98 protein-coding genes, 1 pseudogene and 1 riboswitch (2 of these 100 cut by a window edge) are annotated in these 115,343 nt (G+C 47.7%); of the genes and pseudogenes, 23 read left to right on the top strand and 76 right to left on the bottom strand.

Annotated features, from left to right (window positions below):
* The 7 genes from D328_RS0107625 to D328_RS0107595 form a co-directional block, all read right to left on the bottom strand.
* Window positions 1-42 carry the start of an allantoinase gene (locus D328_RS0107625; RefSeq protein ID WP_018884387.1) on the bottom strand. The gene continues 1,371 nt to the left of window position 1, outside the view, so 42 of the gene's 1,413 nt are visible here — the first part of the coding sequence; it begins with the start codon at window positions 40-42; its stop codon lies off the left edge, out of view.
* A 14-nt stretch (window positions 43-56) separates the two neighbouring features.
* Window positions 57-440: a hydroxyisourate hydrolase gene (uraH, locus tag D328_RS0107620; protein WP_018884386.1), complete on the bottom strand. Its 384-nt coding sequence runs from the start codon at window positions 438-440 to the stop codon at window positions 57-59.
* Window positions 441-466: 26 nt separating this feature from the next.
* Window positions 467-982: a 2-oxo-4-hydroxy-4-carboxy-5-ureidoimidazoline decarboxylase gene (gene uraD, locus D328_RS0107615; RefSeq protein WP_018884385.1), complete on the bottom strand. Its 516-nt coding sequence runs from the start codon at window positions 980-982 to the stop codon at window positions 467-469.
* A 293-nt stretch (window positions 983-1,275) separates the two neighbouring features.
* Window positions 1,276-2,874: a PucR family transcriptional regulator gene (locus tag D328_RS0107610; protein WP_018884384.1), complete on the bottom strand. Its 1,599-nt coding sequence runs from the start codon at window positions 2,872-2,874 to the stop codon at window positions 1,276-1,278.
* 249 nt (window positions 2,875-3,123) lie between these two features.
* On the bottom strand, window positions 3,124-4,512 hold the full coding sequence (fumC, locus tag D328_RS0107605) for a class II fumarate hydratase (protein WP_018884383.1): 1,389 nt from the start codon (window positions 4,510-4,512) through the stop codon (window positions 3,124-3,126).
* A gap of 371 nt (window positions 4,513-4,883) precedes the next feature.
* Window positions 4,884-5,897 carry an aldose 1-epimerase gene (locus tag D328_RS0107600; protein ID WP_018884382.1) on the bottom strand — a complete coding sequence of 338 codons (1,014 nt, stop codon included), beginning with the start codon at window positions 5,895-5,897 and terminating at the stop codon, window positions 4,884-4,886.
* Window positions 5,898-6,087: 190 nt separating this feature from the next.
* The gene (locus D328_RS0107595) at window positions 6,088-6,369 is read right to left on the bottom strand and encodes a hypothetical protein (protein ID WP_018884381.1); all 282 of its coding nucleotides are present in this window, start codon (window positions 6,367-6,369) and stop codon (window positions 6,088-6,090) included.
* A 160-nt stretch (window positions 6,370-6,529) separates the two neighbouring features.
* Between D328_RS0107595 and D328_RS0107590 the strand changes: the two genes are divergently transcribed.
* Entirely contained in the window at window positions 6,530-7,762 is a 1,233-nt protein-coding gene (locus tag D328_RS0107590; RefSeq protein WP_018884380.1) for an aminopeptidase, read from the top strand.
* 316 nt (window positions 7,763-8,078) lie between these two features.
* Here the strand turns inward: D328_RS0107590 and D328_RS0107585 are convergent, their stop codons facing one another.
* From D328_RS0107585 to D328_RS0107540, 10 genes and pseudogenes are all read right to left on the bottom strand, one after another.
* The gene (locus D328_RS0107585) at window positions 8,079-9,407 is read right to left on the bottom strand and encodes a hemolysin family protein (protein ID WP_018884379.1); all 1,329 of its coding nucleotides are present in this window, start codon (window positions 9,405-9,407) and stop codon (window positions 8,079-8,081) included.
* A 519-nt stretch (window positions 9,408-9,926) separates the two neighbouring features.
* Window positions 9,927-10,322, bottom strand: coding sequence for a spore coat protein GerQ (gene gerQ, locus D328_RS0107580; RefSeq protein ID WP_407667784.1), 396 nt, complete (start codon window positions 10,320-10,322; stop codon window positions 9,927-9,929).
* A gap of 262 nt (window positions 10,323-10,584) precedes the next feature.
* The gene (locus D328_RS0107575) at window positions 10,585-11,007 is read right to left on the bottom strand and encodes a cell wall hydrolase (protein ID WP_018884377.1); all 423 of its coding nucleotides are present in this window, start codon (window positions 11,005-11,007) and stop codon (window positions 10,585-10,587) included.
* A gap of 276 nt (window positions 11,008-11,283) precedes the next feature.
* Window positions 11,284-11,641 (bottom strand): annotated as a pseudogene (locus tag D328_RS30005) (winged helix-turn-helix transcriptional regulator).
* 74 nt (window positions 11,642-11,715) lie between these two features.
* Window positions 11,716-13,152, bottom strand: a complete 1,437-nt coding sequence (hemG, locus tag D328_RS0107565) for a protoporphyrinogen oxidase (protein WP_018884376.1) — start codon at window positions 13,150-13,152, stop codon at window positions 11,716-11,718.
* Window positions 13,139-14,251, bottom strand: coding sequence for a TIGR04053 family radical SAM/SPASM domain-containing protein (locus D328_RS0107560; RefSeq protein ID WP_018884375.1), 1,113 nt, complete (start codon window positions 14,249-14,251; stop codon window positions 13,139-13,141). Before D328_RS0107560 ends, hemG begins: the two co-directional genes overlap by 14 nt.
* A 292-nt stretch (window positions 14,252-14,543) precedes the next feature.
* A complete protein-coding gene (locus D328_RS0107555; protein WP_018884374.1) occupies window positions 14,544-15,293 on the bottom strand; it encodes an SDR family NAD(P)-dependent oxidoreductase in 750 nt (249 codons plus the stop codon).
* Between the two features lie 122 nt (window positions 15,294-15,415).
* Entirely contained in the window at window positions 15,416-15,835 is a 420-nt protein-coding gene (locus D328_RS28545; RefSeq protein ID WP_018884373.1) for a DUF2500 domain-containing protein, read from the bottom strand.
* Window positions 15,836-16,022: 187 nt separating this feature from the next.
* Window positions 16,023-16,208 carry a hypothetical protein gene (locus D328_RS0107545; RefSeq protein ID WP_018884372.1) on the bottom strand — a complete coding sequence of 62 codons (186 nt, stop codon included), beginning with the start codon at window positions 16,206-16,208 and terminating at the stop codon, window positions 16,023-16,025.
* Window positions 16,209-16,365: 157 nt separating this feature from the next.
* A complete protein-coding gene (locus D328_RS0107540; RefSeq protein WP_018884371.1) occupies window positions 16,366-17,637 on the bottom strand; it encodes a YCF48-related protein in 1,272 nt (423 codons plus the stop codon).
* Between the two features lie 397 nt (window positions 17,638-18,034).
* Here D328_RS0107540 and D328_RS0107535 point away from each other — a divergent pair, with 397 nt between their 5' ends.
* Window positions 18,035-18,964, top strand: a complete 930-nt coding sequence (locus tag D328_RS0107535) for an L-lactate dehydrogenase (RefSeq protein ID WP_018884370.1) — start codon at window positions 18,035-18,037, stop codon at window positions 18,962-18,964.
* A gap of 266 nt (window positions 18,965-19,230) precedes the next feature.
* On the opposite strand, the gene D328_RS0107530 is transcribed toward D328_RS0107535, so the two are convergent.
* The 6 genes from D328_RS0107530 to D328_RS0107505 form a co-directional block, all read right to left on the bottom strand.
* Complete coding sequence (locus D328_RS0107530; RefSeq protein ID WP_018884369.1) at window positions 19,231-20,307, bottom strand: DUF3900 domain-containing protein; 1,077 nt, start codon at window positions 20,305-20,307, stop codon at window positions 19,231-19,233.
* A gap of 367 nt (window positions 20,308-20,674) precedes the next feature.
* A complete protein-coding gene (locus tag D328_RS0107525; RefSeq protein ID WP_018884368.1) occupies window positions 20,675-21,568 on the bottom strand; it encodes a glycoside hydrolase family 43 protein in 894 nt (297 codons plus the stop codon).
* A 100-nt stretch (window positions 21,569-21,668) separates the two neighbouring features.
* Window positions 21,669-23,192, bottom strand: coding sequence for a hypothetical protein (locus tag D328_RS0107520; protein ID WP_018884367.1), 1,524 nt, complete (start codon window positions 23,190-23,192; stop codon window positions 21,669-21,671).
* Window positions 23,128-24,111 (bottom strand): tyrosine-type recombinase/integrase, encoded by a 984-nt coding sequence (locus D328_RS0107515; protein WP_051091116.1) that lies wholly within the window; start codon window positions 24,109-24,111, stop codon window positions 23,128-23,130. Before D328_RS0107515 ends, D328_RS0107520 begins: the two co-directional genes overlap by 65 nt.
* Before the next feature lie 96 nt (window positions 24,112-24,207).
* Complete coding sequence (locus D328_RS0107510; protein ID WP_018884365.1) at window positions 24,208-25,293, bottom strand: hypothetical protein; 1,086 nt, start codon at window positions 25,291-25,293, stop codon at window positions 24,208-24,210.
* A gap of 408 nt (window positions 25,294-25,701) precedes the next feature.
* Window positions 25,702-26,469 carry an SDR family NAD(P)-dependent oxidoreductase gene (locus D328_RS0107505; RefSeq protein WP_018884364.1) on the bottom strand — a complete coding sequence of 256 codons (768 nt, stop codon included), beginning with the start codon at window positions 26,467-26,469 and terminating at the stop codon, window positions 25,702-25,704.
* Window positions 26,470-26,760: 291 nt separating this feature from the next.
* Here D328_RS0107505 and D328_RS0107500 point away from each other — a divergent pair, with 291 nt between their 5' ends.
* The gene (locus D328_RS0107500) at window positions 26,761-27,351 is read left to right on the top strand and encodes a TetR/AcrR family transcriptional regulator (RefSeq protein WP_018884363.1); all 591 of its coding nucleotides are present in this window, start codon (window positions 26,761-26,763) and stop codon (window positions 27,349-27,351) included.
* 144 nt (window positions 27,352-27,495) lie between these two features.
* Here the strand turns inward: D328_RS0107500 and D328_RS0107495 are convergent, their stop codons facing one another.
* The gene (locus tag D328_RS0107495) at window positions 27,496-28,875 is read right to left on the bottom strand and encodes an amidohydrolase family protein (RefSeq protein ID WP_018884362.1); all 1,380 of its coding nucleotides are present in this window, start codon (window positions 28,873-28,875) and stop codon (window positions 27,496-27,498) included.
* A gap of 304 nt (window positions 28,876-29,179) precedes the next feature.
* Between D328_RS0107495 and D328_RS0107490 the strand changes: the two genes are divergently transcribed.
* The gene (locus D328_RS0107490; protein ID WP_018884361.1) at window positions 29,180-30,736 is read left to right on the top strand and encodes an esterase/lipase family protein; all 1,557 of its coding nucleotides are present in this window, start codon (window positions 29,180-29,182) and stop codon (window positions 30,734-30,736) included.
* 161 nt (window positions 30,737-30,897) lie between these two features.
* On the opposite strand, the gene D328_RS31470 is transcribed toward D328_RS0107490, so the two are convergent.
* Window positions 30,898-31,212 (bottom strand): CGNR zinc finger domain-containing protein, encoded by a 315-nt coding sequence (locus D328_RS31470; RefSeq protein ID WP_018884360.1) that lies wholly within the window; start codon window positions 31,210-31,212, stop codon window positions 30,898-30,900.
* 572 nt (window positions 31,213-31,784) lie between these two features.
* On the bottom strand, window positions 31,785-32,243 hold the full coding sequence (locus tag D328_RS0107480) for a VOC family protein (RefSeq protein ID WP_018884358.1): 459 nt from the start codon (window positions 32,241-32,243) through the stop codon (window positions 31,785-31,787).
* Window positions 32,244-32,345: 102 nt separating this feature from the next.
* Between D328_RS0107480 and D328_RS0107475 the strand changes: the two genes are divergently transcribed.
* Window positions 32,346-33,272, top strand: coding sequence for a helix-turn-helix transcriptional regulator (locus D328_RS0107475; protein ID WP_018884357.1), 927 nt, complete (start codon window positions 32,346-32,348; stop codon window positions 33,270-33,272).
* Window positions 33,273-33,517: 245 nt separating this feature from the next.
* Here the strand turns inward: D328_RS0107475 and D328_RS0107470 are convergent, their stop codons facing one another.
* The 9 genes from D328_RS0107470 to D328_RS0107430 all read right to left on the bottom strand — a co-directional run bounded on the left by D328_RS0107470 (window position 33,518) and on the right by D328_RS0107430 (window position 45,021).
* The gene (locus D328_RS0107470; protein WP_018884356.1) at window positions 33,518-34,723 is read right to left on the bottom strand and encodes an MFS transporter; all 1,206 of its coding nucleotides are present in this window, start codon (window positions 34,721-34,723) and stop codon (window positions 33,518-33,520) included.
* A gap of 9 nt (window positions 34,724-34,732) precedes the next feature.
* On the bottom strand, window positions 34,733-35,968 hold the full coding sequence (locus D328_RS0107465) for a M24 family metallopeptidase (protein ID WP_018884355.1): 1,236 nt from the start codon (window positions 35,966-35,968) through the stop codon (window positions 34,733-34,735).
* 53 nt (window positions 35,969-36,021) lie between these two features.
* Window positions 36,022-36,846, bottom strand: a complete 825-nt coding sequence (locus D328_RS0107460; protein ID WP_018884354.1) for an ABC transporter permease — start codon at window positions 36,844-36,846, stop codon at window positions 36,022-36,024.
* Window positions 36,836-37,753, bottom strand: coding sequence for an ABC transporter permease (locus D328_RS0107455; RefSeq protein WP_018884353.1), 918 nt, complete (start codon window positions 37,751-37,753; stop codon window positions 36,836-36,838). The genes D328_RS0107460 and D328_RS0107455 overlap by 11 nt, the downstream gene beginning before the upstream one ends.
* Window positions 37,750-38,868: an ABC transporter ATP-binding protein gene (locus D328_RS0107450; RefSeq protein WP_018884352.1), complete on the bottom strand. Its 1,119-nt coding sequence runs from the start codon at window positions 38,866-38,868 to the stop codon at window positions 37,750-37,752. Before D328_RS0107450 ends, D328_RS0107455 begins: the two co-directional genes overlap by 4 nt.
* Window positions 38,869-38,904: 36 nt before the next feature.
* A complete protein-coding gene (locus D328_RS0107445) occupies window positions 38,905-40,041 on the bottom strand; it encodes an ABC transporter substrate-binding protein (protein WP_018884351.1) in 1,137 nt (378 codons plus the stop codon).
* A gap of 102 nt (window positions 40,042-40,143) precedes the next feature.
* Entirely contained in the window at window positions 40,144-42,159 is a 2,016-nt protein-coding gene (locus tag D328_RS0107440) for a hydantoinase B/oxoprolinase family protein (RefSeq protein ID WP_018884350.1), read from the bottom strand.
* Complete coding sequence (locus tag D328_RS0107435) at window positions 42,156-44,204, bottom strand: hydantoinase/oxoprolinase family protein (RefSeq protein WP_018884349.1); 2,049 nt, start codon at window positions 44,202-44,204, stop codon at window positions 42,156-42,158. Before D328_RS0107435 ends, D328_RS0107440 begins: the two co-directional genes overlap by 4 nt.
* A gap of 79 nt (window positions 44,205-44,283) precedes the next feature.
* Window positions 44,284-45,021, bottom strand: coding sequence for a FadR/GntR family transcriptional regulator (locus tag D328_RS0107430; protein WP_018884348.1), 738 nt, complete (start codon window positions 45,019-45,021; stop codon window positions 44,284-44,286).
* Between the two features lie 483 nt (window positions 45,022-45,504).
* Between D328_RS0107430 and D328_RS0107425 the strand changes: the two genes are divergently transcribed.
* Window positions 45,505-46,221 carry a DsbA family oxidoreductase gene (locus D328_RS0107425; protein WP_018884347.1) on the top strand — a complete coding sequence of 239 codons (717 nt, stop codon included), beginning with the start codon at window positions 45,505-45,507 and terminating at the stop codon, window positions 46,219-46,221.
* A gap of 252 nt (window positions 46,222-46,473) precedes the next feature.
* On the opposite strand, the gene D328_RS28535 is transcribed toward D328_RS0107425, so the two are convergent.
* Window positions 46,474-47,376, bottom strand: coding sequence for a glycosyltransferase family 2 protein (locus tag D328_RS28535; RefSeq protein ID WP_018884346.1), 903 nt, complete (start codon window positions 47,374-47,376; stop codon window positions 46,474-46,476).
* A 36-nt stretch (window positions 47,377-47,412) separates the two neighbouring features.
* A complete protein-coding gene (locus D328_RS0107415) occupies window positions 47,413-48,108 on the bottom strand; it encodes a class I SAM-dependent methyltransferase (protein ID WP_018884345.1) in 696 nt (231 codons plus the stop codon).
* A gap of 486 nt (window positions 48,109-48,594) precedes the next feature.
* Between D328_RS0107415 and D328_RS0107410 the strand changes: the two genes are divergently transcribed.
* Complete coding sequence (locus D328_RS0107410) at window positions 48,595-49,512, top strand: AEC family transporter (RefSeq protein WP_026281048.1); 918 nt, start codon at window positions 48,595-48,597, stop codon at window positions 49,510-49,512.
* Window positions 49,513-49,997: 485 nt separating this feature from the next.
* On the opposite strand, the gene D328_RS0107405 is transcribed toward D328_RS0107410, so the two are convergent.
* Window positions 49,998-50,483 (bottom strand): GNAT family N-acetyltransferase, encoded by a 486-nt coding sequence (locus D328_RS0107405; protein WP_018884343.1) that lies wholly within the window; start codon window positions 50,481-50,483, stop codon window positions 49,998-50,000.
* 63 nt (window positions 50,484-50,546) lie between these two features.
* On the opposite strand from D328_RS0107405, the gene xerS reads away from it, so the two are divergent.
* Window positions 50,547-51,629, top strand: a complete 1,083-nt coding sequence (xerS, locus tag D328_RS0107400; protein ID WP_018884342.1) for a tyrosine recombinase XerS — start codon at window positions 50,547-50,549, stop codon at window positions 51,627-51,629.
* On the opposite strand, the gene mobB is transcribed toward xerS, so the two are convergent.
* Entirely contained in the window at window positions 51,604-52,218 is a 615-nt protein-coding gene (gene mobB, locus D328_RS30195; RefSeq protein ID WP_018884341.1) for a molybdopterin-guanine dinucleotide biosynthesis protein B, read from the bottom strand. The two genes, xerS and mobB, sit on opposite strands and share 26 nt — an antisense overlap.
* Complete coding sequence (locus D328_RS0107390) at window positions 52,215-53,507, bottom strand: molybdopterin molybdotransferase MoeA (RefSeq protein WP_018884340.1); 1,293 nt, start codon at window positions 53,505-53,507, stop codon at window positions 52,215-52,217. Before D328_RS0107390 ends, mobB begins: the two co-directional genes overlap by 4 nt.
* A gap of 308 nt (window positions 53,508-53,815) precedes the next feature.
* Here D328_RS0107390 and D328_RS0107385 point away from each other — a divergent pair, with 308 nt between their 5' ends.
* The 7 genes from D328_RS0107385 to D328_RS30620 are packed head-to-tail and all read left to right on the top strand — an operon-like array spanning window position 53,816 to window position 60,020.
* A complete protein-coding gene (locus tag D328_RS0107385) occupies window positions 53,816-56,728 on the top strand; it encodes a Na+/H+ antiporter subunit A (protein WP_018884339.1) in 2,913 nt (970 codons plus the stop codon).
* 1 nt (window position 56,729) lies between these two features.
* Window positions 56,730-57,068, top strand: coding sequence for a Na(+)/H(+) antiporter subunit C (locus D328_RS0107380; RefSeq protein WP_018884338.1), 339 nt, complete (start codon window positions 56,730-56,732; stop codon window positions 57,066-57,068).
* The gene (locus D328_RS0107375; RefSeq protein ID WP_018884337.1) at window positions 57,061-58,539 is read left to right on the top strand and encodes a Na+/H+ antiporter subunit D; all 1,479 of its coding nucleotides are present in this window, start codon (window positions 57,061-57,063) and stop codon (window positions 58,537-58,539) included. Before D328_RS0107380 ends, D328_RS0107375 begins: the two co-directional genes overlap by 8 nt.
* A gap of 5 nt (window positions 58,540-58,544) precedes the next feature.
* Window positions 58,545-59,021 (top strand): Na+/H+ antiporter subunit E, encoded by a 477-nt coding sequence (locus D328_RS0107370; RefSeq protein ID WP_018884336.1) that lies wholly within the window; start codon window positions 58,545-58,547, stop codon window positions 59,019-59,021.
* Window positions 59,021-59,305 (top strand): Na(+)/H(+) antiporter subunit F1, encoded by a 285-nt coding sequence (locus tag D328_RS0107365; RefSeq protein WP_018884335.1) that lies wholly within the window; start codon window positions 59,021-59,023, stop codon window positions 59,303-59,305. Before D328_RS0107370 ends, D328_RS0107365 begins: the two co-directional genes overlap by 1 nt.
* Entirely contained in the window at window positions 59,295-59,675 is a 381-nt protein-coding gene (gene mnhG / locus D328_RS0107360; RefSeq protein WP_018884334.1) for a monovalent cation/H(+) antiporter subunit G, read from the top strand. Before D328_RS0107365 ends, mnhG begins: the two co-directional genes overlap by 11 nt.
* A 39-nt stretch (window positions 59,676-59,714) precedes the next feature.
* Entirely contained in the window at window positions 59,715-60,020 is a 306-nt protein-coding gene (locus D328_RS30620) for an HNH endonuclease (RefSeq protein ID WP_407667782.1), read from the top strand.
* A gap of 109 nt (window positions 60,021-60,129) precedes the next feature.
* Here D328_RS30620 and D328_RS0107350 read toward each other — a convergent pair whose 3' ends face one another.
* Together D328_RS0107350 and D328_RS0107345 are read right to left on the bottom strand one after the other, a co-directional pair.
* Complete coding sequence (locus D328_RS0107350; RefSeq protein ID WP_018884332.1) at window positions 60,130-60,534, bottom strand: DUF350 domain-containing protein; 405 nt, start codon at window positions 60,532-60,534, stop codon at window positions 60,130-60,132.
* A 168-nt stretch (window positions 60,535-60,702) separates the two neighbouring features.
* Complete coding sequence (locus tag D328_RS0107345) at window positions 60,703-61,371, bottom strand: PspA/IM30 family protein (protein ID WP_018884331.1); 669 nt, start codon at window positions 61,369-61,371, stop codon at window positions 60,703-60,705.
* A gap of 224 nt (window positions 61,372-61,595) precedes the next feature.
* Here D328_RS0107345 and D328_RS0107340 point away from each other — a divergent pair, with 224 nt between their 5' ends.
* Entirely contained in the window at window positions 61,596-62,435 is an 840-nt protein-coding gene (locus tag D328_RS0107340) for a polysaccharide deacetylase family protein (protein WP_018884330.1), read from the top strand.
* A 159-nt stretch (window positions 62,436-62,594) separates the two neighbouring features.
* Here the strand turns inward: D328_RS0107340 and D328_RS0107335 are convergent, their stop codons facing one another.
* From D328_RS0107335 to D328_RS0107325, 3 genes are all read right to left on the bottom strand, one after another.
* Window positions 62,595-63,242, bottom strand: a complete 648-nt coding sequence (locus D328_RS0107335; protein ID WP_018884329.1) for a 3D domain-containing protein — start codon at window positions 63,240-63,242, stop codon at window positions 62,595-62,597.
* Window positions 63,243-63,601: 359 nt separating this feature from the next.
* Window positions 63,602-64,324 carry an amino acid ABC transporter ATP-binding protein gene (locus D328_RS0107330; protein WP_018884328.1) on the bottom strand — a complete coding sequence of 241 codons (723 nt, stop codon included), beginning with the start codon at window positions 64,322-64,324 and terminating at the stop codon, window positions 63,602-63,604.
* The gene (locus D328_RS0107325) at window positions 64,311-65,765 is read right to left on the bottom strand and encodes an ABC transporter substrate-binding protein/permease (protein ID WP_018884327.1); all 1,455 of its coding nucleotides are present in this window, start codon (window positions 65,763-65,765) and stop codon (window positions 64,311-64,313) included. Before D328_RS0107325 ends, D328_RS0107330 begins: the two co-directional genes overlap by 14 nt.
* 132 nt (window positions 65,766-65,897) lie before the next feature.
* On the opposite strand from D328_RS0107325, the gene D328_RS0107320 reads away from it, so the two are divergent.
* A complete protein-coding gene (locus D328_RS0107320; protein WP_018884326.1) occupies window positions 65,898-67,079 on the top strand; it encodes a M20 family metallopeptidase in 1,182 nt (393 codons plus the stop codon).
* Window positions 67,080-67,357: 278 nt separating this feature from the next.
* Here the strand turns inward: D328_RS0107320 and glgA are convergent, their stop codons facing one another.
* Together glgA and glgB are read right to left on the bottom strand one after the other, a co-directional pair.
* A complete protein-coding gene (glgA, locus tag D328_RS0107315; RefSeq protein ID WP_018884325.1) occupies window positions 67,358-68,803 on the bottom strand; it encodes a glycogen synthase GlgA in 1,446 nt (481 codons plus the stop codon).
* A gap of 42 nt (window positions 68,804-68,845) precedes the next feature.
* Window positions 68,846-70,837, bottom strand: a complete 1,992-nt coding sequence (glgB, locus tag D328_RS0107310; RefSeq protein WP_018884324.1) for a 1,4-alpha-glucan branching protein GlgB — start codon at window positions 70,835-70,837, stop codon at window positions 68,846-68,848.
* Between the two features lie 263 nt (window positions 70,838-71,100).
* Here glgB and D328_RS0107305 point away from each other — a divergent pair, with 263 nt between their 5' ends.
* On the top strand, window positions 71,101-72,318 hold the full coding sequence (locus tag D328_RS0107305; RefSeq protein WP_018884323.1) for a glucose-1-phosphate adenylyltransferase: 1,218 nt from the start codon (window positions 71,101-71,103) through the stop codon (window positions 72,316-72,318).
* Between the two features lie 171 nt (window positions 72,319-72,489).
* On the opposite strand, the gene D328_RS30190 is transcribed toward D328_RS0107305, so the two are convergent.
* The 6 genes from D328_RS30190 to D328_RS0107270 all read right to left on the bottom strand — a co-directional run bounded on the left by D328_RS30190 (window position 72,490) and on the right by D328_RS0107270 (window position 79,306).
* Window positions 72,490-73,587, bottom strand: a complete 1,098-nt coding sequence (locus tag D328_RS30190) for a GNAT family N-acetyltransferase (RefSeq protein WP_018884322.1) — start codon at window positions 73,585-73,587, stop codon at window positions 72,490-72,492.
* A 117-nt stretch (window positions 73,588-73,704) separates the two neighbouring features.
* Window positions 73,705-75,198 (bottom strand): sensor histidine kinase, encoded by a 1,494-nt coding sequence (locus tag D328_RS28515; protein ID WP_018884321.1) that lies wholly within the window; start codon window positions 75,196-75,198, stop codon window positions 73,705-73,707.
* Window positions 75,195-75,893 carry a response regulator transcription factor gene (locus D328_RS0107285; protein ID WP_018884320.1) on the bottom strand — a complete coding sequence of 233 codons (699 nt, stop codon included), beginning with the start codon at window positions 75,891-75,893 and terminating at the stop codon, window positions 75,195-75,197. Before D328_RS0107285 ends, D328_RS28515 begins: the two co-directional genes overlap by 4 nt.
* Window positions 75,890-77,227 (bottom strand): hypothetical protein, encoded by a 1,338-nt coding sequence (locus D328_RS0107280; protein ID WP_154658989.1) that lies wholly within the window; start codon window positions 77,225-77,227, stop codon window positions 75,890-75,892. The genes D328_RS0107285 and D328_RS0107280 overlap by 4 nt, the downstream gene beginning before the upstream one ends.
* A 14-nt stretch (window positions 77,228-77,241) precedes the next feature.
* Window positions 77,242-77,967, bottom strand: a complete 726-nt coding sequence (locus D328_RS0107275) for a phosphonate ABC transporter ATP-binding protein (RefSeq protein WP_018884318.1) — start codon at window positions 77,965-77,967, stop codon at window positions 77,242-77,244.
* A gap of 151 nt (window positions 77,968-78,118) precedes the next feature.
* Window positions 78,119-79,306: an MFS transporter gene (locus D328_RS0107270; protein ID WP_018884317.1), complete on the bottom strand. Its 1,188-nt coding sequence runs from the start codon at window positions 79,304-79,306 to the stop codon at window positions 78,119-78,121.
* 321 nt (window positions 79,307-79,627) lie between these two features.
* Here D328_RS0107270 and D328_RS0107265 point away from each other — a divergent pair, with 321 nt between their 5' ends.
* Together D328_RS0107265 and D328_RS0107260 are read left to right on the top strand one after the other, a co-directional pair.
* Window positions 79,628-80,548 (top strand): hypothetical protein, encoded by a 921-nt coding sequence (locus D328_RS0107265; RefSeq protein WP_018884316.1) that lies wholly within the window; start codon window positions 79,628-79,630, stop codon window positions 80,546-80,548.
* A gap of 23 nt (window positions 80,549-80,571) precedes the next feature.
* Complete coding sequence (locus D328_RS0107260) at window positions 80,572-81,333, top strand: HAD family hydrolase (protein WP_018884315.1); 762 nt, start codon at window positions 80,572-80,574, stop codon at window positions 81,331-81,333.
* Window positions 81,334-81,416: 83 nt separating this feature from the next.
* Here D328_RS0107260 and D328_RS0107255 read toward each other — a convergent pair whose 3' ends face one another.
* The 16 genes from D328_RS0107255 to pdhA form a co-directional block, all read right to left on the bottom strand.
* On the bottom strand, window positions 81,417-83,717 hold the full coding sequence (locus tag D328_RS0107255) for a type IA DNA topoisomerase (protein WP_018884314.1): 2,301 nt from the start codon (window positions 83,715-83,717) through the stop codon (window positions 81,417-81,419).
* Between the two features lie 234 nt (window positions 83,718-83,951).
* Window positions 83,952-84,791 (bottom strand): ABC transporter permease, encoded by an 840-nt coding sequence (locus D328_RS0107250; RefSeq protein WP_018884313.1) that lies wholly within the window; start codon window positions 84,789-84,791, stop codon window positions 83,952-83,954.
* Entirely contained in the window at window positions 84,788-85,963 is a 1,176-nt protein-coding gene (locus D328_RS0107245; protein ID WP_018884312.1) for an extracellular solute-binding protein, read from the bottom strand. Before D328_RS0107245 ends, D328_RS0107250 begins: the two co-directional genes overlap by 4 nt.
* Window positions 85,964-85,978: 15 nt before the next feature.
* Entirely contained in the window at window positions 85,979-87,022 is a 1,044-nt protein-coding gene (locus D328_RS0107240; RefSeq protein ID WP_018884311.1) for an ABC transporter ATP-binding protein, read from the bottom strand.
* A gap of 32 nt (window positions 87,023-87,054) precedes the next feature.
* Complete coding sequence (locus D328_RS0107235) at window positions 87,055-87,879, bottom strand: ABC transporter permease (RefSeq protein ID WP_018884310.1); 825 nt, start codon at window positions 87,877-87,879, stop codon at window positions 87,055-87,057.
* Between the two features lie 30 nt (window positions 87,880-87,909).
* Window positions 87,910-88,926 (bottom strand): LacI family DNA-binding transcriptional regulator, encoded by a 1,017-nt coding sequence (locus D328_RS0107230; protein WP_018884309.1) that lies wholly within the window; start codon window positions 88,924-88,926, stop codon window positions 87,910-87,912.
* A gap of 7 nt (window positions 88,927-88,933) precedes the next feature.
* Window positions 88,934-89,662: a glycerophosphodiester phosphodiesterase gene (locus tag D328_RS0107225; protein ID WP_018884308.1), complete on the bottom strand. Its 729-nt coding sequence runs from the start codon at window positions 89,660-89,662 to the stop codon at window positions 88,934-88,936.
* A gap of 14 nt (window positions 89,663-89,676) precedes the next feature.
* The gene (locus D328_RS0107220) at window positions 89,677-90,678 is read right to left on the bottom strand and encodes a CehA/McbA family metallohydrolase (protein ID WP_018884307.1); all 1,002 of its coding nucleotides are present in this window, start codon (window positions 90,676-90,678) and stop codon (window positions 89,677-89,679) included.
* A complete protein-coding gene (locus D328_RS0107215) occupies window positions 90,675-91,148 on the bottom strand; it encodes a hypothetical protein (protein WP_018884306.1) in 474 nt (157 codons plus the stop codon). The genes D328_RS0107220 and D328_RS0107215 overlap by 4 nt, the downstream gene beginning before the upstream one ends.
* Window positions 91,149-91,731: 583 nt before the next feature.
* Window positions 91,732-93,219 carry a glutamate synthase subunit beta gene (locus D328_RS0107210; RefSeq protein WP_025677642.1) on the bottom strand — a complete coding sequence of 496 codons (1,488 nt, stop codon included), beginning with the start codon at window positions 93,217-93,219 and terminating at the stop codon, window positions 91,732-91,734.
* 449 nt (window positions 93,220-93,668) lie between these two features.
* On the bottom strand, window positions 93,669-94,151 hold the full coding sequence (locus D328_RS0107205; RefSeq protein ID WP_018884304.1) for a dihydrofolate reductase: 483 nt from the start codon (window positions 94,149-94,151) through the stop codon (window positions 93,669-93,671).
* Between the two features lie 63 nt (window positions 94,152-94,214).
* The gene (gene thyA / locus D328_RS0107200; RefSeq protein ID WP_018884303.1) at window positions 94,215-95,009 is read right to left on the bottom strand and encodes a thymidylate synthase; all 795 of its coding nucleotides are present in this window, start codon (window positions 95,007-95,009) and stop codon (window positions 94,215-94,217) included.
* Window positions 95,010-95,270: 261 nt separating this feature from the next.
* Window positions 95,271-96,692 (bottom strand): dihydrolipoyl dehydrogenase, encoded by a 1,422-nt coding sequence (gene lpdA, locus D328_RS0107195; protein WP_018884302.1) that lies wholly within the window; start codon window positions 96,690-96,692, stop codon window positions 95,271-95,273.
* A 3-nt stretch (window positions 96,693-96,695) separates the two neighbouring features.
* Entirely contained in the window at window positions 96,696-98,015 is a 1,320-nt protein-coding gene (locus D328_RS0107190) for a dihydrolipoamide acetyltransferase family protein (protein ID WP_018884301.1), read from the bottom strand.
* A 30-nt stretch (window positions 98,016-98,045) separates the two neighbouring features.
* Window positions 98,046-99,023 (bottom strand): alpha-ketoacid dehydrogenase subunit beta, encoded by a 978-nt coding sequence (locus D328_RS0107185; RefSeq protein ID WP_018884300.1) that lies wholly within the window; start codon window positions 99,021-99,023, stop codon window positions 98,046-98,048.
* Between the two features lie 99 nt (window positions 99,024-99,122).
* Entirely contained in the window at window positions 99,123-100,190 is a 1,068-nt protein-coding gene (pdhA, locus tag D328_RS0107180) for a pyruvate dehydrogenase (acetyl-transferring) E1 component subunit alpha (RefSeq protein WP_018884299.1), read from the bottom strand.
* A 276-nt stretch (window positions 100,191-100,466) separates the two neighbouring features.
* Between pdhA and D328_RS0107175 the strand changes: the two genes are divergently transcribed.
* The gene (locus D328_RS0107175; RefSeq protein WP_018884298.1) at window positions 100,467-101,201 is read left to right on the top strand and encodes an alpha/beta hydrolase; all 735 of its coding nucleotides are present in this window, start codon (window positions 100,467-100,469) and stop codon (window positions 101,199-101,201) included.
* Between the two features lie 381 nt (window positions 101,202-101,582).
* Here the strand turns inward: D328_RS0107175 and D328_RS0107170 are convergent, their stop codons facing one another.
* Both D328_RS0107170 and D328_RS28510 read right to left on the bottom strand, forming a co-directional pair.
* Window positions 101,583-102,056 (bottom strand): low molecular weight protein-tyrosine-phosphatase, encoded by a 474-nt coding sequence (locus D328_RS0107170; protein ID WP_018884297.1) that lies wholly within the window; start codon window positions 102,054-102,056, stop codon window positions 101,583-101,585.
* Window positions 102,057-102,060: 4 nt separating this feature from the next.
* On the bottom strand, window positions 102,061-102,729 hold the full coding sequence (locus tag D328_RS28510) for a trimeric intracellular cation channel family protein (protein ID WP_018884296.1): 669 nt from the start codon (window positions 102,727-102,729) through the stop codon (window positions 102,061-102,063).
* A gap of 424 nt (window positions 102,730-103,153) precedes the next feature.
* Between D328_RS28510 and D328_RS0107160 the strand changes: the two genes are divergently transcribed.
* Entirely contained in the window at window positions 103,154-103,795 is a 642-nt protein-coding gene (locus D328_RS0107160; RefSeq protein ID WP_026281046.1) for a thiamine diphosphokinase, read from the top strand.
* A gap of 476 nt (window positions 103,796-104,271) precedes the next feature.
* Window positions 104,272-104,775 carry a C40 family peptidase gene (locus tag D328_RS0107155; RefSeq protein WP_018884294.1) on the top strand — a complete coding sequence of 168 codons (504 nt, stop codon included), beginning with the start codon at window positions 104,272-104,274 and terminating at the stop codon, window positions 104,773-104,775.
* Between the two features lie 151 nt (window positions 104,776-104,926).
* Here D328_RS0107155 and D328_RS28505 read toward each other — a convergent pair whose 3' ends face one another.
* The 5 genes from D328_RS28505 to D328_RS28500 all read right to left on the bottom strand — a co-directional run.
* Window positions 104,927-105,637, bottom strand: coding sequence for a response regulator transcription factor (locus tag D328_RS28505; RefSeq protein ID WP_018884293.1), 711 nt, complete (start codon window positions 105,635-105,637; stop codon window positions 104,927-104,929).
* A gap of 105 nt (window positions 105,638-105,742) precedes the next feature.
* Window positions 105,743-106,762, bottom strand: coding sequence for a ThiF family adenylyltransferase (locus D328_RS0107145; protein WP_033412532.1), 1,020 nt, complete (start codon window positions 106,760-106,762; stop codon window positions 105,743-105,745).
* A gap of 728 nt (window positions 106,763-107,490) precedes the next feature.
* The gene (thiS, locus tag D328_RS0107140) at window positions 107,491-107,694 is read right to left on the bottom strand and encodes a sulfur carrier protein ThiS (RefSeq protein ID WP_018884291.1); all 204 of its coding nucleotides are present in this window, start codon (window positions 107,692-107,694) and stop codon (window positions 107,491-107,493) included.
* A 315-nt stretch (window positions 107,695-108,009) separates the two neighbouring features.
* Window positions 108,010-108,118: riboswitch (TPP riboswitch) on the bottom strand.
* A gap of 238 nt (window positions 108,119-108,356) precedes the next feature.
* Entirely contained in the window at window positions 108,357-114,341 is a 5,985-nt protein-coding gene (locus D328_RS0107135) for an OmpL47-type beta-barrel domain-containing protein (RefSeq protein ID WP_018884290.1), read from the bottom strand.
* Window positions 114,342-114,359: 18 nt separating this feature from the next.
* Window positions 114,360-115,343, bottom strand: partial view of a DUF5704 domain-containing protein gene (locus D328_RS28500; RefSeq protein ID WP_018884289.1) — the end only. 2,049 nt of this gene lie beyond the right edge of the window; only the last 984 of its 3,033 coding nucleotides appear in the window; the start codon falls outside the window, past its right edge; the stop codon is at window positions 114,360-114,362.

Below are 115,343 nucleotides of genomic sequence, written 5' to 3'. Positions count from 1 at the left end.
ACCGTGTCTGATTACCAGATCGAACTGTCTATGCCCTGTCATTGCGAATTCCTCCCTTAGCTCCCCCGATACGTACTATAGCCCCCAGGTGCCAACAGAAGTGGAATATGATAATGCTGATGGCTGTCCCGGATATGAAACCGAATTGGAATCCAGTCCCATAAGGCAATGTGGGCTCCAGAAGAATGCCTGGTATTCTCCAGATAGGCTGCAGCATAGAACCTCAGCTCATAGATACCCGTTCGCACAGCCTCACCCTGCAGCAATGGCTGATCGGTTCGCCCATCCTCATTCGTTGTAGTCTCAATTAGAAGACTCCCTTTGTCAGTCCGTGAAGTAGCCTCTCCATAGTAAAGCAACTCAATCTTCATCCCTCTGCCGGGCAATCCCTGGCCTGTATCCAGCACGTGAGTTGTTAATTTTCCCGTATGTGTACTCATTAGACAGGTCCTTTCCTGATCAACAGTTAGATTTGTTCAGTGCGCTCGACCCACTGCTCCAGCCTGATTGATGCAATGCGCAACACCTGTTGAGTAGCGGTCTTCAATTCCTCCTGTCTTGTGCCCTCCACCCGTTCGCGCATAATCTGAATGATCGAGGAAGTCGTATGGCCCCTGACTGCGAGAATGAACGGAAATCCAAAACGCTCAGTGTATGCCGCATTCAGACGTTGCAGCTCGAGAAAATCAGATTCAGTGAGCTGGCTCAATCCTGCTCCTGTCTGTTCCTGTACAGAATTGCTGCTCATCTCCAGTCTGGAGCCCAGATCAGGGTGACGACGTAGAAGATCCAGAATCTGTTCTACATCAGCCTCCATAACTATCGATTTCATTACATCCAACATGGCTGTATAATCCGGAAAAGGTCTATACCCCGCAGCCTTCTCTGCAATCCAGGGAGAATGCTCGAATAGTGCTCCGAATTCATGCATAAAAGCTTCGTGTGACAATTCATTAATAAGTTGAAGCGTGGATGGCTTCATCCTGTCAGCCCCCCATCGGATAATTTGAGAGTTATTGTATATGTATGTATATAGTGTGACAATAATAATCACGCAATTTTGTTACCTAAACTAACATTATGTATGATTTTTGTATTTGGTTCCTGACCGCTCCATGAGAACAGCCCTCCCGATTGAACGGGAGGGCTGAATTCCAATAAATTCGATTGGGATGGATCGGGTGGGTAGAATTGGTTAGAGTTGGAATGGATTCGGGTGGATATCGTAGGATTTCATTACATTGGACTGCATTGGATTGAATTTGCTCGATTGGCTCAATGCGCCTTTTGCTGCTTAAGGAACTTGCGAAATGTAAAGACCATCTTGAGCTTCAATAGATCGTTTGTCTTCTTGAAATCCATTTGTAGCAGCGCACTGATCTTCTCCATACGATAGGTGACCGTATTCCGGTGGACGTAGAGCTGCTTGGCTGCCTCATTAATGAGACCATCATGCTCGACGAAGGCTTCCAACGTATGCATCAGCAGTTCATTCGGGTCCTCACGAACAAGAGGCTCCAGTAGCTTGCTGCAATAATTCGCCATGATCTCGGTGGGCACATGCTGGAACACATACGCGAATTCCAAGGTATCGAACTGAAGCGCCGTATCCTTCATAGCGAAGCGAAGAGCCAGTTTGCGCGTCTCCACGCACTCCTGGTATGCGCTCTGGAGTCCTTGCTGCTCGGTCTTCTGCTTGCTGATCCAGAATCGAGGACCCGGCTCTCCACGCGTGTGCTGTGTGGCAATGACGTCACTGAAGCGATTGGTCAGAAAGCGGGCGAGCTTATCTCCTTCATCCTGCCCCGATACACTGCTAAAGATGGACAAGATGCCGGTATCCACCAAAAAGTGACGCGCAGGATTCAGCTTCATCAGCGGATTGTATTGAAGCTCATGATACAGCTGCTTTAATAAGGTATGTGAAGCAAAAACCTCTGGCTCAAGAGTCGTCAGTACGCATTGATACGGGCCCTCACAGACACTCATCCTCCTACTCTCCAGGTACTCGGCAAGCTCGCTAGCCGTAATCCTCCCGTTCAAATACTGCATCATGACAGCTTTCATCTCATCCTGTGAGGTTGGACTCATATGCACCTGATCTGTCTGATTCATGTAGTAGGCAAGCACCTCAGCTGCCTGCTGGAACAATCCCTCCTCTGCCTTGAAGGATATCGAGGATTCCGTGAAGACGAGCAGAAATCCAAAGTCCTCCTCCAGTTGGCGAATCGGTACTCGATGGCAGCTGCCGGCATCCCATTTCACCCGGGCATATGCCGACTTCCAGGGCCAGCCCTTCATCCAGCCCTGCTCTTGCTCCCATTCGCCATTCGTATACAGGATATGGCCCCTTGATCCAACAACGGCGATCCGGCAATCCAGGATCTCAGACAATCCCGCAAAAATACTTGCTTCCGCATTCTTTCGCAAGGCAAATTGCATGAGCTCCTTCTGCCTGCTGACAACGGATTGCAGCGCCTTCGTGCTGCGTTCATATTCGGCTCGAAATAGCGCATTCATCTGATCCGAGAAGGTGAACTGAAAGGGTAGCTCAAGGAGCGGGAAATTGAGACGATCCGCCTCCGCCATCACGGCCTCTGGAATGCTGTCCCAGAAGCGGCCAAGCTTGACTCCGAGCCCTGCACATCCTCGCTCGTGAAGCTTCTTGAGCAGCTTTGTCGCATCCTCATGACTGTCCCTGAGCAGGAAACCGGTAGTGAACAGCAGCTCGCCCGATTTAACCCAATCGGCAATATCAGGCGCATCCATCACATTGACCGACTTCATCCTGCGAGAGGTTCCCGCTGCCCCAGCGACCAACTTGGCTTCCGATAGCGGGTAGATTTCGAGTGCCTCCTGTACCGTAAGCTGCATGTTATAGACCTCCCATCCCTTTCACATGTCGCGTTATATACCTTTGTTTGTAACTTATTATAACACGAGAGACTAGTGCGGGTCATCAGGATGTTGTAAATGGGCAGTGGATACAAAAAAATCGCCCTTTAGATTAATGGAAGTATTAAGCCTCCATAGTCCATAAAGGTGCGATTTTTTTGTGTATACTTTGAGATTTCCGCTTAAGCCGTGCCCTGAATGTAATGCCTTTGTGCTCTACGGCAATACCTAAGCCTTCGGTTCAATCATCTTGGCAGGGTCCACGTACTGGTCGAACTGCTCCTCAGTGAGCAAGCCTGTCTGGAGTGCAGCTTCTTTCAAGGATAAGCCCTCGGCATGTGCCAGCTTGGCAATCTTCGCTGCATTTTCATAACCAATGTACGGATTCAATGCCGTTACCAGCATCAATGAATTGTACAGATTGTGCTCGATCTTCGCTCGATCTGGCTCAATTCCTACTGCACAGTTATCGTTGAAAGCCACGATGGAGTCAGCCAGCAGCTGCACAGACTGCAGGAAGTTATAGATAATGACAGGCTTAAATACATTCAGCTCGAAATTCCCTTGGCTAGCTGCAAAGCCAATAGCCGCGTCATTTCCCATCACCTGGGTAACTACCATGGTCAGTGCTTCGCTCTGTGTCGGATTGACTTTACCAGGCATAATGGAGCTACCAGGTTCGTTCGCTGGGATGATAATCTCGCCCAGGCCGCTACGTGGCCCACTTGCCAGCCAACGCACATCGTTGGCAATCTTCATCAGATCTGCTGCGAGCGCTTTGATCGCACCATGGGCAGTAACTACCTCATCATGACTCGTCAACGCATGGAATTTGTTCGGCGCAGAGATGAATTCTTTCCCTGTAAAGGAAGAAATCTCAGCCGCCGTCAAATTGCCGAACTCTGGATGAGCGTTGATACCCGTCCCGACAGCAGTGCCTCCAATGGCCAGCTCCTTCATATATTTAACGGTATCTGTAATCATACGCGCACTCTTATCTAGCATGGCATACCAACCGCTGATCTCCTGCCCCAGCGTCAGCGGCGTGGCATCCTGAAGATGGGTACGACCGATCTTAATAATGTCCTTGAACTGCTCAGACTTGTCCTGCAAAGTGGCCTTCAGCTTCTCGATGGCAGGAAGCAGGCGATCCTCTACCGCAATAACGCCGGATACATGTAACGCAGTCGGGAACGTGTCGTTCGAGCTCTGCGACATGTTCACATCGTCATTCGGGTGCAGTCGCTCTTCCTTGCCCTGCTCTGCCAGCCATTGGCTTCCCAGATGAGCAATTACCTCATTCACATTCATATTAGACTGCGTGCCGCTGCCTGTCTGCCATACTACAAGCGGAAAATGATCATCCAGCTTGCCACTGATAATCTCATCAGCAGCAAAGACAATAGCATCCTTCTTACTCTCAGCCAGCTTGCCCAGCTTGTGATTGCTAATCGCTGCACTTTTCTTGAGAATAGCAAAGGCCTGAATGACCTCAATCGGCATTTTTTCCGTACCAATCGGGAAGTTCTGCTTACTGCGCTGTGTCTGCGCTCCCCAGAGTCGATCTGCCGGGACCTGAATCTCTCCAATCGTATCTTTCTCAATCCGGTATTGCACGTGTATTCCTCCCTCAAATATGTAATGAGCTAGGTACAGCCTGAATGTGACTTCTGTCATATTATACATGATTCAACAGCGTTCTTCACATCTTTTTGTAAACGCTTTTCTTCCATGTTTCCATAACAAATATTATGTTAACTAAATCTAAATTCAAGGCGCGACTTGACTGCTTCGGAGCATTAATACAAAAATATATTAATACACTCGCACACTAAGGCATTAAAGCACCAATGAACGGATATAGCGTTCCATGATGCATCAATGCATACTAAAGAGGGTATCTCGCAAGACACCCCCACAGTATTATATGCAACTTGTACATGAGCCACGTGAGTAGTTTACTTCACTGCACCTGTCAAAGCTATCAGTTACTCAACCGCCTGTTGAATACAGTACAGACGTGCTGTTTGTTCGAAAATCTCGCCCGGCTGAAGCGCAATCAATCCAGCTTCCTCTGCTGCAATACCTTGCAAATTCGGTGCATTGACACGGTTCATCTGCGGCTCTGGGCAAATGAACTGCCCGCACGCCTTGTTATTCCAGATCATCCAGTGCTTATAGCTGGTACCTACATCATAGATCAGCGTTGCACCCACACGAGTATCAGTCAAGGACATGTAATTGCGGCCATTCTGCGGAGCCGCTGTATAGTGGTGATCCATCTCTTCAAAATAGGGATTGATCCCCTCACCCTTGAGGGCCTCCTCTTCGGCAGACAGCTGCTGCAACGAGCCCGTAGGCAAGGAGCGGTCGCTTAGCTCAATTCGCTCACCGATCGTCACCTTGATGCGATAATCCTCCGCACTGCTACCTGGAGCGAATGGCGCATTAACCGCCGTATGGAATGCGAATAGATTCGGCATCGCCTCTTCGCCCTGATTGACAATCGTGTATTGCTGACGCAGTCCGAACGCATCCAGGCTGTAGCGAAGCTGGATCGTGAAGGTGAATGGCAGGAAGCCATACATCGGATGCTCCTCATCCACCTGCTGTGTCAGAATAACGTAGCTCTCTGCCTCAGATGAGCCATATTCCTCCAGATTCCATGGCACATTGTGCAGAAATCCATGCAAATGATTGTTGGTCTTTGGCTCATTGATCGGTAGCTCGTAGGTCGTACCATTCCATGGGAACTTACCATCCTCGTAGCGGTTAGGCGGGAACAGGAACGGTATCCCAAATACCGCAGGACTGCTCAGGAACTCCTCCATTCCATCGGCCTCTGGCTCTCTTAGAAAGCGATAGCCGTATTCCGTATCCCGAAAAGCAACAAGATTAGCTCCAACAGAAGGTATAACAGCAGCTTCATAACCGGCAAAGCGCAGCCACACAGCAGGTACGCCGTGAAATGGCTCCTCTAGCGCAGTATGTTGATAAGACATATAAGAACCTCCTTGACATATGTATAGAACCAGACAGTAACGCGGCTGCATCCTGACCATACTGTAGCTTGGCACAAGGGCAGCATGCAGCATTGTAAGCGCTGATCATTTCGGTTTGACTATATCATGAATTGGCCCCTATTGGAAATGGGTCAAAGTGCTACTTTGCGCACGCTTATGTGACATTATACTACTTGGACTCCATCGCATCTCTCGCCGCATCGAGCAGCATGTCGAACAGATCGTCATCCTCCTCAAGCAGCTCGTCAATAGCTAATAGCTCCTCTTCTATGCGCTCTCCTTCAGCATAATGAAGGCTGTAGTCCCACTCCTTGCCCTTCTTACTGAAAAAGGAGATTTCGAAGGTGGATTTCTGTCCCTCCATATTAAACACCGCTTGTCCGAGGAAGCTACCATCCTCCTCTTGCCGCATGGTTGCACTAATTACTGTCGCTTTGGACTGCTCTGTCATTCATTCATACATCCTTTCTTGTTCAGCGTAATATCACTTTGTGCTCATGATGATTCATGGTGATTCAAGCGATCATTTGTGAACCTCATAATTCCATTGTACAATAGTTGTGACACGTAGCATACTGCGTATCGAATTACCTTTAACGGAGGAAGAACATATGTCTGATTTTGAGCAAAATTTAGAAAAATATGCAGAGCTCGCCGTTCGCGTAGGTGTTAATGTCCAGCCAGGACAGACCCTGGTCGTGAATGCACCGATTTCCGCAGCGGAATTCGTTCGCTTGATTGTCAAGAAAGCCTACGAAGTGGGTTCCAAATATGTGAAGGTGATCTGGTCCGACGAGGCGGTCACCCGTCTGTACTACGAGTTGGCTCCAGACGATAGCTTTAGCATTCCACCGAAGTGGCATGCAGAAGAGATGACCGAGCTAGTTGAGCAAGGCGCTGCTGTACTGCACGTCATTGCGGATAACCCCGATCTGCTGGCTGGCATCAAGCAGGACCGCATTACCGCTGCCCAACGGGCCAAGGCTACAGCTATGGCCAAGTACAGAGCCTATCAGCAGGCTGACAAATTCAGCTGGTCGATCGTAGCCGTACCTTCTGAAGCGTGGGCTGAGAAGATTTTCCCGGATCTTCCTGCTGAAGAACGCATACATACACTCTGGGAGACCATCTTCAAGATGGTTCGTGTTGACCAGCCAGAACCGGTTACGGCTTGGCAGGCTCATATGGATAACCTTCAATCCAAGTCGGATATTCTCAATGCCAAGAAGTATCACAAGCTGCACTATACAGCTCCTGGTACTGACCTTACCATTGAGCTGCCGAAAGAGCATCTGTGGGTTGCTGCAGATAGCAAGAATGAACAAGGTAACTTGTTCGTTGCGAACATGCCGACAGAGGAAGTGTTCACTGCACCGCTGAAGACAGGTGTGAACGGCAAGGTATCCAGTACGAAGCCACTTAGCTACGGTGGTAACATTATTGATAATTTCACAATTACGTTTGAGAATGGGCGGATCGTGAAGGTAGAAGCAGAACAAGGCTTGGAGACTCTGAAGAGTCTGGTTGAGATTGATGAAGGCTCCCATTACCTCGGTGAGGTGGCGCTGGTTCCTCATCATTCTCCTATCTCGGAGTCCAACCTGCTGTTCTACAGCACGCTGTTTGATGAGAATGCTTCCAACCACTTGGCTATTGGGAGTGCCTATGCCTTCACACTGAATGGTGGCAAGAAGATGACTCAGGAGGAGCTTGCGGAGAATGGTCTGAACAGCAGTCTTACGCATGTAGACTTCATGGTCGGTTCAGGCGAGATGAACATCGATGGAATTAACCACGATGGCACTAGAGAAGCCGTATTCCGCGACGGCAATTGGGCGATCTAGATCTAACCGCACGGTAAGTCACTGTCTGATGATGTTGAAAGACTTGATGCAGGCACATGATGTTAATACTTGAACCATGTGCGATTCAGGCACAACACCGTATAAATTACCAGTAAATATCACACATACTGCAAAGAGGCCGGACAAGGAATACCTTGTACCGGTCTCTTTAAGTTTTTAGATAAGATCACTTTAGTTAAGAGTTCTTGGATATTAGCTCTTAGATATTAGCTCTTAGATATTAGCCCACAGATAAGAGCATTTGGATATATCAAATAGGTAAGCTACACCAAAATGAAGACCGTTTGCGTTTGCGCTACGCGCCCTCCTCTTCCAGCAATACCTCATCTTCTAGTCTGGAAATGTGAATGCGCGAGATTCGTTTATTCTCCGTCTCCGCTACACGCAGTAGAAAGCCATTGAACGCGATGCTTTGCCCGGGGTCGGGTGGAATCATTTCAATACGGGAGTACATCCAGCCTCCAATCGTATCATAATCCTCACTATCCAGACCCAGATCGAAGCGCTCGTTCATTTCTTCGATAAGCATCATGCCATCCACAGAGAACTCATCCTTGCCTATTTTCTCTAGTGGCGGGCGCTCATGGTCGAATTCATCCTGAATTTCACCGACGATCTCTTCCATGATATCCTCCAGCGTTACCAGACCAGAGGTGCCTCCATATTCATCAATCAGGATGGCAATCTGTGTCTTACTCCGCTGCATTTGCTTCAGCAAGCTACTAATCTGTGTGGATTCGGGGACAGCCAGGATGGGTCGGATCATTGTTCGGGTATCCAGCGACCTGTCACGCAGCAGATCCTTGATATGGATGAAGCCAATAATATGGTCCTTATCCTCACCGCATATCGGGTACCGCGTCCGCATGTTATCTGAAGCAATTTCCAAGTTCTCCTCCGCCGATAGATGACTATACAGACAGATCATTTCTGTACGGGGAATCATAATCTCGCGCGCTGTCGTATCAGTAAAATCAAATATATTATCAACAAGCGCCAATTCCGTGTTATCGATTAGACCGCTCTTATTACTTTCTTTCATCAGTATACGGATTTCTTCCTCCGTGTGAACAGACTCCTCCTGCTCACTTACCGGTTCGACGCGGAACAACCTGAGCAATTGATTCGCCAGCCCATTCAGTACCCAGATAAAAGGATACATAAGCTTATAGAACCAGGTCATCAGCATCGCAGAATAAAGTACAATCGTAAGCGATTTTCGAATCGCCAATGTCTTGGGTGCAAGCTCACCAAGTACAATATGCATGATGGTAATGATGATAAAAGCTACTATGATCGCAGCGCCATGCACATAGATCGGACCGAGTCCGGCAGCTGCGAATACAGGTTCAATGAGACTTGCGATGGCTGGCTCCCCAATCCAGCCGAGTCCTAGGGATGCTAATGTTATACCAAGCTGGCAAGCAGATAAATAGCCGTCCAGATTGTGAATCATTTGTGATGCGTATACAGCCTTCTTATTGCCTGCCTCCAGCAGACTATCAACCCGACTGCCTCTCACCTTGACCATGGCGAATTCTGCAGATACGAAAAAACCGTTCAGCAGCACCAAGAAAAACACTGCAAAAATATTGAATATAATGGGTAAAGGGTCACTACTCAATCAATTCCCTGACCACCAATGGATTAGCAGCCAGGTGCACCTCCTTCGAATGGTTTGCACATATACCGGACTTCCTGCAGACTGCAGCTTCAACTCCCCAATGGGCCCACTCCTCTCTTCACATCGGCACATAGCATAATAATTCGAATGTATCAATCAGGGGTAGCTTATGTAGACGTTACAAGACGCTTTCCACTACCTACTGCTGATGGGATATCACTCGCAAGATTGATGCAACATGCGCAGCATAAGTAAAAACTTATACTTAATTATATAGATATACCCTACACAACGAAACAGTCAGCTATCACTGCAAAACTGGATGAGAAGCTGTTTTCACCCAAATTTCGGCTGTTTTCAGCTATTAAAGGGCCTGAATGCCCGATTTTGCGACGTTTTGTCCGTCAGTTTCACTTTTTTTCCATATACAGCAAAAATCCTCTGCTTTCGCAGAGGATAGGATACAATATTTTCATGTAATGTTCACAGCATCCTCACAATCGAGCCACGCTGGATGGACTAGAACCGTGTAGGCGGGTTCCCCTGTACTCCAGGATACTGGTATACTAGCGGCTCATCGAAGGTAGCATAATCCAGATTGACCATCAGCAGGATCGTCCGAACACCCGTCTTGGGATCGCTGATGATGATGTGGTCACGTCCAGCTGCCTCCAGCACACCCTTGAAGATTTTCGCATTCCATTCGCTGTTATTTTCATAGGTCATGTAGAAGGTACCGACTTTTCCCAGGTTCAGACGCAAAATGTTCTCAATATAAGATTGCTCGAATTGAGGTGTCTGTGTCTGCACAACGGTTCCGGACGGCGTCATTACGCTTCCGCTGCTGACCTGCGGGGGAACCATCGAAGCTCCCATCATGCCCCCCATCATCGGGGAATTAGGCATACCTGTCATGGATGGACTTACCATAGGCATGTTAGGCGAATTGGGGGCTGCCATTCTTGCAGGATAAGATACTCCGCTAACAGGTGGAAAGAACGTCGGTTGAAAAGCTTGTGGATACATATTCGTGATTCCTCCTTGATTCTGTCGAACTAAAATGGCATTGCAGACAATAAGAAGATACGGTGTGTTAATACGTCTCGGCGTTACCTCATCGTGTTACTTCATGCTGTTAATCATGTTGTTACTTCATGGCGTTAAGTACAGTTGCAGACTAATAGACGGCTGGACAGTCCTCAGCAGTAGGACGGAAAAAGCAGTGCGCCTTGTAGCGTCCGGTATTTTCCTGGTTATACCAGGTCCCAGGGCATTCTCCTGCTGGCCGAAAGAACCATAACGCGTTGCCCGCTGGGCGGATTTTCTCTCCATTGATGACACGCTGGGCCAGACGAATGTCACGATCCCTGGCTCTTTGGTAGAAATAACCTTTCTGGGTCGCTTCAAAGCCGCCCGGGCTCTGAAATACCATGTCATTCATCAATCGGATGTTCCGAAAATCCAAACAATTGCCAAGAATACGATTGACTCCGACGTTCCCTACCATCAGCATCCCTTGCTCGCCTTCGCCCTCCGCCTCGGCTCTCATGAGACGGGCCAGCGTCTTTACATCCTCCGAATTTGCTTTAATGACAGCCAACTTCAGCCCTCCTCTTCTTCCTTTTGCACATGATATCGTATTGTACATTCGCCCATGTTGTGACTATTGCTTCAGAAAAAATTTATCCTCAGCTTGGGATCGCAAATTTTAACGCAAAAACAGCCCTACACAGTAGGGCTTCAACGGTTACAAGGTTGTATGGATGTACGCTATGCATAGCTATACATATTGCACAGAAGTCAGAAGAAAGTAAAGTTCTAGACTGACGATGCTTCTTTCTGACGGGCATCATTAATTTAGGATGTGCAATTTGGGTTAATTTATTTTATCCCCAAACTTCTCCCTAAATTCTTCCATTAAATCAATAATGGGAATTAACTCCTCTCCCTTTAATGTTAATGAATATTCAACACGCGGAGGTACCTCTGGGTAAATTTTTCGATTAATTAAGCCATCCGTTTCTAATTCACGAAGTTGTTTTGTAAGAGATCCTTGCGAAAGTCCCCATAGACGAGACTTAATTTCATTATATCGACGAGGGTTAAACTTTAAAAACCAAAGAATAAGATGCTTCCAACGTCCTGAAAGTATTTTTAGTATAGGCGATGCCATACACCTCTCTATGATCTTTCTTGCAATCTTCACTAAATCCATCTTCATTTATTTTAGACACAATAATCAAAGCTCATAGCACATAGAGTTCTTTGGTAAGCCATCCTGCCATATGTTCTATATGCCTTATACATCTTACATATCTGTATATGCCGCCAGTAGCTGTTCGGCCGCAGCCTTGCCTTGAGCGATGCAATCTGGGATGCCAACACCACCATATCCGGCACCGCACAGCCATATCCCAGGCAGGCGCTCTGCCAGCGTATCCCTCAAGCTCTTTAGAGTCTCTAAGTGTCCAAGCGGATATTGTGGCATCGCCTCGTTGCAGCGGCTTACCTCAACCATCATCGGCTCGGCCTTCAATCCTGTCAATTCTAGTAAGTCTCGGCGGGCTGCTTCGACCAACTCTTCATTGGTCCATTGTGTCCAATCCTGAGCGCCGGCATGGCCAATATAGGCGCGAACCAACGCGTAATCCTCAGGAGCAGTATGCTTCCATTTGGTAGATGACCAGGTGCAGGCAGTGATCATTCTGCCTTCCTTGCGCGGGACAAGAAAGCCTGTACCTTCAAACGCCACACCCAGGTCCTTCTTGCGATAAGCAAGCGAAATATTAGCGACAGAGACATAGGCAATATCCTGTAGACAGTCGGCCCCGGGCACCTCTGCTAGCAGCCTTGCTGCCTCGTAGGCTGGCACAGCACAGATAATCGCATCTGCCTCAAGCTGCTGCCCATTTTCAAGCACTACATGATATTGCTTCTCTTTTTGAATAGCAACAGCACCTTGACCTATCATATATTGTGCAGCATGAAGCCGCTCCTTCAGTCGCTCTATCAGTGTAGAGAGACCTCCACGATAGGAGAGGAACATGCTTTTGGCTACTTGTGCACTCTGTCCGCCTTGTCCCTGGTTCGTGCTCGGCCTACTCCCACTTCCCTTAGCCATCCCCTTAATCAGGCTGCGATGCATCAGTTCCATCTGCTTGAATTGCGGAAAAGTTGCATTCAAGCTAAGACTATGTGTATTACCCGCATAGATTCCTGACAGCAGTGGCTCTGTGATGTGCTCCAGCACCTCTTGTCCCAAGCGCCGCTGTATGAAGGCTCCCAGTGACTCATCCTCCTTCTCCCTACGAGCCGGCAGGATCAGGTCCAAGGCCGCACGCAGCTTGCCTGCCGGGGAAATCAGACCCGTGCGGATGAACGGAGTAAGCTTGGTAGGAATCCCCAGTACAAAGCCCATAGGCATCGGATGAAGCTTATTTTTGTGAAGAATATACGCTGTTTTGGCTTGTGGATTGGTAGGTACCAGCTCCTCCTCTAACCCGAGCTCTCTCGACAAATCCAGTACGGCGGTCTTTCTTGACAGGAAAGAGTCAGGCCCTTTTTCCAGCACAAAGCCCTGTCGGTGAAGTGTCTCGATCCTGCCCCCCATCCGCTTACTCTTCTCTACGATGGTGATCTCAACGGGAAGCTGCCTTTCCAAGGCTAGTTTTTGCACATAGAACGCCGCACTTAAGCCGCTGATTCCTCCGCCCAAAATGACTACTTTCTTATCAATTGGCTTCATTGACACCTGTGTCCCTCCATCTCTGAGGTATATATGCACAATACGGATCACTCTCCAGATAGTCTCCTGTAATTCCGTAGGCTCTGGCTCTTGACCCGCCGCATAGCTGCTTGAATTCGCAGACACCACATTTGCCCTTGAGCAGCGTCTTGTCTCTGAGGCTTCTCATAATAGTCGATCCGCGATAGATATCAGACAGAGACTGTTCCCTGACATTACCGCACACGACAGGGAGAAAACCACTAGGATAGACTTCTCCAATGTGACTGATGAATACGAACCCATCTCCATCGTTCACTCCCTTAGGCGCTCTCCCTAGCAGATCTGGCCGTTTGCGTTCAGCAGCCAAGGGAGCATCACTTGCATTCCTGCTAGCCTGCAGCACAACTCTTCTGTAATGTGGAGCCTCAGTAGCCTTGATTCCGCAAGTCATCTGTGGCTGCTTGGCCTGCATCCACTTCATGACCGCCTCATGCTCCTCTGGACTAATCATATCCTTGATCATTCCCCGGCCTGTCGGTACCAGGAAGAACAGGCTCCAAAGCACAGCCTTCATCTCCTGAACGCGCTCTGCGATCTTCTCCAGATCATGAAGATTATATCGGGAGACGGTCGTATTCACCTGGATCGGAATCCCTAATTCCTGCAAATAACCAATGCCCTTCATAGTAGTTGCGTAAGAGCCTGGCGTGCCCCGGAAATGATCGTGAATCTCTGCACATGATCCGTCGAGGCTGAAGGCCCAGCGTGACAATCCTACTTCTTTTGCTTTCTCTACAGCCCCCCGTGTGACCTTGGGCGTCGCGCTTGGCGTCATGGAAACAGATAGCTTGTTCTCCTCGATCGCGTAGCGGGCAAGCTCGAACAGGTCAGGACGCATGAGCGGATCACCGCCCGTAAAGACCACCAGAGGATGATTCATCTCGGCGATCTGATCTAATAATTGTTTGCCCTCTTCTAAAGAAAGCTGGCGCGGATCTGGTCGATATTGGGCCTCCGCCCGGCAATGAAGGCACTTTAGGGCACAAGCCCGAGTCACCTCCCAAATGACGATAAAAGGATCTTTCTCATAATTACGTGTGTTATCCAAGGATATCATCTGTGTACACCCTTTCGTGTATCATAAGTCACGACATTCCGCACAAGGAGTCGGCATGATGGCTGGCTCCACCCCTCACCGAACTCGGTACTATTTAATTCTAGGCGGTAATGTCAGACTGGAGCTATAAGGGACTTCCCTATTTCACAGTACAGACTGCCTATCCTCACAGCTGAGACACGAATCCATACCCAGATGCAGTTCAACTGAACGAAAAAAAAAGCAAATCCTTCGGAAAGGATCTGCTTAGTACTCATACTTCAAGCTAATATTTTCATAATAGTTCATTCATTTATGGTACATATATCATCTTCCGGGTCATTCCCCCATCAACAACGATGTTCTCGCCTGTCACGAAGTCATTCTCCGGATCTGTCAGGTAAAAGGCAGCCCGCACAATATCCGCAGGTCTTCCTACTCGTCCAGCTGGATGCTGGTTATGGTCCTCAGGACGCAGCGCTGCTTCGTCTCCCGTCTCGATCCAGCCTGGGCTGATGGAATTAATTCTTATCTGGTCCGGCCCCAGCGAGGCTGCGAGCGCATGGGACAACGCAACCATTGCCCCCTTGGAAGCCGCATAGGCTTCACTGCTTGGCTCAGACATTGTTGCTCGTGTGGAGGCCATATTCACGATACTTCCCCCTGTCTGGTTATGACGCATGAGCTTGGCCGCTTCTCTGGACGCGATGAAGCAGCTTCTGACATTAGTATTCATCACCCGGTCCCACTCCTCTACGGTCAAGTCATAGGGAGATTTCCAGACAGATACACCAGCATTGTTAATCAGCGTATGGACCGTACCGTATTCCTCCTGAACCTGCTTGAAGAGGTCAATTATATCCTGTTCAATGCTTACATCACAGCGAACAAATATGGCTTCCTGACCTTGATTCCGCGCAGCAGCGGCTGCTGCAGCCCCATTCGTCTCATCCACGTCTGCGTAGACAACCTTCGCCCCCTCCCGGGCATATGCATCAGCCAAGGCTAGTCCAATCCCCTGTGCAGCTCCAGTTACAACCACGATCTGTTCCACGAATCTCATCCTGATCTGCCTCCTCGTCTTACAACATCCTATTATATATCAAACAGATTAACAGCATGCAGAAACGATATTCCACCAAAAACAGAAAAATCCCCCGGAAGCTCACTTCCGGAGGTCATATTCTAGCCTGCAGTGGAACCACTAGAATGTCCACCCATTGATCCATTCATCGTTCGGTGCCGACGCTCAAAGCTGTAGAATTTCGTTCCTCGAAAGGTGAGCTCTCCTTCATCCCCCTCAGCACACATCCCATAATCTTCTCCAGACAGCTGAAATTCCAGCCGATCACCGCTCTCTACCTCAAAGGTTACGTAATAGACTGTAATCGTATGCGGAGCCTCAGGCTCATGGTGCACCTGCTTCAGATGTGTGCGGCGTGCAGCAATTTTCGAATTGACCGTCAAAACAGGCTGCTGCCGATTGCGATTCCACGACAAGGCCTCCCTGACAATAGAGAGAATGACGATTCCAAGGACAACTGCAAAAAAGACCGGCAATACCGTACCGAGCCAATCAAACATCCACAATGATTCAAATCCCATTTCGATCCCCTCCCTAGCCCATTGCCCTTGCAGCCCGACATGTGAAAGCTTGCTAAGAAGAGTATATGCAAGAGATCTTATATCTTGATCAAGCATAGCAAAAAGAACCTCGCGCTAGGTCGCAGAGGTTCTTTTTTACGGGCTTATGAATAGTAAGGATGGAGAAGCGACGATTTCGAGAGACATGTTAAGCGTGCACCATTTGTAGCAAGTGACGAGTCTCATCGTTCGCAGCATCTGTCTCCATGGCGTATCTTTCTGCGCACTCTTTGCATTCTTCCTCTGTCATGCACTCATGTGCGTCCTGGCATGTGTAGCAGAATTGCAGGAAATATTGTGTCATATCAACCGTTCCATTTTCGTTTCTTCTCATTGTAATCACTCCTTGTTCTTTATGGCTTAAGTATAACAGCAGTAAGTCGATTATATTGTGATTTATTTCACAAGAAACCGAAAATTTAAAATTAAAAAACAAAAAGCCAGTAATATCCGCTGGATATTTACTGACTTCCTGTCAATCAAGCTGTCATCTATAGCACTTTCCACGTTCTTCCGCCGTCGATGGTTTGCATCAACAGGGACTTGCGATCCTCTGCCTTCTCAATTAACAGCCAGCCTACCTTCGAGGAGGCAAATCGCATTTTTACAGGCTCCGGGTACTTCTCCAACATATCAAGCAGTACCTTGTTAGCTCCGAGGGAAGTCCAGACCTTGCCTCCATCCTCGGTGTAATAGACGCTTGGGCCGACTAAGACCCAGCCCTGCCTGTCATTGAGAAAAGTAGGTACGGTAGAAGCCATTCCCGTTGGTACACGCAGATTCAGCTGTGCATACTGCCAATGATTGCGCCCACCGTCCGCGGTAAAATAGCCACTGTAGCTTATGTAGCCGTTCTTATCACATTGCAAAGGCATCCAGCCGTCAGGATCACGGATGTCTCTGAACTGCGGCGCTCCATTCTCCGGGGCTGAGCAGGCATTCGGGGTCTCGACAGCCTTTGATGGAGCCCAGCTACGGCCTTGGTCTGACGTATTGTAGATACGTGGCCTGTTATTCACATTTATCGAGACAAAGCCATGCTCATCATCCGTAAAATGAATACCTGTAACTTCTCCCATCAAAGGCAATAGCTCACTAACGTTATTGACAACCTGTCCATCTACATTCGGGTTCGTCATTTGTCTGCTCCAACTGGCTCCTCCATTAGTCGTTCGATAGATCGCTCTGCTCAGAATCCTGCCGCTATAAGCTAGCTCAGAAGCAATCCATCCATTGGACGCATCTGTGAAGTGAATGCCTTCAACGGTCCCCGAATCGGGTAATGCAGCTATATTCCAGGTCTCCCCCCCATTAGAGGTACGAAGCACAATCGTATCAGCAGACCCCCAAGCCTGACGGACAATCCACCCATTCTGGGCATCCGCGAATAAAATCTCTGTTCCGTAATGGAGCTCACCAGGAAAAGGAATGTTCTCCGATGGGGAGATATTCGTCCAGGTGACGCCTCCGTCATGCGTATAGTAGAGTCTAAGGGCATTGCGAGTGACGCCCCAGGCTATGCCACTGTTTCCATCGAATAGATGGAAATCAGTTAATCTCGTCTGAATCTGATATTTGGTCGTATCCACGCCATTTTTTTCCTGATCCGTAGGAATGATCGTGATGGTCTGTCCTTCCTCTTGAGCCGGCTGGGTAGGTGTCTGCATGACAACCGAATCAGGCTCCGTAGACGTACAGGAGACGAGAGTCATTCCTGTGAGTAGGGTGAAGGCCACTGTCCATACTCGCCATGACTTTTTCATCGTAAGGTGTCCTCCTTTTGCCGAGACAAGCTGTTTAACAGATATGACTTCTAAATAGGATAGGACTCCATATCTGTCTGTCTTCTATAGAAATCAACGTACAGCGCATACTTTCTGAATGCATCAATATGTATCTCTGAATAAAATCATGTAACTTCTACGATACTAGTACCTTGACTGGATCAAATGTAAGTAAATTTGAATGAATCTACCAAAGCCACCATCTCAAGTGCCTATTATAGCATAAAGCTGATAGACGCACACTTTTGTGCAAGTTGCCTCTGCTTTTGTGACACACTTGGAGAAATGTCTTGAATTTTATATGATCTTAAGCGATTATGGTTAATGATGGGTATAAGCATGTCCATCATTTATCTCAGGAAGGAGATGATCATTGATGAATCAGAAGCCCTTTAAACGCAGTAGAGTCGCCATTGTCGGCATGGGAGCTGTGGGTACAACCACTGGTTACACCCTGCTCTTGCGGCAGCGAATGTCCGAATTGGTGTTCATTGATGTCAATGCAAAAAAAGCCCGTGGTGAAATGCTGGATATGAATCATGGCCTGCCATTCCTCGGTGGGGTTAAGGTATGGGCCGGAACCTACGAGGATTGCCGGGATGCAGATATTATCATTGTCGCGGCCGGAGCTTCCCAGAAGCCTGGTGAGACACGCATTGATCTGCTTAAGCGGAACGCATCCATTTTTGGAGAAATCATTGATAACATTACAAAGGTGAACGACCACGGTATACTGCTGATCGCAACGAATCCTGTGGATATCCTCTCCTATGTATCCTGGAAATTAAGCGGTTGGCCCAAGGAGCGGGTCATCGGCTCAGGAACCTTGCTTGACAGCGCTCGCTTCCGTTATCTTATTGGACTCAATAAAGGAATCGACCCGCGTAGCATTCACGCTCACATCATTGGTGAGCATGGAGATTCGGAGCTGCCTGTATGGAGCCTCGCGAATGTCGCAGGTACTCCACTTGACATCCCTGAAGCGGATCAAGAGCAGATTTTTGAAAATACCAAAAATGCAGCCTATGAGATCATTGATGCCAAGGGAGCTACTTCCTATGCCATAGCTCTTGCTCTGGACCGGATTACCGCAGCGATTCTGGGTGATGAAGCATCTGTGCTGAATGTGTCTACCCTGCTGACTGACTATAACGGCGTATCCGATGTGTATCTGGGCGTACCTTGTGTCGTAGATCATAATGGTGTGCGTGAGATTCTGGATCTGCCACTGAATGACGTTGAAAAGGATGCATTCCAGCGCTCAGCCAATAAGCTGAAGGATCAGATCTCCAAGCTGGACCTTTAATTCAGCTTGATCTATAGTTATCAAGCTTACTCACGCGAAAGCGTATACACAATATTTTAACAAAAACACATGCCTAACCTGACCTAACCGTCCTTGCAAGCTGCTGCCATGTACCTACCGGGCCAGCGCTTATAAGGGCGGTTATATTTGGTCTTGTTCAGGTCTTGTTCAGGTCTTACTCGGGTCTTACTCTTATCTAACTCAACTATTCGCATAATAAGGTATGCATTTCTTAAATAGTCTGTTAATTATAGCTCGGTCTCCCGCTATTCTTCTTCATCGTTGCGCTTGGCCTGCAGGCGCTGTGCCACGGTGGAAAAATCCTCTGGCTGCAGCAGCTCTATAGGAGAGTAGGACTTATCGAACATGAATGAATCGCCTTCCAGAATGAGTGCATAGCGATCATGAAGTCGGGTAATATGAAGCTTCACGCCAAAGTCTGCGAGCAAGCCACGTATTGAGGTATCATCCAGCTTGAAGCGTATATCCATCTCTGGCTTCAGCTCCACAATGCGCTCAGCAGCTTCCATGACTTGAACTGGTTCCCACTTCTCCTGCAGGTCCCTCTTCTCGCTACCTGCCCACAGTTCTAGCTCACGCTCCTCTTGCTGACGTTCCTCGTTATCCGCATCAGGCCAGCGTGTCTCCACATAGTCCTGAACGAAGCCCAGCACATGCTCGTTGACGATCTCAGGCATGGACTGCTCGTAGGTCACGAACTTCAAGAAATCCTCAAAATACCGCGCATGAGAGGATTGATGAATCTTCAGCTCCCACTCGTCCAGCATCCCCTCTTCAATCAGATATGGATACATGATAGATTTCATATTACGAGCAGATATCGCCATCTCTACTTCGGACACGAGCTTGCTTTCTGAGATGCGTGCAATCTTGGGCTCGAAATCACATTTCAGTACAAAAATAAAACGATCATCCGAATGCGTCCCCATGATGGCTTGGACGACAATCAGTGCCCCACCGCGGACAGCGCTGGTGTCCAGATACATCCTTACCAGATCATCACAGGCGTTCTTGAAGTTCTCCTTATCCGATGCAGCTCTCAACCGGGCAAACATATTGAAATTCGGATTGCTACTGAGATCATGCTCCGGCTCGACAATGAAGCGTCCTATCTTGGTAGGTGCCTGCTCAGTGCTTGGGTGCTTCTCTACCTTACGCTTGCTGATCCGGCTGAATTCCCCATCCAGGAATTTCTTCACATCGCTCTCTTCATAATCGTAATCGTCCATCGTGGCATAGTGCTTATAATTCTTACCACCCTGACCATCCTTACCATCGATCTGTATCACAAAAAAAGACAAAAATTCCACTGTAAAATTCATTCATGCGCTCTCCTTCTCGATCTGTACGGGTTATTATATCATTCTCATTGCAAAAGAGGTACCCGCCTACATTTGTCTACAGCTTTATCGAACTGCTGCTTTCGAACTTTACTTAAATTGGAAAATAGCTTTCTTATCGAATTTGGTTTACATAATAATTGTTATGTTAAAAAAATCGTTAAGCACTGATTGTTCAACATTATGTCAGCTTCATGTTAGAATCATTCCTGCAACAAAATAGCCACGGTTACGCTGCTGGCGCTCGTGGCTTTATTTCGCTCAAACGGCTGTGATTTAAGCTACGTCCATGCTTGAGCTAGTTCATGATCGTTCATAGTCGTTCATAGTCATTCATATAGAATCATACTTATTTATTTGGTAAATTGTCCATTAGCCGCAGTTGTCCAGCTTGTTCCTGGATATAGAAGATCACGGGCCGCTCATCCGGGTGAATATTCGGCGAGTGAATCGTAAGCGCTAGCTCACCTGATAGCGTACGAAATAGCATGCCATGTCCCCCGTCCTTGGCAAATAGTGGAATATCATCCTGCGTCCACGGTCCTGTCGGCCTTCCTGATTGCGAGCGCGCAAGACCCATCGTATACCCTTCCTGCCCCATCGTCGACCATAACATGACCAGTTCCCCGTTCTCCATGCGATAGAGGAAAGGGCCATCCGTAACATAACGATTACGCTGCTCTCCAGTGCCGACGGACCATACTGCTTCAGATGCCGAGAACAGGAAGACAGGGTCACCAATCGTACCGTTCAGCTCCGTATTGAGGCGTACGGCGTACATTTCTCCATCCTCCACCTGCACCCATTCTCTACAAAAAATCATCCATGGCTCTCCCTGCTCGTCCACATATAATGTGCCGTCGAGACATTCCCAGTCTGGCGGAGTCAGCGAACGACACCACGGAACAAACGGGCCTTCAGGCTGTTCTGCTACCAGCACGCCAGTGACTCTCGATACACCTTCAGCCTTGAAGCTGGCGAACATGAAGTAACGTCCCGCCCATTCATGAACCTCCGGCGCCCAATAATGACGATCCGACCAGAAATCTGCTGCTGGGCGAAAGCATTCCCTCGGTCCCTGCCAGTGAAGCAAATCTTCACTTTCATAGACATCAAAGCCAATGGCAGGACCTTCCCACACATTCTGACCAATTGAGCCATATAAGTAATACTTACCACGCTGAGGTGACGTCAAAATGTACGGATCACGGAAATGAATCTGTTCCAGCTTGGTTTTTAACAATGTAAATACCTCCTGTGAGCGATTTCAATGAGAGAAATGCAGTTAGAGCCACATCTGTAGAGCCATATTAAACCAGCTCAATAGTGCAATATAGGGGAACTCAGTGTAAGCTGACGATCTCGCCTGTCACGGCATTGAACAATTGATCACAGGCTAACGTGTAGATCGGAATTGCTCTTGGTGCAGCCAGCGGACCGTTATATTGGATTCGATATGATAGCCTTACATCAATATGTGGCTTCATCACTCGCCAAGCCTCTTCTAGTGATCGCTCAGCTATAAGAAACGTACCTTGCTTCTCACGGCCGCCGCTTACTCCAGCTAAAGTGACCTCTTTTGACATTGCGTCCATATCCAATAGCTGTTGCAGCTCCAACGCATCTATGGCGTGAGTTACCCTGCCACTGCTCCGGTCGATAACCATACGAATTCGTCCGCCCCCTAATACAATTCCATGCAGCACTCGATGTACATCGACCTGTAGCTGATGACCCTGCATGGCTTCGACGGCTTTCTGCTCCGTATTCTCCAGAAAAGCAAATTCATAAGGCTCACTGGCATATTGCTGTTCCAGATAAGAGACAGCAGCAGCTTTAGCTTGAACAACCTCATCGTCGGAGATAAAAGGTGCAAATGGATGAGGAGCATATGGGTCAACCTCTGTAACTCCTGCTGCCAGCTTCAAAGCCTCGTAGTGCTCCTCAGCAAAGACCGGCCTTTGCTCCTGCTCTGAGTCTAGCTCTAGGTGAAAATAAGCCTTATTTTCTTCCGCACTTGCGTTACGATTCAGCTGGATCATCTCCCTCTGCTGAGCCTTCTCTCGAAAGATCAGCTCACCGCTAACTGCATGATATCCTTCTCCAAGACATACATAATAAGGGTATTGCTTGGATACCAGAAGGATGTAACCGAGCGAGAGGGCATCGGCACCTGCACTAGACAAGACAGCATCAACGGATTGTGTCTGCTCAGCCACTTCGAACTCGCAGTCATCCCATTTACATAACCATTGTATGACTTCATCCTTAGCATTGCATTCCATATCTATCGTCTGGTAGCTACTGACACGAACTCCCTGATGCTGTCTACCAAAGCAAAAGCGATAGCCGCCATCATTCTTGATAACTGCCTTCTGAAGCAGCATCTCATCAGTCCGAATATTCAGCTTCATCCGTTCCATCCAATCCAGCTGCTGATGTAGCAGTCTGTTGAATGTGGCCTCGTCCATGTCCGTATCCGCTGACTTCGGTAAGGCATGCTTATTCAAGACAGGCTTCAGATCATGGCGGATCAATGAGATCAGCCTGCCTGTGACCGCATCCATCTCTGCATAAATCGCTCTATTGCTTACCAGTTCAGTCTCAAATTCGCCCGTTACGTGCTCTCCTTGATCGACATTATCGTTTGTCTTCGCCGCCTTCATTCTTTCTTCCGTATTTCTGTCATATTTCGTAATCGCATCATAAATCTCCGGGAATGTCCATTGCAGCTCAAGCTTATACAACGGAAGCTCATCAGGCTGGGAATTGCGTATTATCTCCGCACTCATTAAGGTATACTCAGAGGGAATCTCCAAATCCTGCATCAGACTTTCTGCCGCCTCTAGAGGATGAATTAGTTTCATAAAATGATACCTCCGGAATCATTAATTGATTCATGGCATGCTCTTTCTCGCGATTCGTAACGTGCGTATAGACTGTAGTTGTCTGAATCGAGGCATGTCCAAGCAATTCCTGCACTGTCCTTAGATCAGCTCCCTTGCGCAGCAGCATCGTCGCGAACGAATGCCGAAGCTTATGGCTAGAATAGGATAGCCGCTGACTTTCTGGCAGATGTGCCTGAAAACGTTCGAAGCTCTCTGTTGCAATCAGCTGAATGCCACGAATAGATAGCCTGCGTCCCTTTTGTGAGACGAACATGGCGTCCTCCTTCGCAATCCAGGGCGTAAGTCTGTCATCCATAGCCGCTTGCAAAATGTCTCCCACTACCTTGGGTACAGGCAACGTGCGCCATTTGCGCCCTTTTCCGAATACCTGTAATGTAAGCCGATCAGCGTTGTAATCCTTACGGTTCAGGGCATGCACCTCACCGACCCGCAGCCCCATGTACCCCATCAGCAGAAAAATAGCCAGATTGCGCATGCGATATTTCCCACTCACCGAGCCCAAAAAGCGTTCCAGCTCCTGCTCATCCAGATACACGGGCGCTTGATGCTTGACGGTCTTTGCCTTCTTGATGCCTGTAGCTGCATTGGTTGTCAGTAATTCCAGCTCAATGAGTGCCTTATAGAAGCATTGCACAGCGGCGTGCTTACGATTCCGTGTCGCATCACTGATGCCTCGCTCACGCGCCCGGCTCAAATACGAGAGCACATGCAGTTTTTTGGCTTCCGCCAAAGACTTTCCCTCCAGGGAATTCAGGAATTCAAGCACATCACCAGTATAGGATCGGACCGTGTAGGAGGTGTAGCCAGCATCTCTTAGCCAGATCCGAAAAGCCTCCAGCTCATCAGCATATTGCTCTGTTACTTCGATTGTCATCATCCCAAGAATCACCTGCTGCTTCCCATTCAAAATACGCAAGTATAGCTTTCCATTGAATCTCAGCTTAGTAGCTATTGATGTGAGCTTAAGTGACCGCTATACTTCTGCCTCTTCCAGAATATCAACCTGAACCAAAGGAACGATCGTATTGGTCTGTTGCTCTGAGCGCCGTGCTAGAAAATAAGGGAGTGGGCTCTCATGAAGCCCGTTCATAGACTGACATTGTGTCAGATACAGCTCCAGCCGTAGCGTGCTGCCCGCTCCCTCTATTAATAATTCAGGCCAAGTGAGCTCCGCACATTCTTCCCAGTTACGCAGGGCATTTACAGGGATAACACTCAAATGTTTGAGGTCAGCAGCGATGCGATAGATCCCTGTCTGTACAGGCAAGCCTTCAAGTGGAAGGCGTGCTGTTAAGTTCTTGTCAGACATCCCGAATATCGAATAACACCATGGAGTCAGGCCCCATACAATCGACATCACGCCTTCTTCCATCAGACGATCGGCCAAATCGCCTTCACCGAAAGCATTCAGCAGGTCCAGCTTGCCCTCACCCAACTCCTGACGAACACGCTCACGCATGCGCGGCAGATCAGCGAGAATAAACCCACTGCTGCCATACGAATCGAATATATGCTGGCTCTTCGAGTACAATCCGGCATCCTGCTCTGCATCGAAAGGAGATACATGTATGTATATCGTAATTACCTGAGCATATTTGACCAGTTCTGACTGCTCCGATGTCAGCTCTCCTTCGGCAATGCGTGGCGTTTTCATGTAGTGCCCAATTCGAATCTGATGTTGTCCCGCTGGCATCCCTTCCCAACGAATAGCCAGCTCTTCTTCCAATCCGTCAACCTCACCCAGAATAAAATGACAGTCCGGTGGAAGCTCAAGCTGATATTGATGAATACCGATCTCGCAGCCATAAGCCATCTCAGCCCAGTCGGGGCTTGCCGCCTCCCTGCTATATTCCATGACTACAACCGTCTTTCGACTTTCCAGCAAGTGCTGATGTGGGTCCACGGGTATAACACCTTTATCGCTGCTACCAGCTATCGAATGACCTGCAGCATCTTGAATCATCAAGACCGATGAAGACAGAGGTGCTGAGTCTGCAAAAGCAAGTGTCGAAATCTCTCCCTGTCCATCCAGAATATTAAGTGTCTTATGGTGCATCATATGTATTCCTCCTTCAAGACATGCCTCTATCTTTTTCTACTACTTTATTCAGCTCATAGGTTCAGTTGTAACATTTCGGAGTTCCTTCCATAGCATTTCGCAATCACTTGTCCAGAGTCCTGTCCGTCTTCGGAAAATCAGGAATATAGTCCCATAAATTTGCTGGAATTAGCCACAAATCAAGATGGATAATTGTCCATTCTATACAATGAAAATGGTTTTAAACAAAAACTGCGTATAATTTATATTATACGCAGTTTTTAATCGTTATGCTAGATGTGTGTTACTGCGTGAATATAGAAAAAAAGAGGTTCGAACCCGAAGGCTCGAACCTCTCTTTTCCTGCTTGAACATCTTATCCTTGCAATCTTAATTTACAATCTTAATTTACAATCGTATTGAATATGTTTATTGAGCCACCATACCACCATCAACGGTATAGAGTGATGCCGTTACAAAAGAGGCTTCATCAGAAAGCAAGAAGTTCATAACCGCTGCTACCTCTTCTGGCTTACCATATCGGCCAAGCGGAGTCGCTGCTTCATTTGCCGCCTTGAATTCTTCTGCATTACCCGAATTGGCTTCAATCTGTTCCATCATACGTGTCGCAATGGTACCTGGCAGAACAGCATTTACACGAATTCCGAAGGAAGCCAGTTCATTGGCAGCTACTCTAGTAAGACCGATCACCGCATGCTTGGACATAATGTAGGGAGACATCCCTGGTGCTCCCATAAGTCCTGCAAGCGAAGAGGTATTCAGAATGGCTCCAGACTTCTGCTTCTTCATTACAGGAATTACATAGTGCAGCCCAAGGAAGACGCCACGAACGTTCACGTTGTATACCAGATCCAGGCCCTTTACACTTTGTTCTTCGATTGGCCCCATTGGACCTTCAATCCCTGCATTGTTGGCAAAATAATCGATTGTACCGAATTTCTCAACTGCTTTATTAACGTAGTTTTGTACATCCTCTTCTTTGGACACATCAGCTGCTACGGCAAGTGAGTTGGTTTCATTAAGCCCCAGCTCTTGAATAACGGACTGAATTTGCTCCTCTTTTAGATCGACCAGCACAAGATTCAACTTGCGTTCTGCGAAACGACGTGCAAGTTCTTTTCCGATTCCTCCAGCAGCACCTGTGATAATCGCTGTCTTAGCTTGAGATTGAGTCATTATATATCGCTCCCTTTTTTTAAAATACTGTAACTAAATTATAGTAACTAACTTATATTTCTACCTCATCATACACCTGCCACTTATCTATGACAATAATCACTATTCATTGAAATGTCATCTATTGAACAAACACTTTAACAATGTTGAATTAATGATTGATTTTGGACATTTGTAGTAATGATGTTGATTCATTAAGTATTCCCATTTGGGTACAGTCCGATTCGAATGTTATAATGACATAAACATATGCGATCTACATCTTTAAGAAGAGACGGGAGCAGTAATATCATGCTTGATCAGAACGACAGAAGAACAAAGAGAACAAAACAAGCCTTACAGACAGCATTTATTGAACTCGTTCTTGAGAATGGTTACGAAGCCGTTACCATTATGGATATCGCGACACGGGCAGATTACAATCGGGGAACTTTTTATAATCATTATGCAGGAAAAGAGGAACTGCTTAAGGAAATTGAAGAACAATTTCTAATGGGCGTTCAACAAGCTCTATTAGAACCCTATCAAGGAATGGAGCGTGTACTAGCGAACCAGATCTATCCGTCCACTTTGCGTTTGTTCGAGCATATCCAAGAGAATAAAAATAAATTCCTTGTACTTCTCTCAGTAAATAACCAGTTAGGTAACGCGATCTACAATCTACTTAGAAATTCAATGAGAAAAGAAATGCACATTGAAATGGACGCTGCTGGTATTGCCATTGATTACGAGATTATGTTAAGCTACCGCATGTCTGCCTGTGTAGGTGTAATTATGTACTGGGCAGAGAGTGGCTTTAAATATTCAGCAACTTATATGGCAGAGCAAACGCTGATTCAAGTGACCAATAATATTGATGTTATCGAATTTAAAAACAATTGAATTGTAAGGGTCCTTAACGGTAGGCATAACAGAACAAGACCGCCAGCGAACTGGCAGCCTTGTTCAAGCTTAAGCTGTAATTTTTAAGTATCCTTTGCAAGCTGCAATTGGCTTAATACCGACTAATATAACTACCGTTAGAACTTAAGTGTAGACTACGCGTTCAGCATCCGTTAACCGATATTGCGAATTCAAATACTCTACACTGGCTAGCACTTGCTGCTGCACGCTTGGAAGATTCACATGCAGCAGTTGTCCCCCACGCTTTACCATTTTGCCTGCCACGAACACCGTGTCCACATTGGATGGATTGGCAAATTGCACTACAGCACCAATGGGATCCTGTACCGGGAACATATTAAGATCCGACGTACGGATCAGCACCAGATCAGCTTCTTTTCCAGGAGTTAGACTACCGATTGAACGGTCCAGCCCCAGCGCCTTGGCGCCAGTCACTGTAGCAGCACGAAGCACCTGCTCTGACAACAGGTTAAGCTCCCCTGGCATATCTCCGCTACTTATAATTTGCTCATTGACTCTAGAACGCTCTGCCTGTAGCATGAATTTCATCTGTGAGAACAGATCCCCACCTGTGGAAGTGACTACATCCACTCCTAGTGCTGGTTCCCCTCCCTGCTCCAGAAAAAATCCAGTAGCTGGGTAGCCATGACCCATCATCATCTCAACCTCTGGCGTAACGGATAACGAGGCACCGCTGCTGGCTAACAACTTATACTCCTCTGTACTCATTGTGTTACCATGCACTACATTAATATCCGGACCGAGTAGACCAGCTTCATGAAGACGAGTGATAGAATGGTCCTGACTCCCCCAGCTACCAAAACCAACATGCATGGAACAAATTGCATTCAGTTCACGTGCAAGCCGAATCTCCTCCACCGTCGTATCCCAATGGCTAAATTCAGGTCCTCGGATCGCTAGACCCAACGTTAGCAATTGATCCTTCGAGGAAAAGTATTGCTCCGACACTCTCCTGAGATCGGCAGAATAGGTCAAGCGACTGTCCCGATTCCAATATTCCGTCTCACCAGGCACACCATGAGCAAATACTGCCCGAATCCCCGAATCCTGCAGTCCACGAATCAGCTCATCGGTATGCTCCGGCGAATACGGCATGCTCCAGTCCATTAACGTAGTAACCCCAGCATTAAGCGCTTCCAATGCTCCCAGCAAGTTGGCGATGTAGCTGTCCTGTGGGCGAAGCTTGCTTCCCATAGCGCCGTAGTAAAGATTTTGTAAGTAGACTGGCAGTGACCAGTTGGTGCCCACAGTCCGCACGACAGATTCCCACACATGCCGATGCGTATCCACGAAGCCTGGAGTAATGATCATACCAGATGCATCAATCACTTCCACATGCTCATCATCAAGCTTCACATTCGGCTGAATGACTTCGATTCGCTTATGTCGAATGAGAACATCAGCCTTGCGATATGCCCCTAGCTTCGAATCCATCGTAAGCACCCAGCCATTTTTGAGCAGATAGCCTTGTTTCTTTTCCATAACGCATCCTCTCCTAACATATATATTAGGTCGTTAGATGCCATACGTATTCTTGATGTTATTACCGCACTATTCATTACTTATTTCGCATATTCGTATGCATCTGTATTTATTGTATCAAATTACTAATATTCAGTAAATATTTAAATTTCACAGTATATGCCAACCTTCGACAGTCATGATAACAACATTTAACAAAAGGTAATATATTTAACGAAAATTTGCATTAAAATATATACTTTCCATTCAATAAACGTGCTAAAATAGCATGGAAATGATAAATTATGGAAGGAGATTCAAGATTATGATGAAAAAGTGGATGTCTTTGTTGCTTGTTGCTCTGCTCACTTACAGCATCACAGCAGTACCGGTGCAAGCCGGCAAACCAACAAATCCGAATACGGGAGGTGTACCTGGGAGCTGGACGGAAGGAACACCACCTGATCGAATTGATCCATCCAAGCCAGCCATTTTATTCGTGCATGGCTTGAACAGTAGTGCAGGTGTATGGTACGAGAACAACGATATGTATGAAAAATTCCATAGCAACGGGTACCAGACAGCTTTTATCAACTTGTATGACATTACAGGAACATCGCAAAGCATGTGGGACAATGGCCGTTTGCTAGCCGACAAGATCAAGGAGATTAGCAAGCATTTCGGTAAGAAGCTCATTATTGTGGCCCACAGTAAAGGTGGCGTGGATACACAGGCTGCCATCGTACATTACGATGCAGCACCTTATGTACAGCGTGTCATTACCCTTGGTAGCCCCCATCACGGATCACAGCTGGCAGACCTCGCATACAGTAGTTGGGCCGGCTGGCTGGCTGAGCTTATCGGCTCACAAAGTCCGGGTACTGCTTCCGTACAGACCTCATATATGAAATCCTTCCGTTCCCAGACAGATAGTCTAAGTGCTAGCAAAGCTGTTCCCTTTTATACCCTCGCAGGCAACAATTGGTCCTCTGGCAGTACATCGCATTTTTTGGGTGGCCTATATTTATCATCCTTCGGTGACAACGATGGTGTCGTGACCGTGCAGAACTCATATTTGCCACATGCCCGCATGATTAGTGTAGGCTCCTGGAATCATTCCACCGTTCGTACTGGCTCTCATGTATATTCTCTGTTATCTCCTTATTTGCAGCAAAAAGAACCTGCGCAGCTAAGCTCTTCTAGCTTCACATATGACCAGAGTGTAATCCATTCGTCTGCCTCCCCATCCTCTAGCAGCTTCTTCATTCGTGGTGGTAAGCATGATGGACAAGCATCACAGACGCTTATGATTGAAGATGGAGTTGACACGGTCAAACTGGATTGGATCAATGATCAACCGCTGAAGAATCTGGAATTAATGCAGCCCGACGGCTCAATCAAGAGCATTCAACTCGATGTCTATCAGGACTCTGAGGTATTCCAGGGAGCTTGGCACCATACGGCAGTGCTGCAGCAGCCTGAACCTGGGACCTATCAATTGACTGCCTCCACTTCCGATGCTGGTGCTTATCTGATGGTCGCCCAGTTCAATCGTGTTGAAGATTTCAAGATCAGCCTGAAGTCCTCTGGATCTGAAATCAAGCTGCAACAGCAAGGACAAGCCAGTGTTACCGATGTTACGTATAGTGTCTACTACTATGGTAATCCTAGTGACTCCAGTGCATCCCAGCTATTATCCCCTTCCCTCTCAGACAAAGTACATACATCTTCTTCGGGGCTTAAGCTGTCTACAATCAGCCAACCGGGAATCTACAGCATAACAATAGAGACAGAAGGCATCACGGAGAAGGGCTTCCCTTACCGTCGCACCATCGTACAGTCGTTGTACGTTGACGAGGATGGACGCCAATTCGGATTGTAAGTAGGATTGAATTCTTATAGATCGTTTCTTCGTTTCTTTACAATTGGAATAGTTCACAAGCAAAAGAGGACGGATGCCAGCATCTGTCCTTTTTTTCATACATGAAGGCTATTTCTGCTCATATTCATATTCCATATCCATCCAAGCCTTCTTCTCTCCGACTAGGTTTGCTTTTTCTGACGCTCCCGAAACCTGCGCACCTTCATCAGATTTCCGCACATTTTATCATCACAGTATTTTTTGGTGCGACTGCGTGTATCGTCATAAAATACCCAGAGGCAGTCAGGATTATCGCAGAACCGTATTCTACTCCCTTCTCCCTTCACGATTGTCTGTATAAAATCAGCAGCAACTTCAGCCATAACCTGCTGCCAGCTAGATTGCACAGCAATCAGCTTGAGCCGTACCTTCGGTTGCTCCTCCTGACTCTGATCTAGATCAAGCCTGCGGTAGACTGAACCCTTGGCCAAGATCAAATTCAGCCACTCACGATCTTCTTCGTTTAATAAGTCACCATCAGCTAAACGATGAGCCGTCCGCTGAAGCTACTCCCTAAAGCCCCGCATGTTGTCCACCTCTAGCACAGATGCTGGTACTGGTGCATGTAGCTCACTATATTGGGTAAATGAAAAGGAGGCAACACGATGAGTATGAACCTGAAAGACTACATTGAATTGCAAAGGCAACATACGTGGTCTCAAGAGGAGTGGATCGTTCCATTATCCAAAGCGAGTCCATCTGGAGGATAGTGAAGACGTAGGCAAAGCAGCTGCTAGCTGGAGGCAATGAATTACTAAGCTGCAACTGCTTTGCTTTCTCTTGTAAGCTGTCTACTTCTTTTCAATTCAGCATATTACATATTTCTTAGGTAGCGCTATCAAGACTACTTCTTGTCATCTGAAATATGGTTATGAGATTCGCGCAGTAAGTTAACATAATAATTATTATGTTAACTTACTGCGTTTCGTAGTTTGAGGCGGATTGATTTTTTGCAGCCAATCTCTTAACTCTTCTATCGACATTTACTGATTAAATTTTCAAATTTTTATTATTTGGAAATCACCTCATCCAAGAACCTATCTGCATCACTATTAAATTTCCAAACCACTCCAAATTTATCAACCAACATTCCGAAGCAGGATGACCAAGGTACTTCAGATAACGGGATGATAACATGACCTCCTACAGACAAATTAGAAAAGTGATTTTTCATGGTCTGTTTATTATCCATTACAATACTAATAATTATGTTGTTTCCTTGGACCCATTCGCCCGTTACACTTTTCATCGAAGGCACAATATCCGACATCATGATTTTCCCGCCAGCGAACTCGATGGAGGACTCCATGATCATACTTAATTCATTTTCTGGCATTGGATCGTTTGGATCTTGTGGAAGATCGCTGAACTTTACCATTTTCACCTTGCTTGCCATTAAAGCCTCTGCATAAAATGAAATCGCTTGTTCTGCCACTCCATCAAAGTTTAAATATACAATAGCTGCCATAGTATTAAACCTCCTTCTTGTGATAAATGAAGTATAATGTATACTCGGCGACATACGTATGTCACCTTTCTAAAATAAAGTACAACAAATAGAGGAGAATATATGGAGAAGGTTGAGAGATTAATATCTATCATTATGATATTGCTGAGAAGGGATACTGTTTCAACAAAAGAATTTGCACAATTGTTTAACGTTTCCAAAAGAACGATTCTTCGTGATATGGAAACACTGAGTGTATCTAACATCCCGATCTATTCTATCCATGGTATTCATGGTGGCTACGGGATTATGGATGAATACAAAGTGGATAAACGTCTTTTAAGCAGCTCCGACTTAGAGAATATCTTGACTGCACTTGGTGGATTGGAACAAATTCTAATTAGCGAAGAAGTTGAAGTAACCATCAAAAAAATAGAAGCCATGGTTAGTCCATTGTCTACCAAAGGCTCAATCCAACTGTCATTTTATGATTGGGAAGGACGCTCTGAGATTGCGCACACCTTAAGGATTTGCCAAGAAGCGATTGTGAAGAGAAGGTTAGTTACGTTTGATTATATAGATAGAAATGGGAGTACCACGAGTAGAATGGCTGAGCCCTACCAGCTTCATTTTAATGAATCGAGTTGGTATTTGAAGGCATTTTGTTTATCTCGTCAGAGCTACAGAACATTTAAATTATCCAGAATCAATCAGCTTATTGTGAACGAGAACACTTTTGCCCCTAGAGATTATGTATTGGAACAAGAGCAGGAAGCAAATAATCAACCACAATTAGTCCCTATTAAGGTGTTGATTTCGCCTGGCATAGCAGATCAATTCATTGAAAGATACGGTCGAAAATGTATTGATAATTTTAGTCCTGAATACTTCTTGGCCACGATCCAGGTTCCACAAAACAGCATTGGCTTTCAATTCTTAGCAAGCTTTGGAACAAATCTGGAAGTAATCGAGCCGAAAGCCTATGTTGAAGAATTTCGAGATTATTTGATGCATATGGTAGAAAAATATATCTCTACAAGCTCTCCTTAATCCACTGCTCACAGATATACCAACCATTCTATACAGCTAATCATTCTATACAGATAATACAATCCGAATAGCTTGTACAAGTGTGCCTGTGATTCAATTGTTAAGCTTGATAAAAAAATCCAGCTTCTCTTTAGAGTAGCTGGATTGGAAGATTTTTTTGAGTTCACATAATTATTATTATGTTAACCTCATGAGTTGATCAAAGTAAACAATTTGAGCATTTCGCAGAAAGTTCCATATATATCCTATAATGGAGTTGTTTGATTTTTCGGACAACCAAGCTTACGTAAGGCATGACTCATGAGTAAAGCTGCAATCATATAGCACACAATCATGCCAATGACACCCTTCCAGCCATAGTAAATATAGAATACCCCCCCTGCTGTGCCACTCACACTGGAGCCTACATAGTAACAGAACAAATATAGAGCAGAAGACTGAGCTTTATGCTCAGAGGCAAGCAGTCCGATCCAGCTACTGGCTATGGAATGTCCTCCAAAGAATCCGAACGTAAACAGGGATATTCCGAAGATCACAAGCCACAGCTGCTCTGCGAGTGTCAAGACGGCTCCAGCTAAAATGATTCCTGCAGCAACACTAAGTACGATGTAACGACCATAACGATCTGCTAGCCTTCCCATCCATGTCGAGCTGATTGTTCCCATGATATAGACCAGGAATATCCACCCGACCAGAGATTGGCTTAGCTCATATGGCGGGTCCATCAGCCGATAGCCGATATAGTTGAAGAGCGTCACGAAGCTCCCCATCAGTACAAAGCCCAGACCATACAGACAAAGTAGCCGAGGGTCCTTGCACTGCTCCAGCAGCGTGCTGGTCAAGTCTCTAATGCGAAAGCGACGCTTCTGAAAATGTTGGGATGATGGCAGCCAATAGTAGAATAGGACAAAGGAGATCAGGCTAATCAGGCCAATGACCGCCAGGGCCACCCTCCAGTTCGCGACATCTGTCACAATGCCCGTCACTATTCTTCCGCCCATACCACCGATGGAATTACCGCTAATATACAATCCCATCGCATAGCCCAAGCTGACCGGATCAATCTCTTCACTAAGATACGTCATGGCAATCGCAGGTAGCCCAGCCAGGATCATTCCCTGGACAATCCGAAGCAGTAATACATATTCGAACCCTGGACTGACAGCTATCAGCAAGGTAATCACCGCTGCCCCGGCCAAGGAGCAGCACATGATGAATTTCCTTCCCTTCACATCCGAGATCGTCCCTACGAATAACATTGTCACTGCCATAGCAATTGTGCATATAGATAACGATAGACTGGCGACAGCCGGAGATACGTCGAATTCCTTCGAGAACTCAGGCATGAGCGGCTGAAGACAGTACAAAATAGCGAAGGTGCTGAACCCTCCGGCGAACATGGCCAAGCTTGTTTTACGGAACAAGCCGGTTCCTTTTTGAATATAACTCATGCGAGAACCTCATTGCTGATATAGTTTGCGTTCCATATGTGTGATCGACTCGAACCCATCCTTGGTGACAATAACGGTATCTTCAATCTGAAAGCCTCCTGCACCGAGCTCATAGTATGGAACCTCTACACAGAACACCATGCCTTCCTCCAGTTCCCGCTGATCACCCGGAGCAAGTACGATATCATCATATAGCTCCAGGCCAATGGCATGTCCAACATGCTGGCGCCGATAGTGCGGAATTCCATTTTGCTGAACCGTTTGTACCGCTGCTTCAAAAATCTCGGATGCCTTCGCACCGGGCCGCACCAGCTCAAGTGCCCGCTCCCATCCGCTCTTGACAGCTGCAAAGTGATTGCGCTGCCATGGGGACGGAGAACCCAGCACAACGGTTCGACCTGTGTCTGCCCAATAGCCATCGAGCTGACAGCAAAGGTCAAAGCGTACCAGATCACCAGGCTGCACCCGATGGAAGTAACGTTCAATCAGTGGTAACGCGCTGCGTGGTCCTGCCCCGACTGCGACCATCGCAGGCACTCCTCCTGCTCTGACTACTTCTAGCCGGTAATGCTCAGCTAATTCCTCTTCGTGCACATTGGCCGCGATCTTGTGAATAAGCTCTAACTCAATCCGTTCATTTAATGCCGCAACTGTACGAAGACGCTGCAATTCAGTTGGAGTCTTGACCTGACGAATCTCCCGGAACAAGCCATACGCTGAACGGAGCGCCCCTGCAGAAAGACTGTCGCTTAATCGTCCATAGATCGCCGGAGACATCCGCATCTCATCGACGCCCAGTGGTCCATCATTCACATCGAGGTCCTTCAGCGCAGCCCGCAGTGCCTCCAGTGGCCCGGAGTATGTCTGTACTGAGCCTAACAAATGATACAAGAGATCAATATCGGCTGTAGAGGGCTTCCCATCTGGGGAGCCTTCAAGGAAGAAATCGCTGTAGAGATAAATGTCCGCCTCAGGCAGTCCCATCTGGGCAATCACTCCTAGCCGATTGGTCGGCATAATAAGCCGTGGTCTTGCGTTAGCGTTCCGAGGCAGTACGGCATAGATCTGCATCGTCCAGTTCGTCGCCCGTAGCTGTGAACCGATGACGTAGGATACATTTTCAGGTGTGGTGGCAACCAGCGCTTGCAGACCCTCTCGCTCCATAATGTATTCAGCACGTTTCCGATGTGCAGTACTTGCAGAATCGGCAGATACTGTGTTCCTCATCTCCAATGGATTGTTCATGCAGCATATTACCTCCTTGCTTCGTTCTGTATCAACAGGTACCGTCTATCCTATTACTTGTCATGTTGCTTATTCACAAACTTCTGCACCTCAGGCACAGATCGAAGCATCAGCTTCAGTCCGAAGAAGAGCAATATGGCGAACAGCAGCATTAATGTAGAGACTACTGCAATTGTAGGGTCTTGCCATTTTTCCATGTACAGGAACAATTCAATTGGCAGTGTATAATTGGGTGGCCTTAGGATCAACAAAGCGGTTTCTACCTGATCAAACGTGAATATAAAAGAAAGAGCACCACTAAGCAGCAGGCCTAGCTTCATTTGGGGTAAGGTCACCGTGAAAAACACCCGGATAGGTCCTCCCCCCAGATCCGCCGCGGCTTCCTCGTATTCTTTCTTGATGTTAACCAATGTGCTACCCACAATGGCGAGTACGAAGGGCAATACCGTTACCGCCTCACCCAGGATGAGTGCAAATAAGCCCCCGGCAATCTTCAGCTTGGAGAATAGAATGAGATAAGCCACGCCCAGCGCAATTTTTGGAACGACCATCGGTGACATGAAGATAGCCCGCAGTAGATTTCTTCCGGGGAACTCGTAGCGCTGTATGGCAAGGGCTGCAAGCGTCCCTGCGACAAGTGCCAGTATAGTGGAACATAATGATGTAAATACACTATTTCCAAAGGCCTGCAAAAACTGCGGCTGCGACGACAAATTCTCATACCAGCGGAAGGATAAGCCCTTCGGCGGAAATACACTATAAGCCGCAGAATTCAGAGAAGTAATCACGACGATGACCAGCGGGGTCGCCAGAAAAATACATACTAGCCATGCAGCCGCAGTAAGTAGGCCAGTAATCCATAATGGTCTATGCCGCACGCTCCTCGCCTCCTCTCGAACGCAGGAAGGTCAAGCGATCTGCTAGTCGATTTAATAGCCATACTACTGCTGTAGAGGATACGATTAGGAACAAGCTGGCTACTGCAGCAATCGGCCAATTGGTATCCAGGGTCCGCTGATAGATGAATGTCGGCAGCGTCATGACTCGGCCCCCGCCGATTAAAGCAGGTGTCGTGAATGCCGTTAGACACAGTGTAAATACAATCTGAACGCCGGACACAATGCCCCGAACCGATAATGGCAAGGTTATCGTTAAAAAGGTCTGCAGACTGCCCGCACCGAGATCATGCGCTGCTGCCTTCAGCTGGCCTTGCTGCTGATCCAGCACGCTCAGAATCGGAATGACCATGAAGGGCAAGAAAATATGCACGAGTGCGATAATAACCCCTACTTCATTAAACGTCATCTCATATCCAGTGTCCGTGATCCCGCTCTGAATGAATAACCAATTCACAAGTCCCTGGCGGGAGAGCAATACCATCCACGCGTATGACTTCACAACGGCACTGACCAGAAGCGGCATGAACGTGATCAGCAAGATCATCTGACGCCAGGTACCATTACGTAGCTGGGAAATGTAATAGGCCAGCGGATAGGCCAGCAATAGCGTAATTCCGGTTACTTTCAGCGTGAGACTGAAGGTGTCGCGGATAATACTCCAGTAATACGGGTCTGCGAGGAAGGCAATATACGCATCCCATTGAAAGGCAGGCATTAATCTCCCATTCTCAAAGGCATCAAAGCTGTATCTGCCAAAGATGAGCAGCGAGCCGATAAATACAATGCCCATCAAGAGTAAAGAAGGGACAAGCAGCAGGAGCGGCGTTATCCATGACGAGTGCTTCGGCGTCAGCCAGCTCAGCACACGGTCAACCCGATGCTTCACGAGCTTCCCTCCTCCCGGCGAGTCAAATAGATTCCATCCTGCACATTCCAGCCAACCGTCACCATATCCCCCGCCGCATAGCGAATCTTTCCGGGAGCATGAGGGACATTCGCCAGCAAGGTCAATTGCCCATCAATGCGAAGCTCGTAGCGGAGCAGGGTACCTGCATAATGAACCTCTGTGACGAGTGCCTTCAGTCGATTATCCAGTTGCTCTGCCTCTTCTCCCATACGAATATACTCATGACGAATGGAAATGTCTCCACGCTCGCCCAGCTCGACCTTGCCTGTCTTTGGCGGCTTCACATGTATGGTGAATTGTCCCTCCACTGTAGTAATCGTCATACGGGCCTCATCCATGCTTTGCACCTGAGCCGGCAGCAGATTGGTATCACCGATGAACTTGGCCACAAATTGGTTCACAGGCTGCTCATAGATTTCATCCGGTGTACCGTACTGTAGCAGAACCCCCTGATGCATGACGCCTATACGGTCTGATACGTTCAAAGCCTCGCTCTGATCATGGGTTACGAAGATAAAGGTCGTGCCCGATTCACGTTGGATTCGCTTAAGCTCCTTCTGCATATCTAGTCTTAGCTGCGCATCCAGGGCGGACAATGGCTCATCCAGCAGCAATACCTTCGGCTCATTGACGAGCGCTCTTGCAATGGCTATCCGCTGGGCCTGTCCTCCCGAGAGCTGAGAGATCGCGCGACGTCCATAGTCTGGTAGCTGCACCAATGCCAAAGCTCGTTCTACCCGCGAACGAATCTCGGTCTTGGGCAAGCGCTTCATCTTAAGTCCATAGGCTATATTATTGTAGACATCCATGTGCGGAAAGAGTGCCAGCTGTTGAAAGATCATGTTCGTGTCTCTTCCATAAGAAGGGACACGGGTCACATCCTTCTCAGACAGATAGATGGAGCCTTCATCTGGCAGCTCTAAGCCTCCCAGCATCCGCAGCAGTGTGGTCTTCCCACAGCCGCTTGGTCCAAGCAGAGAGACGAACTCTCCCTGCTTGACCTGAAAGGATACATGCTTGACAGCAAAGTTGCTGCCATATCGCTTCACCACCTGACGCGCTTCGATCGCTGTTTGATTCCCCGTTACGGACATGACTGTGCCTCCTCTTGTGCGCTTCCCTGTTGCTGGTTACAGCTTGGTCTTGACAATTCGATCCCACAGGTCTTTCCAGACTGAGGCATTCTGAGCCATGGTAGACCATTCAGGATTCAGGCCCTTATTCTGCTCCTCTACGGAGAAGGAAGGATCATCCTTGAATTTGTCTGGTACCTGTGCAGCTGTACTCGTGAACGGTGTGCCCGTTGCTTCGGCGTATTTTTGCAGATTTTCGGCAGCCAGCAGCTCATTAATGATTTCATTCGCTACTCTGATCTGTTCTGGTGAAGAACCTTTGACTACCTGTAGTGAGTACGGGAACGATACGAAGCCTTCCTTCGGAATTACGACCTCAAGCGGTGCTCCTTCCTCATCAATCCAGGTCTGTGCAGTCTGCGAGCTGAACGGTGCAATCAACGCTTCACCAGAGATCAGCATATTCTTGAGTTGGTCGTTAGAGGTAACTAGTGTACGAATCTGATCCGTGTGCTCAGCCCAGAAGTTGAAGGCAGGCTCCGGATTCTCGTAGGTTGCTCCCAGCTCCTGACCCTTCAACTCAATGACGGGTGCGATATAGGCATAGAACATGTAATCCCAGAGGGCAACCTTATCCTTGAACTCTGGATTCTCCCAGAGATCGCTCCAGCTGGTTGGAGGTGTCTTCACCAGATCCTTGTTATAGACAAGAGCGAAATTCGTGACCCCCCATACAATGCCGCGATTATCCGGTGTGTGGTATTGCTCCGGTATATCCTTCATGTTCGTGACGATCGTTGGATCAAGCGCTTCCCACATATCATCGTTAATCCCCTTGGCGGAGGCATCTGCATTGAAATAACCGAAATTCACAACCGGATTATTCGGGTCTGCATTTTTGGCAGCAACCATTTTCGGATACATGACGGAGTTAGAAGATTCCTCAAAGGTCACTTCGACATTCGGATGATTCTTCACATATTCGGCAACGACTTCCTTAGGAACGACATCCTGATTCGCACCCGCCCAGATGAACATGGTGAGCTTAATTTTCTCACCGTTATCTCCAGATGCTGCAGGATCTGCGGGTGTAGCTGCTGGCTCTGCTGCATTTCCGCATGCGCTTAAGAGGAGCATCGTGAGTGTAAGGAGTAACGAGAGCCAGGTCGCAGACTTTCTAAATGGTTGTTTCATGAACAATTACCTCCCTTAATAATGAGCTAACGATAATTTGCCTTCCCTAGATCTTCAGATTAGACCATCACCGAACGCCAATATAGGCTAGCTAATCCAGGGCTATGCATATTGCGATACAATGCTCTGATGAAGCTGATTCATGATCGTGGCAGCGTCTGCTGGTCGAGGCACCTCCCCTCGCAGCGCACGTGCATCCATATCCTGCATCGTACGTCGTTTCAAATAATCGCGTAGAGCAAGAGGATATTGCAACAGCGCTGCATTCACGGCGAGCTGCAGCTCATCAGTCCATACAGTCTCATAGTCTTCACGCTTAGGGCCGAAGTCGAATGGAGACTGCTTGCGTTCTCCTCCCGCCCGTACTGCTGCAGTCTCGGCTTCGTTAACTTCATCGTCATGAATCACAACGCCATATTCGTCAAGAGCTGACTCTGCTGACAGTAGACCATTTCGCACATCCTGGTGAACCTGATCCGTCGCCCGTTCATAAGGATGACCATATCCACCACCACCTTGGGAGAAAAATGTAACAGAATCACCCGGCTGTAGCAGTAACTCATCAATTCGTCCCGTCACCAGCTCATCGGGCAATCCAGCATTCTTCACTGCTATGCCAGCCGCACCAGCCTTGCCCCCAAGTCTGCCCCATGGCTGAAACTGCATCCTCTCCATATTCCGCGCCGTCAGTACTGTATCGGGACTAAGTACCTTGAGCTGTAGCTCAATTCCCGAGCCCCCGCGATACTTGCCAGCTCCAGCTGAATCCGCCCGCAGCCCATAACGCTCGATCAGGATTGGCATATCTGCTTCTACCGTCTCTGCTGGAATATTCCTGAGATGGCCGACGGCAAAATCCATGCCATCAATGCCATCCTTCATGGGCCTTGCGCCTGAGCCCCCGCAGATCGGCTGAATGACGCCCACCTTGCGCTTGCCTGTTACCGGATCGGTCATGGCAAGCATGACAATGGCAGCCTGTCCAGCGCCAGCCGCAGGCAGCTTGTTCTCCTGCGCCTTGCTCAGCGCACCTGTTAACACATCCATGAGACGGATAAATGTCGCCGCACGGGCACCGATCGCAGCTGGAAATTCCGGGTTCAGAATGCTGGCTGGTGGTGCATCATTGGAAATCATGCGAACCATACCCGAGTTCCAGGGAATGGATGGGTCCAGTGTTCGGAAATACCGAATCAGTGCTGGCACTAAGTAATAGTGTCCTTGCTTGTTCAGCGTAGGAATATTAAAGGAAGCTCGCACTTGTGGATCGGTCCCCTTGAAATCAAGAAAAATCTCATCAGCCGCCACGACCATTCGACAGCGCAGGCGTACCGGGTAGCCACCGGGACCATCCTCAATGTAATCCCAGAATTCATAAGCACCGTCAGGAATGTCCTGTATGATCTGTCGAACCCGTACTTCTGCGTAGGACAACAAATCCTCGATTCCCTGCTCTACCTTCAACAGACCGTAACGGGTGATTAGCTCCTGTATGCGCTGCTCTCCACGATGAAGCCCTGCCATGAGAGCACGAAGATCCCCCCAGTTCTGATCGGGAATACGGCAGTTATCAAGAAAAATGCGCAGCAGCTGCTCATTCAGCACGCCCTTGTCATAAAGCTTCATTGGCGCGAGTCGGATTCCTTCCTGATGAATGTCATACGAGCTCGGCGAGACACTGCCAGGTACCTTGCCACCCACATCCGAGGAATGAATAAAGCATAGGCCGTAAGCTACAATCTTGTTGTCATAAAAGATAGGCTTTAGCAAATATACATCCGGCAAGTGAGTAGCCATCCCACCTGTGGAATATGGATCATTACAGATGACAATGTCACCCTCATGCCATTCCCCAATGGTAGCCAGTACATCTTCTACCGGAATACCAAGCGAAAGGCTGTATCCCGTATCCAACGGGGAACCAAAGGTCTCGCCTGTGGCTGACAGCAGGTAAGTACCGAAATCTCCCGTCTCTTTGACGAAGGCCGTAAAGCCTGTTCTCAGCACCACATTTGCCATTTCCTCAACAATTGCCTGTACCCGGTTTTTGAATATCTCCAGAAACACACGATCTGTTGCAATGCCTTCGATCTGGGTATCAACTTGCTGACCACTCATGCTTCCACCTCCCCAACGATGTTACCCTGCTCATCAGCCTGTACCCGGTAGCCTGGTGGAACGAAGACAGTCGTATCATACTCCTCGACGATGACGGGCCCTGAGAGCCATTCCTGAAGAGATAGACTCGCCCGGCTAACAACACTAGCCTCCCACTCGCCCCCATCGAACTGAATAAGGCGGAAGTCGCTAACTATACTCTCTGTCTGCCGAAGCGGTTGATGCGAGCCTGCTGGCTTGCGGGTTACACCGACAATTGTAACTCGCAAGTTAACAAAGGACACAGGCGCACTCTGCTGACTGATGCCAAAAATGCTTTCATATTGGCTGTGAAAACGCTCGATAGCCGTCTGAATCCATCCCCAACCCTCCTCAGCATGAGCTGGGAGCTGCACTTCAATATCAAAGGCCTGACCCTCATATCGCATGTCCGCACTGTAGAGCAAGTAAGTCGATTCCAGCGGTATCCCACGACTACTCTCTTCCTCCAGCCACCGTTGCCCTTGCCCAGCTAACCTGGCGTACAGCTGCTCCAATTCTCCGTCCTGCAACTGATCCCCACTCTTATATAAGGTGTGTACAAAATCATTTCGCAGATCCGCTACAATGCAGCCCGTCGCGCACAGGGTGCCGGGGGATGGAGGAATGAGCACCTTTGTAATACCTACCTCTCTTGCTAGAAGAAAGGCATGTGTTGGACCTGCTCCTCCGTAAGCCAGCAACGTGTAATCACGCGGATCAATCCCTTTGCGTGCCATCAATGGAGTGAACTGGGCATACATATTCGAAGTCGCCACATCCAGAATGGCCTGCGCGGTGTGCGTGGGGCTCAGCCCAAGCGGGCTACCCAGCGCGGCAAGTGCTTGCTTGGACAATTCAGGATTCAGCTGCATGCCTCCTCCCAAAAAACGGTCAGGATGGATTATTCCCAGTTGTACATAGGCATCCGTCGTGGTGGCCTGCTCTCCGCCTCTGCCATAGCAGGCTGGACCCGGATCTGCACCAGCGCTCATCGGACCGACCTTGAGTACCCCCGCCGAGTCAATCCAGGCGATAGAGCCTCCTCCGGCACCAATCGCTGTCACATCAACAGCCGGGATAATGACCGGAAAATCACCGATTTGATTCTCAGTAGAATATGCAGGTTCTCCATCAATCAAGGCAACATCTACGCTGGTTCCTCCCATATCGAAGGTAATAATCTTGTCCATACCAGCAATTCTTGCTACATAGGTAGCTCCGATTACGCCAGAAGCTGGACCAGATAACAGTGTCTTTACCGGCTCTGCTGCCGCTCTCTCTGCTGTCATCACCCCGCCATTAGACATGGTGGATAGCACCTGTGCATTCATCCCGCGCTCTCTTGTCCCTTGTAAAAGTCCACGGAAATATTCACTCATTCGGGAGCCTACATATGCGTTCATCACAGTGACCAAAGTCCGCTCGTATTCACGTTGCTGTGGCCACACCTCACTACTGGAGCACACGAATAGCTGTGGGAATTCCCGGCGGATCAGTTCCACAGCCTGCTGCTCATGTGCCGCATTGTGATATGCATGCAGGAATGAAACTGCTATGGCGGTTACTCCCTCTTTTACAAGAGCCTGGACTTCTATCCTGAGTTCATTCTCATCTAATGCCTGATATTCGCGCCCACTCGCTAGCATTCGTTCGTCTACCTCACGCACGAGATATCTGGGAACTAAAGGTATTGTCTTGTCCCCATACAGGTCGGTCGTGTTCTCCAACCGTAGACGACGGATCTCCAGCACATCCCGGAACCCCTTCGTTACTAGCAGTCCTGTGGTAGCGCCATTACGTTCAATGAGCGTATTTACCCCAAGTGTAGTGCCATGCACGAACAGCTCTACCTCAGCAGGCTGTATGTTTCTTTCCTTTAACTGCTCAATCGCGTTAAATATCGCCTGCTCCGGTGCCGAGGGTACCGAAGGTGTTTTGAGTGCGTGCGTGTGACCCGCTTCATCTGTTAGCATGACATCTGTAAATGTCCCCCCGATATCAATGCCGAGCCTGTATGTTGACATGTCTGTTCCCCCTAATTGCCAGTCCAATACCTCATGCTGCCTAGCCCTGACCTAGAATGTCCCTCGCTTGTGAAGAACGTTATTGCTGAGCATGAATCTGATCGTAATATTTATGAACATCCTCAATCATCTGATTAATGTGCGTAACCATGGCCGATGCTGCTTCATACGGTGAGCCGGTGGCGATACATTCTACAATCTTCTGATGATCGACGACCAGCTCGCTCCCTACAGACCTGCGAATCAGTGCAGTAGCGGGAAGATGTGCTCCTTCACCCCATACGAGCTGCAGTGCATGCAGAAGAATGAAATTACCTGAGGCTTTGGCGATTAATTCATGGAATTCCCGATCCTCCTGGATTGGAATCTTACCATCAGCCATTAATTTATTCTGGCGCGCAATGGATTCCCATAGCATATTTACCTGCTCCTCTGTAGCATGCTGAGCCGCCAGCCATACGGTCTCTCTTTCGAGGGCTCGTCTTGCGACAAGCAGATCAATTAGCGACTGCTTGTCCGATACATGCAGAGCCTGCATCAGCTTGGCGTTGTCACGGAACTTGGCCAGCTCCCGCTCAAGGCTCTTGAGCCTCTCTCGTCCGGTTGTTGCAAGTACACGCCCTTTTCGCCCCACACTTTCGGTATAGCCCAGAGCATCGAATTCCATCAGCTTTCTGCCGATCGAAGCCTGACTTAGTCCGAATTCCTTGTCCATGACTAGCACGAGCGTCGTCGCTCCTACAGGCGTATCGTATTTGGAAAGGTGTAACAACAGATCGTGCTCCAGCTTTAATTGCTCATAATCCTTGGTCAGCATGTAAACCTCCACATCATTACTTGTTACTAATCAGAGATGATTAACGAGTCTCGAAAAAGCAACATACAGTTATTTTTCGGATTATATTACCAAATTTTTCTTATATAATCATTATTTATCAATTAGTAGACTCTTGGTCTGAGAGGGATTAATTACGTTGAATACCAATAAGTTCCCTCGCTCTGATATAAGTCATTTTAGCTTGTTTATGAGATCATTTCCATATATTTGTATCAAATTGATATCATATTTTGTAATTTTATAGTATTAAAATGTGACTAATTTTAGATTAGAGCATCTGTTCTCCAGACTACTGATCTGAATTAGGGTGATTATATTCCCTCTCACAAATGTTTGTCAATAATTCTTATGAGTTAACTTGGTATAATTCATTTTGAATTTTACTCTTAGATTGATTATAATTTGATTGATTATGTAACTATCAATGTTTCATTTACTGCAATAACAATTGGAGGTCTATTGATGAATATTGAAATTTGGTCCGATTATATGTGTCCATTCTGCTATATTGGCAAACGCCGTCTGGAGCAGGTGCTTGCCACATTCCCTCACCGGGATGAAGTCGAAATTACATTCAAGAGCTTTGAATTAAACCCAGACGCCGAGCTCAATAGCGGAAAAACAATCAAAGAGGAGCTATCTGCAAAATACGGCGTAAGCCTGGAGGAAGCGCAAGCCATGAATGATAACATGAAGGCTAACGCAAGAACTGCAGGACTGGAGTATCAGATTGATGACATGGTGCCAACCAATTCATTCGATGCTCACCGCTTGACACATTGGGCAGCTGCTAATCATAAGATGCTTGAATTAAGTGAGCGCTTGTTCGAGGCTGTGTTCATGGAAGGGAAGCATATCGGGCAGCCAGATACGCTAGGGGCTTTGGCTGCTGAAGTGGGGCTGGATCGAGAACAGGCGGCGTCCGTGCTTGCGAGTGATCAGTATGCAGCTGAGGTTCGTTCGGATGAGGCTGAAGGTAGCCAGCTTGGAGTTCGCGGAGTGCCATTCTTTGTGTTCGATCGCAAATTCGCGGTGTCAGGCGCACAGCCACCAGAGGTATTCAGAGACGCGCTTCAGAAAGCCTGGGCAGAGAGATCACCCCTGACTGTGCTGAATTCCACTGATGACGATGGCGGTAATGTCTGTACAGACGAAGGCTGCGATATTCCTAAGTCTTAATCTGGAATAAGAGCTTGATAGGTTCAATTCATTAGCTTCAGCTTCAAACACGAGTAATATCAAAAAACAGTCCGATATAGCTTGAGTAATCTTCCAGTCAAGTCATGGCATGTAGTGCCAATAATGTTGACAAGAGCATTCCTCGGCTACCATCGGACTGTCTTTTGGACTAGACCCAACTTGCTATACACTCATCACCCTACTGTTACCTGTTACCCTTGCACGTATTGCACGAAATGGTTAAATTGTTGATTAGTCTTCTTGATCGGTTGCTGAATCCTCCGTCTTAACAGATGGCTCCGTATTGGCCGCTCCCTGCCTAACTGACATTAAAGGAATACAATGCCGCTCTGGTATGAAGATCGTATCTCGCAAGACGATGTCTGTCGGATTGTAGCCACGCAGTGCAATCTCAAAGGCTGACAATCCTACATTCCATTTCTCACGGAAGCGCTCCGCATTCTCCATCGACGTTAGTCGGTAGCCAACCTGTGCTGCGGTGTACTCAAACGTTCCCTGTCCCTTATGATAGATAAATACATCCTGTGCCACCCACAGGGCATACCCTGCAATCCGAATGCGCAGCGAGAGATCGTCATCCTCATAATTCCCTGGAAAAAAACGTTCATCCAGCCCGCCAATCCGCTCTAGTACCTCTCTCTTGATCAGCATACAGAAGCCAATCAGCTTATGGGAATAAAAGCCTTGGCCGTGATGCGTATTAGCTCGGTGTGCAGCGTATGCATCAATGTCGGCTACATTGTTCCCGTTATAATCGTACACACACTGTATCGGTGCAACATGAGTCGCTACAGGCCCCACCGCCCCTAACTCGGGTTGCTTTTCCAGGCGTTGCATCAATCCACCCAGCCAATGCTTCGTTACGATCGTGTCATTATTCAATAGCAGCAGGTATTTACCCTCTGCAGCTAGTAGACCCTGATTGCATCCAGCCGCAAATCCCGCGTTATAGTCATTACAGATAAGTCTGGACTGTGGAACCGTCTTCAGGTACTCCACGGTGCCGTCAGTTGAAGCATTGTCTACAAAAATTAGCTCGAACGGCTCCGGAGTATGTCTGAAGATGCTGTCCACACAATCACGTGTCATGTCCAGACCGTTATGGGTCAGAATGATAATAGATGTTAGGCTCATAGGCCGCCTCCTTTCCCTTTGCCCTTATCTCAAGCGCTATAGCCCTGAGGTATTTACAATGAATGAAATCACCGGATTCAGCTCCGAATCCTCAGGAAGCAGTATACCCAGACCATTGTTGGAATGCAGTAAATACAGCTTCAGCTTGACCTCGGATTGCTTCACAAAATCTTCCACCGCCGTCAGTACACCGTTTCGCTCCCCATATTCCGTGAGAGCATTATGTACCGTGTGATTGAAAGCTCCTTCGACCAGCGCGGATGAGCCTGGAACGATCCCACTCAAGGCGCATGGCTGGCGCTGCTCCTCCGGCACATTATTAGGGTCGTAGTACATATCTCGCCGTCCATACGGCCACGCAGTATCATGTAGCAAAATGACCGGGAACCTTCCACTGAGCTTTGCCATATCCTCTGCATGCTTCAGCTCATGATAGACAGTGTAGTAATTATGATCGCCATCAATCAGAAGCAGGTCATACTGTTCAAGCTCGGGTAATGCCTCCAGGCTGAGCTGCTGACGAAGCTCGAACTTCTCCCGGTAATAGATCTTCATCCACTCCACCTCAAATTTAGGATGGGGATCAATGACATAGCAGACGGCGTCCAGATGCTTGCAGTAATCCAGAAGCTTTACCGTGTTCAGCCCGGTCAGGGAGCCTATCTCCACAATGGATGACGGCTGTACTACGGCCAAAATCGGTTTGATCACTTTCTCCCAGAATCGATGCACGAAAGTGTCTCTCCCTTCAGAGTGATTAGAAAAACAGGTCTCAAGTAGTGTATGTAGGCGGGGTGGGTTGTGGAACCGGAACTTTTCTCTATATAGATATGTGGGATAGGCTGGGTTAGCACGGAATGTACAAGATTCGTTGCTTTTACTATTGTGAATTTTTCATATGTTGAAATGAGAAAAATAGTAGCTATAAATGAACTTCATTCTGGCCCAGTGTTAATTTCATATTGTTGCTGCATGTTTCTCAGTTCATCAAGGAACGCACGTTCTTATTCGTGCCTAATACGAACAAAATTACAGTTATCCAAAGCCTGCTTCTGTGCACATATTGATGCAATTTTGACTTTGTTCACATTTTTTATTGTCGATTTCAGAAATTTGCTACCCGATGGCTTTCACTTTTGCAGTATAATTTTTATCAGTGTCTATCTCGGGAGATCCTTGATTCGACGTAACTACTGGATGAAAGAAGTTGACTATGGCATGTTCCTATCTATTTTACTTGAAGTAGTACTACCCATTTTCGTGCTGATCGGTTTTGGATGTATTATGCAGTATGCTTTCCGTCTAGATTTGTACACATTGGCGAAAATCAATTTTTATTATATAACTCCTGCCATCGTATTTGTCAGTCTTTATAGCTCGAATATTCCCTTCTCCTTGCTAGGGTCTGTAGCCCTGTTCTACGTCCTGTATGTCTTGATCCTGTATCTGATCAGTACCGTCGTAGCACGCTCAATGAAATACAGTCCCGGGATGCGCGGTGCTTTTACCAATAGCGTCATGCTTGATAACTCCGGAAATTATGGGATTCCGATCAACGAGCTGGTCTTCAAGGGCGAGCCTGTCGCCGCTTCTGTCCAAGCCCTTGTCATGACCTTTCAAAGCTTCATCACCTTTACCTACGGTGCATTTGTCGTGCAGAACGGAAGCGCAAGCCCGCGTAAAATATTAATGAACTTTCTAAAAATGCCTGTCCCTTACGCTCTCGTGCTTGGTCTTGGTCTGAATCTGCTGCATGAGCCCCTACCTCCCTTGCTTATGGAGCCGCTGAACTATGTCAGTCGCTCGATGGTTGCTTTGGCTCTGTTGACACTGGGGGCACAGATCGTGCAATATCCTTTTCGCATGAAGCGGTTTTCCGTCTATCTCAGTATGGTGCTTCGCCTTCTTGTCGGACCGGCGGTGGGATTTTCACTTGTGCTGCTGCTCGGACTCGAAGGTGTTCCTGCACAAGCGCTGCTGATTGCATCAGGCATGCCTACAGGTGTGAATACGGCCATCCTGGCTGAGGAGTACAAGAACGAGCCTGATTTTGCCGCGCAGACCGTCCTTTTGTCTACACTTGTGAATGTGATTACCATGACCGTGCTGATCACCTTCGCGCAGCAGCTTGGTTAAGCCTCTTTCGGATGGTTCATGGCATGTTGTGTCGAACAGGCATGAGGAGCGTCTTGAAGCACTCTAATCTATATATTAGGCAAAAATCCCCCAGCCACACGCGATATTCGCGCTAACTGGGGGATTGCTTATGTACAAGACCAAAGCAGTTGGCAGCCGCTCAACGCGAGGCCATCCTTCCGAATATTCTCATCCATATACATATTATCAGTATGACCTCAGTGAATGTGTTCCATGTATGTTCGGTGAATGTGCTCAATGAATGCAATTGCCGCAAGTGGACTCAGAATGATTTTGCCAGACTCTTTTGTGAATTTTTCATATACTGAAATAATAAAATAATGCATTAACAACAACTAACCTCGCCAATAACTACGTCAAAAGAAGATGATCAATGAGACAGCTTTCGGAGAGACAGATTTCTGAATGATTTCGAAAAAAACTAAATTACCCCATGAATAATTAATAACATAAATCATTTTATTTCATGATGTGAAATACTGACTTGTACTCCCCTTCCACGGATGTGTTCGTTCCTTATAATCGCCTTCCGTGTAAGAATCAACGGTCTTACGCCAGAATAGCTGGGCCGGGACGTTACTCTTCACCTGTGTAACCTTCCATCTGCCTGGCATCATCCGGAACAGCTGATGTGCTGCATAGGTCCCGATGCCATCTCTGCGGAACGGACGAAGCACGAAGAACTCCGCCATATAAAAATCACACTCCGTGCTGGCCTCCATTTGATCGATAAGGGCAAAGCCAATAGGCACATCCTCTCTTCGGAAGACAAAAGGAAGCTTGGCATCCCCACTGGTCCAATATTCAGCCAAATCCGGATAAGGCGGATAGCGCCCATCCTCAGCCAAAGGGATATTAAGAAATTCCGTGAAATCATACAAATAAAACTGCATCAGATGCTTGATGATATGCTTCTGCTCATACGGGACACGCTCAATCCTCAAGTTCAATGTCGTCGCCTCCTGCAATGTGCTAAAATACAGTAGAATCCTAGAATATCTGAGGTGTATGAGATGAATGTCCAAAAGGAAATCGATCGGCAAAAGCTTGACGAGAAGCTTCCGTCCATGCCGTGGTATGTACAGCAGTTTGTCGACTATAAGCTGCCGGACCTGTCTCCCTCTACTCTGCTGGAGTATGTACGAGATTACGATATCTTCTTCAATTGGCTTCGCGCCGAAGGACTCTCCTCTGCAGATCGAAATAGTGGCGTAACGCTGGAGGAGCTGGAGAAGCTACATATGAATAGTATTACCAGCTATCGGCTTTTTCTGACAACGAAAAGAGAGGGAGCAAATTCGCGAATTACCGTATCACGCAAGCTGTCCTCCCTGCGCTCTATGTTCCATTACTTAAGCCAGATCGCCGAGGATGAAGAGTTCTATCCACTACTGAAACGGAACATTATGGCCAAGGTAGAGATCAAGCGAATTCATAAGCCCAAGGACACCGCGGCCAAGCTGAAAGGAAAGCTGCTGGAAGAGGATGAGCTGCTGGAATTCATTGCGTACATCCATGAGGGCTATGGACATGATGCTGCCGATAATAAGCAAGCTATGTTTGCCTATAACCTGAATAAGGAACGGGATGCCTGTATTGCCAGCCTCATTCTGAATTCCGGGCTGCGGGTGTCCGAGGTTGTCAATCTGAATGTCGATGACCTGGACATGAACAACAAGCTGCTCTACGTCTATCGGAAAGGGAATAATGACGAGACCTTCAAGACTCCCGTCTATTTTCGTGGACAAGCAAGAGACGATCTGGCGGAATATCTGGAGCTTCGTCATCAGCGCTATCGTCCTGTCAAGCGTGAGAAGGCTCTGTTCCTGGCCATTCCCAATGGCGCACAGGAAGGCAAGCGAATGACGAAGCGTGCCATACAGGCCATGATCATCAAATATGCCAAACGCTATGGTAAGCCTTCCCTGACCGTACACAAGCTAAGACATTCGTTCGCAACCGACTATTATTTGCAAAATGATATCTACAAAACGAAGGAGCAGCTTGGTCATGCTTCAACAGAGACGACCGAGGTCTATGCTCATCTTACAGACAAGACTATGTCCGATGCTATTGAGCGTCGTGCTGATGCCTGAGGCCAGCTTTGTGCGTCTTCGAACTATTTCCTTTGAGCTTATCCACGATCCAGTCAGCCGCCAGCTTGGGCTTGCTGTATTCATACAGCATTATGTCTGCAGCGCGGCTGCTGACCAGCTTCTGGCAGTCGGTTGCATATACAGCGCCAATCACTTGCATTAGCGAGTCAAGTAGTACCAGATCCGTCTCCTGACGAATCATGACCAGCTTCGGGTAATCCGCTTGCTTGAACCCTTCAATAAAAATACAGTCATAGCGTCCACTATGCGAGAAGACAGCAATCAACTCCTCTAGCGACGTATCATATTCTTCTATAATTGCTGTCCGCTTCGCTGACGTAATTGCCACGCCCACCGCTCCAGCCTCACGAAGCTTAAAGGTGTCCGTACCTGGGTGGTCCATATCAAAGCTGTGGGCATCGTGCTTAATAACCGCAGAACGGATGCCCTGCTCATTAAGCTGGTGTATGAGCCCTGTCAGCCATGTAGTCTTGCCAGTATTCTTATACCCTGCGACCTGTAAGATGAAAGGCTCCGTCCGCTCCGGTCCCTCTCTCTTCAACTCGACATCCTCCCTTCGCTCGGTCATATGGACGCCTTCTCCAGCTTGAGAATCTGAATTCGTTCCCCTTCCAGCACCTCCGGCGTACCTGGAGGAATGACGATCAGACAATCGGCGTCCTTGATCGAGATCATGACACTAGACTCGTCAATTCGGGCTGGAGTTGCAATCACCTGACCGTCACGGAAGCTCAACGTTGCTCTTACGAAACGTGTGTAATTATTCATACGGCGGTAGTCTGCCCCCATATAGGCCGTCCATTCCGCCAGATAAGGCTCTTCCGCTCCTTGCATGCCGCGTATAAATGGCCTTACCAATAGCTCACACCCGACGAAGCATGCTCCAGGATTACCGGAAAGGGCGAACAGCAGTTTATTCTCAATCACGGCAGTGGTGGTTACGCTACCAGGACGCATCGTGATTTTATTGAACAGAAGCTCCACTCCCTCCTGCCGGACAAGCTCACCCATAATATCGTAATCTCCGACGGACACTCCGCCACTCGTCACGACCATATCCACTTGCTCAAGTGCCTCATGCAGCCGTTCACGGGCGAGCTCTACATCATCTGTGATTGCCTCCAGCAGACAAGGAATGCCTCCCGCATTGCGAATCTGTACGGCAAGCATATAAGTGTTGCTGTTACGAATTCGGCCAGGCTGAAGAGGTTCATCGAGCTGCAGCAATTCCGAGCCTGTCGAGAAAATTCCTACCCGTGGTTGACGATATACCGTAACCAATCCAACTCCAAAGGTAGCTAACACCGATATTTCTCCCGGACCCAGCTGTGCGCCCTTCTGGAGGAGTAGCTCGCCTTCCTTTAACTCATAACCGATCTCCGTTACATTCGCTCCCGGTTGAACCCGCTTCTTCAGTCCGACATAGACCTGTCCTGCTTCTTCCTTCAATCTAGTAGCTTCTAACATGACGACCGCATCAGCACCATCCGGTACCTGCGCCCCTGTCATGATACGCACTGCCGTCCCGGACTCCACCATCTTTTCTGATACGAATCCACAAGCAACCTCATCAATGACCTGCAGCCAAACATCTTGACCCTCGCTACCTCCACATGGGGCCGTGTCTGAGCTAACGATCGCATAGCCGTCCATGCCCGAGCGCCTGAAATTTGGGAAAGGGTGTGGTGCATATATCGACTCCGCCAGGAAGCGCCCTGCTGCCTCCGTAAGATGTACCTGCTCGCTTGCCCCAGGTATAACACGCTGCATTACCAGCTGTTGCGCTTGTTCAACAGAGATAGCTTTGCGGTGGTACCGTTCTGTGGTGTAATCATCAGAATGTAACCATTGATTCATACTTCTCACTCCATTCTTCTATGTACGCCTTTCCATTCATTCAGAATAACATATCTGCCAGAACAATAGGAGCGCATTAAGTAACATCCTGTGTCAGACTGGTTTTTCGAAACGAAATCCCCTCGTTACTCTGCCCTGGGTCGACACTATAATCTGCGGTTCGTATCCCTGTTACAGATCTGTAACAAGAATCCGATTCTGTACCAGCATTCTTTGGGTAAGAGTTAAGACAGTGTAAATTGTGTCCACTGCATTTGTTGTAAGCCTCATGCATGACTATTTTATCCACAAGGGGGCTCTGTATCTATATGTTGCACTTGATTGTTGCTATTCCTTTCTTTGCCGGTATTGTAGGCTTACTCGCGTATCGCTGGGTGCCCAAAGTACATACAGGCTGGTTCATTTTCCCGGCTCCATTACTACTCTTCCTTTATTTTATAAGCCAGATTCCCACAGTCCAGCAGCAGCTTTTCCCCCAATCCAATCTGCCATGGATTCCTTCGCTGGAGATCTACTTCACATTAGTACTCGATGGTCTGAGCATGCTGATGTCATTGCTCATCACAGGCATTGGTGCGCTAGTCGTGTGGTACTCCATCTTCTACATGGATCGGACCAAAAACCAGCTGGGTCCATTCTATCTATACCTCATGATGTTCATGGGAGCCATGCTGGGAATTGTCCTGTCTGACAATACAATCGTTCTCTATGGATTCTGGGAATTGACGAGCATTTCCTCCTTCTTGCTAATCGGCTATAAGCATGAATCGATTAAATCTGCAGCTGGTGCCCTTAAATCTCTCATGATTACCGTTCTCGGTGGCTTCTGTATGCTCGGAGGAATTATTCTGCTTCGAATTATGTCAGGAACCTTCAGCATTCGAGAAACCATAGCTGCATTGGGGCCAATCACAGAGCATTGGATGTTCATGCCAGCCATGATTCTGATATTGATCGGCGCCTTTAGTAAGTCTGCACAGTTCCCATTTCACATATGGCTACCTGATGCGATGGAGGCCCCTACCCCGGTAAGCGCCTATTTGCATTCCGCTACGATGGTCAAGGCAGGAATTTACTTGGTTGCCAGATTAACTCCTGTGTTCGCTGGGAACGCAGCTTGGTTCTGGACGATCTCGTCAGTTGGCTTAATAACACTATGCTATGGCGCTTTTTCAGCAATACGAAAAAATGATATGAAGGCTTTGCTGGCTTACTCTACCATCTCACAGCTAGGTCTGATTATGACTTTGTTTGGGCTGGGATCAGCAGCGTTATACAGAGGGACACATGAGCCTGTGCTCTATACGACAGCAACGCTTGCGGGCATCTTTCATTTGTTCAATCATGCATTATTCAAGGGTGCACTGTTCATGTCAGCAGGTATTGTAGACCATGCTACAGGCACCAGAGATATGCGCAAGCTGGGTGGGCTGATTACGATACTTCCAGCTACGTTTACCATAACGGTAATTGGCGGCCTGTCCATGGCCGGTATACCTCCGTTTAGCGGTTTTTTGAGCAAAGAGCAGTTCCTCAAGGCAACCGTTGACATGATGAGCTTTAATTTTTACGGCCTTGAGACCTGGGGAACTTTGTTTCCTGTGCTGGCCTGGATCGGAAGTGTGTTCACCTTCATCTATTCCGTAGTCCTGCTAAGCAAACCTTTTCTTGGAGAGCCGCACTCTTACTTGACCTCAGGCAAGGTGAAGTCACCACCAATCGGGATGCTGATTCCACCTGCGATTCTGGTCATCCTCGTCATCGTGTTCGGTCTCTTCCCGAATGTGTTGTCCTACACGTTACTCGAGCCTGCCATGATCTCTGTACTCCCTTCCTCTCTTACGGAGGGTGAGCATATTAAGGTACACCTCTCGATGTGGCATGGCTGGACACCGGAGCTGTTCATGACTATCGGCGTCGTGCTCGTCGGAGCATTGCTATATTACACACGCCATCGCTGGTTCAGAGTATATGGCTTCTATCCACATCAGCTGTCAATTAATACTTTGTTCACTCAGCTCTTCAGACGGTCTGGCAACGCTGCACGCAGGCTCACTGAGCTATATATGAACGGCTCTGTCCGCAATTATTTGGTGTACATTTTCGCCTTTAGTGTACTGCTGCTAGGTTACACATTCTACCGAGCGAGCGTCATTCCATGGGATCAGACCGAGCTAGCTCCAATCCGTATCTACGAGTTACTGATTCTCGCTGGCCTGATTGCTGCCGCAATCTGCATCCCACTCGCGCGGGAACGATTATCCGCTGTTATTCTCACAGGGGCCGTCGGTTATCTGGTTACACTGTTCTTCGTCTTATTCCGGGCACCCGATCTGGCCTTGACTCAGATGATCGTAGAGACGATCTCCGTTGCCTTGATGCTACTCTGCTTCTATCACCTGCCGGAGCTGCGCTCAGGCAAATCATCGAGATCTTATCGCACTGTGAATTTGATTATCGCCGTCTCTGTTGGAACCATCATGACGTTGATTGCACTGGCTGCGACTAGGAGCGAAAATGTAGATTCCATCTCTCGTTATTTTACAGAGAACAGCTACAAGCTCGCAGGTGGTAAGAACATCGTTAATGTGCTCCTGGTAGACTTCCGCGGCTTTGATACATTGCTAGAAATTGCCGTGCTCGGTGTCGCCTCACTGGCCATCTATGGCATGATCCATCTGAGTCTGGATGGCAAGGACCTCGGTGCACGCACCAAATTCCACAACCCGACTAGTGTTCAGGCCTTCGAGAAACAAAGGGATCTGGAGCAGCACTCCTTGCTATGGAGTACCGTACCCCTGCGAAGCAATGATATCTTTCTGCAGACGCTCATGAAGATTGTAATCTTCATCGTCCTGACCTTCGCGCTGCACCTGTTCTTCGCAGGTCATCATGAGCCAGGCGGCGGATTCATTGGTGGCCTGGTTACGGCGGCCGCATTGATTCTGCTAGGCTTTGCCTTTAGGACAGAGACGATGCATCGTGTGATTCGCCTTGATTATCGTCAACTGACTGCTGTCGGGCTGTTGATTGCCGTGCTGACGGGCATGGGCTCCTTTCTGTTCGAGGCTCCATTCCTTAGCCATACCTTTGGCTACTTTGATCTGCCGCTACTTGGAACGACGGAGCTTGCTACAGCATTGCTCTTCGATATAGGGGTGTATATGACTGTAATCGGTGTAACGATGACCATTATTACACAAATCGGGGAGGATCGTTGATATGGAAATCATCATGTGTCTTAGTGTCGGTATTTTATTTACCATTGCCGTATATTTGATTTTATCCCGCAGTCTGCTGCGGATCATTCTGGGAACATCCGTGCTAACTCATGCCGTACATTTGCTGCTCATCACGCTAGCTGGCCTGAAGAGCGGCTCCCCCCCTTTATTGGGCGAGAATGCAGACAGCTACGTGGACGCTCTTCCCCAAGCCTTAATCCTGACGTCCATCGTCATCAATTTTGGCTTGCTCGCATTTTATTTCGTGCTTAGCTATCGCTCCTATCTCAAATTGAAAACCGACGATATGGAAGAAGTAAGGAAGCTTGGCCATGAATAATGCAGTGATTCTTCCGATCCTTGTCCCTCTGTTAACAGGCATTATACTCGTGCTGCTCTCTCGAAGTATTCACTGGCAACGGATGGTGAGTGGAACGTCTGTACTCATTAACGCGGCTGCGGCTGTGATCCTTCTCATTGAGACAGGTGGGCTTGGTATTCAGACCTTGAATCTGGGGGGCTGGAATGCTCCCTACGGTATCGTGCTCGTCGCTGATCGCCTGGCTGCTTTATTAGTCTTCACAGCAGCACTGATCTCTGTATCTTGTATGTTCTATGCATTTCGCAGCATTAACCGACAACGTGAAGAGCACCATTTTTATGCGTTCTTTCATTTTTTGATGGCAGGTGTCAATGGCTCGTTCCTGACCGGGGATCTCTTCAATATGTTCGTCTGCTTCGAGCTGATGCTGATGTCCTCCTATGCACTTATTGTCCTCGGAGGGACCTCACACCAGCTGCGGGAGACGCTAAAGTATGTACTTATCAATATTGTATCGTCCGCAATGTTCGTTGCAGCGATTGGTTTTCTCTATTCTATTACTGGAACCTTGAACCTCGCCCATCTGTCAGTCCGCGTGGCGGAGATCGGTCAGGATGGTATTCTGAGTGTCATCTCCGTGCTGCTGCTGATTGTATTCAGCATCAAGGCTGGGCTGTTCCTGTTCTTCTGGTTAGCGGGCTCTTATGCGGCGCCCCCTTCTGTCGTGACCGCCTTGTTCGCAGGCCTGCTTACGAAGGTTGGATTGTATGCCATAATCCGGATTTTCACGCTAATCTTCTATCATGATCCAGACTTCACGCAGACGGTGATCGGCACGATGGCTGGCGCGACGATGATCCTGGGGGTCATTGGTGCAGTGTCGTACATGGATGTGAATAAGATTATGGTTTATAACGTAGTGGCAGGTGTTGGCTTCGTCGCGTACGGGATGGCCTCTTCCAGCAAAATCGCCTTGGAGGGTCTGCTGCTGTACCTATTTCACGACATGCTAATCAAGACATTGTTGTTCCTGCTTGGCGGAGCCTTGATTGCAGCGGCAGGGACATCCAATCTTAACAAAATGGGCGGACTCATCAAATCCTACCCATTGCTGGGCTGGATGCTGTTCATTACAGCGTTGGCTCTGGCAGGTGTTCCACCTTTGAGCGGCTTTCCAGGCAAGCTGATGCTATTCGAAGGTGGTCTAGAGGCTGGCTTGTACGGTCTAACGATCATTGCCATTGTGGCAAGTCTGCTGATGATGTACTCCATTATCAAAATTTTCATAAAAGCCTTCTGGGGTACTTCAGTCACGCAGAAAGAAATTACGTTGTATCCCGTACGCCCACTTCTCCTTTCTTCTATGCTGCTATTTGTACTAATCATATGTATTGGCCCTGCTGCCGAGCTCATCTATCCGTTCGTCTCTGAATCGGGCACTCTGTTGCTGAAGCCGGAGCTGTACATTAATGCCGTGTTAAAGGAGTAGATCTGATGGCCTTTCAAATTTTGCTTAATCTGATCATCGCGCTCACCTGGATGTTCCTCAGTGCGGAATGGACTGTCCTGCAGTTCCTGATCGGCTTCCTGCTTGGTCTGATTCTGATTGCAGTGCTGCGCAGATTCTTTCCGCAAAGATTATATCTAATGAGGATTTGGGCGATCCTCAAGCTGCTCAGAGTACTGCTCGTCCAGCTCGTGCATGCCAGCTATACCGTTATTCGGCAGGTTATCAAGCCACAGCTGGATATTCGCCCAGGCGTCTTTATCTACAAAAGCCAGCTAACCACGGATTGGGAGCTGAGTCTACTGTATCTCATGATATCTCTTACCCCAGGTTCACTGCTGCTTGAAGTCTCGCATAATAACCGCACGCTCTATATTCATGCCATGAACATTACGGATGAACACTTCATGGCTGAGGAAATTCGCAATACTTTTGAAAAAAGCATAATGGAGGTGACTCGCTAATGCTGCAGGCTATATTTCTGATCGCGGTGTTTCTATTATCGGTCTCGATCTGTGGTTGCTTATATCGAGTGCTACGCGGTCCGTCCATGGCGGATAGAATTACCGCGTTAGATACCATTGGCATCAATCTCATCGCCGTGGTTACGGTCTTGTCCATGGCACAGCATACGCAGGCGTATCTTGATATTATTTTGCTGATTGGCATACTCGCCTTTCTGAGCACGGTAGCTTTCGCCCGTTATATTGAACGAGGGGTGGTGCTTGAGCGTGAGAATGATCGTTGAGACCGCAGGTGGGCTAATCGTCGGAGGACTGGTATTGATTGGAGCCATTGTGAGCATATTAAGCACCTTCGGATTGATTCGGCTGCCCGACGTATATCTGCGGGCACATGCCGCAACCAAAAGTACCACACTTGGCGTTCTATGTATTCTTACTGCAGCCTTTCTCTACTTCTGGATTTATGATCATTATGCAAGCGCCAGACTATTATTAGGTATCGTATTCGTGTTCATCACGGCCCCATTGGCCGGTCATCTGAATGTACGCGCTGCGTATAGGACCGATGTTCCGTTATGGGAGCGTAGTGTGCAGGATGTGCTTGAGCCTGTGCTCAAGGGCCAGCGCAAGGAGGATGGTCGAGCTCACGACTAAATATATATGTGTCCCTGTGTAGAGGAGGATAAATTGAATATGATGAAGGCACCAGACCAGTGTGAGCTTTGCAGACGTACCTCGGTTGTGACTACCGTTCACCATTTAACACCGCGGGAAGAAGGTGGCTCCTTCCTGCCCACTGTGGATCTGTGTGTTGCGTGTCATCAGCATATTCATCATCTGTTCACGAATCGGCAACTGGTCCAGCTCCAGCTCACCACCATAGAAGCCTTGCAATCCAATCCGCAGATGGCTTCCTTCCTCAAATGGATCCGCAAGCAACCAGCCAGCACCATTCCAAGATCACGGAAATCCGCAAATGTACGACAATCCCGTAAATGACAACAAGAGCTGTCCTCTCTAAGCCGCTCTCTCGTGTGACAAATCCTTGGATTTGCTGAGAAGGCTGCTTCCGAGTGACAGCTCTAGTATTTTTTTGTGCATTATACCGTTAGAAACAGGCCGCAATGATCAGGGCACCAACGATATACAAGGAGCCGTTGAACAAGCCATGCGCGATGTGACCACGTTGGGTGCCTTCATCAAGATCAAATTTGGCCCATTTTCGCAGAACGACTCGCACAGACCCTTCCAGTACGAAGAGCATGAGAAAAGCGAGCAAGGAATACAACAATGCCTCACTCAATTTGTTCGCAGTAGCCATGGAGGCGGATAGTATGTAGGCCTGTGCTCCCAGCTTCATGACCAATCGAGTCGTTGCTGCCACGTTGCCGGCTTTGACCTCTTCAAAATCCTTATATTTCGTAAATAAGGAGTCCAGATACATGAATAAAAACAACAGAATTGCTCCTGCGACTGTCCATGTGAACATCGCAATAATGGAGTGAAGATCCATATTTCCTACCATCCTTTATCTGTTACTCAAGCGCACATGCTGTCAGTACCGTTCAACGTAATATAGAGTCATGCCTAATTATGGGTACTTTGCAAAAACAGCAGACTGAAAAGCGAAGGAGAGTGGATTGTTCTCACCTTCGCCATTCGTCTTACGCTTTAGCAGCAATTATTTATTTTCATACTGCTTCATTAATGCAGCCAGCTCATCCTCAACCTCACTATTCTTGGTCAAAGCTTCCATTTCATCATCCAGCGACTTGCCTTTGTCTGCTAGCTCGTTGCTTGCCTCAGCACGCGCTTCCATTTGGAGCATCTTCTCCTCCATACGCTTCATCCCAGAAGCAGCTGAATCCGTGCTGAATGTGCTCATGGATTTGTTGATTTCTGTCTGCGCTTTGGCAGCCTGATATCTGGCTACAAGTGTCTCGCGCTTGCTTTTCATTTCCTCTAGTTGCTTGCGCATCTCTGTCAGCTTGGCTCTTAATTGATCAGCTGACGCCTTGTTCTGCTCATAGCTGGCTTTGTATTCTGCTGCCTTATCCTCTGCTGTCTTCTTCTCTTCCAGTGCTCGGCGCGCTAGCTCCACGTTCTGTGCCTTGGCGGCGGTATGAGCCTGCTCCTCACGCTTCTGAACAAGAGCTATCTGCTCCTCGTACAGCTGCTTGAATTTCTTCTCGATGGCAATCTGGGCGGCAACCGCCTTTTCGGCATCCTCAAGGTCCTCACGCATATCACGGATGTATTGCTCTGTCATTTTGATTGGGTCCTCAGCTTTATCAATAACCGCATGAATGTTCGATAGTGTAAGATCTCTTAATCGCTTGAAGATAGACATTGCAGTTCCTCCTTTGATCTACCGATGATTTTATCAATACTTCTATATACGTCAGGAATACTCCAATCGTTTCAGCTTTTTTCCAATTACTTATATTTTAACTTAACCCAACATGTCATAGCAAATCATGTGGCATTTTCAAATGATGCTACTACATAATTTGACGGCATTTGGAAATACTAACACACTGATGCGCGAGAGAAACGAAAAAGGGGGCTAATCCCATGCCACTATGGGCCAATATTACATTAGCGGCACTGCTGCTCTCCAGCAGCTATACGTCTGCTTACAGCCATGTCCAATCCACTGCTGCTGCATGGCTTTCTCCCCAGCCCGCAGAGAGTGACCAGACTGTTCAAAATGTACAGACCACCAGTACCAAGCCTCGCACACTTGGGGACTTGCGAAAAAAATATGCTGATACCTTCAAGATGAGCGGTCCTCATTCGCAGACTCGTCAAATTGCATTAACCTTCGATGACGTTCCTGATCCACGTTACACGCCATATGTACTGGATGTTCTCAAGAAGCATAACATCAAGGCAACGTTCTTCATTGTTGGAAGCCGCGCACGCAAACATCCTGATCTGGTCCGAAGAATTGTAAAGGAAGGACATGTCGTCGGCAACCATTCCTTCAATCATCCGAATTTTGCCAAGCTTAATTCGAGTCAGTTCAGCCAGCAAATCCTCAGATCCGAACGAATTATTCAAGGGATTACAGGCCTTCGCCCCAAGCTGATCCGGCCGCCTTATGGTGAGATTACAGAGCCTCAATTACGCTGGGCACGCAGCTCGCGGTATAAGATTGTGAACTGGAATGTCGATTCCATGGACTGGAAGGGCCTCAGCCCCCGCCAAATCAGAAATAACGTGGTGCCTCATACCGGACCAGGCTCTATTATTCTCATGCATGCAGGTGGTGGAACTACAACTGATCTGCACGGAACCATTCGCGTGCTTCCGAGCATGATTAGCGAGCTGGAAGGTAAGGGCTACTCCTTCGTTACCCTTCCCGAGCTGCTACACGTGCCTGCCTCCTTACCGCTCAGCAAGAAGCAGTGAACAAGCTATTTCCAAACAAATAAAAGGATGTCCCTAGGCCAACCCATGGCTTGACGGGACATCCTTCAATCTATTCACTAATACGATTCAATGATTACGGATTATGTTCATGGTTGACAGTGACTACAGCTTTTCAAAAGCTAATCTTCAGCAAAGCTATTATTCAATAAAATACAGCTTTACATCCTGAAAACCAAACTGGCTGACCGAAGCCTTCGAGCCAGGTATGAAGATGTCGATCTTGTTGCCCTTAATGGCCCCGCCCATATCAAGTGCCTCCGCCACAAAGGCATTAGCAGGTAGTCCAGGATGAGAGTGTCCTGTAACGAGTACCTTGGTGCCCATCGGAATCACCTTAGGATCCACGGCAATCGTCCCAATCTTCAGCGGATTACCGAAGTAATCCACAGGCCCCCACCCGCCATTCTCGTCAGCTGCTGCTGAGTAGGCTGTAGCCGTTACATTCAGCACCTTGGAGTAATTAAACGTTTTTCCCCACGCCTCCACTTGCTTGGCTGAGATCTTCGCAGCTTCCTTTATTGGAGTAGCAGAAATCGACTTGGCCTGCACTGCTGTATCCTCAGGTAGCTTGATGTTAAGTCCGTCATAGATATTGTTGGCTGGAATTTGCGGATTAGCCGCCATAAGCGCCTCCATGTTCACCCCATACTGACGCGCCAGCTTGAAGTATGTATCTCCATCTTTGGCCACATGTACACTTGCCGCATCTGCAGTCCCCGCAGCTACAGTCAGACCTACACCCAATACCAACAAGGTTGATTTCATCATCTTACCGAACGATTTCATATGTAAGTTATCCTCCTATGTATGACAGCATTACAAAATTTCTCACCTTTTACGATTCAGGATTATGGCTTTCTAGATTTGAATTATTAATCACCGCAACCTGCAATCGAAAAGGTTAAGATTTGTAAGCATATTATCACAAGTTTGTAACCTTTACTGCATGAAAATGTTGGTATATGCCGTTAACTTGGATTTTACGCGTGATATAGACATAATCAGGATGATATTTCTCCAACTGAAAAACAGCTCCAGTGGGTCCTTGAATAGACCTACCAGAGCTGTTCTTTCACCATACATATTGAGTTTAAAATGTGGCTGTTATGGTTCGAGATGTCGCTACAGTACTATTCGAAATGTAACTAGAGTACCTTCGCGAGGAAGTCGCGTGTGCGCTCATTCTCTGGATTTCCGAATACCTTGCCAGGACTTCCTTCCTCAACAATCTGCCCGTTATCCATGAACAGAATCCGGTCTCCCACCTCACGTGCAAAGCCCATTTCGTGTGTGACGATGACCATCGTCATTCCGCGCTCAGCCAGCTTCTTCATAACGTCCAGTACCTCTCCGACCATCTCGGGGTCAAGCGCCGAGGTCGGCTCATCGAACAGCATCATATGTGGCTGCATAGCCAGCGCACGCGCAATGGCGATACGTTGCTTCTGACCACCCGACAGCTGGTTCGGGTAGGCAACACGCTTATCGGACAGCCCTACTGTAGCCAAGAGCTCGTCCGCGATCTTCTCAGCCTCAGCTTGAGATTTTCCAAGCACCTGAACAGGCGCGATCGTCAGATTTTGCAGTACATTCATGTGCGGGAACAGATTAAAATGCTGAAACACCATGCCCATTTTCTCACGAGTCTTATTAATATCGTGGCCTTTGGCTGTAATCGGCTCGCCCTCGAACAGAATTTCACCTGCCGATGGCTCCTCCAACAGATTCAGACAACGCAGAAAAGTACTTTTGCCCGAACCACTTGGTCCAATGACAACAACGACCTCGCCCTTCTTGATATGCACATCGAGTCCCTTCAGAATTTCATTCTGACCGAAGGACTTGCGTAATTGATTAACGGTTATCACTAGCTCTCAACTTCCTTTCCCACAATCCAAGCAGCTTGGAGAGTCCGAATGTCATGACAAAGTACAAGGCCGCGGCGATGATGAATGGACTCATCCCCTGGAAAGTAATGTTCTTAACAACAGAGGCCTGGTACATCAGATCCATCATGCCAATGAACGAGATGATTGAGGATTCCTTGATGATCGTGATGAATTCATTACCGATCGCAGGCAACACTGCCTTAAGGGCCTGCGGCAAAATAATGAATCTCATCGCTTTGCCTCTCTTCATCCCGAGGGAACGTGCCGCTTCCATCTGTCCACGGTCTACGCCTTGAATTCCTGCGCGGAACAATTCTGCCAGATAGGCGGAGCTATTGATGGACAGCGTAATGATACCTGATTGCAATGGACTGAAGTTGATCCCGAAGGTCAAAGAGAATCCGTAATGCACAATCATGAGCTGCACCAGCATCGGCGTGCCTCTCAAAATCTCGACATACGTCGTTCCAATCCATTGCAGTACTCGAATACCTGACATGCGAATGAAACAGATGAATAGACCGATAATGAAGCCGAACAGCACACCAAGCGCTGACAGCAGCAACGTATATCCTACACCTGTGATATAGTAATTACGGTATTCCCAGAACACTTCAATGATGTTTGGAGACTTTGCCTGCGGACGATCCGCAGCAAGGGCGCTTGCCTCTTCAACCATACGCTCAATATCATTATTGGCCTTGAGTCTGTCTAATGTTCCATTAATGGAGTTCAGCAGCTCGGTATTGCCTTTTTGGACACCAATGGCTGCCTGTACCTCTGGCACATCTGGTACTGCTGGCGCAAGTACGACCTCACTATCCAGATAACCGGCAGCTACCGTATCCTCCATAATGGCAGCTTCCACCCGATTCGTACGTAATTGGAGAATGATGTCTGAGATTTTGTCCAGAGAGGTCAGCTGTGCGTCTGGAATCCCCATACCAATCTCTTCTTGAATGGAGCCTTTTTGGACACCAATCTTGGCTCCACGCAAGCTATCCATTGTCGGGAATTTGGATTTATTCTCCGCCTTGACGACAATGACCTGGCGGGATTGATAGTAGTTGTCCGAGAAATCAATGCTGCGCTTACGTTCGTCCGTAGGAGTCATCCCCGAGATGACCATATCTACCCGTCCGCTTTGCAGAGCTGGCAGTAGCGCATCAAATCCGATATCTTCAATTACAAGCTCACGATCGAGATCCTTAGCAATCTCTTTCGCGATTTCAATGTCAAAGCCGACAATCTGGTCCTTGCCATCTATCGTTTTGTGGAACTCATAAGGTGCAAAATCAGCACTAGTTCCGAGAACCAGCTTCTGCTTCGTGGAATCCGCTGCATAAGCTGGTACCACTGCCAGGATCATCATGACAGCAGCGAGTACGATGGCCGCATAACGACAATATATTCTTTTCAAACTTTCCTTCTCTCCTTATTCCTGTATAATTAACATAACTGTGTCATTATAGATGAGAATGCATGATTATGCAAACGATTGTTTATCATTATGACCATGAAATATTTCAATGTTGTGAAAGGATGTAAGAAAATGAACACGAAGCAGCAAATTGAGAATACCATTAAGAAATATGGTTCCCGTTTCAAGGAAATTTCATTATATATTGGTGCACATCCGGAGCTGGGAAATGAGGAATTTTTAGCCTCCGCCAAACTCAAGGAGGAGCTGAACTATCACGGATTTACGGTCGAAGCTCCGATACTTGGGATTTCTACAGCATTTATAGCTACCTACAGAGCTACCAAGCCAGGACCGACCATTGCGTTTCTCGCTGAATATGACGCTCTGCCTGATCTTGGACATGCGTGTGGGCACCATTTGATCTGCATGATGAGTGTCGGTGCGGCTGTAGGTCTAAAATCCGTCATTGATGAAATTGGTGGAGAGATTCGAGTCTATGGCACCCCGGCAGAGGAGACCTGCGGAGCGAAGGTACCGATGTCGGAAGCAGGACTATTTGATGATTGCGATGTCGCTATGATGGTTCACCCGCTCTATCAATTCGAGACCTCAGGCCGATCCTTGGCGATCGATGCCGTTCAGTTTGAATTTTTTGGAAAGGCCGCCCATGCTGCTGCAAGTCCTCACGAAGGCATCAATGCGCTTGATGCGGTCATTCAGACGTTCAATGGCGTGAATGCATTCAGACAGCATGTGACGAGCGATGTACGTATTCATGGAATTATTAACCACGGTGGCCAGGCTGCTAATATCGTACCCGATTATGCTTCCGCGCAATTCTATGTACGGGCAGCCACCCGGAAGCAGCTGAACAAGCTGACACAGCGGGTAATTCAGATCGCTGAAGGTGCAGCTCTGCAGACCGGGAGCCGCCTCGAGGTGTCTAACTATGAGCTATCGTATGACGAAATGCTGACCAATGAGGAGCTATCCACTGTGTTCAGTTCCAATTTGATAGAAGCTGGTGTTGATGTTGACCTGATTGTTAGCGGTGGTGATCATGGTTCCATGGACCTTGGCAATGTATCCTTACACTGTCCATCCATTCATCCTTATGTACAGGTTACGCTTGAGCGCCATATGCTGCATACTCCAGAATTCCGGGATCATGCGATGCAAGAGCTTGCTTTGGACCGTATGCTGCTAGCAGCCAAGACATTGGCTTGGACGGCTAACGATGTCATTACCAAGCCGGAGCTGCTGGCACGGATCAAGGAAGAGTTCACCCGTAACACGTCAGCACAAGCCTAGTGGTAAGCAAGTAAGGCAAGCACGCACATAATATTCGAACAATTCAGCAGAACCTGACTGTTGCGCCCGATTATTGAGTCCATTTGTTGAACTTAACTGTTATGGCAAATGTGTCTTAACTGGCTAGCCTCACCCACAGCTAACAAAAACACCTTCAATGCAGGATTGCCATCATGTCTTCCACTTACGACATGGCTGCAATCTCTAGCCTCGAAGGTGTTTTATTTTGTCCATTCTATATTAGCGGTTCTACACTCATATTTAATCTGGTTAAGATCCTAGCTGCCCTCTTCCATCAGTCGATTATAAATATCCAGATAGGCTGCAGCGGATACATTCCAGCTGTAATCCCCCTTGAATGCAGCTTGCGTCAAGCGTTGCCAATGCTCAGGCTGCTTATATAAATGAACCGCCCTGCGAATCGTATTCATCATATCGTGGGCATTGTAATGAGCGAAGCTGAATCCGTTCCCTTCCCCTGTAAATTCGTTATATGCCTGCACAGTATCATTCAAGCCCCCGGTCTCTCGAACGATCGGAATGCTACCGTAACGCAATGCAAGCAATTGACTGATTCCGCATGGCTCGAACCGGGATGGCATCAAATACATGTCACTGGCGGCGTATATTTTACGAGAGAGAGACTCACTGAATTGTATTTGAGCAGCCATCTTCAATGGATAGCGCTCTGCTGCACTACGGAACCACCGTTCATAAGCCGGATCACCTGTGCCCAATACGACGAATTGAAAATCATCGTAATACATCATCTCATCCAGTACACGGGTGACCAGGCTAAGCCCCTTCATATCCACCAGGCGTGTAACCATCGCCAGCAAAGGTACATCTGGACGTACCGGGAGTCCTAGCTCCTGCTGCAGACCGATTTTGTTCTCCAGCTTCTTGGAGATGCTGGTACGGTACTTGCTGTAAATATGCCCATCCGTGGCTGGATTGTAGCTCTTCACATCAATACCATTCACAATCCCGCTCAATCGACCCTCATAACCAAGCTTACGAAGCAGTCCCTCAAGTCCATATCCATAATATTCGGTCTGGATCTCCTGTGCATAGGTCGGACTTACTGTCGTAACGTGGTCTGAGAATACCAGACCTGCTTTCATGAAATTCAATCTTCCGTGATACTCCACACCCTCTGGCGTAAAATACTCCCCACTGATGTTTAACAGCTCGGTGAGCACCTCATATGGAAAATCACCTTGATACAGCAGGTTATGTATAGTGAATACAGTTCGGATGTCGCTATAGAAAGGAAGCTGACGATATTGATCCTTCAATAATAACGGGATCATTGCTGCATGCCAATCGTGACAATGCAGCACATCGGGCTTGGATTCAAGCAGCGGGAGCACCTCAAGGACAGCTCTGTTAAAGTATGCAAACCGCTCACCATCGTCCATATAGCCGTAGATTCCCTCCCGGCCAAAGTAGTATTCATTATCTATAAAATACACCTGCACGCCCTCATGCGTTAGTAGATACACTCCGCAGTACTGATCACGCCAGCCTACCTGTACCTGCATGTTGCCCAGTGGCTTCATTTTACGAACATACTCTTCAGCAATCCCTTTATACTTGGGCATAATGACACTCACCTTGGCACCAGTTGCCTGAAGAGCTTTGGGAAGGGCTCCGATCACATCAGCCAGACCGCCTGTCTTCATAAATGGATGTACTTCAGCAGCAGCAAATACAATATTCATACGGATTCCTCCTTGTTCGTCTCTATATTTTCATTAGTTCACTTAGTTTTTTATTACATTTTTCTTTGCACTTTTCGTTACATCCGACCTTACATTCGTCTTGGGTATGGCAGTTTCTCTCTTCAGAATCACCATACTAAGCGGTCGAAGATGCAGCTCGAGACTATGCAGTTGCTTATGCCACGGAATACCTTCCGTTCGTAGTCCACCTGTATTCACTTCCCCGCTTCCACCATACTGCTTATCATCACTGTTCAGCAGCTCCTGATAGATGCCAGAACGCTCCATTCCAATGCGGAAGGCAGGGTAGTCGACAGGCCCAAAATTGATTACAACGTACAGATCATCCTTCTTCTTTTTCCCCTTGCGTATGAAGCTGATGACACTTTGCTCCTGATTATCCGCATCAATCCATTGATGCCCCTCCCAGGAATGATCTAGTTGCCAAAGGGCTGGCTCACGCAGATACAGCTGGTTTAGCTCCCTGCTGAAATGATGCATCTGGCGATGACTGTCGTAATCCAACAGGAACCAGTCAAGCGCGTCCTCATCCTTCCACTCAATGAACTGACCGAACTCCCCACCCATGAACAGCAGCTTTTTACCTGGAGAGGTCATCTGGTAGCCCAACAATAGACGAAGCCCCGCAAATTTCTGTTCATAGCTCCCTGGCATCTTGTCCAGCAGTGACTTCTTCCCATGCACCACCTCGTCATGCGACAGTGGAAGGGTAAAGTTCTCGGCATAGGCGTAGCAGATCGGAAATGTGAGTAAATGGTGAGCTTCCTGGCGCTGACTGAACTCTGTCTCTACATAATCAAGAGTGTCATTCATCCAGCCCATGTTCCATTTATAGTTGAAGCCCAGTCCTCCCTCATCGGTCGGGACGGTAACCTTCGGCCAGGCGCTTGACTCCTCAGCCATCATGAGTGCATAAGGGTAATACCGGAACACAGTCTCATTCAACTGCTGAAGAAACTGGATCGCATCCTCATTCTCAATACCTCCATGTGCATTTCGCCGATATTGTCCCTCTGCTTTCTCAAAATCAAGACGAATCATACTGGTCACCGCATCCACACGCAATCCGTCAATATGGTACACATCCATCCAGAACAACGCATTCGAGATCAGGAAGGAACGTACCTCTCCTTTACTGTAATCGAAGGACAGCGTCCCCCATCCAGGCTTCTCGGCCAATAGCGGATCGGCATATTCGAACAGCGGACTCCCATCAAAACGTCTTAGCCCATGAGCATCCTTCGCAAAATGAGCAGGTACCCAATCCATGATGACACCGATCCCAGCAACATGACACGTATCCACGAAATACATGAAGTCCTGCGGGGAGCCATAGCGCGAGGTTACTGCAAAATAACCTGTTAGCTGATAGCCCCAAGACAGGTCATAAGGATGCTCACTTAACGGCATAAGCTCAATATGCGTATACCCCATCTCTGTTACATACTCGACCAACTGATCTGCCATTTCCCTATATGTATAAAAAGTACCATCCGGCTTCTGCCGCCAGGTTCCCATATGGAGCTCATAGATATGAACTGGCTTGGCATATAATTCCCTACGTCTCCGCCTCCAGGAACCATCCCTCCACTTATAACCTTCCAGAGAGGCCACCACAGAAGCTGTAGCTGGTCGCAGCTCCGCACGCAGCGCATAGGGATCTGCCTTCAACATACGTTCACCATCAGCTGCGGTAATATCGTATTTGTAAAATGTTCCTTCCTGAATCCCAGGAAAAAACCGAGTCCATATGCCAGATTGGGGTATCTTATATAACGAATCCTGTTGACCGTTCCACTGGTTGAAATCGGCTGCCAGACCCACATGTTGCGCGTTCGGTGCCCATACAGTAAAACGCACGCCAGGCGTACCATTTTCTACGGTCATCCGAGCCCCCATGATTCGATGGCTTCCATAATGCGTGCCTTCATGAAATAAGTAAATGTCCTGCTGTGAGATTGAACCTGCACTGAACTCATCCGTGGATTTGTTGTGCCGACCTTGCTCTTCCAATCCATCACCTGCTTTACATATTTATATTTCCATCAGGTTCATTACCCCATTGTTACCAGTTTGAACAGAAAATGAACGAGTAAGCTTCAAATTTAATTATGCGGAAAAGGTGAAGATTTTGCCTAGATTAATAAATATTGATCGGAAATGTAACTATGAAAAGTTCATTTTTTCCATTGAATGTAAAACATTATAAAGTTTCATGAATCCTAATTGCGTTTATGTATTGAACAACGACGACAATTATCGGGAGGGAAAACGAGATGAAGAATAAAGATTGTATTGCAATGCTTCTCGCTGGCGGTGAAGGGCGACGCCTTGCACCATTTACATCTACAATTGCTAAGCCGGCCGTCCCTTTCGGCGGTCATTACCGCATTATCGATTTTCCGCTCAGCAATTGTGCGAATTCGGAGATTGATACTGTCGGCGTACTGACTCAGTATGAGGCTGAGTCATTGCATCAGCACATCGGCCAAGGAGAGCCGTGGGGGCTGCACAATAATGGAACGTCTGGCGTGAGCCTGCTGCCTTCCTATAACGTAGGACAAGAAGGCTACACGGGAACTGCAGATGCTATTTACAAAAATATAGCCTACATCGAGCAACATAATCCCGAGCACGTTCTAATTTTGTCTGGTGACCACATTTATCATATGAATTATCGAGATATGCTGAATTTCCATATTGAAAAAGGCGCTGCTGCTTCCATCTCAGTCATGGAGGTACCATGGAATGAAGCGAGCCGCTTCGGGATCTTGAGCGCTAATGAGCATCAGGAGGTTGTTGAATTTGCGGAGAAGCCAGAACAGCCTAACAGTAACTTGGCTTCGATGGGTATTTATATCTTTAGATGGAGTTATCTGAAGGAATATTTGCTGGCAGATGCTAATGACCAGAGCTCAAGTCATGACTTCGGTAAGGATATCATTCCAAAGATGCTTGCCGAGCAAGATCCCGTATATGTGTATGAATTTCAGGGCTATTGGAAGGATGTTGGTACAGTAAAAAGCCTCTGGGACTCGCATATGGATCTGCTTCAGCCGAACAGTGAAATCAACCTCATGCGTGAAGATTGGCCAATGTATACAAGAATTACACGGGTCAAGCCCGCTCTGCGGAAAAATACAGTTGCTGCTAATAACTGCCTGATTCATGAAAGCTGCTACGTGGAAGGCACAGCTAATAATTCCATTGTATTCTGTGAAGCCGAGATCGGCAAGTCCTCTCGGGTCACAGATAGCATAATTATGCCTAACGCCCGCATCGGACGCAACGTCGTGATCGAGCATGCCATTATTGGTGAAGGAGCCATCGTAAAGGATGGTGCCGTCATCCGCGGCAATCTCCACGATATCGCTGTGGTAGGTCCCGGTGAGATGGTTCCAGGCAAGCCAGTATTGCGTCAGCCATCGAAAAGCCTGCTAAAAGAGGTCTACGAAAAAAATGGACGCCTCCGTGCAGAAGGCTTGTCCTCTTAAGTTGGCGGTAAGAGCGAATCTGTTTATCGACAGAGTTGCCCGCTTGGATCGACATTTTATTCACAGTTCGTCTAATCAAGGTATTTGATTATTAAGGATATAAGACAAGCATCCCCAAGACAGCTGTACTTGCAGCCATCTTGGGGATGCTTGTTTCGGTTACTACAATAATTAAGATTGCCAATGGGCCGCACTCCTGGCCTGCCATTCGTTGCGCAATATACCCATCTCATGAAGGGTCCAGAAGCGATCTCCAACCTTAGTCTGATCTCGCATTATTCCTTCACGTTGAAAGCCTGCTGCCGTATATACATCAATTGCACGAAGGTTAAAATCATATACACCAAGCGTCATCCGGTGCAAATTCAATCCCTCGAAGCCGATGCGAAGCGCCTCACGAATGACCTGCTGCCCCCAGCCCTTTCCGCGGTCCTGCGGACTCGCAATCAGCACCTTACCGATCCGGGCGGACTCATGATGACGATCAATGCAGAACAGGCCCACATGCCCCACCATGTTGCCAGCATGCATCACTTTGAAGAGCAGACGATCTGATTCGGCAGGCAGATTCGCCTGCTCCAGCTCAGCCAGCAGTTGCTCCTCGGTTAGCGGGAACGACCAGGCCGCACCGGCCCACTGCACGTATTCCTCTTCCGTCTGGTGTCGTACCCATTCCAGCAGGACTGGAATGTCTTCCTTCTGTAAGAACGCCAATTGAATTCGTTCGTCCAGCTCTGATTCTGCCCTTGAATACGATTTTTGGTACAAAGAGGCGAACCGGGTTCCCATATCCGACACCCCCATCAACCGAAAGCCATGCATCTGGTAAAAATGATTCAGTTTGCGATTATGGGCAACACAATCCAGCCTAAGTCCCTTTTTACCTCGTTGCTGGACAATCCGCTCTGCTGACTGCAGTAGTCTTGGACCTAGATTAAGTCCCCTAAGGCCACTATGCACGGTTAACCGGTGCAAATATCCATAATCCGGGTCATTCTTGTCTTTCCAGTAGGTTGGATCATCAAATTGTAAAGTGTACAAGCCTGCCGGAGCTTCGTTCAGGTATGCGATATAGATTTCCCGGCTCTCAAAGTAGTCATGAATCGCTTCCTCAGTGAACATCTCCGGCTTCCACTGCTCGATCTGTCTGCTAACCATCCACTCTGCGGCATCTCTGAGTAATACCAAGATGTCTGGTAGCTGTGTTCGCTCTGCACGGTACAGCCTCAGTTCACCTTGCTCTATCTGGTATGCTTCTAGTAAGCTCATTTGGTCCACTGCTCCCCACTCCCCTACTCCTGCCGTGTCGAATGCTATAGTCGAATTTATTCAGAACCGACGAATCCACAATGAATGAAGAATTCTGAGGAGTTCAGAGTTCAGATGCTACTTATCTTGCTTGCTCTCTTCCTCCAGCTCATAATCTGGCTGCTGCTCTATAGCTTGATCAAGTGAGGTAGCATCTGTACTGTCGCTCCTCGCCTCCGGCTGCTCGGTCGATGCAGGCAAAATTACGGTAACTGTCGTACCTTCACCCAATACACTGTTCAGTGTCATCTCACCGCCATGCCGTTCTACGAATTGTTGCGAAATCGCCAAGCCCAACCCAGTACCACCCCGTTGATGGTCCACTTGGAAGAACCGGTCCTTTACCTTCTCCAGATGCTCCATGCTGATGCCAATACCTGAATCCTGAACGGCCACTGTAATTCGGTCATTGGACTTGCTGATGAGAATAAAGATGTGGCTACTCTCATGAGAGAACTTGATGGCATTATCTACAATGTTCAGGAACACCTGCTTGAGACGGTTAGCATCCCCATGAACCAGGAATACCTGATCCTCGTCAGCTTCCATCTTCAGCTTGATCTTCTTCATCTCAGCCTTGGCCCATACATTAAGCATAATCTCCTGCAGCAGCTCCCGAATATTGACTGTCCCCATGACCAGCTTCATTTCATTTTGCTGCAGCTTGGAGAAGTCAAGAATCTCCTCCACAAGGCCAATAAGTCGGTCCGTTTCCTTGGAAATGATCTGCATACCAATCTTGGTCTCTTCCGGGTCATATCCTCCAGAATTCAGCGTCTCACTCCAGCCTTTAATACTCGTAAGAGGCGTACGCAACTCATGCGAAATGGAGGAGATAAAATCGTCCTTCACCTGATTCGTATGCACAATTTCCTGAGCCATATAATTCAGGGTAGAAGCCAGCTCACCAAGCTCATAACGATAATCGCCCTTCACCCGAACATCGAATCTGCCCTTCGCCATCAGCGCGGAGACGGCAGTAATATTGTTAATAGGCCTTACAATCGAATTCGCCAAGCCCATACTGAAGATCAAGACAATCGCCAGTACTGCCCCCCCGATACTTACCGACATCAGGGTCATATTGAAGAGTCGCTCATTTACCTTCTCCAGCGAGGTAACATAGCGTAGAATGTACACATCATCGGCCCCTGTGCCTGATAGCCGCTTCGAGACGGCCATGACCTGTTGCCCTGTCTCTGGCTGCTTGCCGACCCAGCGGCCTGTATTCCCTGCGAGGGCTTGCGCTACGTCACTGGTCTGAATTTTTCGATCCGATTCGAAGCCAGATGAGTTCACACGCACATTTCCTTCCCCGTCCAGCACCTCCAACTGCGTGCTGTCGATGGAGAAATTGCTGATCATGTAGGAGTTCAACGTCTGATCTGTATTGTAATAGAGCTGGCTTGTGCGGCTGATAACATTGGCATGCAGCTCTATATGGTTAAAAATCGCATCATAGTAGTAGGTTCTGATCGCAAACATAAAAATGACTTCAGCCAATGTTAAAGTCAGAAAGACTACAAAAAAGTAGTGAAGTACAATCTGTCTGGCGATCCCCTTCTTGATCATTGCCCCTGACCTTTCCATTTATATCCATGTCCCCACACGGTCTGCAAGTACATCGGCTCGGAAGGATTGTTTTCCAGCTTCTGACGCAAGCGGCGAATGTTCACATCCACAATCTTCGGATCTCCCATGTACTCCTTTCCCCATACATGATCCAGCAGGACATCCCGACTCAGTGGAGTGTTCTCCTTTTCCAGAAAGAACTGAACAAGGGAGAACTCGGTAGGGGTAAGCTCAATGAGCTGACTCCCCTTCTTGAATTGCTTCGTAATCAGGTCCAGCGAGAATGGACCGGATTGGAAGGATACCTTCGCTGCACCTTCTCTATGCACATTCACACGTCGCAGCAAGGACTGAATCCGTGCGATCAGTTCAGTAGGACTAAATGGCTTGCTTACATGATCATCGGCTCCTACGGACAGTGCATAGACCTTATCCTGCTCCTGCACCTTGGCTGTCAGGAAAATGATGCCGATTCGCTCATTCGTTTCTCTGATTCTTCTACATACCTCGAAACCATCAATACCTGGCACCATCACATCCAGAAGGGCAATATCAATATCAGGCACCGAATTAAGGATGCTCAGCGCCTCATTCCCATCTGCTGATTCAAGCACCTCAAAGCCGTTACGCTTCAGATTAATAACGATAAAACTACGAATGGACTCTTCATCCTCCATAATCAATACTTTGCTCACTTCTGTCCTTCCTTTCCGATACTGTTATTTTTCATCAGGGTGCGAATATCCTTGCCTGTCTTGAATTTATCCGAACGCTTCAGCCCAATGACCTGCTCGCTTGTACGCACGAGCTCCTGCCATTCGGAACCGTTCTCCTCCCAGGCCGTTAGAGAAAAGAACTTGATCTCTGCGAGCACTTCGCCCGTATCCTTCATAATGAAGGTAATATGCTTCTCCAGATCGGATTTGCGATCTATCGTTACCTGACCATGTAGCTCAGGCGGAATATTAATATAGTATCGGCTTTGCCAATCTCGATATTGCTGCATCTTGAAGGTGCTACCCTTCTTGCCATCCCACTGATAGAAGGATATGAGCTGTGGACGCTCGCCTGGGCTTGCATCCTCCCATCCTGCTGGCGTCTCCAGCTTGCCGAATTCCAGTATCCCATCCCGATCGACGTCCTCACTAAGAATGTAAGCATCCTTGAACGTCTGATCTTCAATGTCAGCCCTGATGAGCTGGCCATTCTCCATCGTAATGATATTGGAGACCGTCGAGCCTTGGCCAACAAAGGTGTCCAGAATAAGTCCTGTTTTGTTCTCGGCTACCTGTCCTGCCGATGCACGAAGTACATAGTTAGCCTGATTATCCAGATCTACCTTGCCCAGCTCCTTGAAGCCATCATTGTACTGATACGTAGTTACATTGTAATACTCATTCTTGAGCAAAGACACAATAGTGATGTCTGTCAATCCGTCACCATTCATGTCCAAGGGCTTGCGTTCCGCTGCCCGGCCGTCTGGCTGATCAACAGCGAAATACGTATAAGGCGTCTCCCATACCTTCTCTAGCGTACCTCCGGTATACGAGTAGACCACCAAATATTTCATTGCGTCGTCTTCTCCGCGGGAGAAGCCAGCTACAATATCAATTGTACCATCGTTGGTAACGTCCACCAGCTTGAAGGATTCAAGTACCAGGCCTGCTCCATCAAAAGTCAGCTTCTTGACCCAAGTTCCCCCTTGATTCTCGAGCAGCATCCCGCGAATGCGGACATTCTCATCCTCGGGTGTCTCATAGAACAATACGGCCTCCTTCGTACCGTCATTATTCAAATCCTCAATTCGGATCGAAGTCGTATCCGCTGGATCACGCGGACGAATGGGCTCTCGCCCCGCTAGTTGCTTGGTTACGACACCACTAAGCTTCTGAGCTTCCTCAGGTAGTAGCGGCTTGCGCATCAGGCTGATGGGATCACTGTCCGAAAAAATCCCACAGCCTCCAAGGAATGCAGCCATTAGCAGCAGAGTCCCGCTCACACCGATCCTTTTAATCCATCTGCCAATCATGCTCACACTTCCGTTCACAGCAAATTCTTCTCCGCATAGGTTAATCTCCGGTCATAGACGTCCAGCACCACTTCACCTTGCTGTAGCCCCCAGATTCGCGTAGCATATTTCTCAGCCAACTCGAGGGGAAGCACTGCAATAACCGTCAGCTTCTGCTCCTTGCATAACTGCCGGAACGTATCCAGCACACGATCTGCGGAAGCTGGGTCCAGCCCATTTACGGGCTCATCCGCAAGAATGACCTTCGCACCATGCACCATGGCTCTGGCGATGGCGACGCGCTGCCGCTCGCCTCCACTCAGCTTTTCACACTTGTCATGAGCCTTATCCAGCAAACCCAAATGCTCCAGTGTATCCATAGCTCCCATGTAGTCGTCAGAGCGAATCATGCCGGTAATCATTCGCCAGAGAGGAGTCTGCCCGGCGCGTCCAATTAATACGTTCTTCAGTGCCGAACGATTCATCTGAACATAGGGATTCTGTTCCAGATACGCCCATTCACGCTTAATCGTCTGCTTACCTTGGAACCCCTCCTGCAGCATATCCTTTCCCTCTATAATCAGGCTTCCGCGATCCCACGTCTCCTTCATGGACAGACATCGCAGCAGCATGCTCTTTCCACTGCCGCTAGGACCTACCAATCCGACGAACTCTCCTGTATGAATATCCATATCAATGCCGCGTAGAACCGGTATTCGGTCAGCGCCGACATGCTTGGTCAATTGACGTATTCTGATCATCCGGAATCCCCTTTGCCCTCTATAAATTTTAATATGGCTGTATGTAATGCAATGAAAAGGAACACAGTATCTTTAGTTTATTGTAAACTCCCAATAATGACCATGCAAACTGAACTTTCCCACGTTCCTAGTTGTTAACAGCAAAGATATGCTACGAGGCTTCCAGCTTACGTGAGCGAAAGCCAACACCTAGCAGACCAAACAGGATATAGAAAGCACCTAGCAGCAGGAATAGACTTCCAGGAACTGTATAATCCAGAAGCAATCCTCCCAGATTAGGACCCGCTATACTGCCAATACTGAAATGAAAGGATGCCACAACATTCGCGGCTGGGAGCAGAGACCTCGGCATGATGTCTGCTGCGTAAGCCAGTCCCAGCGAGAAAAAGGAGCCGACAAGTCCACCAGCGGCTGCCAGTAGAAGCATGCTCCAGACAAACTGAGTCCCGGACCACGGTACCAGCATGAACAAGACACCACCAGCCAGCGCCGAAATAATAAGCACCTTCTTTCGCCCCCAACGGTCACTCCATATTCCCAGTGGGAGCTGCAGAAGAAGGCCCCCCAAGCCAAGAAAAGGCATAAGTGCGGAGATTTGACTTTCCGTATAACCAATACGCAGTCCATATAGTGGGAAGTTGCTGTTCATGCTCGCTTCCATATATCCGTAAAGAAAAGCCGGCAGCAAGGCGTACCATGCCCAGCTATAGCTTTTGCGATAACGCGCACGGTCAGGCTTCGCGGCTGTCTCATGGGTCTCTGGATGAGCGCTCGGCAGCCAGCAAAGAGCACATACAAGGACGATCAGGAGTAGAACCGCCATCAGGATGAATGGAACAGCCATTCCCCAATCGAGAAGCCTGATACCCAGCGGACCAAGGCTAAAGCCTAACCCGTAGGACATGCCGTAAAATGAAATATTTCGGCCTCTTGTCTCCGGCGGAGCCATCATTAGCACCCACAGCTGGGTGGAATAGTGCAGTGCACTGTCACCAACACCAACAAGCAGACGAAGCACGAACCAAAGCCTTACGTCCGGTATGAGCGGAAATACCAATACAGTCACCAGAACCAGTGCCAGTCCGCCAGCAATCAGCTTCTTAAACCCTAAAAAGCCAAGCGTTCGCTCGGCAATGACCGTCATGGCAAATGAGCCTATATAAAGCGCTGCGGCATTCAGCCCGTTCAATGATGGAGGAACCCCCATGCGATCGAGCAGGATCGATAGTACCGGAAGCAGCATGCCCTGGCTGAGTCCTGCTACTACGATGACAGCAATCAAGATGAAATACTGCAGCTTAAATGAAGTTGTAGGCGATGCATGACGAATTGACAACATAATTCCTCCAATTGTAGAACCGGATCACAAGTAACGAATAAGTTTCACATGACAGATAAAAATAAATCGCCATCTTCGATGACGATTCAGGTCATGACCATATGTGCCCTGTAGAGCCTACAGAGACAAAGCGTAAATACCATTTGTGCTTTTATACGAAATTGAACACACTAGTTCACATTATAGTGGACAACGTCCTGTAAAACAAGCCATAATGAATAATGTAATTCTTGCTGAAAATCGCATCTTCACCTTCATATAATGACCTTCCGGCCAAGCCGTCTAATGGCTGGAGATATAGGATAGGAGGCTTCGTGTTACATGAGTTATGAGGTGAGAATTGATGTATCCCCTGTATATGAGCTGCTAGGCAGCTTCATGGTATATGTGACCAAAAAATGGGTCCGGGATATGGACATGGGGTCCCAATGGATTGAAGAGGTTGATGGGCGACTGTCACCTGAAGTGCATTCTGCCTTGACTCGGGCCAAAGATTGGCCCTTTAACGATTACGATGTGCTGTATGCCTGGGCCATCTGCCGTCCTGCTGATACAGATGAAATCAAGGAATACCTCGATTATCTGGAGGATGGGCTTGATCAGGACATGTATAATCTGATTGTGCATCACGTTCCTTTCCTGACCCTGGAGGATTCCATACGAATTCGGAGGGATTATACCCCTCTCCTGCGTTCATGGTACCGTGACTACTTCCGCTCTCTGGAGCACAGTATGCGGATTCTGGCTGAAGAGGATGCTGCCGAGAAACGGATGCTGCTGACAAAAATGGAGCCAGAGGCTCTCGTCGAATATGCCACAGCTGGGCTCGTAGTCCCTCATCTGGATGCGCTTGATACTGTGGTGCTGTTTCCTATCGTGCACAATCGTCCTATCAATACGTACTGCTTTTACAGCCGCACGCTGCTCATTCAATATCCTGTTGATGTCCCTGAAGAAAGCGAGGACGATCCACCTACGACGCTGCTCCGTCTGACAAGGGCGGTGGCTGAGCCGCAGCGTCTACGCTTGCTCAGATATGTAGCGGAGGAGCCGAAGTCTCTTGCCGATATGCGTAAGGATCTGAAGAAGGATGATGATGAGCTCATGTCAGACCTGATGATACTGAGAGTTGCTGGTATGCTGCGCATACATATCGGCCGCTATCAAAAAGAGAAATTCAGCATTCGGCCGGAGGGCGCTGCGGATCTGCAAATGTTCCTGGAGACGTATATCCGACTGTAGACTGGTTAGGAGTGACGCATCAATTGACTGCCAAACAACAGATTATTTTCGATCTTGACGACACATTGATATATTGTAACAAGTATTTTGACCTGATCCTGGATCAATTCGTTGACCAGATGCTGCAATGGTTCGGGGAGCACGGTCTTACCGAGGAGCAGATCCGCAGTAAGCAGATTGAGATTGACGTAGCCGGGGTAGCTCAGGTTGGATTTGCCAGCGAGCATTTCCCCCGCTCTCTAGTTGAGACCTACCGTTTTTATTGCAAGCAGTTTGGACGCATTCCAGGGTCCTTCGATGAAAATATGCTGCTGGAACTAGGGAGAAACGTATACAGCCAAGAAGTCGAGCCCTACCCGGGAATGACCCAGACGCTAGAGTCTTTGCTGAAGAATGGCCATCAACTCAATCTATACACAGGTGGCGAGGTTGCCATTCAACAGAAGAAGATCGACCAGATGAAGCTAACCGATTATTTTGAGGATCGTATCTACATTCGCCAGCATAAGAATTTCTCCGCACTGGAACGTATTCTGGAGGAAAATGTATTCGATCGCAAAGTAACCTGGATGATCGGCAATTCTCTGCGTACGGACATCTCACCCGCCCTGGAGGCCGGAATTCACGCCATCTACCTGAAGCAAGCGAAGGAATGGGTGTATAACATGATTGAGCTAGAACAGAAGCCTTCCTCGGTAATGTACACCATTCAGAAGCTGACCGAGGTCCCTAGTGTCATCCATGACAGCATTCAAATTCACCAACACAAAAGAACCCTGGGCTAGGGTTCTTTTTGTTTGTTCCTGATTTTTGTTTGTTCCTGATTTTTGTTTGTTCCTTATTTTGGTGCGTTCCTTATATCGTAGCTCTAGTCTTCCTTCCGTACACCCAGCTTGCCTGTAGAAGCATCCTCCAACAAAATTCGTCCTTTAACGGACTCCCCGCTACGGGTCTTGAAAGTAAGCTTCTGGGTCTGGCCTTTACTTAGCAATGATCCCAGCATCGTCTCAGATACGCTCTTACCTGCATATTCCTTCCAGATGACAAAGGAACACCCTTGCTTGAAATGAGTACATCCATAGCCTTTGCGCCCTTCAATGATTGCGCCCCCGCACCCAGGCCGTGGGCAGGTTCCCAGCAGCTTGCGGGTAGTCGGGTCCCCGCTCTTCTGTGCTTGTCCACCAGACGACTCGCTAGTTGCACGTGACGAGACTGATCCAGCAGAGCTGCCTCTTCCGCCCACATTTCTCGTTGTTCTCGCACTTCCCTTCGCGTTCACCGTTCGGCCACCTTTGCGACCCCGCGAATCCTCGCCGAAGGCAGTTGCCGCAGCAGGCTTCTGCTGTCTTACTTTTTCGATGACAGAAATGGTGAATTTCTTGACATTGTCCATGAACTTCTCCTGCTGCGCCTCTCCTCGCGAGATCTGATGAAGTCGCCGCTCCCATTGCCCCGTCATTTCCGGCGAAGCGAGGAGATCAACCCCGGCCCCACGAATAAGCTCAATCGCGGTCTTGCCTTTCTCGGTGATGAGGATGCGCTTTCCCTTCATGTCGATATATCCGACCTGTTTGAGGCGTTCAATCGTGGCAGCACGCGTCGCCGGGGTCCCGAGTCCTGCATCCTTCATGACTTCACGCAGCTCCTCGTCCTCCATCTGCTTGCCAGCACTCTCCATGGCCTTCAGCAGTGTACCTTCCGTATAGCTCTTGGGTGGCTTGGTTGCCTTTTCCTTAGCCTCTGCCTCTGTACAAAGTACACCCTGCTCTGGCTTCAGATGGAACGGACCGTCGAGCAGCTCCTCCTCTTCCTTGTCCTCCGCGTCATCCTTCTTCCCCCGCTTGCTAGGCTTGCTGGAGCCTTGACCAGTTGCTTCCTGCAGCACCTTCCAGCCCAAGGAGATCAGCTCCTTCACACCTGTCTTGTAGCGATGCTCCTCCACCTTGGTGATGATGCTATGCACCCGATATTCAGCTGGCGGGTAGAAATGAGACAGGAAGCGACGAACGATAAGATCATAGATGTGCTCCTCTTCCTTGCTCAAGGTACCCGGCCTCTTCAGTGTGGGCAGTATCGCATGGTGATCCTCGACCCGCGCGGGATTACAGACCGCTTTATTGTTCTTATGCACCCGTTTACAATCGGCTTGGTCAGCCCATTTGGCATAGGAAGTCCCCTTGAGCATCTGTAGCGCCTTGTGCATTCCCTCAATGTTCTGCTCTGTTACATAATTGGAATTGGTCCGCGGATAGGAGATAATCTTGTGCTTCTCATATAAGGCCTGTGCCAGATCAAGCGTCTTCTTGGCAGAGTATCCATACTTCGCATTGGCTTCCCGCTGTAACAGGGTAAGATCATAGAGCTTAAATGGGTATTCCTTAGTCTCCTTTACATCGTAGCTTTCGACGATACCTGGCTTCCCCCGCGTCTGCGCAGCGATCGTCTCTGCCTTCTCGACTTCGGTCAAGCGATCTCCCTGCCACATTCCCTTATATGTCGTATCCTCTTGTTTGAAATAGGCAATTACATCATAAAAGGTCTGCGATTGAAATGCTTCAATCTCCTTCTCCCGATCGTGAATAAGTGCCAGCACGGGTGTCTGAACCCGACCTACAGAGAGCAAGGCATTATGTCGTGTCGTGAACGCGCGCGAGGCATTCATGCCGATTAGCCAATCTGCTTCACTGCGTGCCCTCGCTGCCTGTGTCAAAAACTCAAAATCTGCGGCATCCTTAAGATTGGCGAAGCCTGCCGAGATGCTCTGCGCCGTCAGATCGGAGATCCACAGTCTTTTTACAGGCTGCTTGAGTCTTAGCTGCTGCTGTATGAGCGCGAATATGTATTGCCCTTCTCTCCCGGCATCGCAGGCGTTAACGACATGGTTGCAGCGCCCCGCCAGCTCACCAATAATTTTCAATTGATCCTTCGTTCTCGGATTCGGCACAATTTGGAACCGATCCGGTATGATTGGAAGATCCTGTATACTCCATTTCTTATATTTGGGATCATACGCATCTGGCTCCGCCAAGCCCAGGAGGTGTCCGATCGCCCATGTAATGATATATTGCTCCCCCTCCAGGTAGCTGCGGTTATTCTTGGCACGCGGTTCAATGACAGCCGCAATGGTTCGTCCCATGTCTGGCTTCTCCGCGATAACCAATGTCTTCATAGCTATTCATCCTTTCTGACCACCTTGCCCGTACGAGCCTGCAGCACACATTATAACACAGATTACGTATGTCGAATTTGCCGAGAGCTGAAAATGAATAGTGACAACCCGTCCATGTCTATCCCCATGCACACAAGTAAAGGACCTCACATCCCACACTTGGTGGAATATGAGGCCCCTGGTCAATACCAGTCCCATATGAGACTTATATGAAACTTTATTTATTGCCCCATACTATATTTTTGCATTCTCTTCCTTGGCCATGGAATGAATATAAAAGGCCCCAAGTATCGAACACAGCATGAAGGAGAAGAATGCCATCGCAGCTGCCTGCTCCCGATCCTGGAAGACGCTGAATACCTGCTGCATGGACACACCCAGCATTTGCGGGGAATTCGCCCCGATCAGGAATGGTGCTGTAAATGATCCGATAACTCCCATGAACACAAAGGTTACAGCCACCAAAAACGTCTTGTAAGTAAGCGGAAGAATAAAGCGGACAAACAGCTTGAGCCTTCCTGCCCCTACATCCTTCGCACTCTCAATCACAGAGGAAGGTATTCCAGCCAGCGCCGAGCTAAGCAGCATGGTGGTGAACGGGATATTGAACCACAGATTAGCAATGATGATACCCTTCTCGTCAAAAATAATCCGTGGAAGCTCAACACCCGTTCCATCCAGAATTCGAGCCAGCCAGCCGTGATTGCCGAGCAGGTTGATCAGGCCGTAGGTGGCAATGACGCCGGGTATAAATAATGGAATCATATACGTTTTGCGAATGAGATCAACGATTGGTCCGTTGTTAAATCGCATATACACGGCAAGAGCGTAGCTGATCAGCAGCACGAACACGCAGGTAATCAGAGTAATACGCAAGGTGAAAAAGATATTGTTACGCATACCCTTATCCGTGAACAGCAGCTCATAGCGGCTCAGATCATACCCGCCTTCACCGTTCCCCAGACTCATGATCAACGTCTGCACAATCGGAATAATAACTACGAATAACAGAATACCGAAGGATGGAAGGACCATTCCCAATCCGGTAATCGCTTGCCTCAGTTCCTTACTCATTGGGCTGCAACTTCATTTTGCCAACGTTTGTTGATCTCGGTGCTCAGATCGCCAATGTTAAAGGTACGGAAGCCCTCAGCAACACCAGTGAATTTTTCTTGTGTCTCCTGTGGCATCTTGCCCAGCTCAATTCCCGGGAAGCCGTTCATTTTGTCTACTACAACAGCTTGAGCTTCAGGTGAGAGAACGAAGTCCAGGAACTGGTTGATCGCTTCCTTCTTGTCGGATTCCTTGTTCACCATCAGATAAGTAGGTCCTCCGTTGAAGCCAGGCGTGATTTGCTGCATCTTGACGGTATCCGGCAATAGCCCTTCATTCAGCTGTTGCAGTACCATATCCGACCACGCAGGAATAATGGATACTTCACTGTTCATCAACAAATCAAGTGTCCCTTGGTTCTTTTTTGGATAGATGCCGTCACCGTACACATATTGACCCAGGTCCTTCAGCGTAGCAAAGCCGGAATCCCATTTTTGCATCACAGCAGGATCGGAATTATGAATATCTTCCTCTGGCAGATCCTTATAAATCACAGTCTGTACAAAGGAACTGCCGGAGCCACCAGTGGACGGGTCGTTATATGCGAATTGTCCAGGGTTAGCCTTGATCCATGTTAACAGCTCATCCAATGTAGTTGGGGGATTAGTCACCTTGGTGCTATCGTAGGCCAGCACCACAGCAGAGGAGCGATATGGAATCGCGTAGCTGTCGACATCCTGCATCGTTTGTTCCTTCACATTGGCCAGATTCGGGATGGCATCCTTGGACAATTGCTCCCATACGCCATCCTTCGTGCCTTGGTTTACAAAGTTAATGCCATCCTCATACAGATCAATGTCACCGGAGCCTTTGCCAGCCTGCTTGGCAGCCAAAATGCGATCGTAGGTTGGCTCCGCTCCCGTACCTGAGGGGATATAGACCATATTGACGTCTACTTCCTTGTTCTGCTCCTCGAACATAGGAACCAGCGTATCCCACAGATCCTTAACATTTTGCGAGCCTGTGAAATAGAAGTTGAAGGAAGTCTTCTCACCGGAAGCCCCTGACGATGTTGCTGGGCCGGTACCTGTAGCTGAATTCGAAGTAGCGGCACCACCACCGCAACCAGCCAGCAGAACGGCAGATAGCATAACTGAAGAGAACATTGTCAACCACGTTTTTTTAGTAAGCATATTTATCATCCTCCGTTATTGGTTTACCTTTGCCGGATATCCAGTCAATCTCGCAATGGAGATTCCAACCTGTTTCCCAATCGCTAAATCCTTGGTAGCTTCCTTCGTCTGAAAGGCACGCAGCTGTCCCAGTCCCTCGGATAGATCTACTGTCACCTCTGCATAATGACCCAAAATCATAATCTGCTTGATTACACCAGAGAGTAGACTACCCTCCTCTGTTGCTTCGCAAAAATCTACATCCTCAGGGCGTATTGCCGCCGTGATCTGACCGCTTAATTCCTGTGCATTAGGAAATGCTACTGCTCCAACCCGGATGTTGTGCTCATCCGCCACCCCCTCCAAAAAGTTCATTTTGCCGATGAAGCTCGCCACATATAAGGTAGCTGGCTCATCATATATGGTCTGTGGACTGGCAATCTGCTCAATGTGTCCGCTATTCATGACCACAATGCGGTCAGAGAGCGACAAGGCTTCCTCCTGGTCATGCGTAACGAAGATCATGGTAAGCCCTGTCTGCATCTGAATCTCGCGGAGCTCCTCACGCATCTCATAGCGCAGCTTGGCATCAAGCGCGGAGAAAGGCTCGTCCAGTAGAAGGACCGCCGGCTTGAGCAGGAGTGATCTGGCAAGCGCGACACGCTGCTGTTGTCCACCGGACAATTGAGACGGGTATTTCTTCTCGAAGCCTGGAAGACGCACGAGCTTGAGCGCATCTGTGACAGCATTCCGAATGTCAGCCTTCGGCATTTTGCGAATCTTGAGACCAAAGGCCAGATTGTCATAGACCGTCATATGCGACCATAGATTATAGCTTTGGAATACCATGGAAGTCGGGCGCCGCTCAGGTGGAAGCTGAATGACGCTTTGACCTTCAATCAGGATATCCCCTGAATCTGGTTCCAAAAAGCCACCAATGCTGCGTAGCACTGTCGTTTTGCCGCATCCTGACGGTCCGAGCAAGGTGACTAGCTCTCCTTTTTGAACCTCCAGATTGATGCCGCTAACCCCATCACCCGTCTTGTACCTCTTCGTCAGCTCACGTACTGCTAATTGCATGCTCTTGCCCCTTTCTGTCCTGAACAGTACCGTTACTTCGTCTGAAATCCGCTTGCCAGCACATCGGCACTAACAAGGCGCTGCGCGGCCAATAGAAGAATAATCGTCGGCAGGGTCAGAATTATAGAGAATACCGCTCCTGCACTGCTTGGAAAATCAGAGATAATGGAGTACATAATAACTGGCATCGTCTTGTAATCAGGAATCCCAACCAGGAACGTTCCCTGCGCTTCATCCAGCGAGTTGAGAAATGTGAATACAGAAGCGACCATAATACCAGGCATCGCCATCGGTAGCGTAATGCTACGAAATACTCTGAATGGACTGGCTCCCACATCCCTTGCCGACTCTTCCTGTGCCGCATGCACATTGCGGAAGGCAGCTGTCGGAATCCACGTCATGAACATCAACACATTGATCATATGGATCAGCACCACACCAAGCAGCGTGTTCATTAGTCCAACTTGATAGAAGAGTACAGCGATCGAGATGTATAGCCCCATTTTCGGGAAGGCTTGTGTCAGCAAAAACGAGAATAGAAAGATGCGCTTCAGCGGGAATTGCAGTCTCGCAAAGGCATAGGCAGCCGGAATGCACAGCACGATGGACAGCGCCGTGACGAGCGCAGCAATCAGAAAGGAGAGCGAGATCGACGATACGATATCATCCTTCGCGAGCACAAAGTTCCACCATTTAAAACCCCACTCCTGTGGTAGTGCGTTTGGATAGGTCCATTTTTCACTGAACGCCAGCACAAGCAGATTCAATAACGGCCCTGCAAAAAAGATGGCAAACACGGTCAGCAGCAAAAATTCGATAATCCTTCGCCAGCCGACAGCTTTCCAGTACCACATCATGTGCTTTCACACTCCTTTACCTTCGTGGATTTATGTAGACTGTCTGATCTTGATTTCACTTGGATACTCAAGTAATGTCGGCACGTTCGTATCCCCACAAATCAACCTGTCCAGGATATCAACAGCATCTCGTCCAATGCCTGTGGCATTGACACTTACCGTTGTCAGTGACGGAGAATACATGGCTCCATACTCAATGTCGTCATAGCCCATGACGGCCACATCCTCTGGCACGCGTACGCCACGCTCCAGCAATACCTTCATCGCACCGAGCGCCAACATGTCATTGGTTGTAAATAATGCCGTATACCCACCTTGCCTAATGTCCTCAACATGCTTGGCCATAAGCTTGCTACCCCATTCAAAATGAGATTCAGGCGATTCTGTCACAAAGATCTCCCCAGCCTGAATGCCTAACTGTCCAAGTCGTCTGCAGAACCCTTCCAGACGGAGCGAATGGCTGCGATGAGCACCCGGACCTGCGATAATAAAGAATTTTCGGTGTCCCCGTCCATACAGATAGTCTGCCGCACGCTCTCCCCCCTCCTCGTCATTGCTAACCAGATGGATGACGTCGGGGTCATCCGTAGAGCCATTAACCATGAGGTAGGGAATATTGAATTTTTTCACGTAGTCAATCACATTCTTGCGCAATCGACTCACCAGAATCAGGCCATCCACACGCTGCTCCAGCATATAATCCATTGAGCGAAGGGACATTTCCTTATCCGTCTTCAAAAAGATGGAGTAGCCTCGATCCTCAGCGGCCATCAAGATCTCGTCAATAATCTTGCCGTAGAGCGGATGGGACACAATCGGCAACGTCTCGCGGAATACAATGACACCGATGTTGTAGGTTCGTTTGGTAACCATCGCCCGGGCGACCGCATTAGGCTTGTATCGCAGCTGCTCTGCTACGCTGAGCACCCTCTCTCTGACTTCAGGGCTGGCGTAGCCTTTTCCTGATATGACTCTTGAAGCCGTGGATTTGGACACCCCTGCCAGCTGAGCTAGCTCCTTCAGGCTATAATTTACTTTATCCTTCAACCGTCTCTCACCTCTGCATCGTCCATTCCGCCTTGACCTTCATGAGTTCCTCCACATTGCGTGTCGTAATGGATGCCACCCCCATATCAGCCATGCGCTTCATGTCATCTTCTTCAGCAACCGTCCAGACATACACAGCGAGTTGACTGGACGCCGCTGCATGAATCATCTCTGAAGCAACTAGCTGATAAGGGACATTCAGTCCGAAGCAGCCAGCTGCTACAGCATCCTCGCAGGCTTTAACTATGGCATCCACATAAGGTAAGGACTGAAAACTGGCAATATCGACATTAAGCAGCTTGCGAATGTGCCGGCCATGTCTGTCTGCCTCCAGAGCTACAGTGGATTCACAGCCGCTCAGAAACACCTGCTCGATCAGCTCACTCTTCTCGATCAGCCTAAACACAGGCTCCAGACTACCCGCTGTCTTGATATCCAGATTCATCGTAATTCCTGAGCTTCTAATGATCGGCAATATATCCGTCAACTTGGTTAACGTCTCTGCTAGTCCATCATTTAACTGCTGAAGCGTCATCCCAGCGATACTACCTACACGTCCATCTGACAGTAGCACTTCATCATCATGAGCCAGCACGAGCTCGCCATCGCTGGTTACACGTATATCATCCTCGTACACATCCGCTCTTTGCTCTAAAGCTGATCTGAGCGATGCCAACGAATGCTCAGGCATGCCCATACATCCCGTGTGGGCTGTGACCAGAGGAAAAGGCTTCATTTTATTCCCACTCCCTATTCAAAATAAATGGCATTCGTAAAGGCAATCAGGGTATTGGCCCCTTGCACTGTGCCCCACAGCTCTGCTCTCAGCCACTGCCTTCCGTTACTGTTGAGCGCAGCCTGGTAATGCTCAGACCCGGATAAATCTCTCAACGAAATGTCCCGTTCATCCTCAATTCCGAGATTGGAACATAGTACGAGACGGCAAGTCTGATCTTGAAGTCTCCATAAGCCTGATCTGACAGTGAAGTCTAGACCTATATGGACTACGGCGGGCCCCTCCATTGAATCTCTGCGAACTACAGAACCGATGCCTATCTTGTCATCCCCCACTTCAAGCTCCAGCGTCAATAACGGGCCTATGGTAACAGATGCACGTCCTACACTTAGTGCCTGAACCAAATCAGCCTCTGTAGGCTCTATGTCAGCTGGAATCCCTAGATACGTCACTGAGATCGGCTCCTCAGTTACTACTTGTTCATGCCAGTCTCTTCCGGACGTCGCAGCGATTCGGTAGCCTTCATTCAGCTTGTCCGTCCACAGGGAGTACGCTCGTTGGTTACTGATCTTGATGGATGCGAACGTACCAGACCACACCTCAATGTAATTCACCTTGGACCAATCCTGTATCTCATATTCCCAGTAGCATCCAGTACATGCAGGGCTTCCGATTCGATAGGGATGAGCCAGACCCGCAATTCCCCCATGCCGCTGCACTTCCTGAATGCCGGAGCTAATCTGGGTTCTATCCGTCTTACGCCAGTCAGCAAAATCATTCAGACCCAGCGTAACCATATGTCCATAAAAGGTCGTCCATTCCATCCCTGGGATGATCAGCAGACCATGCTCTTGTGCTACTTTCCCCCGCTCACCAAGGCCAGACATCGTATTGTGATCTGTCAATGCAATTGCATCAAATCCCAGTTGTGCAGCTCCTGCTGCCAGCTCGGACAAGGTCTGCTTCCCGTCGCTATGCAGGGTATGAGTATGCAATTCGCAGCCTAGCCATCTCATGAGCCCTCCTCCTCTGCTTCAGCTGTCCAAATTTGCAGCCGGTAGTTGCATGATTCCGTAACAATGCAATGCAGGCTAAGCGTAACTGACCAAGAGCCCGCTCTGAGCGGCCCCGCCATCAGCCCTGGAGACGCCTTGCTTGCGGACAAGGATAAGTTCTGTTTCTCATCATGGCGATGACAAGCTCCTCGGTACCCCTGCTCATCATCAATTGACAAAGTAATGAGATTCTTCAGTGGGAGATATTGATCCACATGTGTAATGGCTTGCTGCCGCTGAGTTGGCAACAAATATTCTTCAAAGCTCTTCTCCAGCAAACGTATGGAGTGCTCTCTATCATCCAATGTCTTCGGTGCATATTCGAACCGGATTCTCAGCTCTTCCGTCGCCTGGGTAAGTACAAAAGGAATCCGAATATGTGTCCTAGAGTCCTCAGGAGTGCAATTGCTTTGTAGATCCAGCAGCTTCATGATGACGTTCCTTTCTACTATGTAGTGTGAGACCGATCCCACAGTGGGAACGGTACCACATGCACTTATGTTATAAAGCAACAGTTAGCCCGATATCATTAGCATGTAAATCTTCTGTAAATGAAAATAGATTTGAAAATTCACGCAAAAAAAGAATCAATCTCCTTGGTCATAAAGGGGAGAATGACTCTAAATATGCTGTAATGTAGTCTTATAAGGCTTCTATGTACGACGTTGTATGCTGAGATTGTATTTACAAGCAAAATTTAATTAAACAATAATTAATGTTATATAAGATATCATAACAGGTGATAAATAAAGGATTTATGTTATAAAAAAGAATTTAATAGATAATTTCATGCTCATTACTAGCCATTATATGTTATAATACCTATCAATACAACATTATCAGCATCCGATAAAGAAATTCGAGTTATATTTAATGACATTATGTTTTGTGTAAACGCCGCGCTCTATTAAAAAACAAAAAAACTCTGCCGAATACAATGATTCGACAGAGTTAACACGTTTAGCCTAATGTGACGGCTCTAGACTCACATCTATATCTACACCTATCCTGTACTTATACCAGAACAGTTGCGCCCATCAAATATTTGTCCACCTCACGGGCAGCCTCGCGGCCTTCATTAATTGCCCATACGACGAGACTTTGACCGCGACGCATATCCCCAGCTGCAAATACCTTCTCAACATTGGTTACATATTTGCCATAACGAGCTTTTACATTGGAACGACGGTCTGTCTCCAGCCCCAATTCATCCACAATCGTTGACTCTGGACCATCGAAGCCAATCGCAATCAGCGCTAGCTGTGCAGGGAATACACGCTCCGTGCCCGGAATCGGTTGGTAAATCTTGCGTCCGGATTCATCTACGATCCGCTGGATCTGAACCGTGTGCAATTCCTTCAGATTACCTTGCTCGTCCCCTACGAATTTCGTCGTCATGATGGAGAACTCACGCGGGTCTTCGCCAAAGATAGCCTTCGCTTCCTCTTGTGCATAATCCAGTTGGTAGACATTCGGGAATTGTGGCCATGGATTGGAGATCGGATCGCGCTCCAATGGTGCCTTATTATGTGTACCGAATTGTGTCACGCTGCGGCAGCCCAACCGAAGTGAAGTAGCAACACAGTCAGAGCCCGTGTCCCCCCCACCGATGACAATAACATCCTTGCCTTCTGCTGGGATATATTGGCCATCCTCGAGATTGGAATCAAGGTAGCTCTTAATCGAGCTGTTCAGGTAATCCATTGCGTAATGGACGCCGTTCAGCTCACTTCCTTCAATGTTGAACTGACGTGGCTTGGTCGCACCTCCACACATGACAACAGCATCATACTCGTCCACCAACTGTTGAGCCGGAATATCCTTTCCGATCTCTGTGTTGGTCACGAATTGTATCCCCTCTGCTGCAAGCAGATCCACACGGCGCTGTACCACTTTCTTCTCCAGCTTCATGCTTGGAATACCGTACATTAACAGTCCGCCGATACGATCAGAACGTTCGTATACTGTAACCAGATGACCAGCCTTATTCAACTGTGCAGCAGCAGCCAGACCAGCAGGCCCAGAGCCTACGACGGCTACACGCTTGCCCGTACGCTTCTCAGGAGGATTAGGTGTCACCCATCCCTCTTCAAAGCCCTTTTCGATAATAGCCTCTTCAATCGTCTTAATCGTGACAGGCTGCCCAATCAGACCTACAGTACAGGAACCTTCACATGGAGCAGGACAGACACGTCCAGTAAACTCAGGAAAATTGTTCGTTTTGTGCAGGCGATCCAGTGCATCCCTCCACAATCCACGGTATACAAGATTATTCCATTCCGGGATCAGGTTATGCACCGGACATCCGAAGGTACTGCCGGCCATGTCCATTCCGGTATGACAATAAGGGGTTCCACAATCCATACATCGTGCACCCTGTGTACGCAATTCCTCTTCAGACAAGTGTTTATGGAATTCTTCCCAGTCTTTGATCCGCTCTACAGGATTGCGATCAGCTGGAAGCTGTCTTTTATATTCCATAAATCCAGTTGGTGTAGACATCTTACCTTCCCCCATCTCTTCGCTTCTGTGCCATTTCACGAACATTTTGGTAATGATACAGTGATTCATCCCAGTACTTCCGAACGATAAAATGGTATTCCTCGTTGATTTCAAATTTGATTTATTGTATCACATCAGCGTACAGAAGTGTTAAAATGTTGTGCAACATTTTTCATTTTAGCGAAACTATTTTTGAATCAAGTCAATAAATAATTCATATTGGACTTTTAAGAGCAGCTATTCCGCCCAAGCTGTCTCCTTCTTTCACGTCAGGGGAAGGCTTATAATAATCGACTCACAACAAGCAATCAACTCGCCTAATCATACTTACTTCAGTATCTATTTATGGGACTATAGACTCTAAGCCCAGAATCTGCTGCTAATCCAGAATCTGCTGCTAATTAGGTATATATAGAATTAATCTGTGTACATCTCTCTTGGTAGAGAGCTTATCGTACATACGTAATAAACTCATAATCGTAAGGATTCTTCTCATCCTTGATGCCTGGAGTGGTGTCTGCTATGCGCCATGAACTCCAATCGAGCTCAGGGAAATAGGAGTCTCCCTCAAACTCTTCATGAATCCGGGTAACCAGCAATTTATCCGCATGGGGCCAGAAGAGCTTATAGATCTCCCCCCCACCTATGATCATGATTTCCTCTTGCTTCGCCATATCCAAGACTTCCTCGATGGAGTGCACAAGTTCAGCATCGCTGACCTTGAACTCCTGGTCCCGGGTCATAACGATATTTCTACGCTGGGGAAGGCTTTTCTGGTTAAATGAATCCCAGGTTTTGCGCCCCAATACGACTGTCTTGCCGAGCGTCTGTCTTCTAAAAAAAGCCATATCGTGTGGTATACGCCATGGCAGACGGTTCTGCTTACCGATCAGGTGATTGCTATCCATCGCCCAAATCATCGTAATGCTCATAAAATCCCTCCTCAAGGCTGTATTGACACAGCTGCTTAGTTAAAAAAGCAGTCCCATGTTTACTTACACTGCAACAGGTGCTTTGATGCCTGGATGGTGCTGATAATTCTCAAACTCAAAATCTTCGTAGACATAATCAAAGATGGAGTCCGGCTTACGCTTAATCACTAGGTTCGGCAATGGATATGGCTCACGCTGTAGTTGCGTCTGTACCTGCTCCATATGATTGGAGTAGATATGTACGTCACCACCGGACCATACGAACTCTCCAACCTCCAGATCACACTGCTGAGCAACCATATGCGTGAGCAAGGCATAGCTGGCAATATTGAACGGAAGACCTAGGAACGTGTCTACAGAGCGCATCGTGAGCATACAGGACAGCTTACCCTGAGCCACGTAAAATTGAAATACAAAGTGGCATGGCGGCAGCTTCATCTCATCAATGACGGCCACATTCCAGGCGCTTACAATATGTCTGCGCGAATCCGGGTTGTTCCGAATGGAATCAATTACATTCGCAATCTGATCAATATGACGACCATCAGGCGTCTCCCATGCGCGCCACTGCGAGCCATATACAGGTCCCAGATTCCCTTCTTCATCAGCCCATTCGTCCCAGATCGTCACGCCGTGCTCCTTCAGGTAGGATGTATTGGTGTCCCCCTTCAAGAACCACAATAGCTCATGAATGACGGATTTGAGATGTATTCTTTTAGTCGTAACGAGCGGAAATCCTTTAGACAGGTCAAAACGCAGCTGGCGTCCGAAGACGGAACGTGTGCCCGTCCCCGTACGGTCACCTTTGTCGACTCCGTTCTCCAAAATATCTCGTAACAGTTCCTGATAGTTCTTCATAGCTTCTCCTCATTTCCATGCTAGTACATAACTCATTAGTTTAGTGTAACATGTCTGATGGACACCCACCAACAGTTTGCTGGAGATGTCAGCAGACAGTACAAAGGCAGTGGACTAAGGTTCTCCTCCTCAGACCTCAATATAGATCATATAAAAAGGAGCACCCCCAAGCAACATGCAGTTGCTTGGGAATACTCCCAGCTAACACTAATGACAAGCGTTAGAATCTACAAATAACTTATTAGATCTCAGAAGCGAGAATTAACGACGTGGTGCGATCGCATGGATTGGGTTACCCAATACCAGCTCAGCAGCTTCCATTACGATCTCGCCCAGTGTTGGGTGAGCATGAATAGTCAGAGCGATATCTTCCAGGGTTGCACCCATCTCGATAGCCAGACCCAGCTCAGCAATCAGGTTGGAAGCTTCGATACCTACGATTTGAGCACCAAGCACAAGGCCAGTCTCTTCGTCTGCAACGATCTTCACGAAGCCTTCTGCTCCGTTCAGGGATACTGCACGACCGTTAGCTGCATAAGAGAATTTGCCAGCTTTTACTTTGTGGCCTTTCTCTTTAGCTTGTGACTCGCTGTAGCCTACGCTTGCGCACTCTGGATCTGTGAATACTACAGCAGGGATGCACTTGTAGTCTACTACAGATGGCTCGCCAGCAATAGCTTCAGCAGCTACTTTACCTTCGTAAGAAGCTTTATGAGCCAGAGCTGGTCCAGCTACGATATCACCAATTGCGAAGATATGCTTGTGGTTAGTGCGTCCTTGATGGTCGACTTTTACGAAGCCGCGCTCATCTGTCTCTACACCAATCAGGTCAAGACCCAGCTCGCCATCTGTGTTAGGACGACGACCAACGGTTACCAGCAGGTACTCAGCAGTTACTTCTTTCGCTTCGCCACCTACAGAGTATTTCACAGTAACATCTTTATCTGTTTGCTCAGCACTTTCAGCTTTTGCACCTGTTACGATCTCGATGTTCGTCTTCTTCATGTTCTTCGCTACAAGGCTAGTCATATCTTTATCGAATCCTGGCAGTACAGTATCCAGACCTTCAATGATAGTTACCTTCGTACCGAACTTGGAGTACATTTGACCCAGCTCAGCACCGATGTAGCCACCACCGATTACGATCATGCTCTTAGGCACTTCTGGCAGGTTCAATGCTTCTGTCGAGGACAGAATGCGTCCGCCAAATGGAAATGGCTTCAGCTCGATTGGACGGGAACCCGTCGCGATAATGCAGTTCTTGAAACGGTAACGAGGGGACTCGTGATCGTTGAATACACGTGCCTCGTTCTCGTTAATGAACATACACTCGCCGTTGAAGATTTCAACTTTGTTGCCTTTCAGCAAGCCAGATACACCTGCTGTCATTTTCTTTACGACACCGTTTTTGAATTCTTGAGTCTTCGTGAAGTCGACTTTCACGTCGCCTACAGATACGCCGAAGAAATCAGCATGCAGTGCATTCTCATATTGATGAGCTGCAGAGATCAGAGCCTTGGAAGGAATACAACCACGGTTCAAGCACACTCCACCCAGCTCGGATTTATCAACGATCAGTACCTTTTGACCCAGCTGTGCTGCACGGATGGCGGCAACATAACCGCCAGGACCCGCACCGATGACCAATGTATCAATATCCAGAGAAGCGTCTCCTACTACCATTGATTACACCTCCATAACGAGCAGCTCAGGATTAGCGAGCAGCTGTTTGATATAGTTCATGAAATTCTGTGCAGTGGCACCGTCGATAATACGGTGGTCGAAGCTCAGGGACAGAGCCATAACTGGTGCAGCTACGATTTCGCCATTTTTCACAACTGGCTTCTCACTGATGCGACCAGTACCCAGGATAGCTACCTCTGGGAAGTTGATGATTGGAGTGAAGAACATACCGCCAGCGGAACCGATGTTTGTGATGGAAATAGTGCTTCCTCTCATCTCGTTCGGGCTCAGCTTGCCTTCGCGACCACGCGCTGCCAGATCACGAATGGAGTCTGCGATCATCCAGATGCTCTTACGGTCAGCATCCTTGATCACTGGAACGATCAGACCAGCATCTGTATCTGTAGCGATACCGATGTTGTAGTACTTTTTGTACACAATTTCGTTCGCTTCTTCGTCGATCATTGCATTAAGCACCGGGAACTCACGGGATGCAGCAACGAGTGCCTTAACGATGAATGGCAGATAAGTAACCTTAACGCCTTTCTTCTCAGCGATTGGCTTCATGCGTGTACGGAAAGCAACCAGCTCAGTAACATCCACTTCGTCCATAATGGTAACGTGTGGTGCAGTATAAGCGGATTTAACCATCGCATTGGAGATCGCTTTACGGATACCCTTGAACGGTACGCGCTCTTCTTCTACACGTTGATCAGCAGCTGCCGCGGATGCAGCTGGTGCTGCTGCTTTGGATTCTTCAGCTTTGCTGGATGCAGCTGGTGCTGCAGCTTGGCCGCCACCATTTTTAAAGGCTTCAACGTCTTCACGAGTCACTTTGCCATTGCTGCCAGTGCCTGTTACTTGAGCGATGTCTACACCTTGCTCACGAGCAAACTTGCGAACGCTAGGTGTAGCCAGTACTTCTTTGGAAGGAGCAGCTGGAGTAGCACCTTGACCGCCTTCTTTTGCATCGGACGGGCTGGAAGCTGCTGCGGAGTTCGAAGTCTCAGCTCCACCTTGAGCTGCATCTTTTTCTTGAGCCGCTTGGTCTGCTGGTGCATCATCTTGCTCAGGCAGTTCACCCTCAGCATCAATTACTGCTACAACTTGACCAACATGGAATACATCTCCGTCTTTAGCGAATACTTCAGTAACTGTTCCGTTTACCGGACAAGGAACTTCTACCACCGCTTTGTCGTTTTGCACTTCCATGACGATATCTTCGTCGGTTACTTTATCCCCGACTTTGATATGCATTTTGATAATTTCGCCCTCATGCAGACCTTCGCCCAGTTCAGGGAATTTATATTCAAACTTTGCCACGCAAAAAACCTCCCTATCTATTCAGTTCAATTAAAATGCCAGGACGTTCTCGACTGCTTTCACTACACGTGCAGGGTTAGGCAACCAAGTGTCTTCGATTTGAGCAAATGGATACACAGTATCTGGACCTGCTACACGCAGTACCGGAGCTTCCAGGTGCAGGATTGCTTTTTCATTGATTTGTGCAATGACTTCAGCAGCAACGCCCGCGCTCTTTTGCGCTTCCTGAACGACGATAGCACGATTCGTTTTCTTGATGGAGGCTACAACGGTATCAATATCGATCGGGCTGATCGTACGCAGGTCAATAACTTCAACCTTGATACCTTTCTTCTCCAGCTCATCAGCTGCTTTAACAGAAGTATGAACCATCATGCCATAAGTAATAATCGTTACGTCAGAGCCTTCGCGAACTACGTTAGCTTTGCCCAGCTCTACTACATAATCCTCTTCTGGCACTTCAGCACGGAATGCATGATACAGATTCAAGTGCTCCATGAAGAAGACAGGATCGTTATCACGAATGGAAGCGATCATCAGACCCTTCGCATCATAAGGATTGGATGGAACAACCACTTTAATACCTGGGGTTTGTGTCAGAAGACCTTCCAGGGAATCTGTGTGCAGCTCAGCTGCTTTTACACCGCCACCAAATGGTGTACGGAATACGATTGGAGAGTTGTACACGCCGCCGGAACGATAACGCATACGTGCCGCTTGTACGACGATTTGGTCCAGAGCTTCGAAGATAAAGCCGACGAACTGGATTTCAGCTACCGGACGGAAGCCTTGAATACCAAGACCTACAGCCAGACCACCGATTGCAGATTCAGCCAGTGGAGTATCGAATACACGCTCTTCACCGAATTCTTTTTGCAGACCTTCAGTAGCACGGAATACACCGCCCACATGACCTACATCTTCACCAAAAAGCAGAACGTTAGGATCACGCTTCAATTCAACGCGCAGTGCGTCGCGGATCGCTTCTTTCATGTTCATTTGTGCCATTGCTTCATTTCCTCCTTAAACATTACAAGTCACATTTCATTTCATCACTTTATAATTCGTTCAAGCCAGACCGGGAGTTCCCCCGGCCTGTACGTGCATTTATTCGAAATCAGCCTTTTGCTCTTCCAGATGTTTAGGAGTGGACTCAAACATGCTGTCGATCAAGCCTGCTACTGTCATTTTTTCGGTTTTTTCAGCTTTTTTGATTTCTTCGTTTACTTTTGCTTTTGCTTCTTCTTTCACACGAGCTGTATCTTCTTCAGTCCAAAGACCTTTTTTCTCCAGATATTTAGCCAGACGTGCGATTGGGTCCTTCTCGCTCCACTCTGTTTCTTCTTCTTTGGAACGATATTTGGAAGCATCATCAGACAAAGAGTGAGGACGGAAACGATAAGTTACCGCTTCGATCAGGGTTGCACCCTCGCCATTACGTCCGCGCTCAGCTGCTTCCTGAACAGCCTTGATTACCGCGAACACGTCCATGCCATCTACTTTTACGCCTTTGATCCCAGCAGCAACCGCTTTATGAGCGATGGACAATGCCGCAGTTTGCTTGGAGAATGGAGTAGTGATCGCATAACCATTGTTCTGTACGAAGAAAATAACCGGCAGTTTGTAAACTCCAGCGTAGTTCAGACCTTCGTAGAAGTCACCTTCGGAAGAACCGCCATCACCAGTGTAAGTAATAACGACTTGTTTTTGTTTTCTCAGCTTGAAGCCCATTGCAAGACCCATCGCATGCAGAATTTGCGCACCGATGATGATTTGTGGCATCAATACTTTAACGCCATCAGGGATTTGACCGCCATGTTGATGGCCACGGGAGTACAGGAATGCTTGATACAGTGGCAGACCATGCCATACCAATTGTGGAATATCACGGTAACCAGGTGCAACGAAATCGTCCTTATCCAGAGCGAATTCACTACCGATCATTGTTGCTTCTTGTCCGGATACCGGTGCGTAGAAGCCCAGACGACCTTGACGGCCCAGATTCACGGCACGGTCATCCCAAGTACGTGTAAATACCATACGGTACATAATTTCTTTCAATTGATCATCAGTAAGCTTAGGCATTTTCTCTTCATTAACGATTTCACCAGCCGGTGAAAGTACAGACAGAGCTTCTACCTCCTCTGTATATACTTCATAAGGAACCTTGCTCATTATCTTCACCTCAACAAAAAAATTTGAATATCAAGTTCCGCTGTTATAGAATTATTATACACCTGTTTCATCTCTCCCGTCAAAGGAAAACGGCATTTTTTATAAGATTTTCTGTTTTTGCTATATGTAACAGGTGACTAAATTTTATATAACAGCTTAGTACATCTTTTAAATTTGAACAGAACAATGTTGTATTTTACTTGCAATTTCAATCACGGTAATCTTAACTTATTGTGATCATGATTGCAAAAATTTACCCATGAAAGGTGACGAAACATGACGGATTCTCGCTATTTAAAACGCACCATTCTGAAAGACGAGATCGAAAGCCGGTGGCTTGGTGCCAATAGAGCACTTCGCATCTATCTCCCACCCGGATACAATGAGATTCTCAGCTACCCCGTTGTCTATTGTCAGGATGGAGAAGAGTTCTTCAATTTTGGTCGAATCGCTACACATGCGAACAGGCTGATTTTGGATGAAGGTATTGAGCCTTTCATCATTGTCGGTGTAGAGGTGGATACCTCCATCCGTACTTCGGAGTATGCTCCATTTGGTAGCAGGTTCGAGGCTTATACCTCATGCTTCGCCGAAGAGATTATTCCTTATATAGAAGGAAAATATGCTGTGCGCCGTGAACCTTCCGAACGAATTCTTGCCGGCGACTCACTAGGAGGCAGTGTTTCCCTGCATCTGGCCTTGCTTTATCCTGATCTGTTCACACGGATCATCAGTCTCTCCGGTGCTTACTACGATGAGTCAAGAGCCTTGATCGCGGAAGAAAAAGACTTGTCCCATCTGGATGTATGGATGGTCGTCGGTCTGCAGGAGACGAACTTCAAGAGTGATACTGGCGTTTATGATTTTGTGGAGCTTAATCGTCTCACCCGCCAGCTACTTGAGGAGCGGGGAGCAACCGTCTCCTATCGCGAGAAGGATGGCCAGCATCTGTGGGGCTTCTGGCAGAATGAATTGCCTGATGCACTTATGTATTTTCTGAATTTGGCCTAAAGGGGATCGTACGATTCCCTTTTTTTCTTTTCACGTTTGCTCCATCATTCGTTTACCCACGTACTGTTACCCACGGCTATACTGCTCTGAGTGTACGCTGCATCCATTTCTACTAGCTCTGATCCCTCCCTTCATGGCATTTGCGCATCGGGACATCGGTAAAACTCACAATCAATCCGTAGCTCCCTATAGAACACATTGGGGCTACACGCTTCCTTCCGAATGTGTACGCTTACAATTGCTCACAAACAACAGAGTCTCTTGTGGAGACTCCATGATTCGGCTTATTTCGACAGTAGCAGCATACGAGTACCTATTACAGACGCTTCTATGTAAAGTCGTCTTAGCACATCAGCATCAAGCAGACGCTACTATAGTTAATCATAGCCTTTCTTCGACAATTTTGTCCAGAAGCTTCTCGCAACCAGCGTTGATCAGGCGATATACCTCTTCAAAGTTACCTGTAAAGTATGGATCCGGGACCTCCCGCTGCAGCTCATCTGGTAGCAAATCCATGAATTTCAGGATGTCAGCCTCTCCCCCACCAGGCAAGCGACGTAAATTCTGCTCATTGGAATCATCCATGCATACAATGTAATCAAATTGCGCAAAGTCCTCTCCCTGGACAATACGAGCGAATAGACCGTCACTACTGATGCCATGCATAGTCAGTTGGTTCAATGTACCCTCATGCGGAGGCTTGCCTACATGCCAATCCCCTGTACCGGCAGAATCTACCGTTATTTGCTCCTTCATCTCTCTCTCAGCAACCTGATGTCTGAATACAGCCTCGGCCATTGGTGAGCGGCAAATGTTGCCCAGGCACACGAATAATACATTAATGTGATTGTTCATCTGTTTAAGGTGTCCCCCAATCTGCATAGTCTCTCTTCGGCTTCGCTACGGCTGTAGTTCCGGATGATCCGGTATCCAGCGCACGTCTAGGAAGCTTCCATTTATAATATACCGATAACATCCGGAACAATACAATGCCCGTGAACAGAATGATGAGTTGACCCGGTGTCTTCGTGAAGCCCGTACCGACCATAAAGCCACCTACCATCGCCCACACGGCATAGATTTCATCTCGCAGCACCAGTGGCTTGCGTCCAGCCAATATGTCTCGAATGATTCCGCCACCAATCCCCGTCATGACACCAGCAACGATAGCTGCAATCAGCGGATGATTCATTTGAGTCGCATACAACGCTCCTTGGATCGCAAAGGCTGCAAGACCAATGGCATCAAAGAACACCTCGGTTCTACGCCAATGTGTAATCCAAGATAATGGGAGAATGAAAGCAATGGCTACTGAAATAACAGCCAGCATAATCAGCGACCCCTGACTCCATAACGTAGTCACCGGAACACCAATTAGTACATTACGGATAACACCGCCTCCAAAGGCAGTCACAAGGCCTAGTACCAGCACGCCAAGAATATCGTATCCCTCTTCCATCGCAACAATCGCGCCTGATACTGCGAAGGCTACTGTGCCGATCATGCTGAACCAATCAAAAATGTGCATGTCCAATCCTTCTACGCTTCCTCTCCATATGTTGTCACTTGTTGTCGCCAACACCAGGCATAGTCTCTCAAATTTTCTGAAAATATAACCTGGGGTGTCATCTTTCACATGAAATCTATTGTAGCGGCATGTCGCCGAATTGTGCAAGAGAATAATCAGCGTTATACTATAAAACGATCAAATTTAATGTAGATGTTCGAACCAGCAAATACTCCATGTCCCACCAACGTAAAAAATAAGCTGGCTACATCCATACAATACATAATGTAACATTGATTCAGCCCGTGTGGAATACAAGTCTGGTACTTCGACCACACCCCCATCCGCTTACACAGGAACATCAGTCATGAACAACAGGCTGAACCTTAGCTTCAGTAAGTACACCAGGCTGCAAGCTAGCTTTAAATATCAAGGAGATGAGAGCGTGACACATAAGCGTGTAGTAATCTACTCAGGAGGACAGCTTCACGAGGAGGATTGGAAAGAAATTCAGGCAAATGATTTTATTATCGGCGCGGACCGTGGAGCACTCTACTTGATGCAGCACCATATACCGATCCATCTCGCTGTCGGGGATTTCGATTCCATCCTTCCAGAACAGCTTCATCAGATTGAAGATTATGCAGAACGACTCTTGGCCTGCGATGCCGTAGACAAAGATCTTACTGATACAGAGCTGGCTATCGAGCTGGCGCTGGAGCAGCAGCCTGATGAGATCCTTCTGCTAGGCGCCACAGGAACGAGGATGGACCATACTTTGGCTAACATTCAGCTGCTAATGCAGGTGTTACAGCATCGCATACCTTGCAGCATCAAGGATTCGAATAATTACATCATGCTCACGGACTCATCGTTGGAAGTGAAATCCATGGGATACTCCTATATCTCACTCCTTCCACTGAGCTCTGAGGTGACAGGGATTACGCTGAAGGGCTTCCAGTATCCGTTAGTAGATGCCACACTCAAGCTCGGACAATCTTTAGGCATTAGTAATCATCTATCGGGAGATACAGGGGTGGTCACCATCAGTAGCGGAGTACTTCTCGTGATTCAAAGCCGAGACTGAGCTGGACAATCATGCTGATTGATTTATAAGCACATTGTAGATCCCTCTTATTAAAAGCACCATTTTAATAGAAACTCCATTTTAATAGAAGCTCCATTTCGATAGCAAATCCAGTTTGCCAGAGCATTTCCCCCTCACAATTTAATTAAAAGAGATTAAAAAACTCGAAATACAAAGTAACAACTTTGTAATCTAAACAACCCACGATCCATGCCGCTAGAGATCAAAAAAAGAGGAGAAGAACCTTGATATATAAAGGTTTCTTCTCTTTTTTTACTTTTCATAAACCCTAATATTTGTTTTATGTCATAATTTTAATCATTTTTTCATAAAAGCTACAAAAACGCTGTGCGAGTAGCTTTTCATGCCTTCATCCAACTTTTAGGAAGTTACAAAACTGTTATACTCATTCCAGGAAAGCGGACAAGCATTCATCTCGCATGAATGACTACACATTTCTTGGAGGTACACACATCATGAATTTACAACCAATGTTTAAGAAAATTGCAACTGTTGGATTTGCAGTCTCCATCGGCCTCGGTGCCGTTGCTATATATGACGCACAGCCGGTTCAAGCCGCAACAGCTACAAGCCAGTCCACTGCCGACAGCCTATTAAATTACGGAAAAAAATACATGGGAACTCCTTATGATTTCGGTGCTTCCACAAAAACAACCAGAGTTTTCGATTGTTCCTCGTTTATGCAACATATTTTTGAAAAGTACGGGGTTGATCTGCCAAGAACATCGGCTGCTCAATCCAAAGAAGGCAAAGCGGTATCCAAGTCTAATCTGCGCAAAGGAGACCTGGTATTCTTCTCCAGTGGCAGTCGTGCCACCGGGAAAAATGTAACTCACGTCGCAGTGTATGCAGGCAATGGCAAAATACTTCATACCTACGGCAAGCCAGGTGTGACGATCTCCGATCTGAACTCCGGTACATGGAAGAAAACCTATCTGAAGGCTCGTCGCGTACTTTAGTCCGCCCTAATGCATTATAGTAAGTAGTACAGAACAACTTAGTCCGAATATCCACCAAAAACAAAGTGCTCTGCATGGCTGCCAACAGCCAATGCGAGCACTTTTTCTATAATCATGAATTTGCGTTAGTTCTTCACAAATAAGCTTGTACTCATTCGGGCTGAGCAATATAATAGCCTATCCCGCGCTTGGTGCGAATTAGCTTTTGCCTATGACCGCGATCCAGCTTCTTCCTCAAATGTCTTATGTAGACGTCCACCACATTCGTATCAGAGATATAGTCATGTTCCCATACATGTCGAAGGATTTCGCGACGACTGCATACCCTATTCACTTGCAAAGCAAGATACAGCAACAGATCAAATTCCTTGGGCGTAAGCTCCACTGCAATCCCAGCACGCCACACTTGTCTAATTTCCTGGTGAATAATCATATCCCCGATCTCCAGCTCACTCTGCATACGATGCCTCGGGCGGGTACAGCGTAATACATTTCTTACTCTTGCCAGGACAATTGAGGTATCCTCTGCAACATGAACTACGTCCTTGGCACCAGCCTCGAAGCTGGCAACTACATTTTCAGGGTCGTAGCGATCTAGCAGGAAAATTACGGGAATGTGCGGAGCGCACATCCTCAGCGCAGTTAAAATATCCTGTGGCAGACTCTCCAAAGATAACCTTCCCTTAACCTCCATCAGCATGATATCCGTACTCATTGCTTGCAGCCACTCTACAGCCTCTTCACGATGATGTATAGATCTCACTTTATACCCATCCGCTGTGAGCGCCAGTATAATCTCCATTTTATCCTCTTCACTCAGGATCAGGATCATGTCCTCCAATACTCTCACCCGTTTGCTCAATCTGAGCCTTCCTTCGTTTAAACACAAGCCCGTCTCTATACTCCAAAGGAAAGCTCGTCATCAGTATGGGTAGATTCATTGTTGGACATTCAGGGAGCGCTAGGCTTAACCAAAATATCGGTGATAGAGACTTCTAGCTCGCGCAATATCCTTGGTGCCATGAATCAGTGCACGGCCATCCGGGAACAGCACAATTCGATTCTCTCCAAGATCCAGTGATAGCAGAAACGGGTTCAATGTTACTTGTCCTCCACCCGCTTTCTCCAATTGCTCAGCCATATCCTTGAGCGAAATCTGTAGCTTGCGCGAAGGTCTGATCTGAACTGTATCTCTCCCGCATAGCACGTCTGTCTTTTGTCGGTTGGCTGCATCCAGATAAGGATAACGCGGGGCTGGTCCACAGGATGGACAATCCGCTTTTTTTGCATTATTGACCCCAATCGCTACATGCTCATTTCGCCAAACATCAAATGAGAGTAGCTTGTCTCGTAGTACATCTTCATGCCCGCTGAGCAGCTTCAGAGCTTCAGAGGTCTGATGCGCTGTCACGAGTTGTACGGCTTGTGGCAAAATACCAGACGTATCGCATGTATCTCCACCAAGTGGAACACTACCCAGCAGGCAGTTCAGACAAGGCGTTTTCCCTGGTATAAATGTATAAGTAATACCGTAGCTTCCCACACATCCACCATAGATCCAAGGGATGCCATACTTACAGGCAATATCGTTTATCAGTAATCTTGTATCAAAATTATCGGTCGCATCCATGATGATGTCTGCGCCAGCAATAAGCTCTTCCAGTTCCTCCACATTCACATCCAGCACGTGAGCATGGATCTTCACCGAGGAATTGATGGCAGAAAGTCTATTAAGAGCAGCAATCGCCTTTGGCGTTCGTGAGATCGCATCATTCTCATCGTACAGCTGCTGACGCTGTAAATTACTCCATTCGACATAATCACGATCTGCAATCGTTAAGGTACCAATGCCTGAGCGGACAAGGGTTTCCGCTATCCCTGTACCCAGGGCACCCGCACCAATGATAAGTGCATGCGACGTTGATAGACGCCGCTGGCCCTCACTCCCGAACGGAGCAAAACGGATTTGTCTTGAGTACCGTTCCATATCATAAGCGCTGTCAGTCTGCTTGTGGTCTTGGTGGTCTTGGTGGTCTTGAATTTCACTTGGTTCTGCTGATTCACTCACGTACATACCATTCCTTCCGATGGGCTGCTTGCCACAGCTTGTGGCTTGATCATAATCATTGCTAGCTTAGATCCGTGTCTACCCCTGTGAACAACGGAGCTTAATTGGATCTGCTCCTCAGTTCTACTCACTGGTTCACTCATTGGTTCTACTCATTGGTTCTACTCTCACAAGTCTACTCATTGACTCTACTATTGTTAAGGAACCAGCGAACTCTTGATAACAGTAAGGAGCGCGAAGTGGAGCGCGATAACTGGCCCCATTTTGTCCTTATTTTTGTCCGTACTTTTGTCCTTATGCTACAGCGGAGAGGAACAGATGACGGTATGCAAGATAAGGTTAATGCAGACGAATGACTGATCAATTCTACACTTAATCATATCATACAATCCGGATACCGGGGGAGCTGTGCAATTGTTGCGTCCTTTCATATGGAATCCCTGAAATATTTCGTGACAGCCCATAACACTTACAGGTCAGTATGTCTTGATAAATCCCCTCTGCTTCAGTTTCAATTATCGTACAATTAATGCCACACTTTCACCTTTAGATGCTTCAAACACGTGTTTGTGTACATCCAGATATACAAATACCTGTATCCAGCAGTAATCAGGAGCTACTTTGTTTGATTATTATGTGCAACACGTTTAACCACCGCCTACAAAATGGACAATCTCTATTCGATCTCCGTCACACAATACTGCTTGATGATGCATATCCCGCACCAAAATTCTCCGATTGAGCTCTACTACAACAGTCTTCACCTGTAAATCGAGCTCGCTCAGCAGCTTATCAACCCGATTAATATGTGCTCCGAACGTCATGTCTTGCCCATTAATTTTTAGCCTCATGTTTATATCTCCTCCTATTCAAAATATTAACAACCAAAACTTACCCCCAATAGCTTCATGCCCCCTTTCCCCTATGTAATGGCATATACTTCTATCAATAATTGCCCCTTTCACATTCCAAAGTACTAGTCCCGAGCAGTAAACAAATATGAAAGTAAAGGGAAAACAAAAAACCACTTTCCAGAAGGAAAGTGGTGAAATAAGCTCAATGATATACAATAGACAAGCCGATGCGTATACCCGTGAGACCCAAAGCCAATACGCACAGAACCGCAGCTTATACAAAAGTAAGCTCAAGTAAAGCTGTCTAAATGCATCCATTTATCACCACTTCCCTACGCTGGCATAATCCAGATCAGGTGCAAAGGGTCCGGAACACAATTGTTCCATCTCAGCCAGTTGCTCGGCTCCCCTAGTGTTGTCTTTTTAATTATTCGTTTTAGCTACAGATCAATAACGAGTAGTTAGGAGAATACATGATATTCCCTTTTAACAACGCTTATTAACTAAATGATCAAACTCTTATAACTAGATCATGAATGACTATATACTGCTTCACATTTTATTGTAGAGCTAGTTAAATTCAAATCTTGATCCGAATTGGAAGATGATGTAATCGTATCATAACACATTGAAAATTGTAAAGTGATGTGGGGTACCCTCTACGTCTCAGTCCAATAATACAGTAAATTATAGATCATCTCGGCTGCCTCTGCCCGAGTCACGTAATGCTTTGGACGAAAAGTTCCGTCTGGATAGCCCTGAAGCAATGAGAGTTGTGTGAGTCCCAGTACTTCTTCTCGGGCCCACCCTGCTATTAGAAGCTCATCATTATATCGCTCTTTTCCCCCTGCCGTTCCGTCTTGCTCAGTGACATTCCCAAGCATTTTAGAGGCCTGTTCCCTTGAAATCAATTGATCAGGAGCAAATACATAATCCGAAAAACCCCGTGCTACCACATGCTTAATTGCCGATTTCAACGCTGGAATATACCACTCAGTAGGCTGGATATCTTTAAACGTTAATGTCGTATCCTCTTCAGGCAACTGTAGGGCACGAACTAATATAGCTGTAAATTCTGCTCGGGTGACCCCCCGTTCCGGCTCGTACGTCCTGTCAGAAGTTCCTTTTACAATACCTCGGTCAGCTAGTTCTTGTATTTTGGCACGATTGAAAGTACGCCCGATGTCTTTAAATCCTGAACCAGAAAAATTGCTACTCTTATCCCCTAAATCTCCCTTTGGGGCTGGTATGGTAACTAGTGAATCTTTAATTTGTGATCCAGCATTTATAACATTGTCTTCCTTAATCATCTCAGTGGTAGCTGTCATAGGAGTAAATGTCTTAGCACTGGACTTGGTACGTTCCTTAATATTCTGTGTTAAACTCTTATCCCCTTGGCTGTTCTCCGTCCAGATGTCCAGCTCGTAACTTGTTCCGCCCTTCAGTGGCTCCCATACAAACACAGGATCTCTGCCTTTGTAAATGACCATCCCTTTATACACAATGACAATCGTATCGTTAGGTTTTGTTTTTCCGACTGTTATCGTAATAGAAGTGTGCTTGGATTCCACCTCAACTGTAAATTCACTGTCGGGCAAGGTTTCAAAGCTAACCTCATAAGGCTTGCTATTGCCACTGCTATTGACAGGCTCAACGCTGACGACATGACGCTCTGAACTGTCAAAGCCTTCAAAAGAGTATGTCAAGTCCGTCGTGTCGCCTAACAGCTTTCCATCTAAGTACACCTGGTAATAATCCGCTCCGGATATCTGATTCCATTGTGCGGTAGCCCTTGACGTTGTAATGTCATTCATCCATACATCGTTCTGCTTTACAGGGCTCGGATATGTCCTCCAGTAGAATTCCCCTGGTAACCCGTTACCTGACTCATTTATAGCAATGACCTTATACGTATAGTTAGTTCCAGGTTCAAGTTTCAAGACTGACATGCGTGCCTCGCTCACAACGCCAAGCTCCTCTTTCCCTTGGTAAACGATGTACTTTGTTGCACCTTTAACAGGCTCCCATGTCAATGTGAACGATCGGTCTTCTGGATTTTCTGCGGTAAAACCCACGACCTGTGTTGGTTGTGTAATAAAACTTCCCTTTAAACTCTCTCCGAATCCAGACGTATTCCCAGCATTTATTTGAAAATGATACGTAGTTCCTCCGGTTAATCCTCGAACAACAAAATGGGTGCCCGAAACCGTATATTTACGATCATTCACACTGATCTCATAGGTTGTAGCTCCATGAACGGGTGCCCAGCTAATCACAGCTGAGTTCTCCTTAATATCACTTACGTTTAGATCACCAAGCTGATCTGGCAGTGTAAGGCCGTATGTCGAGCTTGTTACACTTAGTCCGCTACTATTCAGTGACCGGATACTTATGTTCGCTAATGTACCAGCGGGTAGGTTCGGAATCGTTGCTTGAAGCTCATGTTCCCCAAATACGTATTCTTGCACGCCATTGACCACCATTCGGTAGCCGGATGCTCCTCGAACCTGATTCCAGGCAATCAACAGCTCATTACGCCGAGCTTCGACTACAGTTAAGTTATCTACCATCCCCGGCAAGGTGAGCACATTCATGTGACTGTACGCACCCGGACCCGTAGTATTAATGGCTGAGAGACGATAGTTGTACGCCGTTCCAGAGGACAATCCTATATCTGAAAATGCTTCATATACAGATTCTGTGACAGGTGCATTATTACGATCCAGTGCATAGTAAGTTGCCGTTGTCACATTATGCCAAGTTAGGTCCACGGAATTTTCGCCAATCGAAACCGATTTGAACCCATCAGGAGCGTCTGGGAGCGATAAAATCGATTGACTTGTGGTGGGGCCCTCTCCAGTAGCATTGATTGCCGACACCGTAACATTGTAGACTGTGTCCGGCTGTATGTTCACGATCGGTTGATATACGCTAGTGGTTACCGTTTGATTATATACGTCTTGCTGAGAATCCATGTTAAAGGCTACAATTCTATAACTATCAGCTGACTTTACTGCATCAAAGCTGACTGTGATATGTCCAGCCTCTCGTTCTACAGGATATAAAGACAGATTCCTTGGAGCTGCTGGTAAAGTAAGTAGACGCACTGGATGGCTTACTGCTTCACCCACGTGATTTCTAACCGTTAGCTCATACTCATAGCTCGTACCCGGGGACAAGGAATGATCTACCGCCCAATCCCCAGGATATATGACATTCACGGTCTGTCCATTGGTAAGATTACGCAATGTGTACTCATACCCGTCTGTATAGCTCTTTCCGCTAGGAAGCGTCCACTGAAGGGAAGCTTGATTGAGGCTGATAGATTGCACGGCAAGCTCTGGTGCTATAGGTGGTTGCTGCAAGTGCAACGCTGAAGAACTTGCTACCGTACTGTTCCCTACGTTATCCTCTACTTTGGCATGGATGTACCATATACCTTCTTGCGTAACATTCAGCTGGAAGCTGTTGCTGCTTGCTAGCTCCCAGCTGTCAGGTTCTTGCGGAGAAGAAGTAACTCGATAATAGCGCCGGTCTGGATTGATGCCTGAACCATGATCTTGATACTGAATGGTAGCTTTAATCATCTCTTGTGACCATCCACGCTGTGATGGGCTAATATGAATGACTGGATCGGTTTTATCGATGCGCACCCTCGTAGTCGTCTCCGCACTGATGTTGCCAGCCTCATCTACTGCACGTGCAGTTATAACCGTTATTCCGTCCTCAATAACTTCCCCTTGTTCCCCAGACATGTAAATCCCATTTCCAAGCTTATACTCGTACCGGAAGCCTCTTGTGTCCACAGAACCTGAGATCTTAAACTGAACGCTCTCTCTTGTGTGGCTGTTCGTGGACAAGCTGATACTTGGAACAGTTGGTGCTGTTCTATCAATGACTATCGTACCGTTTGTAATGCTGCTATGATTACCTGCAAAATCAGTACTACGCGCAAATATCTGATGCTCGCCTTCTTCAGTAACGGTAATCGGTCCTGAATAGGTCTGCCAAACAGAAGTGGCCCCCACTTTATACTCTGTCATCTTCACACCACTCACCGTGTCTGTTCCAGGTAAGATTGAAAATTCAACATTTCCCGTTGTATCACCAGTCGTATTTTTTTCAATGATTGGCGAAGTTGGAGGCGTTATATCGATTTTCGCTTCCGATGAAGCTTCGCTGCTTACATTACCTGCATGATCCCACGTCCGGGCATATACCGTTTGACCCTCCTCACTAAGGAGGATCGGAGTGGTGTAGGTTTCCCAGTTACCCGTATTAATCCGATATTGCGTCTCTTTAATTTCACTACCACCTGAATCTATGCCATGTGTAATGTTGATAGTGGTGTCCCTACTCTGCCAATCGGATCCGCCTCCGTGCACAAGAGTTGGCTTCTGCGGTGGAATCTTATCGATCTGGGTATCCAGACTAGAAATAGCACTTATATTCCCGGCTTTGTCGATGGTTCGAGCATTCACCGTTATCCGCTCATTCACAGTGAATGGGGCTGTATAGTCTGTCCATCCGCCAGTACCGATTTGTAACTGCGACTTTTGAACGCCACTTTGACTATCAGAACCATGCGTGATTGTTATCATCTTATTTCCGTTGTACCAGCCACTACGATCCATCGTGATTGTTGGTGCTGTTGGTGCGGTCTTATCGACGATAAAGCTTCCAGAATACCAAGCGGAAGCTGTCCCTCCATATCCATCACTGACGTTGACATTCATGGAAGTTATTCCTTCCGTCAACTCCGAACCAGACCACGTTAAGGACCACACCCCCGGATAGATTGTAGTGGATTTTGTCACACCGCCTAGATTCCCCATAATGGTCAACCTATCACCATCCGTGTCGTTGGCTGTTCCAGAAATGGTAATCGTATTATATCCATTAGCTACAGAGATATAGTGTGTACCAGCACTAGTAATTGCTATGAAAGGGACAGCATTGACTACACTACCCTTAACGTAAAAGTAGCCATCCGCTGCCCTTCCATGGTCTGGATAAGCGCCATCTGCAGCTTGCACTGTTGTTACAAAGTTGCCAGGGCTGTAATTATACCCACTTGGTATTGCTGTATAATCATTAAAGGTAAATCGTGCCTCCCTCTCACTCTGATCGTAAGAGGAGTACCGCGCAACTCTCAGTGTTTTTTGAGGCATTTCTCTGGCCTCGTATCCAGGATTTTGCCGATTTTCACTACTAATAGATGCGACATAGGGATAATCCCTAATATCGTAATCATTTGTGTTAGTATTCGCCGTTCGAATTTCCATCGTTGTCTTGTTACCGTATAGCACATATTCCCCACTAGCGCTATCAAATCTAGCATTCTGATACATTACTGCTTTAATGTGCCAATCAATTAGAGTTCCTTCTGTACCCCCATCAGCTTTGGGATCCCCACCAAAATGATTTGTCCAAGGCCCATATGGAGTAGCCACAGCTTCAAATCGATTAAAGTTATACATATGCGCTGCCGCATAGGTTTTGAGAGGTGCGATGACTATACCAAAGCTTTGTAGCAAGACAACTGCTGCCAGAAAAACACTAATTCGTTGAAGACGAGATGCTAAAAAATGATTATTTTTGTACTTATTCCGTCTTCTTCCAGAAACTTTAATAGCTTCCCTCTTTAATCTCCAATATCCCTTCGTGCGAAGAATAATTGTCGGCTGCTGAAGCTTCACTTTCATTCGACTGTCTAACCGTTTCTGTATATCTACGGCCCAGTACTGGAACTGTTGGATAAATTCCTTCACAAAGGAGAATATCGGTTTGGCTTCTACCTCTCCCTTCCGCTCCCATTGTTCAACAGTAAGCATGTCCACGGCTCCCGTGACGATGGCCGATACAGGCTCAATCTTAACATCCGCTGATACTACATCACTCGGTATTGCCTGGATACTAAGCGCTCGTGCATACACGGTCGTGCGTCCTGAGGCTTCAAACTGAAATGGCCTGGTGTAGTCCATCCACACCCCCATTTCTCCAATACGATACTGTACCTTCTCTTCTCCTGCCTTGGGACCCGTTAACTGAATCACCACGGCCTCCTTCGTATAATCCGTTGAACTAAGCGTGATCTCAGGTGCCGCAGGACGAGTACGCTCGATCTGCAGGCCCGCATGAGTAAGTTGACTGATATGTCCGGCTCGGTCAATGGTCCGAGCCGTTAGAACCTGAGCTCGATCCTGAGCCTTTAGAGTGAATGGACCAGAATAATCCTGCCATTCCCGCTCATCCACACGATATTGACTCCTCTCAACACCACTGCCACCTGTGTCGTAGCCATGCTGAATCATGACACGGATGTCATCACTTTCCCAATTCACGTAATTCACACTGATATTAGGCATATCAGGGGGGATTTGATCCGTTAATCTGCTCGTATTAGAAAACGTAATTAAATCGTTGTTATATGAATTTTCTCTAATGAGTTGAGATTCTTCCAGAGCTTCAACTGGATCAAGTTCGATCTTAGTCTGACTGGAGTCCGAGTCATTGGAATGAAATAAAACCATGTTGATTACTGCTTCATTGCGACTTCGATCTGCACTGTGCGCTTTATTAAAGTACGGCGTGAATATGCCAGAGAGGAGAATCACGGTCAACATGAGCTTAAATCCCTTCATAAAGTTCCTCCTTTACTATTAATGCGTTACGTTGGAACTGAAGTCATCATAGCTGGATAAGTCTCCATGGTAGTAAGCTATATCTCCATCTGGAGCGTCAAAGGAGTTACCATAGCGATCCTTAGCTACTTTACTGTACCCTTCTAACTTCCACTGGTTGTCCAATGGCGTAGCCGCTCCTTGAAGGCGGTAATATCGAAGGTATGGCTGATCCTCTCCAGCGCGATACGTCTCGATGTTGAAGTTGACCACGATATAACCGTTTTGCAAGAAAATGGGTGATTTATCAGTCAGCTTATGGGTTCGTCCGTATTCCGAAATACTGAATCCAGCAGGCACCACATATGGAGCTGCAGGCAAACTATATTCACCATACCACTGCTGTTCGGCAGCTAGCATACGACCTTTGTCCACCGTTTCAGGCACTTGTTGTGTTGATCCGATCAAGGTGCGAACATGCTGCGTCAAATTCAGCTGACTATACCCACCAATCACGGTCTTTTGCTTTGCTTGCTGCTCAAATTTCACATTACCATAGGTCGCGACGAATTTAGCTGTATTGCTGATATCCTCGGCAGGTACATTCCGTAAACGATCACTAAGAATGATGCTACGCTGCGCGGTGTCCTGAGCAGATCCGATTTTGACGAATTTTTGACCTGTCGTCTGATTGTGGTAATATAGATCCACTTTCTGACGACCACTTCCATCCTTATTGACGAAGTAGAAGGTAGGTAAGATCTTCACTCGGTCATTAGCACCGAACATATTCCCTTTCGTCTTGAAATCGAATTTGAAATGATAGCCTGTCTTAATCGCTACATTTTTATATCCTGTACTCGGGTGACTGCCTGGTCTTATCGGTAAGACATAAGGAAAGGTGTTACCGCGTATTGCGCCATCAATAGAGCTCGTACCCCCCCAATATGCTGCTCCTGTAGGCTTAGTACTCCCCTTTTTAGCACGGAAGACGGTCTCCCAATCGTAATCAGCAATGTCTGT

It is taken from the genome of Paenibacillus massiliensis 2301065 = DSM 16942, from assembly GCF_000377505.1.
GTDB classification, from domain to species: Bacteria; Bacillota; Bacilli; order Paenibacillales; family Paenibacillaceae; genus Paenibacillus; species Paenibacillus massiliensis.
This window is presented reverse-complemented; position numbering and strand designations above follow the sequence as displayed.

Coding starts and splice junctions, on each gene's coding strand:
- uraH (WP_018884386.1), bottom strand. CDS start 440: ATGAGTACACATACGGGAAAATTAACAACTCACGTGCTGGATACAGGC.
- uraD (WP_018884385.1), bottom strand. CDS start 982: ATGAAGCCATCCACGCTTCAACTTATTAATGAATTGTCACACGAAGCT.
- D328_RS0107610 (WP_018884384.1), bottom strand. CDS start 2,874: ATGCAGCTTACGGTACAGGAGGCACTCGAAATCTACCCGCTATCGGAA.
- D328_RS0107600 (WP_018884382.1), bottom strand. CDS start 5,897: ATGTCTTATCAACATACTGCGCTAGAGGAGCCATTTCACGGCGTACCT.
- D328_RS0107595 (WP_018884381.1), bottom strand. CDS start 6,369: ATGACAGAGCAGTCCAAAGCGACAGTAATTAGTGCAACCATGCGGCAA.
- D328_RS0107590 (WP_018884380.1), top strand. CDS start 6,530: ATGTCTGATTTTGAGCAAAATTTAGAAAAATATGCAGAGCTCGCCGTT.
- gerQ (WP_407667784.1), bottom strand. CDS start 10,322: ATGACAGGTATGCCTAATTCCCCGATGATGGGGGGCATGATGGGAGCT.
- hemG (WP_018884376.1), bottom strand. CDS start 13,152: ATGAAGCCAATTGATAAGAAAGTAGTCATTTTGGGCGGAGGAATCAGC.
- D328_RS0107560 (WP_018884375.1), bottom strand. CDS start 14,251: ATGATATCCTTGGATAACACACGTAATTATGAGAAAGATCCTTTTATC.
- D328_RS0107555 (WP_018884374.1), bottom strand. CDS start 15,293: ATGAGATTCGTGGAACAGATCGTGGTTGTAACTGGAGCTGCACAGGGG.
- D328_RS28545 (WP_018884373.1), bottom strand. CDS start 15,835: ATGGGATTTGAATCATTGTGGATGTTTGATTGGCTCGGTACGGTATTG.
- D328_RS0107545 (WP_018884372.1), bottom strand. CDS start 16,208: ATGAGAAGAAACGAAAATGGAACGGTTGATATGACACAATATTTCCTG.
- D328_RS0107540 (WP_018884371.1), bottom strand. CDS start 17,637: ATGAAAAAGTCATGGCGAGTATGGACAGTGGCCTTCACCCTACTCACA.
- D328_RS0107535 (WP_018884370.1), top strand. CDS start 18,035: ATGAATCAGAAGCCCTTTAAACGCAGTAGAGTCGCCATTGTCGGCATG.
- D328_RS0107530 (WP_018884369.1), bottom strand. CDS start 20,307: ATGAATTTTACAGTGGAATTTTTGTCTTTTTTTGTGATACAGATCGAT.
- D328_RS0107520 (WP_018884367.1), bottom strand. CDS start 23,192: ATGAAACTAATTCATCCTCTAGAGGCGGCAGAAAGTCTGATGCAGGAT.
- D328_RS0107515 (WP_051091116.1), bottom strand. CDS start 24,111: ATGATGACAATCGAAGTAACAGAGCAATATGCTGATGAGCTGGAGGCT.
- D328_RS0107510 (WP_018884365.1), bottom strand. CDS start 25,293: ATGATGCACCATAAGACACTTAATATTCTGGATGGACAGGGAGAGATT.
- D328_RS0107505 (WP_018884364.1), bottom strand. CDS start 26,469: ATGACTCAATCTCAAGCTAAGACAGCGATTATCACAGGTGCTGCTGGA.
- D328_RS0107500 (WP_018884363.1), top strand. CDS start 26,761: ATGCTTGATCAGAACGACAGAAGAACAAAGAGAACAAAACAAGCCTTA.
- D328_RS0107495 (WP_018884362.1), bottom strand. CDS start 28,875: ATGGAAAAGAAACAAGGCTATCTGCTCAAAAATGGCTGGGTGCTTACG.
- D328_RS0107490 (WP_018884361.1), top strand. CDS start 29,180: ATGATGAAAAAGTGGATGTCTTTGTTGCTTGTTGCTCTGCTCACTTAC.
- D328_RS0107480 (WP_018884358.1), bottom strand. CDS start 32,243: ATGGCAGCTATTGTATATTTAAACTTTGATGGAGTGGCAGAACAAGCG.
- D328_RS0107475 (WP_018884357.1), top strand. CDS start 32,346: ATGGAGAAGGTTGAGAGATTAATATCTATCATTATGATATTGCTGAGA.
- D328_RS0107470 (WP_018884356.1), bottom strand. CDS start 34,723: ATGAGTTATATTCAAAAAGGAACCGGCTTGTTCCGTAAAACAAGCTTG.
- D328_RS0107465 (WP_018884355.1), bottom strand. CDS start 35,968: ATGAACAATCCATTGGAGATGAGGAACACAGTATCTGCCGATTCTGCA.
- D328_RS0107450 (WP_018884352.1), bottom strand. CDS start 38,868: ATGTCCGTAACGGGGAATCAAACAGCGATCGAAGCGCGTCAGGTGGTG.
- D328_RS0107445 (WP_018884351.1), bottom strand. CDS start 40,041: ATGAAACAACCATTTAGAAAGTCTGCGACCTGGCTCTCGTTACTCCTT.
- D328_RS0107440 (WP_018884350.1), bottom strand. CDS start 42,159: ATGAGTGGTCAGCAAGTTGATACCCAGATCGAAGGCATTGCAACAGAT.
- D328_RS0107435 (WP_018884349.1), bottom strand. CDS start 44,204: ATGTCAACATACAGGCTCGGCATTGATATCGGGGGGACATTTACAGAT.
- D328_RS0107430 (WP_018884348.1), bottom strand. CDS start 45,021: ATGCTGACCAAGGATTATGAGCAATTAAAGCTGGAGCACGATCTGTTG.
- D328_RS0107425 (WP_018884347.1), top strand. CDS start 45,505: ATGAATATTGAAATTTGGTCCGATTATATGTGTCCATTCTGCTATATT.
- D328_RS28535 (WP_018884346.1), bottom strand. CDS start 47,376: ATGAGCCTAACATCTATTATCATTCTGACCCATAACGGTCTGGACATG.
- D328_RS0107410 (WP_026281048.1), top strand. CDS start 48,595: ATGTTCCTATCTATTTTACTTGAAGTAGTACTACCCATTTTCGTGCTG.
- xerS (WP_018884342.1), top strand. CDS start 50,547: ATGAATGTCCAAAAGGAAATCGATCGGCAAAAGCTTGACGAGAAGCTT.
- mobB (WP_018884341.1), bottom strand. CDS start 52,218: ATGACCGAGCGAAGGGAGGATGTCGAGTTGAAGAGAGAGGGACCGGAG.
- D328_RS0107390 (WP_018884340.1), bottom strand. CDS start 53,507: ATGAATCAATGGTTACATTCTGATGATTACACCACAGAACGGTACCAC.
- D328_RS0107385 (WP_018884339.1), top strand. CDS start 53,816: ATGTTGCACTTGATTGTTGCTATTCCTTTCTTTGCCGGTATTGTAGGC.
- D328_RS0107380 (WP_018884338.1), top strand. CDS start 56,730: ATGGAAATCATCATGTGTCTTAGTGTCGGTATTTTATTTACCATTGCC.
- D328_RS0107375 (WP_018884337.1), top strand. CDS start 57,061: ATGAATAATGCAGTGATTCTTCCGATCCTTGTCCCTCTGTTAACAGGC.
- D328_RS0107370 (WP_018884336.1), top strand. CDS start 58,545: ATGGCCTTTCAAATTTTGCTTAATCTGATCATCGCGCTCACCTGGATG.
- D328_RS0107365 (WP_018884335.1), top strand. CDS start 59,021: ATGCTGCAGGCTATATTTCTGATCGCGGTGTTTCTATTATCGGTCTCG.
- mnhG (WP_018884334.1), top strand. CDS start 59,295: ATGATCGTTGAGACCGCAGGTGGGCTAATCGTCGGAGGACTGGTATTG.
- D328_RS30620 (WP_407667782.1), top strand. CDS start 59,715: ATGATGAAGGCACCAGACCAGTGTGAGCTTTGCAGACGTACCTCGGTT.
- D328_RS0107350 (WP_018884332.1), bottom strand. CDS start 60,534: ATGGATCTTCACTCCATTATTGCGATGTTCACATGGACAGTCGCAGGA.
- D328_RS0107345 (WP_018884331.1), bottom strand. CDS start 61,371: ATGTCTATCTTCAAGCGATTAAGAGATCTTACACTATCGAACATTCAT.
- D328_RS0107340 (WP_018884330.1), top strand. CDS start 61,596: ATGCCACTATGGGCCAATATTACATTAGCGGCACTGCTGCTCTCCAGC.
- D328_RS0107335 (WP_018884329.1), bottom strand. CDS start 63,242: ATGAAATCGTTCGGTAAGATGATGAAATCAACCTTGTTGGTATTGGGT.
- D328_RS0107320 (WP_018884326.1), top strand. CDS start 65,898: ATGAACACGAAGCAGCAAATTGAGAATACCATTAAGAAATATGGTTCC.
- glgA (WP_018884325.1), bottom strand. CDS start 68,803: ATGAATATTGTATTTGCTGCTGCTGAAGTACATCCATTTATGAAGACA.
- D328_RS0107305 (WP_018884323.1), top strand. CDS start 71,101: ATGAAGAATAAAGATTGTATTGCAATGCTTCTCGCTGGCGGTGAAGGG.
- D328_RS30190 (WP_018884322.1), bottom strand. CDS start 73,587: ATGAGCTTACTAGAAGCATACCAGATAGAGCAAGGTGAACTGAGGCTG.
- D328_RS28515 (WP_018884321.1), bottom strand. CDS start 75,198: ATGATCAAGAAGGGGATCGCCAGACAGATTGTACTTCACTACTTTTTT.
- D328_RS0107280 (WP_154658989.1), bottom strand. CDS start 77,227: ATGATTGGCAGATGGATTAAAAGGATCGGTGTGAGCGGGACTCTGCTG.
- D328_RS0107275 (WP_018884318.1), bottom strand. CDS start 77,967: ATGATCAGAATACGTCAATTGACCAAGCATGTCGGCGCTGACCGAATA.
- D328_RS0107270 (WP_018884317.1), bottom strand. CDS start 79,306: ATGTTGTCAATTCGTCATGCATCGCCTACAACTTCATTTAAGCTGCAG.
- D328_RS0107265 (WP_018884316.1), top strand. CDS start 79,628: ATGAGTTATGAGGTGAGAATTGATGTATCCCCTGTATATGAGCTGCTA.
- D328_RS0107255 (WP_018884314.1), bottom strand. CDS start 83,717: ATGAAGACATTGGTTATCGCGGAGAAGCCAGACATGGGACGAACCATT.
- D328_RS0107250 (WP_018884313.1), bottom strand. CDS start 84,791: ATGAGTAAGGAACTGAGGCAAGCGATTACCGGATTGGGAATGGTCCTT.
- D328_RS0107245 (WP_018884312.1), bottom strand. CDS start 85,963: ATGCTTACTAAAAAAACGTGGTTGACAATGTTCTCTTCAGTTATGCTA.
- D328_RS0107240 (WP_018884311.1), bottom strand. CDS start 87,022: ATGCAATTAGCAGTACGTGAGCTGACGAAGAGGTACAAGACGGGTGAT.
- D328_RS0107235 (WP_018884310.1), bottom strand. CDS start 87,879: ATGATGTGGTACTGGAAAGCTGTCGGCTGGCGAAGGATTATCGAATTT.
- D328_RS0107225 (WP_018884308.1), bottom strand. CDS start 89,662: ATGAAGCCTTTTCCTCTGGTCACAGCCCACACGGGATGTATGGGCATG.
- D328_RS0107220 (WP_018884307.1), bottom strand. CDS start 90,678: ATGAGATGGCTAGGCTGCGAATTGCATACTCATACCCTGCATAGCGAC.
- D328_RS0107215 (WP_018884306.1), bottom strand. CDS start 91,148: ATGAAGCTGCTGGATCTACAAAGCAATTGCACTCCTGAGGACTCTAGG.
- D328_RS0107210 (WP_025677642.1), bottom strand. CDS start 93,219: ATGTCTACACCAACTGGATTTATGGAATATAAAAGACAGCTTCCAGCT.
- D328_RS0107205 (WP_018884304.1), bottom strand. CDS start 94,151: ATGAGCATTACGATGATTTGGGCGATGGATAGCAATCACCTGATCGGT.
- thyA (WP_018884303.1), bottom strand. CDS start 95,009: ATGAAGAACTATCAGGAACTGTTACGAGATATTTTGGAGAACGGAGTC.
- lpdA (WP_018884302.1), bottom strand. CDS start 96,692: ATGGTAGTAGGAGACGCTTCTCTGGATATTGATACATTGGTCATCGGT.
- D328_RS0107185 (WP_018884300.1), bottom strand. CDS start 99,023: ATGGCACAAATGAACATGAAAGAAGCGATCCGCGACGCACTGCGCGTT.
- pdhA (WP_018884299.1), bottom strand. CDS start 100,190: ATGAGCAAGGTTCCTTATGAAGTATATACAGAGGAGGTAGAAGCTCTG.
- D328_RS0107175 (WP_018884298.1), top strand. CDS start 100,467: ATGACGGATTCTCGCTATTTAAAACGCACCATTCTGAAAGACGAGATC.
- D328_RS0107170 (WP_018884297.1), bottom strand. CDS start 102,056: ATGAACAATCACATTAATGTATTATTCGTGTGCCTGGGCAACATTTGC.
- D328_RS28510 (WP_018884296.1), bottom strand. CDS start 102,729: ATGCACATTTTTGATTGGTTCAGCATGATCGGCACAGTAGCCTTCGCA.
- D328_RS0107155 (WP_018884294.1), top strand. CDS start 104,272: ATGAATTTACAACCAATGTTTAAGAAAATTGCAACTGTTGGATTTGCA.
- D328_RS0107145 (WP_033412532.1), bottom strand. CDS start 106,762: ATGGAACGGTACTCAAGACAAATCCGTTTTGCTCCGTTCGGGAGTGAG.
- thiS (WP_018884291.1), bottom strand. CDS start 107,694: ATGAGGCTAAAAATTAATGGGCAAGACATGACGTTCGGAGCACATATT.
- D328_RS0107135 (WP_018884290.1), bottom strand. CDS start 114,341: ATGAAGGGATTTAAGCTCATGTTGACCGTGATTCTCCTCTCTGGCATA.